Here is an 87,896-nt window from a genome sequence, read left to right on the forward strand (position 1 = left end):
GGTGTCGAGTCGATCGCGGCGTAATCCGCGCGGCATCAAGCGAAAGATGAGTAATTACAAACTCAGGCCACGGAAGCGGTCTGGCACGGAAAGGCTGAGGATCGAGGATCATATCCAAATCATTAAGTGAACAGTATTGAGGCTAAGAGCGATCTCGGCGGTGACATTGGGAGAATCGTGATTTCTTGACAGATGTATACGGTTTGCTAAAATCTTAGTCAGAAAGCCCGCGTCCATGCGTTCCCTGGCGCTGACTTGGGGCGAGGCAATTGTGGTAAACCGCAATGCGGCAGCAATGGCCGCAATAAGTGTTTTGGTGCTGCTTTACAGCGGTACTGCCATACAGGGACAACAAGCCCCGAAAAAATGGCAGGCGCCCACTTTCCGTGTGGGGGTCGAAACCGTCTTCGTCAAGGTGTCGGTGAGCGATCCGCTGAATCGATTCGTGACCGGCCTCGAGAAGGACAACTTCAAGATCTACGAGGACAAGGTTCAGCAGACGATCGACTACTTCACACAGGAGCCGGCGCCGGTCAGCGTAGGCATCGTATTCGACGTCAGCGGCAGCATGAAGGATAACAACAACATCCAAAAGGCCAAAAACGCCATCGTCCGCTTCCTCGAAACAGGCAATCCCGAAGACGAATACGCCCTGATCACTTTCAACGAGAGAACCTCCCTGGTTCAGAATTTCACTCATCAGAGCTCGACGGTGCGGAGTGAAATCGCGCTCAAACAGGCCGGCGGCCGAACCGCCGTCTATGACGCCGTTTATATGGGGCTCGATCAGATCAAAGCCGGGAAAAACGAAAAGAAAGCCCTGATTCTGATCACGGATGGCGAGGACAACAGCAGCCGCTACTCCATTTCCGAGGTGCGCGAGTTTGCCAAAGAATCCGACGTCCAGATATATGCCGTTGGGGAACAGGGTATGTTGGGCTACGGACGCTCTTTAATTCAAGGGATCGTTTCCTTGACGGGAGGGCGGGCTTTCTTCCCCAACAACTTCAACGAGCTCGATTACTACATCGACCTCATCCATGCCGAACTCCGCAACCAGTACGTTCTCGGTTACAGCCCCTCAAACAAGGTCCACGACGGCAAGTGGCGAAAGATTCAGGTCAAGCTCGATCCTCCTCCAGGCCTGCCCAAGCTGAGCGTTCATGCCAAAGAAGGGTATAATGCCCCCAAGAATTGACGCCCGCAGCTGCGTTCTGGCAGCCGCATCGATCGTGCTGCTGCTTGGGGCACTGGCGTTTTCCCCTGCCCACTCTCCCGAATTGCAGGCGCAGAAAAAGACCGAGCAGCAGGACGAGCGCAAGAAACCGGTCAAACCTGAGTTGGGGTCCAAATCCCCGCAGGAGAATCCACAGAAGGGGTACAAGATCGGCGTCAATGTCGAACTTGTTGTGGTACACACTACCATCACGGACAAAAAAGGCCAGTTCGTAAGCGGGCTCAAAAAGGAGAACTTCAAGGTTTTTGAAGACAATGTGAATCAGAACATCGTGTCGTTTTCTCAGGAAGACGTGCCTCTGAGCCTGGGAATCGTCATCGACACCAGCGGCAGCATGCGGAACAAATTCGACAACGTGATCAAGGCCGCGCTTGCGTTTATACGCGCCAGCAATCCCAACGACGAGGAGTTTCTGATCGGCTTTAACAACGAGGTCGAACTTCTCGAGGACTACACCAACGACATCGACCTGATCACCGACGATCTGAACAACACCGTCGTGACCGGCGGCACGGCTCTCTGGGACGCAATTTACCTTGCGGTCCAAAAAGCTCAGGGCGGATCCAAACCCAAAAAAGCGGTCATCGTCATTACCGACGGGGAGGATCAAGACAGTTACTACAAGCTTGATGAAATGATTGCCAAGGTTCAGGAATCCGATGTCCAGGTCTATGGCATCGGATTCTTGAACGAGACTCCGGATAAGGGCCTGTTTGGCCATTGGACGAAATCCGCGCCGGAAAAGGCGCATGATGCGCTGCAGAGGATCTCCGACGAAACCGGCGCCAAGGCCTTTTTCCCCAAGGATGTGAGCGAGATCCACGCCATCGTTTCGGAAATCGCGTTCGAGCTGCGGAACCAGTACAGCATCGGTTACACCTCCTCCAATGCCGCCCATGATGGGACCTGGCGGCGCATCAGGGTCACCCTCGACGCCCCTGCCTCGAGCGGGTTGCGCGTGCGCTATCGCCTGGGCTATTTCTCCCCCAAACCCGCAGCTCCCGGCAAATAGCCGTCGGCCGCATCCAACTCTGCAACCACGAAATACACGGCGCGGAGTATCCGCAACCTGGAGCCTCAACGTAGAGGACGCAGAGGATTCTCGCTTCTGCAGGACCTATCTCTGCGCTCTCTGCGTCCTCTGCGTTGATCTTTTGCTTTTCTTGCCTAGATGGCAAGGATCTGCAGGTAAGTAGTAGGAAGCGCACGAAAACCGCCTTCGTGTTTCAGGTATTTCGTTGTTCCCTCGAATCTCCTGGCAATCGCGCATGGGCCTTCCTATAATGAGCGACGCTTGTCGTCAATCGGGGATGGAGGGCGTCATGTTCTTGGATCTCGCAAACGTTGCTGAGCCCAGTTTTCCCATCTCTCTGGTTCCGGCACTGATATCCGCCATTGCCGGCCTTGCGGCCTCTTCGTCGTCGCAGCCCAGCCGGGCCACTCAGGACCAATGGGCGGTTTTTCGCACGATTTCCTCCATCGTGAACCGATCTGCAGATCTGGATAGCACCCTGGCATCCTCTTTGGATGAGATCCTGAGGACCGCGGGCATGGAGGCCGGTGGCTTTCGCTTGAGTGCCGCCCCCGATGCGGCGGCTTTCGCCGTATATCGAGGGCTTGGCAAAGAAGTCGTGGCGGAGCTTGGAAACGCCCAGGTCGAGTGCGTCGCGGAACGGCATCTGTTGCAGAACAAGCCTCTGAGGATGGAGGATCTTCCCCGTTGCGGCGCCCAAGCCCTGGCAAGCGCGCTGCAGGCCCAAGGCCTCGAATATCTGGCCATGTACCCGCTGAGTGCAGGAAACAGGATTTTCGGCACCCTCATACTTGCCGGAGCGAGGTCCGCAACACTGGATGAATCCCGGGCAGCATTCGTTGAGACGCTCGTCGACATGCTGGGAGTCGCAGTCGCAAGCGTCCGGCAACGGGAACAGGCGGACAAACTCTCCGAAGATCTGGTCGCGCTGCACGAAGTAAACAAGATCATTTCGCAGAGCCTCGACCTCGAAGGGATCATCCGGCGGATCGTCATAGAGGGACGCCGTCTCGTAAAGACCAGGCAGTGCCATCTGTTTCTTTTCGACGACCGTGAGCAGCGCCTGGTGGGGTCGGCATCCACGCAGGAAGGCCTGAGGATCCAGGACGTCGAGATCAGGCTGGCCGATGACTCCATCGCCGTCCGCGCCCTCCTGCAAAGACGCGTGATGGCAGTCGAGGACATTCCCCGTCTTGAGCCTTTCAACCCGAACGTGATGCAGGCGATGCGCTGGCGCGCCGCGATTTTCGCCCCCCTGATCGCCAAGGAACAGGCGATCGGCGTACTGATTTACAGCGATGAATCCGCGGAGCGGACCTTCACCCAGGAGGAGATCTCCCGAGCCGAAACCCTGGCACACCAGGCTGCCATAGCCCTGGAAAATGCCCGTCTGTTCCAGGTCGTTTCACGCAGCCAGAAAGAGTGGGAGACCACCTTCGACGCCATGCAGGATTGCGTGTCGCAACACGACACCAGCGGGAAGATCATACGTGCCAACGTGGCGCTGGCCAGGCGGTTGAAAACCTCGCCGCCCAAGATGATCGGCAAGTGCTGCTCGGAGATTTACAATCCCGCCCAGCTGAGTTTCAGCGCATGCCGGCACATGGACGCGCTGCGGTCGGAGAATCTCGTGGTCGAGGAACTCGAACTGCCGGCGATGGGCGGCACCTTCCAGATCTCGGTTAGCCCCTGGTATGACAAAAATAACCGATTGGTGGGGTCCATCCACGTGGCCAAGGATGTGAGCAACGAGAAGCTGCTGCGCCAGCAGCTCATTCAGTCCGAGAAGCTGTCGGCGATCGGCGAACTGATATCGGGCATCGCCCATGAGCTCAACAATCCGCTCACGGGAGTCATGGGCTACTCTCAACTCCTGCAGCTGCGCAAGGACCTCGACGAGCGGGCCCGCGATAGCCTTCTCAAGATCAACAACCTGGCCTTGCGTTGCCAGAAGATCGTGCAGAACCTGCTTTCGTTTGCCCGCAAGCAGAAGCCCGAGCGCAAATTGTCGAACGTAAACGACATGCTGGAACGAACGGTCGAGCTGCGGAATTACGAGCTTTCGGTAAACAACATCGAAATCTCTCGCGAGCTGGACCGCAACTTGCCCAAGACCATCGCTGACGCCCATCAATTGCAGCAGGTCTTTCTCAACGTTATTACCAACGCCGAACAATCCATGCTGCAGGCCCACGGCCGCGGCCGCCTCGTGATTCGATCGCGCGCCGACATGCAGAAAAACCGCATCGTGGTCGAAATCGTCGACGACGGCCCGGGAATTCCCCAGGCGCACCTCTCCAAGATCTTCGACCCCTTTTTCACAACCAAGGAGGTCGGCAAAGGCACCGGGCTAGGCTTGAGTTTGTCTTACGGCATCATCAAGGAACATGGCGGAAACATTTACGCCAAGAGCCGGCCAGGGGAAGGTGCGACCTTCGTCATCGAACTGCCCATCATCGTGAGTCTCACGGACGAGGCAAGCATTTTCCCACAGCTGATGCCTCAGGCACTGCAGTTTGACAACCTGGTCCGCAACAAGCGGATCCTGATCGTGGACGATGAGAAATACATCCTCGACTTCTTCATCGAAATCTTCAAGATGTTCCCGATGCAGGTCGATACTGCCGCCGATGGCCGGGCGGCAACGGCAAAGCTGGAAAGCAACGACTACGATCTTGTCATCACCGACTTCAAAATGCCGCAGATGAGCGGCCGCGAGCTGTTCCAGTGGATTAAGGAAAAGCGGCCACGCCTGGCCAAGCGCATCATTTTTGTAACTGGAGACACCGTCAGCACCGAAACGCGCCTGTTCTTCGAAAACACCTGCAACCTCTATCTGGCCAAGCCCTTCAAGATCGAAGAGGTTAAGGAAGTGATACAGCAAACTCTCGAGAACAGCGATAAGTAAGTGGATTTAACGCCCGCGTGGCCTCGACTGCTGCGGAGGGAATGCCCAATGCGAGGAATTCTGGTTACGGGAGGGGCCGGCTATATCGGCAGCCACACGCTGCGCGCCTTAAAGGAGCAGGGATACGCGCCGGTGTGTCTCGACAACCTCTCGACGGGCCACCGCGAGTTCATCGGCGGCCTTCCTTTTTATCAGGGTGACCTGGGGCGCCTGCTTGATCTGGATGAGGCTTTTTCCGGGCATCGGATCGCTGCGGTGATGCATTTTGCCTCTCATGCTTTGGTTGAAGAATCATACCGAAATCCGCATAAATACTATCACGACAACATTCTCAACACCCTGAACCTGCTTGAGGCCATGCGCAGGCACAATGTCACAAATTTAGTTTTTTCCTCGAGTTGTGCCACTTACGGCATCCCGATCCGCGTCCCGATTGACGAGTCTAATCCTCTGAATCCGATCAATCCTTACGGCGTCACCAAGATGGTGATTGAACGCATGTTGTGCGACTACCAGAACGCCTATGGGATGCGCTACGTGTCGCTGCGCTATTTCAATGCGGCCGGTGCCGGGCACGACGGCAGCATCGGGGAGTGGCATGTGCCGGAGACTCATCTTATTCCCCGGCTTTTGGAGATTGCGCAAGGCAATGGGTCTGAAGCCGACATTTACGGGAGCGACTATCCTACGCCGGATGGTACCTGTATTCGGGATTACATTCATGTCATTGATCTCGCCCTCGCCCATATAGCGGCTCTCGAGTACCTGTCTTCCGGCCGTCCTTCCGAAGTTTTCAACCTCGGTACAGGCCAGGGTTGTTCCGTGCTGCAGGTGGTCGATGCGGTCAGGAAAGCCACTGGGAAGGATGTTCCCATCGTCATCAAAGAGCGGAGACCCGGTGATCCGCCGCAACTGGTGGCAAATCCGGCGAAAGCCCAAGCAGCCCTGGGCTGGCGCGCGCTTCACTCTTCCCTGGAGGAAATCGCGGCGACGGCATGGAACTGGCGGCGCGGAGCCGTATGCAACGACCTGGCTGCAAAAACGGAACAGCGGGCGGATAAGGCTCAACACAAATAGCTCTCTGTCGGCATCGATCTTCAACTTGTATTGCGTCAGGTAATCCGGGTTACGAGAACCTCGTTGAGCGAGCCAGTGCGGTATCCTTCAAGGTCGAGGGTGACGAATTTGTAGCCGAGCCCTTTGAAGATCTCGGTGAGGCGGCCGGCAACCTCCGGATTCAGAGCCTTCAGCAGTTCTTCCTTACCGAATTCGAGACGGACCAGTTCCTCATGGTGGCGGACCCGGAAAACGCCGAAGCCCATGGCGCGCAATGCTTCTTCGCCGCGATCCACCATGCGCAGTTTCTCTTCAGTGATGCGCACCCCATAGGGGAAACGCGAGGCCAGACACGCCGAAGCAGGCTGATCGGCGGTAGCGAGTCCGGCCTGCCGGGAGAGTTGCCGGATCTCATCTTTGTTCAGACCGGCCTCCATGAGGGGACTGCGGATGCCGTGTTCCTCCGCGGCTCTGCGTCCGGGGCGATAATCCCCAAGATCGTCGGCGTTCAGTCCGTCAACCACGGTTGCGAAACCTCGCTTTTTCGCAAGTGTGATGAGCAATTCAAAGAGGGTGTCCTTGCAGAAGTAGCAGCGTTCCGGGGGATTCTCACGATATTCCTCACGCTCGATCTCCTGCGTGTTGACAAACTCGTGGCGGAAGCGGAATTCCCCAGCCAGCCGCAAGGCCATCTCCCGTTGGCGGCTTGGCACAGAGGGGCTTTCGGCGGTAACGGCAAGTGCGGCATCATCGAGAACGCGATGCGCCTTATAGGCAAGGTAGGAGCTATCGACGCCGCCGCTGAAAGCCACCATCACGGGAGCCATCTCGCGCAACAGGGCCTCCAGCCGTGCTTCTTTTTCCTGTAAATTCATGCCCAACAATTTAGCATGAACCGCCGCATGCGCCAAAAATATCGCCGCACAGCCTGCGATCAATGGAAGGAATCCGCACGGAATCTTCCCGGCCGACTCGCATCCGAAGGACGTCCCGCTGACAGTCCCGGGCCGGATCAATTCAACTTGCGGGCCGGCGTGAAACCGCGCCCTGTCTCATTCGAGATACTGAGCAGCCAGTGCGTCGGCCTTTTCGATGGCCGGAAAAACTTGGGGCAGGGTGAGTGCTTGCAGATCGGCTTCGCCCAGGCCCTCGTGCCGCTGCAGTCCCCAGCCGCAGCCAATGGTTAGAACGTCAAGATTGTGGGCAGCCCTGAAAAAGTCCGGCCGAGTGCCAAGCGCCAGGGTCTCGCTGGGATTCACCTCGGCCCGGCGCATGATCTCCTTGATCATTTCCTCGCTGCGGCCAATGCAGAACTCCTCGGTGCAAAAGGCCATCTCGAAGAAGCCGTCCAGGTCGTGACGGTCGCTGACGGCCAGCAGATAGTCGCGCCGGGCCTCGGCGCCGAGCGCAGCCGACGCGCCGCTGCGGCGCCAGAAGGAAGACAGCTCCGGCAGCCCCGGGCAGATCCTCCCTGCCCCCGCCGTTACGAGGCGTTCCTCGTGAATTCGATACGGACTTTGAAGCTCCTCCAGGTGTTCGTCGTCGAGCCCGATCTGGAGGAATTTTGTCCACCGGAAGCCGTAATCGCGGAATCCCTCTTCGGTGTCGACCGCATCGGGCAAGCGCACGTCATGCGGGATCGCATCGGCCAGGGAAATGAGACTTTCTCGGAGCGCCCTCACCTTAAGCTGGGCACAATCATAGATGAGGTAATCCAGGTCAAATACCAGCAGTCGGATCTGCCTCAACACGGTGGCATCTCCGGGACATTTTCGAGCACGGATTGCAGCACGACGATTCCAATGGCATCAGAGCCGGCAGGCATAGAAAGCGCGGCCTAATTGTATTCGTCGTCTTCTTCGTCATAGGACTCTTCGTCTTCGTCGTCCCAGTCTTCTTCGTCTTCCTCTTCGTCGTCGAAGTTGAAGTCCTCTTCATCCTCTTCCTCGTCTTCGGCAGGCGCGAGATCGAATTCGACTGGGTCGAGCGATATCACCTCCAGGTCGACGCCACATTCGGGGCAGGTGATGATTTCCCCGACGTCCTCGAATTCCTCATCGATTGGTGCATCGCATTCCGGACAATAACCCACGATTAACCTCCCACAAAGGTATTCCGGCAAGAGCAGAAGTGGAACAAATTATTAGCATCAGTAAATAGGTACGTCAATTCATTTGTCCCCCTGTGAAACGAACCCTGAAAAGGCCTCTTGTCCGAGCCCGGCCGGATCTCAGCTGACCCGACGATGGGAGAGAGGTCAGCACTCCATTTTCGAAGATTATTTTGACCACCGTGAGGCAGAAAAGTAAAGGCTGCCGGATCAAAATCTGCTACGAGCCGTTCCCAACCAACACTCGATCAACCGGCCTGGCCCGTTCAACCTTTGGTGACTGACTGGGTGCTGCTGTATGATGTAGAGAGGCTTGGCTGACCCATCGCCTCCACCAGGAGCATGCGCCATGAAGATTGCGAGTATCGTTCTGATCATCGGCCTCTGCCTTCCGGCCCTGATTTTTTCGGGTTCGCTGCAGAAAGCATCACCGCCCGCAGCCGTAGCCCTTCAGAACCCGCCGGCTCAAAAGGTGCCCGATCAGGATAAGCCCCAAGGTCAGAAGGCGATTTCGGTCTCGGTCGACCTGGTGAACTTGCAGGCGCTGGTGACGGACAAAAAGGGCAACATCATCACCGGGCTCAGACCCGAGAACTTCACTGTCTATGAAGACAACGTCAAGCAGGAAATCACCCACTTTGCGCCTGTGGAGGCCAGTATCACGGCAGTCCTGCTTGTGGATTTCAGCAAATGGGTCGAATATTTCATTACAGATGTCTGGAATTCCATTTACACCTTCGCCGATAGTCTCCGCAAAGGTGACTGGGTTGCCGTTATCGGTTACGACATCCGTCCGACCATCCTCACCGACTTCACTCAGAACCGGAATCAACTGATGGAAGCGCTCAGTCGCTTCAACACGCCGGCCTTCCGTGAGAGCAACCTCTCGGATGCGGTCATTTTCACACTCGACCGTGTCGAGGAAATCGAGGGCAAGGTGGCGGTAGTCATGGTCAGCACCGGGCTCGATACCTTCAGCCAGCACACGTGGGACGACGCTCTGAAAAAGTGCAAGGCCGCCAACGCTTCCATTTACGCCATCAGCGTGGGACAGAGTGTCCGGCTTCGATATAATCTGGATGATATCGGCTGGCTCATGGCGGACAACCGGCTGCGTTCCATCGCCGACCTGACCGGAGGAGACTCCTATTTCCCGCGCTTTGAAGGCGAATTGCCGTCCATCTTCAAGAACATCTCCAACAGTCTCAGGAACCAGTACAGCCTTGCATACACGACGAGCAATCCGAAGCGGGACGGGAAGTTTCGCAAGATTCGTGTCGAGGTCAAGGCGGACATCAATCATGACGGCAAACCCGTCGCCCTGAAGGTCCAGACCAGGCAGGGTTACCTGGCCCGGGAGAAATAGTAGAGCTTAGACAAACCACGAAGCCCTCAAAAACCTCCAGGCAATCCCCATATATCTGCCCGGATTCTTTTTTACCCTGGAAGTCTCCCCGATTTTCGGGTCATGGCAAGAACAGCACCATGCGATAGGCATCGCTGCGTGCCTTATAATAGCCGCGCAATAGTTCCCGGCGTTCATAACCCAGGCGCGCATAGAACCGTTGCGCCGCTTCATTGCCGGTATCGACCTCGAGGACGACTTGGGCCGCGCGGCGCCTGCGAAACTGTTCATGGAGCGCTTCCATGAGCCGGGTTCCCACCCTGTGCCGGCGCGCCTCCGGAACCACATCCAGCGTGATGACATGGGCGCGCGCGCCCGATTCGATGTGGCCTATGGCGAAACCCAGGACCTTGCCGTCGAGCTCGGCCGCTTTGCTGATGGCAGCGGGATGTCCGAGATAGAATAGAAGTTCCGCGCGCGAATAGGCCATGTAATCCGGAAAGCAGGCACTGTCGATCTCGTGCAGCCGTTGAATCTCTTCCGGCCGGCAGTCACGAATCAGCATCTGATCCGGATATATTTGCGGCATATGTTTGATTATACGATTCTTCGTAAAGCAGCGCCGCAGACATCGCTCAGCTCCAACCAGGACACCAAACAAAAAAGAGGCAAGACACGTGAATGAGCTTTTCGCGTGTTTCATGCATTTCTTGACTGCTGATTCGGCGGCACCTGCCGGACTGTGCTGCGCCATGAAGTGACATTTTGTGCTATCCAGCCGTCTGCAGAGGCTATGATATGATTAAGGTTCTCAGATTGGAGGAAGCTTTGGCTGAGAAGATTCTCGTGACGGCAGCACTGCCCTATGCCAATGGACCGCTCCACGTGGGGCATCTCGCAGGAGCGTACATGCCGGCCGACGTCTACGTCCGGTATCAGCGGCTCAAAGGAAGTGACGTCATTTTCATCTGCGGCTCCGACGAACACGGCGTACCCATCACGATTCGCGCCGACCACGAGCAGGTCGCGCCACAGGCAATTGTGGACCGCTATCACTTCATGATGAAGGAGAGCTTCCGCCGTCTCGGGATCCAGTTCGACAACTACTCTCGTACCTCCCTTCCCCTGCATTACAGGATTTCGCAGGGTATCTTCCTTAAGCTCAACGAGAAGGGCTACGTCAAGGAGCAGGAGGTTCGCCAGTACTACTGCGCGACCTGCCAACGCTTTCTGCCCGACCGCTACATCGAGGGTGAGTGTCCGCACTGCCATCACGTCAACGCACGCGGCGACCAGTGCGAGAACTGCGGCCGCTGGCTGGAGCCGGAGCAACTCATCGCACCCAAATGCAAGGTGTGCGGCTCGCCGCCAGAGATGCGCACAACCAAGCACTGGTATTTCAGGCTCTCCCTGTTCCAGGAGCGCCTCCAACAATGGCAGGCAGCCAAGCCTCACTGGAAGAGCAACGTGCGCGAGTTCTGCACCGGCTGGTTCAGCGAAGGGCTCACCGACCGCCCCATTACCCGCGACATCGACTGGGGCATTCCCGTGCCTCTGCCGGACGCCGAAGGTAAGGTGCTCTATGTCTGGTTTGACGCCCCCATCGGTTACATCTCATCGACGGTGGAGTGGTCGCAAAATCAGGGCAGGCCGGACCGCTGGCGGGACTACTGGTGCGATCCTCAGACGCGCCTGATCCATTTCATCGGCAAAGACAACATCGTGTTTCATGCGATTGTATGGCCGGCAGTGCTGATGGCCCACGGCGAGTTCATACTCCCGGACAACATCCCGGCCAATGAATTCCTCAATATTGAGGGGGAGAAGCTTTCCACCAGCCGGAACTGGGCCGTCTGGGTCGACGATTACCTGGAGCTTTTTCCGCCGGATCCGCTGCGCTACTACCTTGCCGCCAATGCTCCGGAGAACAAAGACTCGGATTTCGCCTGGAAGGACTTCCAGGCCCGCAATAACGGCGAGTTGGCCGACATCCTCGGCAACCTTGTGAATCGCAGCCTCACCTTCATCGAGAAACACTTCGAAGCCAAGGTTCCCCATGCCCCGGAGCTTGCGAGTGCCGATCAGGAAGTCCTGGCGGCAATTGGCGCGTCTGCCGTGAATATCGGCGCTCTGCTTGACGATTTTCAGGTGCGCCGCGCGGTCGGCGAATTGATGAACCTGGCACGCATCGGCAACAAATACTTCAATGATTCCGCTCCCTGGACCACTTTGAAGCAGGACCGCGCTCGCTGTGCCGCCACGCTCAACACAACGATCCAACTCGAACTCGCCCTTGCCGTGCTCATGGATCCGTTCATGCCGTTTTCGGCCGGAAAACTATGGCAGATGCTGAACGCGCCCGGATTGCACCACGACCAGCGCTGGCAAGACCTTCCGACGCTGCGGCTGCCTTCAGGCCACCCGCTCGGCGTCCGCGAAATCCTCTTCCGCAAGATCGAGGATGAGGTGATCGAAGCCCAGGTCGCCAAGCTCCACCAAAAACAGTGATGAGTAGCGAGTCATGAGTGATGAGTCGGTAGCATTCTACGTCTCATTCATGACGCATCACTCATCACCAGGATGGGCTTAGACCGATTTGAGGATGTGGCCCAGCTTGTTTTTCTTGGTGCGCAGGTAGTCTTCGGAGTGCTTTGTGGGAGCAACTTCCAGGGGGACCTGTTCCACGACTGCGATGCCGTAGCCTTGCAGCCCGACGATTTTTTTCGGATGGTTCGTCAATAACCGGATCTTGCCGACGCCCAGGGCACGAAGAATCTGGGCTCCAACGCCGTAGACGCGCGGGTCGGCTTTGAATCCCAGCGTTTCATCCGCCTCCACGGTGTCCGCCCCGTCGTCTTGCAGGGCGTAGGACTTGATCTCGTTGACAAGGCCGATGCCCCTCCCCTCCTGGCGCAGGTAAAGCAGCACTCCGCTTCCGGCCTGATCGATGATCCGCAGCGCCCTGCGTAGCTGCTCCCCGCTGTCGCTGCGGAGCGAATGAAATACATCTCCCATGGTCGACTGCGACTGCACCCGGACCAGCACCGGTTCTTCCTCGCAGATGGTTCCCTTGACGAGCGCGATGTGGTTTTCGTTGTCCAGAGTGTTCTCGAAGGCCACGACCCGGAATTCGCCGAATTCCGTCGGCAAGTAGGCTTCGGACAGCTTGCGCACGAACGTCTCGGTCCTGAGCCGGAAGGCGATGAGGTCGGCAACCGTGATCATCTTCAGGCGGTGGGTCCGCGCGACTACCGTCAACTCAGGCACACGGGCCATGGTGCCGTCATCCTTCATCACCTCGCAGATGACCCCCGCGGGATAAAGCCCCGCCAGACGCGCCAGATCCACGGCGGCTTCGGTCTGACCCGCACGTGCCAACACACCGCCCGGGCGAGCGCGCAATGGGAAGACATGTCCAGGCCGGATCAGGTCTGCCGGCATTGTCTTGGGGTTTACGGCGGTGAGAATGGTGGTCGCCCGATCGGCGGCTGAAATCCCAGTGGTTACGCCGTAGCGTGCCTCAATGGATACGGTAAAGGCAGTCCCGTATTTGGTGGTGTTGTGCCCGACCATCAGCGGAATCTGGAGCTCGTCCAGGCGCTCGCCGGTCATCGAGAGGCAGATCAAACCACGGCCATACTTGGCCATGAAGTTGATCGCCTCAGGAGTAACCTTTTCGGCGGCAATCGTGAAATCTCCCTCGTTTTCACGATCCTCGTCATCAAGGACGATTACGATGTTACCCTGCCGGATTTCTTCAATCGCTTCCGTAATGCTGTTGAATACCAAGATACACTCCCGATCGATCTGTCAAAAGACCAGCCGGAAACAAATCCATGTCGAATTCCCGGCCGTGAAGTAGAAGCTTATCCCAACATCAGCCGACCCTGCAACTATTTGGGGCAACTGACACCGCAAATTCCGGTACAATCTATCGCTTATGTTGCGGGCGACTCTGATTTACATCTTCGTGGGTCTATATGTGGCGATGGCAGCTCCCATCGGCCTCGCCTGGTCATTCCTTTCTGGCAGCACCGACCTGCTCTTCACCCTGGCGCATTTCTGCATCCGTGTGGCGGGCTGGTTGTGCAATGTCAGAGTAGTGGTGCGGGGTCGAGATCTGGTCCGGCCAAGGCAGGCCTACCTGTTTTTGTCCAATCATCAGGGCAACTTCGACGGGCCGCTCCTGTATTATGCCACGGGCAGGAATCTCCGCGCCGTCATCAAGAAAGAGATCATGAGGATACCGGTTTTGTCGCAGGTGCTTAGAAAAGTGAGTTTTGTTCCTATCGATCGCACCGACCCGCTCAACGCCCACGCCGGTATCGACCGCGCCGCCCAACTTCTCAAGGGAGGGCACTCGTTCTTCGCCTTCCCCGAAGGAACAAGGAGCCGTGACGGCCGCCTGGGCGTTTTCAAGAAGGGTGTTTTCGTGATGGCAATCAAAGCCGGGGTTCCGGTCATGCCTGTTTCAATTTGCAACAGCCGGGCAATTCAGCCCCCTGGGCACTATGCGATCAAGCCCGGCACTGTCGAGTTGGTCTTCCACCCACCCATTGCTACGGAGCACATGCGGCTGCAGGATCGCGATCACCTGCTACAGTTGACCCAGGCAGCGATCGCCCAGGGTCTCCCAAACGCCGTTGAACGCGAGTGATGACGGATTCTTGTCCGTATTGATCAGGGATTGGTTTTACTTTTTCTTGCCTTTGATCCAGCGCAGCGTGTTGGGACGATCCGTCGTGATGCTCGCCAGCTTCTGCTGGTAGTTCCGGACCAGCAGATTCACCAGTAGCGGATTATCCTCCAGGTCAAGAAACCAGCGCTCTGCGCCCCTCTCATCGCGGGTCTTGATGACTGGAACGGAACGTGGAGAACGGTTTACCTCGATTGCCATCTGATCGCTGCCAAGGACGGTCACCAGGGTGGGCAAGCCATCGATCATGAGTTTAGGCTTTTGGTTCTCCTTGAGCTTGCGGAACATGCGCCGGCTCAGCCAGAGAGTGGTCGCATCCTTTCCTCGCGTGTCGACGCCGGGCTGAAACAGCTGATAATTGACGAGTGCGCGCCCTTCGGCCACGACCTTGGCAGGAATGAAGATCGTTCCTTGTGCGGTGGCATCCTCCCATTCCATGTATCGGTCCGGTGCAAACTCGGCGATTCGCACCACGAAGACCTCGTTCTCGTTCGAACTTTTGTAGACGAGGACGGTGTCGCGCCCGAAGGGGGGCAGGGACGAATCTGAGGGCACAGGCCGTGCGTCCCGGGCAAGTGGCGTCAACAGCACGAGTGCACCCAATACCCTGAGGATAACCGCCAGCATGTCAGTACCCTTGCTCTCTGAGGAAGTCTACAGTCAGCTCCTGCTTCGGGACCTGATCTCGAGTCATGCCAAGTTGAAAGAAGCGCTCGAAGTACTTTGCCAGGATATCAACTTCGAGATTGACCATGTCGCCCGGCTTCAGGTGCCGTAGATTCGTTACCCGGAACGTATGTGGGATGACCGCGACGACAAATGCAGTCTTCTTGAGTGAGGCCACCGTCAAGCTGATGCCGTCGACCGCCACGGAGCCTTTGTTGACCAGGTATCGCTCGAGCTCCGGCGGGAACGAAAACTCCATTTCCATGCCCTCGCCGCTTGGAACGGAAGTTATGAACCTCCCCACTCCGTCGACATGCCCCTGGACGATATGGCCCCCAAGACGATCACCGACCGCCAGGGGCCGCTCCAGGTTGACGAGCTGGCCTTCCCGCGCTTGCTCGAGGCTGGAGCGGCGCAGGGTCTCTGCCGACAAATCACAGGAAAAACTTCCGCCTCGGGTTATGACGACAGTAAGACAGACACCGTTGACGGCCACGGAATCTCCGGATTTAAGCCCGGGGGCAATCCGTTGCGCCTCGATGAGCATCGTGGCGCCGGCGGATCCCGGGCGCAGAGAGCGAATGATGCCTGCTTCTTCGATGATTCCAGTGAACAATCATCCCTCCCAGCGGTTAGTCAGATCCAATTGTAACATCAGAAGTGAATGAAATCTTGACTGGCCCCGCGGTGTAGGCAAGCCGGCTCGCACATTTGTCTTTTCCTCCCCGCCATCACCTAATCGCATGGCGGCAGCAAGCTGCCACACTCCAAGGAGGTGCGATTCACTTGTCACCTTGTTTGCCCTTGCCTAAACGGAGCACACGAGCGACTTCCGTTGGCGTCAGATAACGGGATGAACCGACCGGGAGACCCTCCGCGGTAAAGAAGCCAATGCGGGTCCGACGGAGCTTCCCCACCGGATGATGGATGGCCTCAAACATCCTGCGGATCTCACGATTCTTACCCTGGGTCAGCGTTATTTCGAGCCAGGCATGCTTGTCTTCGCGCAGTACCCGGACTTTGCACGGAGCCAGCTGCGTGCCGTCCGGCAGGCGAAATCCGGTACGGAGCCGGCCCAAGGCCGACTCGTCGGGAATTCCACGAACTTTCACTTGATAAACTCTTGGGAAAGCAGGGCCTGCGGCAGCAACAATCCTGGCAAACTCCCCGTCGTTGGTCAGGAGGATCAGGCCCTCGGTGTTGAAGTCGAGGCGCCCCACAGGAAAGAGTTTTTCTTTTGCCTTTACGAGATCCGTTACCTTGGTGCGGCCACGGGGGTCGGCAACAGTCGACATGACCCCCCTCGGCTTGTTCAGGAGCACGTAGTTCTTCCGCGCCGGCGGGCGGATCAGCTTACCGTCGACCTTGATATGGTCGCGGTGAACATCCGCCCTGGCACCTGGCGTGGTAATCGTCTGCCCGTTCACGGAAACCCGTCCCGCCTCGATGAGCAGTTCCGCCTTCCGGCGCGAGGTGATTCCGGCCGCAGCAATGATCTTTTGCAGTCGTTCCTCTGATTGCATGGCGGGCTGTCAGAGTTCCCCAGCCATCTGGGTGAACTCCTCCAACGTGGGAAGCTCCGAGAGGTCCCGGAGGCCAAAATGAACGAGGAAGTCCTTGGAGGTGCCATACAAAATAGGGCGACCGACCACCGCCTTCCGCCCCATGATGACGACGAGCTTTTTTTCGAGCAGCGTATGGAGCGCGGTCGTCGATTTCTTCCCCCTGATGGCCAGGATCTCAGCAAGGGTTACAGGCTGCTTGTACGCGATGACGGCCAGGGTTTCCAGCGCCGCCATGGACAGTTTTGCTCCCGGCTTGGTCTTCAGATAAGCACGCACATGTTCGTGATGCTCTGGCCGGGTTGTCATGCGAAAGCCGCCCGCGATTTCGCGAATCCACATGCCGCCCCGGCGGGCATTAAACTCCTCCGCCAGTCTCTGGAGCGCCGTTTCGATCTTGTCGTAGCTCTCATCCGGGAATATCTCCTTCAACTGCTCAGGGCGTACCGGATCATCGGCAGCATAAATAATAGCTTCAAGTATGGGTTGGAGTTCTTCGATTTCCATAGGCCTTACGCTGTCTCTCCGGCAGATCTGCTCCTGGTAATATGGATCTCCTCGAACGCCTTTTCCTGATAAAGCCAGATCTCCCGCAGGCGCACAAGTTCAAGCAGCGCCAGGAAGGTTACAATCATGTGGCTCTTCGACACAGCCCGAGTGAAAAAAGACGAAAAGACCAGCGAGTCGTGGACCATCAGCAGCCGGCGCATCTCGGCCAGCTTCTGCTCGATCGTGACTTCCTCCTGGTCTAACTCCATGCCGGCTTGGGCTTCGAAGCGCTTGACCACGTCGGCAAAAGCCTTCAAAAGGTCAAACAGCGTGACGGCGACCACCTCTTTGCCGTCTTCGAGCACATCTCTGGGCGGGCTGTTCCAAACCGCGTTCTCCACCTCTTCACGCGTGTAAAGCATCTGTGCGGCATTCCTGAACTTCTGGTGTTCCAACAGCTGGTACACCAGCTCCTTCCTCGGATCGTCCTGCGCCTCCCCCTCTGCAGCCTCCTGGACTGGATCGGGAGGGAGGAGCATGCGTGACTTTATGTAGATCAAGGTCGCGGCCATGAGGAGCCACTCTCCCGCGACGTTGATGTTCAGGTCCTGCATGAGCTGGAGGTAGCCCAGGTACTGCTCGGTAATGTGCGCGATCGGGATGTTCCAGATATCGAGTTCCTCGCGCTTGATCAGGTGCAGGAGAAGGTCGAGAGGACCCTCAAAACCCTCCAGGCGGATCGTCAGACCGGGCTCTTCCCGAGAAGTGCCATTGGTTTCCGGATTCTCAGTTCCATCCATAGCCGTCTTTAACTTGCGATGTAACAGTTCTTGTTCCTGTCCCGAAAACAACTCCTCACCTACCGAAAGCAGCCTCCCTTTTCATGCGCCTGGATACGGCACAGGCGCATGAGATACGGCTGTGCGCCATAGTGTCCGATCCCGTTGTTTGCCCCCCGTCACAAACTCAGCAGCAAGCCGCACAGTTGACTGATAGGCCAGAAAATAAACCTGAACGCGCCAAGAAACATGAGCAAATAGAGTATCACAAAACCGTAGGAGCTCACGCGCGCCAGTGCTTTGCCTGCATTGTAGGGAAGCAACTCGTAAAGAATCCAGTGTCCATCAAGGGGGGGAATCGGGATCACATTGAAAAGCGCCAGCGCCAGGTTGATGACAAACGTGAAAAAAAGCACGCCCAGCAGCGGCACCAGCGCGGAGTGCTGCCGCGGAATGCGGTCGCTCACGATCATGTTGATGATGACACCGTTTGCCGCAGGCGAGGCGATCTTGAGGACTGCCAGCAGCGCGAAGGAGGCTCCGGCTGCTACCAGGTTGGCGCCGGGTCCGGCCAGCGACACCAAAATCTGATCGCGGTGCGGATTCCGGAGGTGTACAGAGTTAACGGGGACGGGTTTTGCCCAACCGATCAGAGGTACGCCCATGATCATCTGGAGCAGCGGAAACAGAAACGTCCCGAGCGGATCCATGTGCGCAATCGGGTTCAGCGTAACCCGGCCCAGGTACCGGGCCGTATAGTCACCGCATCGGTCGGCCATCCAGGCGTGGGAAGCCTCGTGGATGCTCAATGAAAAAAGCAGGACCGCAAACTGGATAATGACACTGGCAATATCGATGTTCTGAATTGAACCCAACTTTATGACTCCAAATGACGTACCGCCGAGAGGCAGAACTATACCACAATAGTGGGCAACGGGCAGTGGGCAGTCCACAGCCACAGCAATGAGTCCGCTGTTCCTGAATCCCGGGCGGATCCAGCTATCGACGGCCGCCGGGAACTGTTTGGGCTGGCACCCGATCGGTTCAAGTGATAGACTTTTAAGACCTTGGGGCATTTTTATGGGATGGACGCTACCCTTGACGATGGTCCTGTACACTCTGGGCCTGATGCATTCGATCTTCGGCTTTTACCGGAAAAGGCAGGTCTTCGTAACCGTAGCCCTCGTGATGGTGGGCTGTGGATTTGCGAGCCACACCGTCTATCTGCTTCTGCTCGGCTTCCAGGTTCGCCATCTGCCGATCACAAACCTCTCAGAATCGCTGTCCTTTTTTGCCTGGTGTATCACGCTGACTTTCATTGCGGCGCATCTGCGCTATCGGACCAACGTCCTCGGAGCATTCGTGCTCCCGCTGGTTTCGTTGCTCATGATTCTGTCCGAATTGATCTGGGAGGGAAACCACACCATTCCGCCGCTCTTGAAAAGCCGATGGATTTATTTTCATGCCGTCGTTGCTTTTCTCGCCTACGCCGCCTTTTTCCTGACCTTTGTCTCATCGATCCTCTATTTGATTCAGGAAAAGGAGCTGAAAGCCAAAAATTTCCGCTTCCTTTATTTCCGGCTCCCTTCACTGCAAATGTGCGACGAACTGCTGCGGCGCTCCCTGTATGCCGGCTTTTTCTTAATGAGCATCACGATAATGACAGGCGCTCTTTGGGCGCAGCAGGCATGGGGCCACTTCTGGAGTTGGGACCCAAAGGAGACAGCTTCCCTGGTAACCTGGGCCATCTACCTGGTGCTGGTCAATTACCGGCTGTCCGCCGGCTGGCGTGGCCGCTGGGCCTCCTATATCAGCATCGCCGGGTTCGTGTCGATGCTGTTCACGTTCGGAATCAACAAGGGGTTGCATACTTACTTGTAGTCTTTTTCTCAATTCCTGCAGAGCACTCGGGTGTGTGGCCGGCGTGCCTGGGCTCTGAAGCACCGCTATGGTCTCCCCGCCCTCACGGCGCTTCTGGCCATCTCCGATGCTGCGGTAACGCGGGTGTGGTGACGTAATGTTGAATCTGGTAATCGTCGGGCTGAATCATCGCACGGCGGAATTGGATGTACGCCAGCGGGCGGCATTTCCAGTCCCCCAGCTGCCGGACGTGTTGAAGCGCATGACGCAGCAAGCCGGAATTGAGGAAGGCATGATTATCTCCACCTGCAACCGGGTGGAGTTGTTGTCGCGCGTGGAGAAGCCAGAGAAAGGGATCGACGCGCTCGAGGCTTTCTTCTCGGAAACCTGCGACGTACCGACCGAAAAGCTCAAGGACCACCTTTATCGACACGTGGGATATCAGGCTGTCCGTCATGTGTTTCGGGTGACCAGCGCGCTCGATTCGATGATTCTGGGTGAGGCGCAGATCCTGGGGCAGGTGAAGTCCTTTTACGGCATTGCGGTGGGAGCATCCACGGTCGGATATTATCTGAACAGCTTGATGCAGGCGGCCTTCCACACGGCGAAGCGCGTGCGTACCGAGACCAGCATCGGCGAGTTCTCCGTCTCGGTCAGTTCGGCGGCAGTCGAGCTGGCTCGAAAGATCTTCGGCGAGCTCCGGGACAAGAGGATCTTGATCGTCGGCTCCGGTGAAATGGGGGAAGTGGCGGCGCGCCATATGGCCGCCAACGGAGCCAATCGGATTCGTGTCACCAACCGCAATCCCGAGACGGCTCAGGCGCTGGCCGCCAAATTCCAGGGCGAGTCAGTTCCATTCGACAGCCTGGCGCGATGGTTGGCCCGATCGGACATCGTGATTACCACGACAGGAAGCCCGGACATCCTGGTCGATCGCGCAATGGCACAGTTAGCGGCCTCGGAAAGAAGACATGCGCCGCTCGTCTTCATCGACATTTCCGTTCCCCGAAACGTGGATCCCGCCGTGGGCGCAATCGACAATGTCTTCTGTTACGATGTTGACGATCTCGGGGCAGTTGTTGAAGCCAACATCGCCGAGCGCCGCCAGGCTGCAGCGCTCGCCGAGAAAATTGTGGATGAAGAGGTGGACGCGTTCTGCACCCGGCTTAAGTCGCGCGACCTTGGTCCGGTCGTAGTCCAACTACAGGACAGGATCGAAGAGATTTGCAGGACGGAGCTGCAGCGGTTCATGAAGCGCGGCGGGCCGCACAACGAGCACGAGACTCAGGAACTCGAATGGATGGTGTCGCGCATCGCCGGCAAGATCGCCCATCCGCTCGTCATGCAGCTGCGCAGCACGCACCACAATCCAACACATCGCGAGGATTATCTGGACATCATCAAACGCATATTTAAACTTTGAGAACTCCAGGATCAGCCACGGAGATGTCATGTCTTTGCGGCGCGATTCATCAAGGCAGAAGGATTCCATGAGTGACTTGACCATCGGCACCAGGGGCAGCACCCTGGCCCGCGTGCAAACTGAATGGGTCGAGGGGATGATTCTTGCGCGCTTCCCGCAGATCCGCATCACGGTGAAGATCATAAGGACATCCGCCGACAGAGACACGAAAACCTCTATCCGTTCAGGCTCGGCGACGGGCGTGTTTGTGCGTGAGATCGAGGAGGCGCTGCTCGGCGGGAAAATCGATCTGGCCGTGCACAGCATGAAGGACCTGCCCACCAGGATTCCCGATGCCCTCGAGATCGGGGCCATCCCTGCGCGCGAGGACGCCCGGGACGCTTTGATTGCAGGCGACGGCTGCAAAAAGCTGGATGACCTCCCGCGCGGCGCAGTGATCGGCACCGGCAGCGTCAGGCGGCAGGCGCAGGTGCTGGCTCGGCGCCCTGATCTGGCTGCCCGCGACATCCGCGGCAATGTGGAAACGCGCCTGCAGAAGCTGGCGGCGGGAAGCTACGATGCCATCATTTTGGCCTGCGCCGGGCTTAACCGGCTCGGGCTTCAAGGCAGGATCAGCGCCCCGCTGGAATTCAGCGAGATGCTTCCTGCACCAGGCCAGGGAGCTCTGGCACTCGAGATGCGCAGGGGTGATGAGCGGGTCGCGGCCGTGATTGCCGGTCTCAACGAGCCTGCCACCGCAGCCGCCGTGCTCGCGGAACGCGCTTTCCTGCGCCGCATGGGAGGCGGGTGCAACAGTCCCATCGCCGTGCATGCGCGCCCCGACAACGCGGTCTGCACCATTGAAGGGCTGGTGGCGACTCCCGACGGCGGTACCATTATCCGGGATGCGGTCGAGAGCCCGATCGACAAGGCCGCGGAAGCAGCCGACGCGTTGGCGGAAGAGCTTCTGGCCATGGGAGGGGCGGAAATTCTCAAGCCGCTGCGCTGACCACATGTGCCAGGATCCACGTTCTCTCGCGCACAAGACCGCCGTGCTCGCATGCAGCGAGATGAAAGCCGGGGCTCTCGTTGCCGGGCTCGAAGCGCTCGGGGCTGAGGTCCTCGTCTTCCCGGTCATCCGGATCCGGGCGGTCACTGATCACAGCATAATGGATGCGGCCCTCGACGAGCTGGCCGAGTACTCGTGGATCATTTTCACCAGCGCATACGGAGTCCGGTTTTTCCTGAACCGGATGCAGGAACGGGGCATTGCTAAGGACCGGTGCCGCAGGCTGCGGATCTGCGCTGTGGGACCGGCGACGGCCGATGCTCTCGAGAGATCAGGAATCCGCGTTTCCCTGGTGCCTGGCGAGTTCGCGGCGGAAGGAATCCTTGCCGCTTTGGCTGAAAAGCACGGCGGCATGAACGGACTGGCAGGTTTGCGCATCCTCCTGCCCCGGGCCCGGGAAGCCCGCGACCTGCTGCCGCGCGCGCTGCAGGCTGCAGGTGCTCGCGTGGATGTTGTGCCCTGCTATGAAAATACGCTTCCCGAGCTTGACCGGGACTGCGTGCAGTCTGTGCTCCGTCATCCGCCGCACCTCCTGGTTTTCACAAGTTCATCGACAGTGAATAACTTCGTCACCCTGCTCGGTAATATCCACGGAGTAAAGATGCTGGCGGACGCCACTGTGGCCGTGCTCGGCCCGGTCACGGCCCGCACCGTGGCTGCATTCGGGAAACAGGCCGAGATCGTTCCCTGCGAGAATACGATCCCTTCCCTGCTGGAGTCGATTCGCCTCTATTACCAGGCCCCTGAGAGGAAGGAGTCAGGAGTCAGGAGCCGGGAGTCGGAATAAAGCAGGCGCAAGGTATGGGCAGCGCACAAAATCAGTCACCCTGCGATCAGGGTTTATCTGCCGATGCCGTGATCAGCCGGAGTCGGTTTTTCTCCCGACTCCTGACTATTTCTTGGGGGGGGAGAAGGTCACATCGAATTGGACTTTGGACTCGACCACTTCGCCGTTTCTGGTGGCGGGCAGGAAGACCCAGCTGGTCTTGACCGCTTCCATGGCGCGCTCATCCAGGCCATGCCCGAGACCCTTGACCACAGCCAGATCCTGAAGGGTTCCGTCCCTGGTGATCGTCGCTGAGAGCTTCACCTTGCCGTAGGTAGCGGTGCGGCGTGCATCCTCAGTCGGCGACACTTCGGGGGTTTCGAGATAGCGCGGCGGGTTCACGCCATCGGGCTGGAGCTGGCTCTGCCAATCCCGATCCCACTCCGAGGTCCCGTCCGTCGTTCGGACCCGGCCGAGTTCAGTCAAACCGGCGTTTCGCAAGGCCGCCTCGCCATTGGTGTTTCTCAGATCCAGATCTTCGATCTTGGATTGCGCCTGGTCGAACTGGGCTTTATCGAGCCCCTGGAGGTAGAAGCGTTTTGAGCCGATGCGAACGCTCAATTCCTCGATGTGGTCCTGCTCGTGGAAGGCACCTATCACATTGAGTCCCTTGAAGGATGCGTTATTCAGCAGAATGGATGCGCTATAGCGGTAGACATCTCCACGGGTTCCTTTGGTCTGCTGGTCGAATACCTGTCCGATATAAAACTGCCCCGAGCCGCCCTTGTAAATGAACTCGCTCGCCTGCACGACGATCACGTATTCAGACAGATTGACGAAGTTGAGTATGAATTGGTGCGTGCCGGAGACTTCTGCCGTAATAATGTACTGCGTCCCGACATAGGCAAAGCGCCTGGGAGATTCCTGCGCACGCCCTGCAGCGCCTGCTGCGATCAAGAGCATGGCCAGCGCTATCACCAGCGGCCGGCTGCTGCGCGTCGGCGAAAAGATGGAGTTGAACCGAGGACATGTCACTTCGATCTTCATTTCAGTAACTCCTTAGCCAGAATGCTGAGGAGAGATGCGCGTCGCGGCACATCAGAGATCAGGATATGCTCGTGGGCGGCATGTGCACCTCCGCCTTCGACTCCCAGACCGTCGAGTGTGGGAATTCCAAGCGCAGCAGTAAACGAACCGTCGCTCCCGCCCCCAGTTCCTCCCTCACCCAATTGCATGCCTATGGTTGCAGCGAGCGCTTTTGCCTCCTGATATAGCCCGGCTACCGCCGGAGTGCGTTCGAAAGGAGGCCGGTTGATCCCTCCTTCTATTTCGAAGCTGCATCTTGCGTCCCGGGGTCGCAGCCTGCGGATGCGCCTTTCCAGGCGCCGGCCGTCCGCGAGAGTCGAAAACCGGAAATCCACTTCCGCCTCCGCGCGGCTCGGCACGACATTCACTGCCGAGCCGCCTCGGATCGTTCCGACGCTCAATGTGATACCGCGCTCATAGTCAGTCATCCTCTGAATCTTGAGCACCTGACGACTAAGTTCGAGAATGGCGCTGGCGCCCGTCTGCGGGTCCAATCCGGCGTGCGCTGCGATACCGGCCACGCGCAAGCGAAAAGTTCCCACACCTTTGCGAAACGTCTTGGCTCTTCCTCCCGGGAGCGAGGGTTCCAGGACCAGGACCGCGCGGGAAGCCCTGGCAATCGGTTCGAAGAGCGGCAAGCCCGCGGCCGAGCCGATCTCCTCATCCGGCGTGAAGAAGAAAATCACGTCGCGTTCCGGGCGCAGCCGCTGTTCGTAGAATGCGCGGCATACGAGGAGGCACAGCAGCAGGCTGCACTTCATGTCATAAATGCCGGGGCCATAAGCCTTGCCGTCTTTCATGGCAAACGGCCGTTCAAAGACGGTGCCGGGGGGCCACACTGTGTCCAGATGACCCAGAAACAGCAACGGCCGGCCCGAGCCTTCACCCCGCCAGACGGCTTTGAGGGCGTTGCCGCTGGCAGCCTGAGGGATAACCTCCGCCTCTGCCCCGCGGTTCTCAAACTCCCGCGCAAGAAACTGCGCCAACCGATCGACGCCGCCTTTGTCCAGAGAATAGGACTCCATTTCGACCAGGCACTTGAGCAGACTGAGAGCCTCATCGAGATTCGCGTCGAAATAACTCACCAAGTTCATGGGCGCACTCATGGATGTTATGATTCCGGAAAATCCACGCTGCACAGGTATTCGGCCGGTCCGGTGAGGAAAAGGTCACCAGGTGGCTGCCAATGAACCTCCAAACTCCCCAATTCGACCTCGACGATAACCGGGCTTTCCGCCAAACAGTTGAGAATGGCGGCAACCACGGCTGCCGAGCTTCCGGTCCCTGAGGCCAGCGTCGGTCCGACACCGCGCTCCCAGAAGCGCACGCGAATGCGATGACGATCCAGTACCTGAACGAATTCGACGTTGGTGCGGTTCGGAAAGCAGCTGTGCCGCTCGAGCACAGGCCCCAGTATCTCCATCGGGGCCCGGCTCACGTCCGGCCAGAAGGTCGAACAGTGCGGGTTCCCCATGGAACTGATCGTAACCCTCACAACCTCGGATCCCACGGCAAGAGGAAAGTCGATCAGTGCCTCCGAGCCGGACCCGAGACAGACAGGAATTCGGGCGGGCTCGGTTACAGGCCGCCCCAGTGAGCTTTTGAAGGTGTAGATCCGGTCTTTCCGATTCTCGAGCGTGAAAGTCTTTACTCCCGCAACCGTGCGGATCCCCAGGGTCCGGGCATGAGTCTCTCCCGAGTGAATCAGATACGCGGCCAGGCAGCGTGTGCCATTGCCGGACATTTCGGCGCGACTGCCATCGGCGTTGTAGATCAACACCGAAACGTCCGCCTCTGCATCCCCCACAGTTGGCTGATAGAAGAGCACCCCGTCGGCGCCAACGCCGGTATGGCGCCGGCACACCCTGCGGGCGAACTCGCCGAAATATGGGCCGGCTGTTCCGACTTCGCCCCCGCGGGCAACCAGAAAATCGTTTCCAAGCCCGTGCAGCTTCGCCAACTTCATGATCGTGCTCTTGACCGGACAGCAGAGGCAAGCAGATAGAGGCCGTTCATCATCTGCGCGCCTCTCCGTTGGTCCGCGGTTGCCTGTCCCTGGCTCTTCGTTCCGCCGCACCGTGCCGTGCTGAGGCAAGCCCGCCCGGGCACCTTATGCACCCAGCTTCTGCTTGAGCGTTTCGATGACCGGCACCGGCGTGGGATCCACGGCGTTAAGGAAAGCCAGATAAAGGCTGACAAAATCTCCAAGGCAGATCGCAGAAAATATCCTGGCGAGGAGAGACTCACCCTCGCTCCATACTTCGTGCACAATGGCGGTTTTGCGCGCCAGGATCTCTCTGGTGAGATCAAACCGGCGCTGCACCTGGGGATGGTCGCCTCGATCCCTGAGGAGAACTACTGCAATCTGTTGCAGGAGTTGTGCGGGAAATTCCCATCCCACAAGTTCGTTGTGGTTCATCTCGGGCATGAGATGGTGGAACGCCAGATTCTTGGCGTTCTCCTCGATCTGGCCGCGCCAGCGCACGGCCACCGGATTCAGAACTGCACTGGAAGCGTAGACCGCAATGAGCCTGCCATGCAGTGAACGTGCCATCCTCTTGGCTTGATTCCTGGTCTCATCCGTTTCCGGACCGTATCGTGCCACCAACTGGTTCAACAGCTCCACGGTCTCACGTAAGGGTTCCGTCATGTCCGGTATCAGCCCCAGCATCGACAGAGCTCCAAGCAGCATGACTGCCGAATATCCGAGGGCGGCCCGCGGCGGCAAGCCTGCCGGCAGCTGGATTACCGGATGCCCGTGGCGGCGCGCCTCGGAGGCCAGCTTTCCACCTGAAGTCAGGCAAATGATGAATGCGCCCGCGGTTCGCGCCTGCTCGTAGGCACTGAGGGTCTCCTCTGTGTTCCCGGAATAGCTGCTTGCAAACACAAGCGTGGAAGCATCAATGAATCCGGGCAAACGGTAGTCGCGGCAAACGAACAGAGGAATGCTCAGGAAGGCGGAGGTCACCGCCCCGATCACGTCACCGCCGATGGCTGAGCCGCCCATGCCGCCGATCACCACGCACGTGATGCGCGGCGGCGGCGGCAGGGAAAGGGTCCGCGCCATCTGTGCGGCACCTTCCACCTGGGCGGGGAAAGACTGCAGCAGGTGCCTCATCGACTTTGGATCGATGGCAGCCATACGATCCATCTGATCAAGGACGGGCAAGATCCTACCTCGCTTTCGAAGAGCTCATCAGATCGAAACACTCGGATCGGAACTGCATCATGTCGAATGGCTTGACGAAGAAAAGGTCCGCACCTGCAGCCAGAACACGCTCGCGAACCGCGCGGTCGTGATCGCCGGTGACTGCCACTATTTTGAGGCTTCTGGTCGCCGCGCCGGCCTTCAACTTCTCGCAGACCTCGATGCCGTTCATTCCGGGCATCATGATATCCAGAACGAGAAGATCCGGCTTCCGTTCGCCAATGAGCAAGAGGGCTTCGACGCCACTCAGGGCGCCTGCGACTTCTATTTCCTCATCCCCGGCCTGCATCACGGATGTCAGAAGCTCGAGCATCTCCTTCTCATCATCCACGATCAGGATGAACGGGGGTGGCTCCTGCAGCGCCGCGGGAATCGGCATGCCGAATTCCTTCATGAATCGGATCAGATCTTCCCGGCGAATCCTCCGGTGACCGCCTGGCGTCAGGTAGGCTTTCAATTTCCTTTCCTTGACCCAGTTTTGGACCGTAGTGGGATTCACTTCGCAGATCTGGCTGATTTCGAATGTGGTTAAAAAAGATCTTCGAGGCATAATTCCGCTATCTCATTAAGAAATCCGGACTTCAGATTATCCCGCCTTCCTCACATCCGTCAAGCACCCGCGGAGAATACCGTCGTGGAGGCCGAGGAGTGAAAGACTAAAAAAAGGAACAGTCGACAGAAAGCCACCTCCGCCAGGCAGCCTCCGGGTATTGTTTTTCACCGGAAGCGAGCCACGATCAGCGTCATGTCGTCGTCGCGCTCTTCTTCAAAAGCCCAGCCAAGAACTTCATTGACGATGGCTTTCTGCAGTCTGCCGGCAGAAAGGTCGCTCTTCCCGCGCACCAGATCGATCAACCGCTGTTCCCCAAACTCCTCGCCGTATTCGTTGACGGACTCAATGATGCCGTCGGTATAAGCCAGGAGTATGTCCCCGCTCTGGAGTTGAATGGTCTCTTGTTCAAACTCCGCGTCGGGGAAGATGCCGACCACGGTACCGCCCGTAGTCAGGCGCCGGAAGCCATTCTCGCTGAAGTACAGCGGTGGATTATGCCCGGCATTGGTGTAGGTCAAGGTAGAGCGAAAATCGTCGTACACCGCATAGAAAAAGGATGCGAACTTGTTCGCCGACGTAAAACTGTAAATCTGCTGATTCAGGACCTTCACCACGCCCGCAACGTTGCCGTTGCCTCCGACTCTGTCAGACAGCGAAAAGGCGCCGCGCGCCAGGACGTTGCTGCGCAAGGTGGCCTGAAGATTGGCCATGAGGAGAGCCGCGGAAATGCCTTTGCCGCAGATGTCTCCCACCGCCAGCCCCATGTTCTGATCATCGAACTGGAGAAAATCGTAATAATCACCGCTGACGATGCGAGCCGGGAGGCACAGCCCTGTAAGCTCCATATTTTTCATTTTTGGAGCCTGCTTAGGGAATAATTGTTCCTGTACTTCCTTAGCAATCTCCAATTCGCGCTCCAGCCGCTCCTTTTGGACTCTTTCCTTTACCAGGGTTTGTACGTACTCAGTCATCTGATTGAAGGATTTGGCGAGCGCACCCAATTGATCGTCGGACTTGACCACGATGCGATGGCTGAAATCGCCTCGCCGGATGAATTCTGTACCGCGGTCAAGGTTATGCACCGCACTCGTGATCGACTTCGTCAGCAGGATCCCGCCAATCAGGGAGAGCAGCTCGACTGCCAGAAAGAATCCGACCACGACCTCAAGGGCCCCCAGGAACGTTCTGCTCACATTGCTCTCAGGGTTGAAAACGTTCTGGAATAGCTTTGAGGGCGACAGTTCCACGAACAACATGGTGTCCGCAGGGATCTTGCTTTCCTCGCCTGTGCTCCAGATAAATGGGTAGAGCGGCATTGACCACAGCCCTCCCACGGATTGCTGGGAGCTCGTGAAATCGAACGTGGCGTAGAGTATGTTCTTGCTGAGGATGCCGGTGTCCTGCAGCATCACGTTCAAGCTGGTATTGGGTACATTGTCTGCCAGGAGCAGATCCTGCCCCAGCGCGCTCCTGAGGCGATCCAGCATATCGCCGTCCAGCGGCACGGACACTTCAAGGCTGTAAGGGATTCCGCCGTTGAGATCTCCGAACACCAGACTTCTCAGAAACAGGTGCCCTTGTCGCGTCCCCACATTGCTGTTGGATCCCTCATAGATTGCCGGCTGAACGTCTTCGTAGACCAAGCCGCTGAATCCGTTTTCGGTAATCCATCGGGGCACCTGATAGTCGGGTAAATCGTGCCTTATGTGCCCCACAGCATAAACGACATTCTTGCCGCTCGCCGGATCCTTGACACGCACCACGATGGATGCCGTGCGGTACATCCCCAACAGATACTTGGCGTCGCGATCGACGACCGTCCTCAGCAGCATCGGATCCGCCTGGGAACCCGATATCACCTGCTGCAGGCCGGCGCTCAGGGACTGGTTGAAAGCCGAGATCTGGGCTGTGTGTATTCCGATCTGTTTTTCGATCAGGTAGTAGCTGAGCTGATAGTAAAAAAGAAGGCCGGAGACATAGAGAATCACAACCACAAGCGCCAGAGGGATGGCCGCAATCAGGATGTGCGCGACGATCAGACGCCGGCGTATCTTCCAGAGCAACTTACCACGGACAACCGCAAGGATCTTCCAGGCATAATATATTGCCGGAACAGCAAGGAGGACCGTAACCAGAGCCAGGCTTGACTGGATAGCCTGGGGCAGCGCCAGCTGGAGCGCCGAGGGCAGCAGCAGACGCAGCAGCCACAATGTCAGCAGGAGGAGGGTAAACCTCCCCATTCTCGTTCTAGGAAATCGCAGCCGCACGTCTTCCCCACTGGCAACGTCCACAGCGTTGCCGGCACGAATACCTCGCTCCACGCCACAGACTACGGTTCGGATTTTCCATGCATGCGCAGAGTCACCGACTTTTCAATCTTGAATACGCGCTGAGCAACTTCCTGCAAATCCGTCTGTTTTACATCTTGCAGGCGATTGATATAATCCTGGAATCCTTCGATCTCCTTCCCTGCCAAAACGCTCTTGATTACTTCCGCGATCTGGCGGTAACGGGTTTGCTGCCGGATCTGGAATGCTCCAATGACGGAATTCACGGCCGCGCGATAGTCCCGGTACAAAACCGGAGCCGTTGTAAGCCGAGCCAGTTCCTCGGTAAGCACCTTCAGCGCCTGTTCCTCGTCGGCGGGTGCCGCCAAAATGCATATCATGATGGTGCCGCCGCGCAACTCGGGCTCATATTCCAGGGAGACGCGGCGGGCGCCGGGCAGGCGATCCTGGATCGCCCCGGTCAGACGTCCGGCCGAGCCCGAAGCATAGCTCTGAAGAACCATCAAGGGAAAGGAATCCTCATCCTCTTCGGGCGGTGCCTGAAAACCCATCATGACCGAGCTGGCATTCCCGGCCCAGGAAGCCTCTATCACATCTTTCTTTTCGAGGGCCTTGGGGAATCCCTCCGGAAGCTTGACATCCTGATAGCGTGAACCGCTGAAGTTATGCACGAAGTACCCTGCCAGGCTGGTTCCCTCTGTGTCGCCGATGATGACCGCCATGGGCTTTTTGTCCATGACAAGCAATTTGTGCCACGCCTGAACGGCATCTGGAGTGATGTTTGCGATGCTTTCCTCAGAACCATCGGGATCAAGCGCATAAGAATAATCGCGGAAAAGCGCGCCCCTCAAGCGCAGGCGCGCGAGATCCATGTCGCTCCGGTGGCGGAGCGCGGCCGTCTGAAGGACTTTCTGGCGCGCAACCTCCTGTGGATCGAGCTTGGGCGACTTGATGATCTCGCTGATAATGTCGAGTCCCTGCTCGACGTTTGCGGACAGAATCGATAGACAAAAGCCGAAATAGTCGTCTTCCACCACCGGTATCAGCGCAGCTCCGTATACTTCGAGCTGTCTGTAGGTTTGATCTGCGCTCCTGGTCCTGCTGTCCCTGAGCATCGTGCGCAGCATGAGAGACGTGATGCCGGCGTTGGTCTTGGCCTCTGTCAGCTTGCCGCCGGCGAAAAAAATCCCGAGATGAATTAAGGGCATCGTGTGATCTTCCCTGATGAAAAGGTCGGGGCCGCGCAAGATTGAGGCCGTCTGGAAGGGGTAACGAACCTCGGAGGGAACAAATGAGCCGGCCTCCTCGGAAATATCGAGAGCGGGCACCGTTATCTTTTCCCGTTCCGCCATTTCCTGCTCGGTGGAGGCTGTCAGCAGTTGCTTTATGGTACTTTGAATGATTTCTCCGCTCGCGTTGCGGGCGTCTGCCTGCACGGGAAGAGACTCCAGCACGGCGCAGTTTTCGAGGTTCAGATAGCGCGCGGCAACGCGCTTCACATCAGCCCACTTGATCTGTCGCAAACGGGCCAGGTAGGTGTTGATGCCTTTCCAGGAGCCCAAAGACTCCAGGCGGGCAAGCCGTTCCGCGCGTCCGGACACGGTCTGCGAGGTCTCCCAGAACTCCCGTTTCAGCTGGGCCCGGGCCCGTTCGAGCTCGCCGGTGTCTGCATCCTGCCTCTTCAGTATCTCGAGTTCGGTAAACGCGGCAATCTCGCACCGGTCGATATCTTTGGGATCCAGTTCCATGCGCAAGCCGAGGTAGCCGGTATCGCCATAGGCAACCAGGTCTGCCGCCGCACCGTAGATGATCCCCTTCTGGTTTTTGAGCCGGCGGTTGAATATGCTCCCTTCGCCGGTCCCCAGCATGGCCCGCAACACTTCGAGCGCCGTATAGTCGGCTGAAGTGACAGCGACGGTGCGAAATCCCAGTTCGACGCGCGCAAGCCGGACGTCGGGGCGCACCTGGGCATAATGAAAACCGGGCGTCCAGTCTCCGGCCGCAGTGGGGCTCTCGGCGGCGGCGCCGCCCTTGGCATTACCATAGAGGTTCACGACCGCGTTGAGCACCTCTGCAGCAGTGACGTCACCGCAAACGACCAACACGATCCGGGCCGGGCTGTAAGCCGATCTGTAAAAAGCGACCAGCTTTTCGCGCGTGATGTTGTTCAGAACGTCCGCGGCTGCCCATCGGGCGCGGCGCAGGCGCCCGCCGGCAAATCCGGTTGCAAGAAGTTTCGCGTCAGCAAGTGCCTCTGGATCAGCGAGCGCGCGTCCAGACTCGTCTCTGATCACCTCGATCTGCCGTTTCAACTCCTGCGGGTCCAGCGAAGAATTCAAGAGCGCGTCGGTCTGAATCTCCAGAGCTCTTTTCCATTGAGGCGCAGGAGCTACGGTCCGCAGTATCGTGTGGTCGTATTCTGTGGAGCTGCTCACCTCACCTCCCAACGCCTTCAGGTCAGCGGCCATGACCGCAGCGGTCCTCGTTGCGGTTCCTCTCGAGAGCATGTGCTCCATTACGCGCGAGATCCCGGGCAGATCGGCAGGGTCGTCCCCGTAGCCGGTTTTTATCCAGGCCAGGGACTCGATCAGCGGGGTTGCATGTGCCTCCCCTACGAGCACGGTAAGGTCGTTTTTAAGCACCACTTTTGTGACGGAGCCATCTTGATCGAATGACTTCAGCTGTTGCATGAACGGAGGAGGAGTTGCCGGCTGGGAGGAAGGACGAGGCCGCACCTGGGAATAGCAGATACCGGGGAAAAACAGAAACATCAGGATTCCGAGGGATCTAAGCTTCATGGCATTTCCCATTCGTGATTATACTCTATCAGATCCCAGACCTCCGACCTCCGACCTCCGATTCGAACCAGAGGCGCAAGAAGAAGTGCTACTTGTTCCTGTCGAACGGCGCCGGTACCGGGTCGGATACAGGAGGTCGGATGCCGGAGGTCTGAAGAGTGAGGCGATATACGCCTTCACTTGCGGTGCCGAGATAGATGATGGCAGGGTGCGATGGATCCTGGGCCAGCGAACGAACTGGGGATCCGAATTCAGGATCCCCGATTTTCTCCCAGCGCATACCCCCGTTCTCGCTCAGGAAGACACCCCCGGAGGTATTGTCTGCCGCTAAGATGATTGTGCCGCCGGCGTCGAGAAAAATGACCGAAGAGATGTCCACGCCCAGGCGACCATCGGCAACTCGCTGCCAGGTGTTGCCGCCATTCCTCGACTCATAGAGACCCGCACTGGTACCGGCGAAGAGGTGTTCTGCATCCGCCGGCGAGAACACCAGGCACTGGACAATGGTGTGATCGGGTATGCCATTGGAGGCGAACTTCCAGGTGTCGCCGGAATCGCTCGAGCAAAGCACGCCCATGTGCGTCCCGGCAAAAATCCGGTCGGGGCCACTGTGCGGGATCATCAGGGAAAAAGCCCTCGGGATGATGCTGTAGTTGGGAGGCTTCTGAAAATTCAGATCATCCAACCGAGCCCGATAGATCCCGTCATTGGTCCCGGCGAAAACCCACGATTTGTCCCTGTAGACGGCCAGATCGTAGACGGCAAGCTTGCTGATCGGGCCGGGCAGGCCGCTCCATTCGCTTGACCCGGGACGCTGAAGGAACGCTCCTCGCGCCGTGCCGGCGATTCGCCCGCCATCCCCGGGAAGCATCAGCAACGCCAGCAGTCCCTCCCCCGGCATCTCCTTTTCGTCCAGACGCGCCCAGGCGTTGAGCGGATTGTCATAAATGAAATAGCCGCCGAGCTTGCCCTCGGAAACCTCGCCGACGAGAAACCGTCCCGGCGCGGTTGGATCCTGCACAATCCGCGTAATGGAACGAGTGACAAATCCCGTGTTGGATTCTTTCCAACTGCGACCGCCGTCTTCGCTGCGCAGCACTCCATGCGACTCGGTGCCAAGCAGGATCACGCTGCCGTTGCGGGGGTCGACCTGAACAGCGTGGATGGTAAGGTCAGAAGCGGTGACCCGGCTCCAGGTTCTTCCCGAGTCAGGACTCAGGAACAGCCCCTCCGTCGTCCCTCCGTAGACACACTCGGAGCGTGTGGGATCGATGTAAACAATCTGTGCGCGCACCAGGTAGCTTTTTGGAAAGACTTTCAGCCTTGTCCATGTTGCCCCGTGATCGACGGAGCGATAGAGCCCGGTGCAGGCGCTGGCAAAAACATTCTTCGGATTGCGGTCGTCGATCGAGATGGAAAACACATCGGAATCGAGGATCATTCCCCGGTCATTCTGCACCCACGTCTTGCCAAAATCGGTTGAACGATAGCCGAGGTGCCAGGTGCCGACAAAAACAATGCGGGGATCGACAGGATCGATGGCCACCGACTCGGCCTGCAGGAACGCGTCCATGCGTGCTCCTCTCTGCTGCCAGGTCTTGCCGCCATCGGCAGTTACGAACACACCGCCCCCCGTTCCGGCAATCATGTGTGATGGATTTCCTTTGCTTACGGCAAAGCCTCTCACCGCCACGTTGGCCTTCGGCAGCTTCACCTGATTCCACGACGTGCCGGCGTCACGGGTCTCGAATAGACCGCCTCCGTTGGAACGCAAGTCCCATCCCCCCGCGTACAGGTGATCCACATTGGCCGGATCCTCGACGATGGTGTCGATCACAAGCTGGCGCCGTCCTATGCCCGGGTAGAGCTGGTGCCAGGACACCCCGCCGTCGGCGGACTGGAAGAGTTGCCCGTCACTCGTGCCCATGTAAACGACCCTGCTGTCTTTCGTGCTGATCAGGAGCGATCGCACGGTTCCTCCGTAAGGACCCAGCCGCTCAAAGCGCGCCTCAGCCGCCCATGACGGTCCCGGACAGATCGACCTGATCAGTGCCATCCAGACGATCAGCATAGGCCCATGGCGATGGGGGATGGCGCGGCGATATGTAGTGGGTTCTTTCAGGATGGTCAATTTAGACAATCAGGCCGATGTTGCAGATTCTCAGGCGGCCTCGGGACCGCTCACCGGTGGTCCCGAGCCGATTAAAGTAAACCCAGGCACGTTACGGGAGCGCGCGGAGGTTACGCCGGCTCTTGCGCTCCCGTTGCTGTGCCCAGACGTTCAACGAACGCTCAGCTGGATTTCCGCGTGGCGGTTCTCCGCACGGCCCTCGGTGGTCTTGTTGTTACCGACCGTGCTGACGCCGCCGCTGAGCGCAGTGAAGCGCGAGGCGTCGATCCCCTTGCTGACCAGGTATTCAACCACAGCCTGAGCCCTCTTCAACCCCAGGTCCTTGACCCTCGTTTCGCGTCTTGAATCATCCGTATAGCCGACAACGTTGGCACGCAGGCGTGAATCGTTTTTCATCTGAACGGCAACGTTATCAAGGATCGCCTTCGCCACGTTGTTGACTCTCCACTTGGTCTCAGCGAATCCCGGAACGTTGATCTTCTGACTGACGTTCACGGTCATGGTGCAGGAAGCTCTGCCGCCGCGGCCATTGTCCACAGTGGCTGTGACGGTATAAGTCCCTGCGCTCAATCCCGCTCCGTCAAAAGTTGCGGTCTGACCTGCGCCGGACACCGTGCCGCCCGTGGCACTCCAGGTGACGGTGGGAGTCGCACGCTCTGCCGTCGCCTGCACCCTGAGTTGCGTCGTGCCACCCGAATCGATGTCCACTGTCGGTGTCAGGCACTGGATCGTGGGCGGCGGTATCGGTATTTCACGCACCGTCACGCTGCTCGAGCATGAAGCCGTGAATTTGCCGGTATTCACCGTCACTGCGATCGTGTAGTTGCCCGGCTGCCTGCCTGTGGAGCCGAAAGTGAAGCTCGACCCGCTCGCGGCCTGCGCCTGGCCGTTGACCGTCCATGAATAAGTCAGTGGCGACCCGTCGGGGCTGGTGGCGGTGGCTCGTACAGTCGCGCTCTCCCCTACCTGAATGGAATTCGGCGACACCGCGCACGTAACCGTCGGCGGCAAATACTTCTTGTTCACCGTGATCTCGGCCGTACAGGGAACACTGTGCCCGTAGTCATCCGCGACCGTGGCGGTGACCGTGTACTTCCCTGGAGCTACACCGGTGGCGTCAAAAGTCACGGTATCGCCCGAGCCGCTCAGTTTGCCGCCGCTCGAGGCCCAGGAGTAGGTGATCGTCGCGCCCTCCGGAATGACGACATTGGCGCGGACGGTTGCTTTTTCGTCCTGAATGATCTGCTGCGGGGAAACCGCGCAGGTTACCTTGGGCGGATCGTGCCTGCGCTTCTCAAATGTCACCTGCGCTACAAACCCGTTCACGCCCGACCTCAGTATGCCTCGCGACAGATCGGTATCGAGCCGGTTGAAGTGCCCCTGGTAGCCACCCCCAATCGAGATCCACTCCTTGGGATAGACCTTGAAGCCGAAAATCGCGTCCACGGGGCTGGCAGGATTCAAGCCAGAGGTGTTCCCACCGAAGTACCTGGCGATGTTGGTCTCGGCAATAAATTGAATCTTTCCAAAATTCGGAAAGGCCAGGCCGCCGCGTAAAATGAAAGAATTCTGCAGATCGGCCAGCGTCACTCCTCTGTTTTCCGCCGTGCCGGCGAAGTTGAAACCCAGGTTTAAATGAAGCGCGGCTATTCTGCCGGCCCGCTTCGAAAGCAGCATTGCGAACCCGCCTTCATTGGTACCGTTTGTCAGGCCGCGATTCATGCCGGTAATGCCCTTGTTGCTGGGAATCTTCATGAAACCCGCAAAACTCATTGCCAGAGGATTGCCACGGCGTTCGCTCAAGGCGTTGAGAATACCACCAAAACGAATGTCCCCCGGAGCGCTCGCATGCGGAACGTCCACGAACGGCGCATCATTGTTGAAAAACGGTGTGCCGGTGAGCGTGGTTGCCGGTTGCGGCAACTGTCCGGGTAACACTCCGTATGGAATGATGCCCGGGGCATTGATGCTCTTCTGCGCCTCCCAGGACCCAAACAGTTCGAGGCGATTCAACATTCCGACGCCGACGGCGATGGGGAATTTCCTGATGATCAGTCTTCCCGGATCGCGGTTGGTGTAATCAACGCCCAAACTGATGTTGAATTCTCCTTGCCGGAGAGTTTCCGCGTCCCAAGTCCGGAATAGCCCTGTGGCGCCGTCAAGACTGGCGGATGTAAACTTCTTTTTGTTAGCTTGAGCCTGCTGGGCGACGCCGGGGATGGAAAGCAGTAAGATTGCAATAGAAGCCGTAACAACTCGTGCATATCGGTCTCTCATGGTCCGTCATCTCCGAAATGTCAGCCATCCTGACTGCATCCAGGCTGGATTTAGGTAAAAACTGCTCTTCTCCCAGCCCACCTGGTTGGAAAGATCACGACTCGCTTCTTTAAGAGTACAAGGGGACACACTATCATCCCCAAGCATTTCGAGTATAACACCCGTGGATTTCCTGGTCAAACAACACATGCAAATGTTGAAAAACAATGCCAGGATCCGAAAGGGGACCCTGGCTTCGCCCTAAACCCTCGGCAATTACCGGCAATACCGACGGTGCTGCCGGGTCTTTTCAGTAGTGACCCTTGTTGGCGGCCCTGGCATCTGATGTTGTTTTGCGACAGCGTCATGAAACTTGATGAAACTATTTTTCATAATAACCAGTTTGTGCCTTGAAATCGGTGGGGGCTGCTTATAGACTCAGTGGACCGTTTTGGAACGCATGATCCAAAAGCTTGACCTTAAACTCGGTAGAGGCGATTTTTGATTCCCTATGCGACAGACATCGAAAGCAGTTGTAGCATTTCTTTTTCTTACCTTGGCAGTGCATCCGGAAGCAGGAGCAGCAAAAACCAATACCGCGCCACGACCGAACAACCTGTTCATCTGTGGAACGAGTGTCCAACGGCAGCGGGACGTCCTGGTTCGCAGCCGGTACCGCGACAGCCTGTTGCGCCGTCATCCCGAGCGCGGGCGCCTTTTGCTTCAGGCCCAGTCACCAACGCTGCAGCCGGACTCGGGAAACGTCGCTTTGATCGAGGATGACGGCACGCTGACGACACAGATCAACTTCTTCGACCTGGCAGGCAAGTCGATTCTTTTCGTGCCCGTGGCCGCCTCCCCGTCCAGCTATCAGGTAAGCGTGCAGAGCAAGGCCTTTGCTCCCGGCACGGGAACCCAGATCATCCTCGGTGACGACGATTCGACACCAGTCACTCTAAGTGCCGGTTTTAGCTTCTTTGGAAAGAGCTATTCTTCGGTAAACTTGAACTCGGACGGGAATCTGACTTTTGACCAGGCCGACGTGGCATCCACAGCCCGCGATCTTGGGAGATTCGCCTGGGGTCCTCCGCGGATCGGGCCGCTTTTTACCGACCTCGATCCCAGCGACAGGTCGGCACTGGTTTCATACCGCACCGAAACGGACGGAACCATTTTCGTCTGGCAAAACGTGCCCAATTGGAACACCCGCTCATACAACAACTTCAGTGTGAAGCTGTTCAACAATGGAAACATCGAATTCATCTTTGGCACCAGGGTGGATTCCGCTGAGGCCATCGTCGGCATCTCCCCCGGGGCCAGCTTGGAAGGAGTCACGGCGGTCGATTTCTCCACAACCACGCCAACCGAAAATCTCGTCGGAACCGTCGCTGAGGTCTTCACAACGTCCGTGCAGCTCATGGAAACTGCAATGGCGCGCAAGTTTTTCCTGAACCACCCGGACGAGTTCGATCAACTGGTCATGTTTCTGACATTTCCCTTCGACTTGCAGGGTGCCTTCTCTTACGAACTGAACGTCAACAACGATGTGCAAGGCATCGGACTGGATCCGGTAAACGACAGCTCCGATTACGGCAGTGGCGGTCGGCTGAAGAGTTTTGTCATGATGGGAGACTTGGGCGAATTCCCCGCGGATCCCAACCTCGAGTTCATGCGCACTTATAATAGTATGCAGGTCGTGGCACACGAGGTGGCCCACCGCTGGCTCTCCTTTCCTGCACTGTGGGAAGGGCCATCCGCTCCCTACACCACGTCACTGCTCCGTCCATACCCTGACTTGGCTCACTGGAGCTTTTTCTTCAACGCGGACTCTTCTCTGATGGAGGGAAATCGGATTATCGATCAAGGCGCAGCGCTGGGCTCGCAGCGTTTCATCACATCAGAGGTAACGAACAAGTTCAGTGATCTGGATCTATACCTTATGGGTTTTGAGGATTCACAAGATGTGTCCCCCATGTTTTACGTGAAGAATCCCATCCCCGCCACCAACTCTCTGCCGTCGCACAGCCCCACTGTTTTCGGGGGAACAAGGTTTGACTTCACGATCGACAACATCGTTGCCGCCAATGGAGTGCGCACGCCGTCGGTCTTTCAGGCTCAGAAGGTCCATCGCATCGCCTTCGTTCTGGTGTCGAATTCGACCCACCCGGCCACGCCGGAACAGATCGCCAAGGTGCAGAATATCCACGACGCCTTTGTTTCATATTTCAACCAGTTGACTCATGGCCAGGCTTGGGCCGTGACCAATCTGCAGAGTTCCCCGGGCACAACTCCGTCCGATATCTACTTTCCCTATTTTCAGGGGGATGGCACGCGCTACACCGGCTTTGCCCTGGCAAACTGGGGGCCGGCTCCGGCCGACATACTCTTTAACTCATTCGACAACACTGGCGCGAACACTTCGGCTCCCATCAACCCGAGAATGGTCACAATTCCGCCCGGCGGGCAGATTGCTATGCTCGGAGAGCAGATCCACGGCCTCTCTCTCTCCGGCACGCCGCGCAATGGCTGGATCCAGGCCGGGTCGAGCAGCAGCCAGATAACGGGATTCTTCCTTGAAGGCGATATCGCAGAAACCTTTCTCGACGGCGCGGTCGCCGGAAACACTACTTCCACGTCACTATTCTTCACCCGGGCTCACGGAACCACCGGTTCCCTCAGAAATCTGATCGATGTGGTCAATCCAAATGAAGCTCCGGCAAATTTCTCCCTTAAGCTCATCGATCAGAACGGGCAGCAGCAGGGCACGGCGGTTCAACGGGTGTTGAACAGTCACGGCCGTCTGGCGGATGATCTGTCGAGCCTTTTCCCCGGAACTGATCCAGCCTTCGCCGGATATGTCACAGTCTCCAGTGACGTGGGGGTCATCGGCTACGAGGCGTTTGAGGGGAGTTCCAGTGTTTTTTCCCTCCCTGCGCAGCCTGCTTCTTCCGCCACAACTCTCTACTCGGCGCAATTCGCCTCCGGACCGGCCGGCACGATCCGCTATTTCACGGACCTCAACGTGATCAACACGTCCAGCGCAGTCAGGCAGGTGCAGGTCTCTCTGATCGGCAACGACGGCAGGCTGGTGTCGAACATCACCAATCCGGTCCTCTACACGCTCCAGCCGGGCTCACAACGGCTGATGCGAGGCGAGGATGTCTTCCATCTTCAGGACGCTTCCGCGGCAGCGAGCATCACTGAAGGAACGCTGGTCGTGACCGCGGACGGAGCAGGGGTCATCGGCGATGTGACCTTCGGCGATCCTCTGGCGGGAAGGTTCATGGCAGCGCTTCCGCTTGACGGCACGCCCCGAGCGAATATGATCCTTTCGCAGGTCGCCCAGGGAAGCCAGGCCACAGGGACGGGCTATTTCACCGGCGTTGCGATGTACAACCCGAATCCGAAGGACGTCAGCGTGACCGTGGACATCTACTCCGAGCAAGGCCAGCCGACGGGTCAGGTGACCATCCCTATGAAACCGGGCGAGCGCCTGGCCAGGACTCTTCCTCAACTCGTTCCCGGCTTCACTCAGATGCGAGGCTACATCCGCATGGCTGCCTCCGGCGGACCTATTGTCGCCTTCGGGCTGTTTGGAGAAGCTTCATCGGTACAATTCCTGGCAGCGATTCCGCCCCAGGCAATCATCCAATGAGGCAATTGCATGGCGAGGTTGAACTCTGCGGCACAGGACATCAGGGAGTTGGAACTTAGTGCGGAAACCATGCGGGACCTGGTCGATCAGGCGATGGATCGAATCGTCAAACACATCGGCTCGCTGCCGAGTCAGCCGGTTTCGGACGTTTCCGGAGCGGAAGATCTGGCTCGATCTGTCGTAGAGGCCATGCCCGAGCGCGGCACCTCGTTTCCGGATATTCTCGATCTGCTGTTCGACCGCCTGGTCCAGAAGACCTTCAACACTGCATCGCCCGGTTATCTCGCCTATATCCCCGGCGGAGGACTGTTTCATGCTGCGGTTGCGGATTTGATCGCCGACTCCATCAATCGCTATATCGGTGTCTGGATGGCAGCCCCGGCGCTCGCACAGTTGGAGGCGAATGTTCTCCGGTGGTTTGCAGATATGATCGGGTATCCGCGCGAGGCGCGGGGAATCCTGACCACCGGCGGCTCGATGGCCAATTTCACTGCTCTGGCGACCGCCCGGCGCACCCTGCTTGCCGACCACTTCCAGTCGGCGACCTTGTATGCCTCCGATCAGGTGCACCACTCGGTAGTCAAGGCCGCATTGCTGGCCGGCTTTGCTGAGAACAGCGTGCGCGAAATCCCGGTCGACGCGGACTTCCGCATCCGCCCTGACGTGTTATGCGAGCGCATCGCCTCGGACCGCATTAACGGCCGCACACCTTTCCTTATCGTCGCGAGCGCGGGCACCACAAATACGGGCGCGGTGGATGATCTTGAGGTGCTGGCCGACGTGGCGCACGAGGAGAAGCTCTGGCTGCATGTCGATGCCGCCTACGGCGGGTTTTTTATGCTGACGGAGCGGGGCAGAAATGCCATGCGCGGCATTGATCGAGCCGATTCCGTCACCCTCGATCCCCATAAGGCGCTCTTTCTTCCCTATGGGACCGGATCATTGCTGGTCCGCGACGGCGAAGCTCTGCGGCGCGCGCACACCGTTCATGCCGACTACATGCCACCGATGCAGGAAGATCCCGATCTGGTGGATTTCTGCCTCTATTCACCGGAGCTGTCCCGGGACTTTCGCGGCTTGAGAGTCTGGCTGCCCTTCAAACTGCATGGTGCCGGGCCATTCCGGCGCAACCTTGACGAGAAGCTGGACCTGGCCGAATGGGCGACCCAAGAGCTGCGAAAGATCCCCGGAATGCAGATTGTCGCGGAGCCCCAGCTGTCACTGGTTGCATTCCGACTCGTGCGCGCCGGCCTGAGCCTCGAGCAACTGAACGACTTGAACCGCCGCTTGATCGCCGGAGTCAACGCCAGGCAGCGCGTATTTCTGACTGCAACCTCGTTGGGGGGAATGTTCATCCTCAGAATCTGCGTCCTCTCTTTCCGCACCCATCTCGACCGGATGCAGGCGGCCATTGAGGATATCCGCGCCGCCGTGCAGGAGCTCTAGAGGCCCTATGAATGCTGTTCGCAAAAAAATCAAACCCGAAGATCTCCCGGATCACAGAAGATCGGAAGGAACTTTTTTGAGGCCTGTGCGGCTTTTGCGGATTGCATTTCGACTCCAGTTTCCCGTTTTTTGCACTGCCTGCCTCATGGCGGGCTCCTTTACGTGGCCTGCTTCGGCCGAGGCACAGGTACTCGCACAATCTGCGGATGGGTCGGATCAGGCCGATACACGGACAGCCGGCAGCGCACAGCTATCCCCTCCGCCGACCGGGAGAGAGAAATTCCACCACTACCTGAGGGCCCTGTACAGTCCGCTGAATATTCTGGGCACCGCTTCCGGAGCTGCCATCGGACAGGCCCGCGATGACGTGCCTGAGTGGAGGCAAGGGATGTCCGGCTATGGGCGCCGGCTCGCTTCGAGCTATGGGAAGCACGTGGTGAAAGAGTCCCTCCGCTTCGGCATCGGCGGGTTGCTTGGATATGATCCGCGGTATTTTCCTTCGCCGCACACGCGAAAATGGCCCCGGACATTGGATGCGATTGCGCAGGCCGCAAGGACCCGGGACGATCAGGGCCGCTGGCGAGTCGCCTATCCCCACCTGGTGAGCGTCTTCGGTGCGGGGCTCATTTCCAGGGCATGGTATCCCAAGCCCCATCAAACAGCAGCCAATGGCTTGAAAAGCGGAGCCATCACCTTCGGCCTGGACGCAGCGGCCAACATCCTCAGGGAGTTCTTCAGTAGACACCGTTAGTGTAAGTAAGACTTCTCATGGCGGCGTCGCCGCCGACGTCGACACTGTTACCGGAGAGGTCTTGCCAGCCGTAGACAGGCTGTCCGTACCCGTCTGGGGCGTGAAGATCATTCCACTTCTTCTTCTTCGAGCGACTCGTCAAAATCCCCGATATCATCGGCGTCCAGACCGAAAACGCGGCCTCCGGCCCGCTCTCGCCGCGGCCCTTTCTTGCTGGGCCCTTCGACGCGCGCACCGCGAATCCCCGGCTTCGCATGACGCCGCGAGTCATCACGACCTCGTCGTTCCCTCCGGCCCGTTGATTCACCCAGACCGGGTGCAGAGTCATATGCATCGGGCAGGCGAGGAACCCGGGCCCTGACCGGCGCGCCAAAGGCCGGCCTTGCATCTCTGGCACGAGCTTCACTTAAGGCAAGCGGCCTACCCTTGAACTGCTGATCGTTGAAGCGGTGCAGGGCTTCAGCAGCTTTGGCCTCATCGCCGAATTCTATGAAGGCGAAGCCTCGTCTTTTACCGCTCTCCCGATCCACCGGGAGAAAAACGTATGACAGGGGCCCTACCGGCGAGAAGAGGTCCCTCAGTTCAGCTTCGGTTACATCAAAAGGAAGGTTTCCAACAAACAGACGAGCGGACATTTATTCCTCAGTATCTCCTCAATGTATTGACGTTATCCAATGACCGGCGGGCACGCTGCAGTCTGCCGCCCGGCCGGATTCCACCGCCAGCTCCCGCCCGGCAAGGGCAGGGCTTTGGCTCGATCCATCGTGAAGCAGGGGAGGTTGTAAGTCAAGCATAGGATTGATTCGCGTCCGGACGGCATCTCGATGTCTGCCTTGGAAGTGCAGACAATTTGATATAGGATCGATTGGGCAATCATGAAAAATACCAGGTACCTGCCTCTGAATTTCAAATTGGATCGGTTGCCCTGCCTGGTGATCGGCGGCGGCAAAGTGGCGGCACACAAGGTCGAAATGCTTCTTGCGGCCGGTTGTGCGCTGACTGTAGTTGCGCCTGAGATCGACGGACGCATTCGGAATGAGGTGGATCGGGGCCTGATCCGTTGGCTGGCGCGTGCATATGCACAGGGTGACTGCGAGGGATTCCACCTGGTCGTCGCCGCCACCCCCGACGAGGAGGTCAACCGTGCCGTATCGGCCGAGTCCAGGCAGAAGGGCATTCCCGTGAATGTGGTCGATGTTCCCGAACTGTGCACCGTCACTTTCGGGGCCGTCTGGCGCGAAGGCCCGCTGACCGTCTCTGTAAGCACCGGCGGCGCGGCCCCATTTATGGCCGCCGCCGTCCGCAACCGCATTTCGGCGCTCACCCGCGGCATGGGTGAATGGGTCGAGGCTGCCGGCAGGTTTCGGACTGCGGTCCGCAGCGAGGTCAAGGATCCAACCGAGAGGAACCGGCTCTACGGGCTTTTCGCCGACCGCGCACGCATCAGCCCTCCCGCCGGCCTTCCCCAGAGCATCAACCTCGGAGACTGGCTCGCCTGGCTGAACCACACTTTGGATGGATACAACTGAAACCCGGTGATCCGTTGCCGACCTTTCACATCCCAGATCGCAAATTCCCCGATGCCTCAGACGCGGGGCACTTCGCTCATCAGCGCAAGCATATTGTCATCGACATCGCGCAGGAATGCCATCCACAGCTCGTGATCGTCCCGGCGAGCCACCAGATGTGGTTTGGCTTCAAATGCAACGCCGCGGGCGGTGAGGATATCGAACGCGCTCAGGATGTCCCCGACCCGATAATAAATGATGGAACTCGGGTGGTCGAACTCAGGCTTCGAGGCTACTCCGATCATCAGCCGGATGCCGCCGCAATCGAAAAACGCCATATTCGATGCCTCGAACAGCAGCTTCATGCCAAGCTTGTCTCGATAAAAAGCAGTTGCCCTGGCCACGTCGTGCACGGTGACTGCAATCTGCCCGATACGGCTCAGGCCAAAATGCTGCGTGTCGTTCATCATTCCTGCCTCCTCCTCTCGTAAGGATTGCATGGCGGATAGGCTTCGGCAAGCCGGCTGAACGCGCCGCCAAGTTCCCGAAGCGGGCCCTCGGGATCTGTCCACCGCCTTTCCTGTTGACAGAGTCGGTCGCCCCATAATCCAATACGCGCATCATGTCAACCTCATCCGGCGGCGCACCGCAACTCCGGCGCACTCTGACCCTGTGGGACCTGATTCTGTACGGAATGATCGTCATTCAGCCGACAGCTCCCATGTCCGTGTTTGGCGTGCTCAGCGAACGGGGCCGCGGTCATGTCGTGACCACCATTCTCGTTGCCATGGCGGCCATGCTGCTGACGGCCGTCAGCTACGGGCGCATGGCACGAGCCTACCCGAGCGCCGGTTCCGCGTTCACCTATGTGAGCCAGGAGATCAATCCCGCACTCGGCTACGTCACCGGCTGGAGCATGGCAATGGATTACATGCTCAACCCGCTCATCTGCATCATCTGGTGCAGCAAGGCCGCCATGAATTTCGCGCCCGGCGTGCCCTATTGGGTCTGGGCCTTCTTTTTTTTCCTTGTCTTTACCGGACTCAACCTGCGAGGCATCAAGACCTCGGCCCGCATCAACGCCGGTCTGGCGGCCGGCATGGGCGTCGTGATTACGATCTTCTTTGTCGCTGCCGCGCGCTACATCATCGGACACCCCCACGATGCCGCCGGCTTTTTTACGCACCCTTTCTATGATCCCGAAACCTTCCAGGTCCGCGCCGTTCTCGGGGGCACCTCGATTGCCGTGTTGACTTACATCGGCTTCGACGGCATCTCGACCTTGTCGGAGGAAGCGGAGAACCCGCGACGCAACATCCTGCTGGCCACCGTGTTCACCTGCCTCGCAATCGGCATACTATCGGCAATGGAGGTATATGCTGCCCAACTGGTCTGGCCGGCCACGCAGCCGTTTCCGGACATCGATACCGCCTATGTCCATGTCGCCGGCAGGGCCGCAGGACAGTGGTTCTTCCTGGTTGTCAATCTCACGCTCATGGTGGCAAACTTCGGATCCGGCATGGGTGCCCAACTGGGAGCTGCCAGGCTGCTCTACGGCATGGGACGCAGCAATGCGCTGCCCAAATCATTCTTCGGCGCAGTCGATCCCAAGCGGCGCATCCCGCGAAATAATGTGATTTTTGTGGGGGTGGTCGCACTGCTCGGCGCGTTTGTGCTGACCTACGGGCTCGGTGCTGAAATGCTGAACTTCGGGGCATTGATCGCCTTCATGGGCGTTAATGCCTCCGCATTCACCCACTATTTCCTGCGGGTGAACGAAAAGAGACTCACCAACCTCATTCCGCCCCTGGCCGGATTCCTTATCTGTCTGCTCCTGTGGCTGAACCTGAGCCGGCCTGCCAAGATCGCCGGTGCAGTCTGGCTCGCGGTCGGTATCGGCTTCGGCGCCTGGAAAACCCATGGCTTCAGCCGAGATCTGGTGAACTTTGAACCTCCGCCCGAAGAAGCTTGAACGGTGCGATCGTGCAGAACTGCCGGGCATTTCCGGAGCCGTCGCGGCGCGGTTTTTCTACTGCATGACGTTCCAGCCGCTTACTTCCACTGCCGCCGAGGCTGTTCCCAGGTCCTGAGCGCGAAAGGTGGCGGTAACTTCCCGCTTTTCGCCCGGCAGCAGCGAAAAATAGTTATCCTGCCAGAGCACAGGCAGAATCTCGTAACCGTCAGCCCCTCTGTTGACTTTTAGACGGATGAAAAACGCCAGGTTTGTGCCCGTGTTCTCGAGCGTCACGTGCGTTAGCACATCCTGCCCTTTCTGCTCTGTCCGGCTGGCAACCCTGAGCGTGACTTTGGGCAATTGCTGGAGCGCCGTGAAGTCGGCATAAGATGCGGTGGGAGTTACGTACCACGTGGACTTATCCCATGCCAGCGTCTCGGGCTTCGTGGAGAGCCAATAGAAATTGGAGCCCACAATCACGCCCGCTGAATCTTCGAGCCGCAGTGCCAGAAAGTATGCCGGGCTCAGATCCGGGATTTCGGGCAAATCGAGGACCTTCTGGGTGCTGTCTGCCACGGCATCGACTGAGGCCTGCCGCGAAAATTTCTCCCTCATGTCGAGGTTAAAAATCCTGGCTGTGAGCTTGAGGCCCCTGGCATCCTGATACTGGCTGCTCACAACCCACACCGTGCGATCATCGTAGGAATATAAGGGGTGCAAAGCTTCCAGTGCCTTTTTGGCGCCGAAGTATCCGCCGGCCGGGCGCAGATAGTAATCATAGAGATGCCAGATCAGGGACGGCCAGGCGTTGTTCAGCATCCACTGGATCACACCCGTCGAGGTGTACTTGTTGCGGCTGTAAGCCTCGAACATGGCGCGGATGCCCTCGTAGGTCATGAGTTGGGACTTGAGCGCGAAATCCTGCAGTCCGGTGGCTGTGCCGTAGCGTGCGTTCAGGGCCTCCGTGAAAACTCGGATATCCTTGAACGAGCCGCCTCCGGCGTGGAAATTCCACCACTCGTCGACCGGCCAGAGGTGTTCCTTGGGCAACATCGCACGCAAGCTTTCGACCGGCGGCACGGCGGGCCCTGGGCTGGTCTCGGTGTTGAAGCCATACGCGCCGCCGCTCCTAGTGTCCTGGAGCCAATATCCGGGGGCGACATACTCGTACGGGCCCGTCATTTTCACCCCGCTCTCACCGGTTACACTACTCCGCCTGGCGGTAGCTGATGACACGATCGGGTTGGGCCAGCGGCACTGTTGTTCCACAGACAGATACATCTTCTCCACTTCTGCGGGCGGAGGGTTGTCGCTGCCGTTCAGCCACATCACCAGACTGGGGTGACTGCGCAGGCGGTACATCTGGCTGCGGAGCGATTCCTCCGCGATCTTGTGGTCTTGGGGCGTCCACTTTTGCCACCGTTCCCAGTGATCGCAGCAACACCAACCCGCCATGATCAGGATTCCATAGCGGTCGGCAAGGTCAAAAAATCTATCGGTCTCCAACTTCCCTTCCAGGCGGATCGTGTTCAGGCCCATGTCCCGGACGTAAAGAAGTTCATCTTCCAGCCGCCGGGCATTCTCCCGCAACATCATGTCCGGTGCCCAACCTCCGCCCCGGATCAGGATTTTTTTGCCGTTGATTGAAAACACCCGCTTCCTGTCTGCATTCAACTCCGAGGTGACCTCGCGGATGCCAAAGCTGGTCTCGGCCCGGTCGGAAACCGCGCCGTTTACGTCAAACTCGATGCTCAGATGGTACGTGCCGGGCGTCCCCATCTGCGCAGGCCACCACAGGCGCGGCTTGGAAACAACGAGTTGACGAAACTGGTCGGGCTCGAAAGCGACGTCCTTGGACTCTCCTGCGGCCAGTTCCACCTCCTGTGCAAACTCGATCTTCTCGATCCGGCCTTTCAGCGTGCCTCTTACAGGAAGCCGGCTAGCGTTCTCGAGCAGGGCCGCCACGGTAAGGCGGGCGCTGTCGTTCGCCGGGGGATTGAGTTTGGAAATCACAGTCGGATAGCGCAGGGACACCGGTCCACTGGTCGTTATCTCCACGCTGCGCCACAGCCCCATATTCTTATCGGGTGGCTGCGGGTTCCAATCGACAAAGGTGATGGCCAGGTCGTTTTCCGTCGGTGGATATACCCGCACCGCCAGCACGTTGGTCCTGCCGGGCAGCGCCATGTCCGTGATGTTGAACCTGTAGGCACGCCAGGCACCCGCGACTTTCTCTGATCCTGCGATTTGCTTTCCGTTTACCCAGATATCGGCGCGGTAATTGATCCCGCCGAAGTTCAACCAGATACTTCTCCCCTTGTAGGTCGCCGGCAGGACGAACTCCTTGCGGTACCACCACGGAACTGCAAACGGGCTGTCCGCCGGCATCGCTACATTGGAAAAGTTCACGCCGATGCGATAGCTGGTCCCGGGGATCGAGCGCAGGTTCATCCCAAAAGTCGGATCGGGGTACACCTGGTTTTTCACCAACGCCGCGACGACTGTGGTAGGAACGGCTGCGGGGTACCAGTTCCGGGGCTGGAACTGCATCGTAGAGAGGACCTCACCCTTTTGTTCCACCACGGCCGAGGACTGCAGCATCCAACCGTCTTCTATGGCGATTGTCTGAGGTGCAACACCGGGGCTGTTGCGCGCTATCTGCGCAATCAGGCTGCATGGCGACAGCACAAACGACAGGAACAGCAAGCGGCCCATTGTCATCGCGGTTTCCCTCCGGCAAAAGAGCGGCAATGCAGGGTTTCAAAGCTCCTTATTATGACGCATCCGGCCCCGCGCACAACAAGTCAAAAAAAACCAAATGCACCAATCCCACGTATCATCGCAATTTCAGTCAGCGCCCAAGCGCCTCTCGGAAAGTTCGCGGCACGGGCATGCAATCACGCGTGCTTCCCAATGCCAAACTTCGCATAAGTCGCGACGGTGAACTTCTTGTAATCGGAATCTCGGCGGGTAGAGCTGGTTCTCAGACCATTTGGCAACAGCGGGCGGGCACTGCTGATGGAGGAGGCTGTTAAATGCAGCAACAAACGAAACCAATTTCACGAATGGCGGCATTCGTGAAATTGGTTTCATTCGGTGCTGCCCTCAGTTCTTGGGGAACCGTTTTCAGAGCAACTCCCCGGTCCCTTGATGGCCAGTTTAACCGCAGGTGAAGTCTCCGGTATGCGCTGGCCACGGTCTTGACTGACCACCCACAAGACCGCGAGACCGATCATTTGTTAGGCGCAATCAACCGGGTGAAACCGGTGATGTTGACATCGCGGAACATCGGGGTGCGCGGTGGCAACAAGCTTGGATCCAGGAACTCCACGTCGAAGTTGTAGCCACGGCTGGGGGGATTGTAGACGTTGGTGCAACACTTGTATGTGCCTACTGCCTGCTGGCTGAAATACAGGCTGATGAGAGATCCGCGGTAATTCAACCAACGTCCCGACCAATTCTCCAAGAGGCGAACAAAGTTGTGAACGCCGCCGTCTGTCCCGTAATCCTGAGGTGTTCCTGCCGGCTGCGGGAATGGTTTGGCTTTCCCGGAGATGAGAGCCGTCCGATACCAACTGGTGCTTGCGTTCCGCGCGCCGGGGGAATAGGGAAAGGCGAATGAATTTATATCGTTCCAGGAGTTTGAGAGGAGGGTTACGGTATCGGCAATCATGGAGCAGGCTACGTGTGCGCCGGCGAAGGTTCCGGGCGCGTTGTAGTTTCCCTGAACATAGATGGGATTTTCAGAGGCGACTGCCAGACCGAGGGGTATACCGTTGCTGGTGCCAAGGTCAATGGTCTGGCCATTGACCAGCTTCAAGGCACGCCGGAAAAAGATCGGGTGGTTCACCCTCGCAACATTGCCCGCGACAGGAGTCCAGGGACGGGCGGTGGCATCCAGGGGAGCCGTCCCCGGAAGAATGGGATTTTGACCATAAGTATCCAGAACGCCGTTGTTGTTGACATCCTCGGCAGCATCCAGGAGTCCGTTGGGAGTGCCGCTAACGCTCCCCGGGTTCACGAAGTCTTCGAAGCCATACTCGCCCGTCTCCAGGTTCGCCGCATTGCGATTCGTGCGCCGGTCCGAGAAATAGACCACGTATCCAGTCACGTTTATGGCATTGTTGCCGCTTGCCCCAATCACGCCGCGGAACCAACGGCTGAGGTTGTTGACATCGAGCTCGAGGTAGTGCATGACGCCGCCGAGATATACGGTAGTCTGAGCCGTCGGGATATTGTCGCGCAGAGCTCCTTCGCGCGTGTCAAACAACACGTTGGGCCAGTATTGAGTAGAGGCACCCCCGACGCAAGCCGCGGGTGTGTCCTTCAAACGCTGAACGCGAATGATCGAATTAGGGGGATCGACACAAGTTAGCGTCAGGTCCCGGCCCGCAACGCCAAGTTGCAGGATCTCCTGGGTGACGTCTTGCCAGTTCCCGGCCGCGGTCTGCATTTCGATCTTGATGAAGCCGTCGATCAGGTTTGTGCCGATTGGGCTTCGATAACCTTGAGTGTATGCCACAGACGGATTCACATTCCCTGCGGAAGTGGCAATAGGCGTGCCGTCAGGCGCAATCCCGGCCAGCGCGAGTGGAGCTGTCGCGGTTACGGTCGGCAACGAGGTAAGGTCCGCGGCATTATCGGAAAGCAGGATCCGCAGGCTCGCCATGGTAAAGTAGCGTTGGGCAAACACATCCGGATTAGCGACATCCTCGTTGGCCGGAGGCCGTCGGATCAGGTCCACGGGGGTGGCCCCCATCCCTACGAGAGGAAGATCCATGCGGCGCGCCCCGGTGCGCCCATTTCGGATATTGCCGTTGTACGTGCCGATGGAAAGATTCGTCCATGTCGGTTCGTTTTGTGCTGATGGGAATGTCCCTACAAGACTCCCTTCACCGGCAGCAAGGGCTCTAAAGGCCCCTGGAGCCGTGGCCACGTCCACACGGCCCTGGTAGTTCGTGGCACTAGGCCAGCCATTGATCAGGTTTGTGCGAATCACCTCTCCGACAGCGGTAACCCGGTTCGACATCGTCAGAACGCTCCCCGTGCCTTCCGCCAGATAGAGGTTGCCGTTCGTGTGTACCCGGCCGCCGAAATTGAAATCCGGGCCCGCGTGGTAGCTCAGATCAGTCTCGGAGAAGATCCCAAACTGGAAAACGGGCACCGCCACCGTCTGCAAGGTCCGGCGCATCCTCACCTCTGCGTCGGTGGGCGTGTGAGCTGTAGATGTCATAGTATACGAAGTAATCAGGCCCACAAGGCCTTCGTATGGGCCCGAAGGGATGGTGCGCGTAACGGCCTGCGGTTTCCCCGCGGCATCCAACGCGAACTGAATTTCATAACCGGATCCGCCGCCTGGAGCTATATAAGAGATGTAGGGGATGTTCGGCACGTTCGCCGTGAGAGCGTTGATTTGGGCAACGCTTGGCGCGTAATTGGTGTTGAAGAGCGTGCCGAGATCGGCTGTGAGCTGTTCCAAGCCCGCAAGCGATCCGTAGAAAGCCCGGTTCTGGTCCCTGTCGACGCCGATCAGTCTTTGATCCGAAGTTACTGAAATTACAAAGCCCACAAGCAGGCCGGAAAGCAGCACCAGGATCAACAGGGCGCCGATCAATGCGACGCCTGATTCACTTCTTGTTTTCATACTCCTTGTCCCATCATATATAACGATCAATAAAAGACAGGCTGCGAAGGCTGACCTGAGTCGTCAGGCTCCTCCGCAGATAGTCCTGGCTATTACGAATCACCATACTCGAACGCCCGGAAAGGGAGATGTTGACCTTGCGGATCTGATTGGGTGAATTGGGCGCTATGGGAATCTTTACGTTCGTGGGATTGCCTACGCCGTCCACCAGATCATAGCTTAATTGCAGGTCTTCCAGGACAAGAGCAACGACTTCTCCGGCCCTGTCGTTGATCCGGCGGATAAGTCGAGGTGTAGCAGGGTCAGTTGTGGTGTCCAGGTAATAGGTGACCAGCCAGACCCGCGTTGCCGTCGTCGGCGGGAAAACGCCGGCGTTCTGGAGCTGCATGATCGATCCCTGCGGCGCTCCAGGTTGATTGAGATTAAAAGGATCGCCTGCGTCAAAATAGACTACCTGGCCCGCAACCCGACTGACATACTGTAATGTGTTCCCCAGGGCATTGCTGAAGGCAATCAGATCGCCAGGTCGGATCTCGTTGATGACACCGGTGATTGGCGTGCCGGCGTTCACAGTCATGCTGGCGCCATTGGCGCCGATCGCATCGAGCGGCATTTGGTTCAGCGGTAATAGGTTGTCGGCATAGAGGATGTTGACCATGTCCGTTGCCCGGCCGTTGCCCACTGGACCCAGGGCGGGCCCGGGATTGACTGCAGCCATCGTAATGGCAGGGGCAAAGGTGTAGTTGGTTCCCGGAGGTCCTGGCCGCTGCACCGCAAGCGCGCCGGCTCCGGATGGGATTGGAATGCCTCCAATCGGGATTCCCCAGCCGGCATTGACGAAGTCGCGAACCAGAAGGTTGATTCCGGCTCGCAAGTTTTGCTCCAGGTCCGCCATGAGGGTGGCTTTGTCGTTCATACCCAAGGCACTATCGAGGGAGCTCATCGCCGCGGCCAGCAAAACAAGGGACAGGGCCGTCGCTATCAGCACTTCTGTCAGGCTGAACCCTTGTTCTTTTTTCATGCAGGGCCTCCTATCACGACACATTCATCGTTGTTGCATCTGCTCTCTACGATCCGCGACGTCATGCGAATGAAGAAATGTAGGCGATCAGTTGGTACTGGCGACTCAAATGGCCTATCTGGTAACGGACGATGACGCGAATCTGGCGCAAATTCGGGGCAAGATCCGTGATCACCATCTCACGCGTAAAGCTGTTCAACAAAAATACGATATCGTCCCCGGTCCCTAATACACCGTCGGGGCCCGGCAGAATCTCGGTCTGCGCGGGGCCGTCATCGGTCGTGTTGGCTAAGCCGTCCGGGCCGGGCGTAAGCAACGGTTGCGGCCCATCCAAGAATATCCCCCCATTGTTGACATTCCGAATGCGGGCCCAGATGATCGTCCTGGTATCTCGAGAAGTAAAGACGCTCTCGATAGCCTCGGAGGCTTTTTCTTTGGCAATCTGGTGGTAATGGGATGTTGACATCGAGACCATGCCCTGTGCGAACGCAGTCGCGAGAGCCAATAATCCGCCGCCCAAGATAATGGTGGCAATCATCGTCTCGACAAGGCTGAAGCCAGCCTGATGGTTGTGCGCTTCTCTTACGACTGTCATACCTGTCCTCGTCATTGAATCCATGAGGTTCCAGTCCACCGGTAGCCCCGGACACGCCCGGTGCCACCCAGAATAGTAACCGCGCGTGCGGTCTCGGGATGGCCAGGCAGGCCAAGAAAAACCGTACCCGCCAAGGGACTGCCCTGAGCATCGACTAAAGTGCCGTCGCTTAGGAATGTCAATGTAGCCGAACCTCCGAAGTCCACCGCGGCACCGTTTCCAAACGAATCTGGAGTGTCTGGTACACCCCCGAACAGTTGAAACTCGACGCCGTTGTCCAGGGTGACCGTATCTAAGACCGTGGTCCCGGCCGGCACATTTATGCGGGTGAGCTCGATCTGGTTGTTTCCCAAGAAGCTGATCATAATGTTGCGGCGCTGTGCCATCGCCAATTCCCTGCCCCTGCGCAGCTGCGCCACCGTCTCGCGCAGAGCCGTATTTGCCCTCACCCCTGGCAGGATTCCGGCTATGTTCAACAGGGCGAATCCCGCAACGAGGGATATAACTAACATGACTGCGGTGGCCTCAACCAGGCTGAAGCCAGCGTGTTGATGCGGTTGATCTACGGGAGTGTTCCTTTTCAAGGCTTTCTCCTAACTCTAACTGGGGGGACAGATTGCAGTATCAACCCATGGCCTCTCTCCACAGCTGGAGGCCGGCATCGGCAGACTGAAATCAACAAGAATTTGCCTTTTCTCATGTAACCTATCGGCATCTCCCGTGAAAGCTTCAGTTCTTTTTTTGGTATTGGCACCCCAAACCCCCAACCCCTGCGGCCGGAAGCGTTCGGGGAAGTTCATCGGAGGCCGGAGCACTCGCCGCCCGGCATCCAGCAAATCCGGCTGCGGGCTCTGGTGAGAAAAACCGATCCCGCGGCATCATATTCAGGGAGCCACACGCTGGATTCCAACAGCGCTGCCCGCAATGATCCCCGTTTTTTGTGCTTGCTCTGCCGGCGACAGGTTCCTTATGCTTTCAATTATCGTGATGTCGAGGCGCCGGGCCGGCCGGCATCAGATTATTCAAGGAGCGACAACTATGAGCCTCTGGGACAAGGTTCGCGGCGAATTTATCGACATTGTTCAATGGATAGACAGCACGAACGACACCATGGTGTATCGGTTTGAGCGTTACAATAACCAGATCAAATATGGCGCGCAGCTCACGGTGCGCGAGGGCCAGGCCGCCGTGTTCGTGAGCGAAGGAAAGCTCGCGGATGTGTTCCAGCCCGGCATGTACGTGTTGGAAACCAAAAATCTTCCGATCCTCTCCACATTGCAGGGCTGGAAGTATGGCTTCAACAGCCCATTCATGGCCGAGGTGTATTTTTGTTCCACGCGCCAGTTTACCGACCTCAAGTGGGGGACCTTGAATCCCATAATGATGCGCGACCCCGAGTTCGGACCCATCCGGCTGCGCTCCTTCGGCACTTATGTCGTGCGCGTCAAGGACCCTGCGGTGTTGATCCGCCAGATCGTCGGCACCGATGGACTCTTCAAGGTTGAGGAGATCGTCAATCAATTGCGCGATTTGATCGTGTCGCGCTTCGCCGACATCCTCGGCCACAGTAAAATCCCCGTGCTGGACCTCGCCGCCAACTACACCGAGCTCGGCGATTTCCTAACCCAGCGCATCGGGCCCGAGTTCCAGAGCTACGGGATCGAACTGACGAAGCTGCTCGTCGAAAACATCTCGCTCCCGCCCGCGGTGGAAGAGGCGCTGGACAAGCGCACCAGCATGGGGATCGTGGGCAATCTGGCAGCCTATACGCAGTTCAATATCGCCAACTCGATCCCGGATGCGGCAAAAAATCCCGGGGGCTTGGCCGCCGCAGGCGCGGGGCTTGGCATGGGGGTCGCCATGGCCGGGCCGATTGCCCAGGCGATGTCGGGGCAGCAGGCCCAGACACCCCTGGCACCGCCACCCGTTCCGGGCGCGGCCGTCTATTTCGTGGCTGTCGGCGGGCAGCGCACTGGCCCCTTCGATATTCAGGCGCTTGCATCGCAGGCGCTGTCGGGATCGCTGACACCGCAGACCCTGGTATGGACGCAGGGGATGCCGCAGTGGACGCCGGCGGGGCAGGTTCCGGCCCTGGCGCAGATTCTCGCCAGTACGCCTCCGCCGCTGCCGCCGAGTCCCTGAATGTCCTCCGGACCGCAGCGGCCCATGGGATGCAGCGCAGCCCATGACGCTACCAAGGGAAATTGAATCCGGCGCGTCGCCGGGTCGCCGCTGTCTGTTTTGGACCGTGATTTCAGGAGCCTGTCCTTCACAACCTCTGCGCCAGTGCGCTCAGATCCTATGGCAGATGACGCTTTACCCGCTCCCGTAACCGGTAACAAGCAATTCCCCTGCAAGCAGTGCGGCGCGAAGCTCGACTATGCCCCGGGCACCGTTGTCTTGAAGTGCCCATACTGCGGCTCGGAAACCCAGATCCCGCACTCCGAGGAGCAGATCGAGGAACTCGATTTCCGGGAGTATCTCAAGAAACTCGCAGATGAGCACGAAACGCAGGAAGCGCATCGGGTAAAGTGCGGAAAGTGCGGCGCCGAAACAACGATGCCGCCGGAGGTGGCCGCAGGCACGTGTCCATTCTGCGGTACCGATCTCATTATCACGACGCACACCTCACGCGTTCTCAAACCCAAGGCCTTGCTCCCATTCAAGATCTCGCAGACGCAGGGATTCGAAGATTTCCGCCGCTGGATCAAGGGGCTCTGGTTTGCACCCAATGATCTGAAACAGTATGCACAGACCGAGAACAAGCTGGCCGGGATCTATGTGCCGTATTGGACCTACGATTCCGACACGACCAGCTTTTACCGCGGCGCGCGTGGTGATGATTACTGGGAGACAGAGACCTACACGGCCTATGAAAACGGCAGGGCCGTGACCAGAACGCGACAGGTCAGAAGAACGCGATGGTGCCCGGCGAGCGGCACGGTTTGGAACCGCTTCGACGATATCCTCGTGGTGGCGAGCAATTCCCTGCCCCGCAAGTATGCCGATCGCCTGCAGCCCTGGGACTTGTCCAATCTGGTCCCTTATGCCGACGAATACCTGAGCGGCTTCAGGGCGGAGAGCTATCAGGTGGATCTGCCAGCCGGCTTTGACATCGCGCGGGAGATCATGGATGGAGGGATTCGCGAGAGCATCCGCCACGACATCGGGGGAGATCACCAGCGGATTGATTCGGTTAAGACCAGCTACGACAAGATTACCTTCAAGCACATCCTGCTGCCCGTCTGGCTCAGTGCATATCGCTACCGGGACAGGGTGTATCGCATTCTGATCAACGCGCGGACCGGTGAGTTGCAGGGGGAGCGCCCTTACAGCTCCTGGAAGATTGCAGCCGCCGTGGCCGGCGTAATAATTATCATCGCCGTCATCGCGATCCTCGCCTCACTCAATCGGTGACGGCAACGAAGACCCGGTCGCGAAGAACGCAAAGCGCCCGGGCCGCAGCCGAATCAGCACCCACGAAATGCCAGAAGCAAAGGAAAGAGGTTTTCGCGTGTTCCATGCTGCTGACTATCAGATTCCCCGCCCGGCGGTTGAGAATCTCAAATGTTCTGCGGTTCCTGCGATTTCAGCAAACTCTGCGTTGAGATTTTTTGCGTGCGCCTGAGCCGCACCCTGTCCATGGCGGCTGTCTATTTTTTCAGATACTTGTTGAACCAATCCAGGTATCGCTGCAGCCGGTCGCGCATGTAGCTCGGCACCGTGATGCCGTGAAACTGGCCGGGGTAGATGATGAGCTGGGTGTCCACGCCGAGGCTCTTGAGTGCCTGGTACATCTGCTCGACACCAATGGTAGGCACATTGAAGTCACGGTCGCCGGACAGGAACAGGGTTGGCGTCTTGATCCGGTCCACCTGGAAAAATGGGTAGGAAAGCTTCAACCACAGGTCCTTCGTTTTCCACGGCACCCCCAGCTCGTTCTCGTATTGCAGGATGTACTGATCGGAGCCGTACATCGACAGTTGCAGTGCACTGCTGGCACCGCTCACCGCCGCCTTAAAGCGCGGGTCCGTAACAATGGTGTAGTCGGTCAGGATACCGCCGTAGCTCCAACCGCCGATGCCCAGCCGCTCGGGATCCGCAATCCCACTCGCCACGGCATAATCCACGGCGCCGAGGAGGTCGACAACCTCCTTGTTGCCCCAGTCGGCGTAGATTGCCCTCTGATAGGCGGTTCCGCGGCCCGAGCTGCCGCGGTAATTCACCGAGATCACCGCATAACCGTTGGCAGCAAAAAACTGCCGGTCGAAACTGAACGAGTGCTCGTCCTGCCCGTTCGGACCACCGTGAATCAGAAGCAGCGCGGGATACTTTCGATCCGGCGTGTAGGAATAGGGCTTCACTATCAGGCCGTGAACTTCGGTGCCGTCTTTGCTCCTGGACGTGAAATCCTCGGTCGTGCCCAGCTGAAGTTCACTGAACAGAGCGTCGTTCTGATGCGAAAGGCGACGCAGGGTGCCATTCTCAAGGGCGTGCACCTCGGAAACTTCGCTCGCGGTGGCGGTCAGAAGCGCAAGGGTCCCATCATCCCGCCTTGAGATACCGGATACAACGCGGCGCCCCGCAGTGATTTTGTCGACCGCACCACCCGCGACCGGCATACGCGCCAGGTAGCTGGCACGGTCATCCGCGACCACAAACAGGAGCTCCTTGCCATCTGAAGTCCAGATGAACGGGCCCGAAACTCCACGGTCCAGCGCAATCGTGAGCACACGGGATTGCCCGCCTGCGACCGGCACAACGGCCAGTTTATTCAGGTTGTACGCCGTGTAGCGCACCTCGTCGCCTTGAACGTAGGCGATGAACCGGCCATCGGGGCTCCACGACGGGCGGCCGCCGTCAGGTCCGGCATAGGTTGTCAACTGCCGAGGCTCCGAACCGGGTTTTGCCTCAATCACGAAAACGTTCGTATCCTCGTTGCGGTCCGGATCCGAAGTGCGGTTGCTGACGAACGCAACATACCGTCCATCGGGCGACCACGCCGGGAACTGCTCATCGAACCGCCCCGAGGTCAGGACCTCCGCCTTGCGCGTCTCCACCTCGAACAGCGACAAGTGGGTGTGGAGCAGTCCGAGATATCCTTCACGGTCCTCCTTGAAGTGATACCGGTCTATAACGATCGGCGGCCTCGTCTTGCGCTTCCAGCCTTCCAGCTTCTCCGGTTCCGCAGCGGGATCCGGATCGTGGACGACCAGGATCAGTCGCTTGCTGTCGGGTGCCCAGGCATATTCTGAGACGCCGCCTTTGATGTCGGTGAGCTTCTGGGCCTCGCCGCCGGCGCGGTTGAGCAGCCAAACCTGCGCACCCTTCTTTTTTTCCTCTTCGTCCCCGCGGGAGGTAAGGAATGCGAGGTAGCGGTTGTCGGGGCTCCAGCGCGGAGCGCTCTCGCTTGTGTCGCTGGTAGCGGTCAGGCGGATTTGCTGGCTGCCGTCCCAGCTGACCATCCATAGGTCGGTGTCGCGGCGGTCTTTCTCCACGTCGACTGCGCCAACCGTATAGGCTACCCACTTGCCGTCAGGCGAAACCTGGGGATCGCCGACACTGCGTATCCTGGCCAGATCGTCGAGGGTGAGCGGGCGCTTCGATGACTGGGCCGAGGCCGGACCCACGGCTGCCGACAAGCCGAGGATAAACACCACAACCGGCACAAAGCGCGCGAACCTACGCATAAATGAGCCTCCTTCACAAATTGACGCCTGCCTTTCAGGCGTGGTGGTATAGCGGACGGCAAACCGCGGGACTGTTCCCATTAACAGTGCAACTGCCTGATAATCGGCTGATTGTACCAAAAGAACTCTGACCACTCTATGAATCAGACGGATCACAAGAGCCTTGATATGCGCACCTTCTTCCCGGATGATGAGAGCCACAGGTATCGATGCTGGAGTTTCTCATGACATGCGTTACACCACCACGCTGGCTCGAGTGGGCACGCGAGATCCAGGCTCTGGCCCAAAGTGGAAACAGCTACGCGCTGAATGAATATCAGGTTGAGCGTTACCGGCGGCTGATGGAAATCGCCGCTGAAATCATCACCGAGCACGCTGGGGTCGGATACGTCCCGCTGGTGAATGCCTTCCGCGCGCAAATAGGCTATGCCACTCCCCGCATCGATGTAAGAGGCGCCGTCTTTCGGAATGGCAGGCTTTTGCTGGTCAAAGAGCGCGCAGACGGCGGTTGGACCATGCCCGGCGGGTGGGCTGATGTGGGGGATGCGCCCTCCGGGAGCGCAGAACGGGAAGTCTTGGAGGAAGCCGGATTCCGAGTCAGGGCGCGCAGGGTGATAGGCGTCTATGACGCGAATCGGACCGGCCCCCTTGAGCTGTTTCACGCTTTTAAGATCGTCTTCCTTTGCGATTTGATCGATGGCGAAGCGCGAGCGAGTGTCGAAACATCGGAAGTAGCATTCTTCGCTCCCGCCGAAATCCCCGCGCAGCTTTCCGGAGAGCGCACCTTGCCACGTCATATCAAGGACGCCTTTGCGGCACTTGCCGATCCCGACCGCCCAACACAGTTTGATTGAGGTGGAGATCCCGCAACTTATAGGGGTCATTTTGCAGCTGAAGGTACTCCGCAGGCTGCCGTCTGTCAGATCCTCGCCCAGCCGGCAAGAATCTCAAGCGGTCCCTGCGTTCTCAGCGCACTCCGCGTTGAGATCTCCCGGATGCTGCTATGCCGCGCCATGTTGTCCGCGGCCGGCTCTTGGTCACAGTCTGATTCGCAGACCCTAACGAAAAACCGTTAGGCGGTCACGTGCCGGTCGTAATATAAATGATAAATAGGTGCCCAAAGTGCCTTTGCAGCTGAACGTGCCGTGCATCGCCATCCGGCATATTCGATTTAGGAGTCTGTGTCCCTTATGACCAATAAGAATCCCGGCCAACCGGCCGAACCGGCCGCATCGGCATGGCCCCGGTTCCTCCCCCTGTTGCTCTTGTTGTTTGTCGGCAGCGGCTGCTCTGCATTGATTTACGAAATCGTCTGGTTCCAGTTGCTGCAGCTCGTGATCGGCTCGTCCGCAGTATCACTCGGCGTGCTCCTCGGAACCTTCATGGGAGGCATGTGTCTGGGCAGTTTTGCCCTGCCGCGCATCGTTTCGGCGCGTGAACATCCCCTGCGTGTTTACGCCCTGATGGAACTGGGAATCGGGCTCATCGGGATCTTGGTGCTGTTCGGGATGCCCTTGGTCGGCGGCCTTTACGCCGCAGGAGTCGGTTATGGGTTCCCGGGGATCCTGCTCCGCGGCGTGGTCTGCGCATTGTGTTTGCTCCCCCCCACGCTGCTGATGGGCGCCACGCTGCCTGCCATCGCGCGCTGGGTTGAGACCACGCCGAAGGGGGTCTCCTGGCTGGGTTTCTTCTACGGCGGAAACATCGCCGGGGCCGTATTTGGTTGTCTGCTGGCGGGATTCTACCTCTTGCGCGTCTATAACATGGCAACGGCAACCTGCGTGGCCGCATCCCTTAACGCGGCAGTGGCAATCATCGCATTTGCGGCGGCGCGACGGACGCCGTACCAGGCACAGACCGGCGACCGGAAACAGCGTCCCGCGCCGCCGGCGCCGGATAGCCGGCCGGTGTACGTTGCGATTGCGCTGTCGGGGTTGGGCGCGCTGGGTGCCGAGGTTGTCTGGACGCGCCTGTTGTCGCTGATGCTGGGCGCAACGGTCTATACCTTCTCGATCATTCTTGCCGTTTTTCTGGCCGGCCTGGGGATCGGCAGCAGTATCGGATCATTCCTGTCTCGCAAAGTCGCGCAGTCGCGAATTGCGCTGGGCCAGTGCCAGATGATACTGGCCGCCGCCATCGCATGGGCCGCCTTCATGCTCACCCGTTCCCTTCCCTATTGGCCGGTCAACCCCTCGCTCACCATCAGCCCCGCAGTCACGTTTCAGATTGATCTCGCGCGGTGCTTGTGGGCGATCCTGCCGGCAGCATGCCTGTGGGGAGCGAGTTTTCCGCTGGCGCTGGCAGCGGCCGCATCCCGCGGTCAGGATCCTGGACGGCTGGTTGGAGGAATCTATGCCGCCAACACAGTCGGTGCCATCATAGGCGCGCTGGGATTCAGCATGGTGGTAATCCCGAACATGGGCACCCAGCAAGCCCAGCGACTCCTGATTGCGCTGGCCGCCACAGCGGCGCTCCTGATGCTGGCCTGGCCCTCGGGGCAACTGGATTCATCACGCGGCGAGCCGCCGCGCCCGGCGCCCGGGAGTGCCAGCACAGTAACAGTTGCTGTGTTTACCGCCATTGCCGCGCTGCTGATCTGGAGTGTCGCAACCATGCCTCCAGGTGTGATCGCCTATGGACGTTTTTTCCCGACTTACACAAGCATGCCGAGCTTTCTCTATGTGGGCGAGGGGATGAATGCTTCGATTGCCGTTTCAGAGCTGTCCAACGGAGTGCGCAACTTCCACGTCAGCGGCAAGGTGGAAGCTTCGACGGAAGCACAGGACATGCGGCTGCAGGTAATGCTCGGCAACATACCGGCGATGCTCCACCGCAAGCCCAGCTCCGTGCTCGTCGTCGGCTTTGGAGCAGGCGTCACCGCCGGCTCGTTCGTCCCATACCCCGAAGTCAAGAGAATCGTCATTTGCGAGATCGAACCGTTAATACCCCGGGTCGTGTCCCGCTACTTCCTCGAGCAGAATCACGATGTGCTGAGCGATCCCCGCGTCGAGGTGATCTACGACGATGCCCGGCACTATATTCTCACAACGCACGAGAAATTCGACATCATCACATCCGATCCGGTGCACCCTTGGGTCAAGGGTGCCGCCACGCTCTATACCAAGGAGTACTTCGATCTGGTCAATCAGCACTTGAATCCAGGCGGCCTGGTAACCCAATGGGTGCCCCTGTACGAAAGCGATGCGGCCGTAGTGAAGAGCGAGATCGCCACATTCTTCGACGCCTTCCCCGATGCAACAATCTGGGGTAATACCAATAACGGCCAGGGCTACGACACCGTACTGCTGGGACAGGCTGGTAGCGCCCGGATCGACTTGAACTATGTACAACAGCGCTTGAGCCGCCCGGAGTATGCCGGCGTGGAGATGGCTCTCAATCAAGCAGGCTTCAAGTCACCGCTGGATTTGCTGGCAACCTATGCCGGACGAGAACGCGATCTGAAGGCCTGGCTGCAGGGCGCCGAGATCAATCACGACCGGGACCTGCGCCTGCAGTATCTTGCCGGCCTGGAGCTGAACCTCTATGAGGGCGATCGCATCTACAGGGACCTGCTGCAATATCGAAGGTTTCCCGAAGAGCTGTTCGCCGCCTCGCCCGAGTCGAAACGAACGCTCCGCGAAGCCATGGGACTGCCCCGCTAAGACAACGCCGGGAAAGGGCGTCGGGTCTGGAAAAAGGCGTGGTCGAAGAGGACGATCGCAGCCGCTCTCCAGAACGAGATGATGGAAAGCATGAACATAGTCGCGACGACCGCCTTTGTAATCGTCTCACGATCAGTCGCCGATACTGCTGGCTTCCCTCTCATGCGGATTTCAGAGCCTCTTCAAGGTCGCCGATCAGGTCGGCGACCTCTTCGATGCCGACGGAAATCCGGATGAGGCCGTCGGCCAGGCCTTGCTGCAGACGCAGTTCGCGAGGAATGGATGAATGCGTCATAAGCGCCGGGGCCTCGATCAGCGACTCGACCCCGCCCAGCGATTCAGCGAGCGCGAAAATGCGGGTGGAACTGACAACCCGGCGGGCCGCCTCCAGCCCTCCCTGTACTTCGAAACTCACCATACCCCCAAAGCCTTTCATTTGCCGGGCCGCCAGGGCGTGCTGCGGATGATCCCGACGACCCGGATAATTGACCCGGGTCACGCTTGGGTGCGAGGCCAGGAAGTCTGCCACTGCGGCGGCATTCGCGCAGTGCCTCTCCATGCGCAAAATGAGGGTCTTGATTCCGCGCAGCACCAGCCACGAGTCGGTCGGGCCGGGCACTGCCCCAACCGCGTTCTGCAGGAAAGCCAGTCGCGCACCGAGTTCCGGATCGTTCACCACGATGGCGCCCCCCACGATGTCGGAGTGGCCGTTTAAATATTTGGTCGTCGAGTGAACCACCGCGGTAGCCCCCATTTCCAGCGGCCGCTGCAACACCGGCGTGGCAAAGGTATTGTCGACCCAGACCGGGATGCCGGCGGACCTGGCTATTTGGATGCAGGCGCTCAGGTCTATGATCCTGAGCAGCGGATTGGTCGGCGTTTCGATCCAGACCATGCGCGTGTTGGGCCGTAGCGCGGCCGCCAGATTCCGAGGGTCCTCGAGAGCGGCAAAAGTGGTCTCGATGCCCGCAGAAGGCCGGAAGACGTTCTCGAATAGCCGGTAGGTGCCACCGTAGACATCATTGCCGCATACAACGTGATCGCCGCGTGCGAGCAGGTGCATCGCGGTTGCATGCGCGGCACTGCCGCTCGCGAAGGCGAAGCCGAAGGCGGCTCCTTCGAGCGCTGCCAGGCACGCCTCCAGCGCCGCGCGCGTGGGATTACCGGTGCGCGAATATTCATAGCCCTTATGGCGGCCCGGCGCTTCCTGAACGAAGGTTGCCGTGTTGAAGATGGGTGTCATGATTGCGCCCGTTGATGGATCGGGCGCCTGCCCCGCATGCACCGCCAGGGTTGCCAGTCCGGCTTTCTTCACTCCCCTGTGCTGCCCGCCTCGGCCGCCGCGATTCTCATCCATAGTCAATTCCTCTGCTCGGGGATGCGCTTCGCCAGATAGTCAATCAAATCGATCTTCGTGATTACGCCGACAATCCGCTCGCCGTCCAGAACAACAATGATGTCTCCCTGTCCAAATAGGTCGCTCACCAAGGCGACACGGGTCGCGCGGGTGACCGTGGCGAACTTGGCTTCCACGACGTGCTCCACGGGATCATCCGGATTATGACCGGGCTCGGCCATATGGCGGAGAATGTCGATCTCAGCAACGACTCCGGCCAGTTTGCCGTCGCGCGTCACCGGGAGACAGGAAATGCCGTGTGCCTTCATTTTGACGATCACGTCGCGGATCTTCTCGGAGACCGGCGCAGTGATCACCTCGTCGGCGCCCTTGGCCACCAGCAGGTCGGCCACGGTTCCTATGGGCTCCGGCTCCAGAAACCCGTTTTGCCTCATCCAGTTATCATCAAAAATCTTGGACAGATACTTCTGCGCCGAATCCGGGAGAAGTACGACGATGTTCATCTTCCTGCCGGACGTCTCAGCGTACTTGATGGCGGCCGCAACCGCGGCCCCGCCGGAGCCGCCGCAGAATATGCCTTCCCGTCGGGCCAACTCCCGGGTCATCAGGAAGCATTCTTTGTCGTTGACGCGGACGATTTCATCGATGATGCCCAGGTTCATGGTGCCCGGAAGAAAATCCTCCCCGATTCCTTCGACCTTGTAAGGCCGGGGTTTCACCATGGTTCCCGCCTTGACATAGTCGTAGTAAAGCGAACCGACCGGATCCACGCCGATTATTACTATGCCGGGTTTCTTCTCCTTAAAGAACCGGCCGCAGCCGGAAATCGTTCCCCCGGTACCCATGCCCGCGACGAACACGTCCAGTTCGCCACCGGTCTGCGCCCAGAGCTCCGGACCTGTCGAGAGATAGTGGGCCTCAGGATTGGCGGGATTGTAATACTGATTGGCTAGGACAGCCCCCGGCGTTTCTTCCGCCAGCCGCCTTGAGACACTGTAGTAGCTGCGCGGGTCTTCCGGATCCACGTGCGTGGGACAGACCACCACCCGGGAGCCGAACGCCTGGAGCGCCTTGATTTTTTCCTCGGACATTTTGTCGGGCATTACAAAGATAGTCTTGTAGCCCCGAATAGCCGCAACCAGAGCGAGTCCCATACCCGTGTTGCCGCTGGTGGCCTCCACAATGGTTCCGCCGGGCCTGAGCAGGCCCCGGCGTTCGTAGTCGCGCACGATATGGATCGCAACCCGGTCCTTCATTGATCCCCCCGGGTTGAGATATTCAAGCTTCACATAGATCTCCGCAGCCACGTGCGCACAGACATTGTTGAGTTTCACGACAGGCGTGCTGCCGACAGCTTCCAGAACATTGTGAACCGCGCCCTTCATCATAGGAAATCCCTGCACTCAAATGATACTTTCCCGATGTCGGACTATTCAAGGCGCCGGAATCCTCGGATCGTTGGTCGCGTCTTCTCTGGTTACTACGGCGCCGACGCAGCTGGCAGCATCCGTTGCGGAATTGGGGACCAGATGGGCCAGCGGAGTGTTGTTTTGTTGTTGCAGGTTTCGTACAGTAATCAACACGGAGCCAAGTGCATTGAGAAGCTCAGGGACACTATGGACACTAAACTTAAAGGTAAGGTTGTTCTGATAACCGGCGTCAACAATCCATACGGTATCGGAGCAGCCACAGCTAAGGCTTTCGCTGCAGAGGGTGCAAAAATCTTTGGCACATATCTCCCCCTGGCGACCAAAACGCCTATTGCCGACAGCTTTGGCATACCGTTCTATGAGGCACAAATCTCCAAACCTCCCGACGAAGTCGTCGGTGCGATTCGCAACTGCGGTGGCCAGATCAAAGTGGTCGCAGCCGATCTATCGGATCCCGCGGTTGTGCCAGAACTGTTCGATGGCGCTGAGATGGGGGTGGGCCCTGTGGACATACTCGTCAACAATGCGGCCTACGACGGTCCCGATACTTTCGTGCCGCAGGTCAAATCCGCGATGGCAAACGCAACCGTTTGGGGTTCTCCGATTACCCCAATCACCGCCGATTCGCACGACCGACATTTTGCGGTGAACAGCCGCGCAGTTGCACTCATGATGGCTGAATACTGCCGCCGTATTGCCGACCGCGGCACAACCTGGGGGCGCATCGTAAACGTGAGTACCGATGGAGCATCCGGGTTCGGCACGGAGGTTTCATACGGCGCAAGCAAACACGCGTTGGAATCATATAGTCGTGCTGCCGCCAGAGAACTGGGCAAATATGGCATTACCGTCAATGTCGTATCTCTGGGCCCGATTCAAACTGGCTGGATTGCAGCGGAGTTGGAGAAAAAGGTTTCTGCCGAGACCCCGCTCGGGCGTGTTGGTCAACCGGAGGATGTGGCCAACGTGATTGTCTTCCTCGCTTCAGAACAAGCACGCTGGCTGACTGGACAAATGCTCTATGTCGGTGGCGGCCACCAGATGCCACTTTAGCCACTTCTGAGAGGCACACATTCTCGGCGGACGGAGGATTCCGTGGAGTCACCTTTTTTACAGAATCTCCAGCAACATCCGGCCGGGAGGGCCCATCGGCGTCGTAGCGATGTGCCAGCGCGTCTGGGTCAGCCGTCGTAGGAATTGCTCATCGTGGCTGACCAGCAGCAAACCGCACGGGCAGTCCTCGAGTGCCTCCTCCAGGCATTCAATCGAAGGCAGGTCCAGGTGGTTGGTCGGTTCATCCATAATGATCAGATGGGGCTGCGAGGCAATGCCGAGGCCCAGCAGCAGTTTTCGTAACTCCCCGGGGCTTGGCTCGACACTCTCCAACAGTCTCGCTGGCCGCGAACCGAGTCTGCTGACCACGGTCATTATCTTTCCGAGCATTTCGGAAGGCTGGCGTCGCACTTCCGCGAGGATCTCGCAGGATGACCGGAGGTCGATCTCCTGGGGCAAGTAGGTCAGCCGCTCAACGGGCAGATCGATCGTGCTCAGGATGTGGCGAACAAGGGTGCTCTTGCCGGATCCATTGGCGCCGGTGAGCGCTATTCGATCACGCGGCAACATGGTCAGGCCGGGATAGTGGAGCTCGCGCGCGCTTCCGAGCGGGATCGTACCTGCACGCAACCGGAACAATGTGTCGCGCCGGCAACGTTCACCCTCAAGCCAGATCCCAAGCTCGTATTGTTTCCGGATCTTGATGCCCTCCCCAGCCTCGCGAGCTTGCTCAAGCCGAGCTTGCATCTGCCTCGCCGACTTTCCGGCCCGCCCGTCTGCGCCGGTCAACCGGGCGAGGTCGATTCGGGCCCGGCGGTCATGATCTCTCGGATCCAGGCCTTTTTTTGACCGCTTGCGATCAGCATCCCGCGCTTGCGAAATGCGCCTTTGAGCCTCGGTTTTCAGCCGTGCGACATGTCGCTTCGCCAGCTCCTTCCGAGTCCGTGCATATTCTTCCTCCCTGAGCGCTTCACGACGGCCGGAAGAGTAGTTGCCCGGCCGCATAACCACATCGGGCGGATTGATAAAGAGACAGCGGTGACACAGCATGTCGAGCAGATCCCGATCGTGACTGACCAGCAGGCCGATACCGCGATAGTCACGCAGGGCCGGGATGAGCATCGCGCGAGCATCCGCATCGATATGGTTGGTGGGCTCATCGAGGGCGAGCACGGCCGGCTGCTGCCAAAGCATGACGGCGATCTGTGCCCGCTTTCGTTCGCCATGGCTGAGCGACTTCCAGCGCCTCGCCCAGTCGTTCTCGATTCCCAACCGCCCTTTCACTTCCGAGGCAAGGTGATCCCTTGCCTCGATCAGCGATTCAAACAGCCCAGGAACGTCATCGGTGCGCTGGGCGCAATAAAGCGCGCTTCCTGGCAGCTGAACGTGGCCTGCCCTCGGCTCCAGCAGACCGCAGGCCAGTTTCAACACCGTGGTTTTCCCCGCGCCGTTTGCACCCACAACACCGGTCCAACCCTCGGAAAAGTTGATGCTCAGGTTATGCAGCAGCAGCCCGGGCATGGACTCATAGCGGTGCGACACCTTTTCAAAAAGGACGAACTTCGTTGCCATGCGATCCTCCGTGGGTCCCGGCCGGAAAAGCACGCGCATGGAACGTCTGATTGCGGCGTTGGAGAGTATAGGAATGGGAAAGGACGAGGAACACTTCTATGCAAACGACGCAAGCAGACAACGCACGTCCGCCCCGCGGGACCCGGATGGGTCGGTAAATCAATCACGTTGCCCCAAATGCTGTCGTCAGTTCCGCACCAGCATTCCTCCCTGCAGATTGATTAAATTATCATAATTCCGGTTGCGATTTCCATGATCTTCTACCATTCCAAGCACTTATGGTGATCGCCAGCTTGTGGGCAGGGAGCGGCCAGATGGCGGCCATCCAAAAGCAAAATCAACAAAAGCCACGCGCTCAGTATGAGAATTCGCGCAGAGAATGCGGATAGAGTGCGCAGACAATGCGGTGATAATGCGGGGAAGTGTCGTCCACCTGTTCTGCGGCCCAGGGAGCAGAAAGGGAGCAATATCAAGCAGCTGGCCGGCAGGCCGGCCTGTTATGCCTTGGTAAGATTTTCGGGGTTTTGCACCATTGCGCGCCTTTTTCCTCTGCCACCACAGTTGATTTATTCGAACTGTGGGCTTTCACGAAACCCGCGTAAGTAGTGGCGGGGCCGACGAGACTCGAACTCGCGACCTCCGGCGTGACAGGCCGGCGTTCTAACCAACTGAACTACGACCCCGCTGGGTCAAAGGCGGTGCATAATAGCGCATTGCTTGCGACGACACAAGCGCTATCGAGGCACTTATTCTACAGGAATGCACAGACCAACGCCAGCGCGCTATTTGCCTTCGATTCTCCGCCCGGCCTTCCGCAGCTCGAGCGCCATCCATTCATCTCGCTCCCTGCGGCTGCGCTCGACCCAGCCCGTTGTCGCCAGCGCCGCGCGAATTCCAGGATGGTCGTCGGATAGCAATCCCGAAACCAGAAGGCTTCCCCCGGGTCGCACCCAGGTGTGAAACATAGGGAAATAGCGCAGCAGCATCTTGCGATCCAGGTTGGCCACCACGAGATCGAACTGCTCCGGGTGCAGATCTTCCAGTGCGGCGACGCGCAGTTCCAGTTCCGGGCCGAAGCCGTTGGCGGCCGCATATTCACCGGCGCATTCGATCGCTTCGGGATCGTTGTCGATCCCGAGTGCCGCGCCGGCACCCAGCCGCAAGGCCACCATGGCAAGGATGCCGCTTCCAGTTCCGACATCCAGCAGGCGCTCTCCGCCCTGGATTACCTCTTCAAGCCATTCCGCGATCAGCTGCGTCGTGGCGTGATAGCCGGTGCCGAAGGCGCGCTTGGGGTCGATCACAAGCTCGAATCCGCCGGCAGGGATGGCGGCGGAATTCCAGCTCTGCCGCACCAGGATGCGCGCTCCGAGACGGATGGGCTCGAGTGACGCCGCCCAGCGTTCGTTCCAGTCCTGATCCGGAAGCTCGGAGATCGTGATCGTGTCTTCCGCCTGCCGATCGCCGAGTTGCCGCAGCGCTCCTTTCAGCGCGCCCAGCACCTCCGGGTGCCAGCGATCTTTGGGCCAATAGAGATGAAGGCCCCCCTCCTGCTCGCTGGCCCCGAGGCAAGCCGTCTCTTCAAGCAGCCCGACGAGCTCGCCGGCTTCCGCGGAAGTCACGAGATGGATCTCAACATAATCCTTCGTCATGTTCGACAACACCGTTTCAAGAAATACTTTGTGAATCTGCTTGACAACCTCGAGCGATTTTCTTACTGTTGCAGTCGGCCGCTGTAATTCGCGGAACCTTGAACACCGGCAGGTGAGCAACGGACGGGCTTAACAGGTTTGTTCGTCGCACTAGGAGGCCGGAGCTGGCGTGTAGAAAAAATAATGGCGCGCCAGAGCCGCCGGGATAAAACCCCGGAGGACGGGTAGCTCCTTCCGGCCGACACTCAATTCCGGGCAACGGGATAGAGGATGCCGAACGGGTCGGGTCAAGGCGACGGATTAGCAGCGGCCAACTTATTTCTCCCCACGCGATCGCTCTATCGTTCCCTCTACTTTCCCGCTTCATGACGCTTTTTCCATGCCTCCAGAAATCGGCTCGCCCTCGGCACTTCCGGATTCCAGCGCGGTTCTTCATCGCTTTGAGCCAGAATCAACAGCGCCGTCGCGATTAATTTGTCGGTGAGCGCCATGTTGTCATAATTGACTTTCTGCCAGGTATCGCCGGCACCGTGGTAATCTGCGAACATGAATGCCACGCACAGGGTGTGCGCCGGAATTCCCAACAGCGCCAGTTCTGCGTTGTCGCTGGCGCCAAAGTAGCGGTCCGAGTTCTGCTCATGCTTATAGACAGTCACGCCCGTAAGCGCCCCCGCGCGGAGGAAAACCTCGCCCAGATCTGAATAATCAAAGCCGGTCAGGCTCGCCCTCCTGCTCTGGTCCCCTTCCGTGCTGTCGGTTCTGCCCACCTGCTCGAGATTAACGTCGGCAATCGTCTTCTCGATCGGGAAAATCGGGTGTTGCGCATAGAATCTCGATCCCAGGCCGCCCGTCTCCTCGCCGTAGAAGGTCATGAAGACCAGCGAACGGCGAGGCCGTTCTTTCAAAGAGGCCAGGGCGGATGCGATTTCCACTACTGTCACCGTGCCGCTGCCGTCGTCATTCGCCGCGTTCCAGCCTCCTTCGCTCCCCGGTCGCGGCCCCACGCCGTCGTAATGCGCCGTCAGCAGGACATAGCTGTCGGCAAGCTTGGGATCAGAGCCGGGCAACAAGCCAATCACATTGCGCAACGGCGTCTTCCGGTCGCCGGACGCGGTCTGAAAATAGCCGTCGTCGCCGGCCTCCTTGAGGCCTGCGCGCCTGAACTGGGAGGCGATGTACTCTGCAGCCAGAACTTCTCCGGGCGACCCATTCTTCCGGCCCTTCAAAAGATCCGAGGCGATAAACGAAAGATGGCCGCGCAGCGAATCGGCGGAAATCACTGACACCGCCTGCTGCTCGACAGTCGAAGGCGTGTAGTCCCACTTTCCACCAGCACTGCCGGGCCTGCCAACGACCGCCAGGCAAAAGAGGAGTATTGCTGCCACGCAGAATCGCACCGCGTGCATACGTCTCATCGGAATCCTCATTGAGTGGGTGAAAATTTCGGATTCTGCTAAAGTAATCTTGGTGTCGGTCATACATGGGCCTCTCGAAACGCACTCCGCCCGGAAGCGGGCCAGGCTGACGGGAGGTTCTTTTCCGGGTACCCCGCAGAGGACTCTGCGTGTGAATCGCCACAATACCACGGATCCTCGAGCGGACTCGCAATTTGCAGGCACTCAGTGTAGCACCGATCCCGGGAGGCGAAACAGAACAAATTCGATGGTCCAAGGGCAGGACGAAAATGCCATACTGGCTCGATGGGAACAACCTGATCGGTCAATCTGCGGCGGCGGCGCGGCAGGACCCGAAGACGCGCAAATCTTTCCTGGCTCTCTTGAGCAGCTTCGCTGCCACCCGCGGCGGCCGCTTCACGGTTTTCTTCGACGGAGATGATCCCGACCGCGCTGCGCCGCCGCGCGGCGTGCGGGTGCGCTACAGCGCTCCGTTGTCCACAGACAATGCCATTCTCCGCCAAGCGGAAGGCGCGCAAGCGCCGGTAGAGGTCATTGTCGTCACCAACGATCGCGGGCTGGCGGCACGCTGCCGCTCCGCCGGAGTCAAAACCATGGACTGGCGCCAGTTCACAGACAGAATGACAGCAGGCCCCCGTGCATCCGGAAAAGCCGCGCCCAAGGAAGAGAAAGTCGACCTGGAGGAATGGGCGCGCTACTTCGGCCTGGATCCTGACACCCTCAAATAGGACCTCCGACCCGCTCTGTTGTCACCGTTTGTATTTCTGGAACCAGGCGAGCAGGTAGGCCTGCTGCAGCATGCGGTGCGAAGGGCGGCGCCAACCGTGAAACTCCTCCGGCATGCGCACGAGCAGGGTCTCCTTCTTGAGCAGCTTGAGGGCCCGATAAAACTCCTCGCTTTGACCGATGGGAGTACGCAGGTCCGCCTCTCCCGTCATCACCATGGTCGGGGTCTTCACGTTTGCCACGTAGTTCAGGGGCGAGCGCACGGCGTACTCCACCGGATCTTCCCACGGGTATTTTTTGAACTGATCGTACCAGCTGGCACCGTCCGTGATGCCGACAAACGAATGCCAATCGATCACCGGGCGCATCGACACCGCAGCCGCAAAGCGGTCGGTGTGGCCCACGATCCACGCCGTCAGTAATCCTCCGCCGCTGCCGCCGCAGACGAACATGTTCCTGGCGTCGATCCAGCCTTTGCTCAGTGCGGCATCCACGCCGGTCATCAAGTCGTCGTAATCTTTCCCGGGGTAGCTGTACTGGATGCCGTTGACGAAATCCTGCCCGTATCCGGTACTTCCCCTCGGGTTGGCCCAGAGCACGCCGTAGCCTTCGGCGGCGAAGTTCTGAAAGGACCAGTTGAATGCGATGTTGTACATGGACCACGGGCCGCCGTGAATCCAGAGCACGAGGGGATACTTTTTGCCAGGCTGAAAATCCACGGGCTTCATGAGCCAGCCCTGGATTTTCAGGTTGTCGGTCGAGTTCCACCCAAGCTCCTCGACCTCTCCCATTTTCATTCCCGCAAGGACATCGGAATTGACATCCACGAGCGTCTTCAGCTCGGACGGATTCGCAGCGTTGAAGGTGACCAGGACCTCCGGCTTCTGGGGCGTAGACAGGGTGGCCGCAAATTGCCCGTTGCGCGCCAGGGAAAAGCCGCTCAGCATGTGAGCGCCATCGGTGATCTTCCTGGGATTCCCGTTCAGTGGAACGAAATAAATGTTGCTCGCTCCTCTTTCTTCCATCGTGTAGTAGACTCCTGAACCGTCCGCAGCCCAAGTCGGGTCCGCCGGCGAGCTGGGAAATCCTCCGGCCCAGAGCCTCTTGCTCCCTCCATTGTTGGCCATGAGATACAGGCTGGAGAGGGTGCTGGTATAGTTCTTATCATCATAGCCGGTGTAGGCGATCCATTTGCCGTCTGGCGACAAGCGGCCCCCCCGATCCGGGCCTTTGCGGTCTGTGAGAGCCTTGATATCAAGCGTGGCAAGATCAATTGCATAAATCTCGCTGTCTCCGCGCAGATATTCGGCGTCAGGTTTGCGGATGCCGGAGACATATATCGTCTTGCCGTCTGCAGACCACTCGGGGTCGGCGTAGTTATAATTGCCGGCGGTAATCTGCCGCGGCGTGCCGCCCAGGACGGCATCAAGCACGAACACGTGAGTATATGCCTTCGGCACCGGACCGACGCCGTCCCGCCGCCAGTTGAGCCGGTCGATGATGACGGCGGGCCTGGCCCACTTGGCGTTCTCCGGACGCGGCGGCAGCTTTACGGGGAGGATCGGATCTTTGTCTTCGATGCTCGAGGTGAAGGCAATCTGTTTTCCGTCCTGCGACCACTTCAGGTTTCCGGCCCCCTGGGTCAAATGCGTGAGCTGCGCCACTTCGCCGGTGTCCACCCACATGACATGAATCTGTGATGTCCCATCCCGATCCGACAGAAAGGCGATGCGTTTTCCGTCCGGCGCCCATGCAGGCGCACTGTCTCTCCAATTGCCGTGGGTCACTTCGCGAATTTTCGCGGCGGCGAGGTCCGTGATCCACAGGTTGGACTGGCTTTGATCGTTCACTGGATCGATGAATCCCCGGGAGAAGATGATCTGCTTGCCGTCCGGCGAAACTTCGGGAGAACCGACGCTCTCCATGTCAAGAAAGGTTTCCATGGTAAGCCTGGCCTCTTTCCCTCTGCCAAGCGAAATCAGGCCAAGGATCGTTAACGATGCCATCAAGATCGATGCAGGCTTCAATGTCTTCATAATCTCCTCCGATTGCAGAGCGATATTAACCGCCGGGACGCCAGGAGAACTGGTGGAGAACGCCGGCGTTCCGGCGTCAGGTCACCGCGCCATTTGAAATCAGAAAGAGCCCCGTCCGCGCCAAGAGATTGGGGAATATCTTTACCTTGCGAGTCTCGGCAATCCAGGCCGTCTTGTCAATCCGTATCCTCTTTGCGCGGCAATACACGATGAAATCCGAGATGCTCAAGAAATGCAGGTTGGGAGTGTCGTGCCACTCGTAGGGGAGTGAAGGCGTAACCGGAGTCTTGCCCAGAAAGAAAATCTGACAGCGGGCGCGGTAATGGGCGAAGTTCGGAAAACCGACAATCACCTGACTCCCGACCCGCAGCGCCTCCCGCATGACGGTGTCGAGTTTTCTAACCTGCTGCAGGCTTTGGTTGAGGATGACATAATCGAACGTCCTGGCGCCATAGCCCGTCAAGCCGTTGTCGATATCCTCGTGAAATACGCTGAGCCCCCGGGCAACACACCGATAGATGGCCTGTTCATTGATCTCGATCCCCTGCGCCCTGGCTCGCCTGGTGCGCACGAGCAGATCCAGCAGCTCTCCATCACCGCACCCCAGGTCCAGAACGGATGAATCCGGATGGATCCACTCGAGGATGATCCTATAATCCATACGAAGTGCATCGGACATCAATCGGCCTGACCTCACTTCCTCTCACGGTCGCGAGTCACCTTCTGGAGAAAGTGCCGGATCAGATGCGATTCCTCCTCGACTTCCAGCAGAAAAGCATCGTGACCGTAACTGGAGTCGATCTCGCAATAGGTCGTGTCCACGCCAGCGAGCTTGCAGGCGCGCGCGATCTCACGCGACTGCGCGGCCGGATACAGCCAGTCCGATTTGAAGGCCACCAGCAGGACTTTGGTACTCAGGCCGGCAAACACACGATACAGCTCCCTGCCCCTGCAGAGATCATAAGAATCCATGGCATTGGTGATGTAGAGGTAGGAGTTGGCGTCAAAACGCCGCACAAAGTGATTGCCCTTGTAGTGAAGGTACTCTTCCACCTCGAAGCCGGTGCTGAATTTGTGCGCCCGCTGATTGTCCCCGATGCGCCGGCCGAACTTTTCGGCCATCGAGACCTCGCTCATGTAGGTGATGTGGCCGATCATACGAGCCACGGCGAGCCCCTTCGCGGGGGGATGCCCGTCATAGCGGCCCTCTTTCCACAACGGATCCGCCATGATCGCCTGCCGGCCCACTTCGTTGAAAGCGATCTGTTGCGGGGAATGCTTCGCCGCCGTCGCAATGACAATCGCACCGCTCAGCCGGTCGGGATGGGCCGTCATCCACTCCAGGGCCTGCATGCCGCCCATCGAGCCCCCTGCGACTGCGTGCAGACGGTCGATTCCTAGAGATTCGACCAGCCGGAGCTGCACGTTGACCATGTCCGAGATGGTAATAAGCGGAAAGTCGAGGTCATATCGCTTGCCGGTCGCAGGGTTGATGCAGGCTGGCCCGGTCGTTCCCTTGCAGCCGCCGAGCACGTTAGAGCAGACGACGAAATACCGGTCCGTGTCGAATGCCTTTCCCGGACCGATCATCTCATCCCACCAGCCGGGCCGGGCATCGCTCTCGTGATGCCCCGCCGCATGAGCGTCCCCTGTGAGAGCGTGAAGAATCAGAATGGCGTTCGACCTCTGATCGTTCAAAGCGCCGTAGGTCTCATAGGCGACCGTGATCGGTCCCAGCTCTTGCCCGCTCGTGAGGGTAAACCGATCCGGGGGATGCGCGAATTCGTAGAATTGCGTTTTTACATAGCCGCTTGGCATGGCCTCACCTCTAAAGAATCTCGACGCAGAAACCGCGGAAAAAGAGCCTGATGTGGACTTCGGCATTTCCGGCGTCCTGCGTATGGAGATCTGTTATCCTGCTGCCTTCCTGAGCGCCTGGTCGATGTCTTCCTTGATGTCCTCGATATCTTCCAGGCCGACGGAGAGCCGGATGAAGTCTTCCGTCACACCGGTCTCCTCCTGCTCGGCGCGGCTCAATTGCTGATGCGTCGTCGAGGCGGGGTGAATAACGAGGCTCTTGGCATCTCCGATATTCGCCAGGTGGGACAGGAGTTTTACCGAGTTGATGAACTTCTTTCCGGCCTCCATTCCCCCTTTAATTCCGAATCCTGCCAGGCCGCCAAAACGTCCTTTCAGATATTTCATGGCCAGCGCATGGCTTGGATGCTCCTCCAGGCCTGGATAGTTCACCCAGCTCACCAGCGGGTGGGCCTTGAGAAAGCAGGAAGGCATTGAAGGGACTGAGGGCGGCGCCGAGATCGCGGAGCAGCTGCAGCCTTACCTTGGAGATGAACGCGACATTGCCTGTACCTGACACATTGCCGAAAGCATCCCAGAACCTCAGGCCATGGTAGCTCGGGTCGGGCTCGGTGAAATCCGGAAACTTGCCGTTGCTCCAATCGAACCTCCCGGAATCGACGATCACACCTCCGATCGAGGTGCCGTGTCCGCCGATATATTTGGTGGCCGAGAGGACCGTAATGTCTGCGCCGTAGTCTATGGGTTTGACCAGTCCGATGCCTACCGTGTTGTCCACCACGAACGGAACGCCGGCTTTGTGAGCAATCCTGCCGATGGCCTCAAAGTCGGGCACATCGAGCTTCGGATTGCCGATGGTTTCGGCATAGATCACCCGGGTGCGGCTGCTAATGGCCTTCTCAAACTCGGCGGGCCTGGTGGAATCGACGAACTTCGCTCCCCTCCCCAACTTGGCAAAAGTGTAATGTAATAGTTGATATGTTCCACCGTAAAGGTTGTTGGCTGCTACTATTTCTTCTCCAAGACCCGTGATCCCAAGGAGGGCGCAGGCCACGGCAGCCTGTCCGGAGGCCATTGCCAGCGCTCCCGTGCCACCCTCGAGAGCCGCGACCCTCTTTTCGAAGACGTCGTTGGTGGGATTCATGATGCGGGTGTAGATATTTCCGGCTGCTTCCAGCGCGAAGAGGCTGGCAGCATGTTCGGTATCTCGGAAAACGTATGAGGAGGTCTGATAGATCGGTACTGCTCTTGCGCCGGTCGTCGGATCGGCGGTTTCCTGGCCGGCGTGCAGCGCCAGGGTGTCGAGTCGTCTTTTTGACATTTTCTTGTCCTGTTTCGAGAGTCCTTGGCGGACATGTTGCACAAAATAAAAAACCCACGTACCAGCGGCCCTCTCTGGCAGTGGGTTGCGGTTGCTCGGAGCCTTCGTCAAACGGTTACATGAGCATGCCTCCCAAAGCAGAGGGGCCACGCATGGGCATGGCCATGCAGCACATGTAGACGAGAGTTCCGGTTCCGTTGCATTTCATCTTCAAGCCCGAGATCGCAATTTCATACTTTATGCATGAACAGTTGTCAAGAACAATAGGAGTCAGGAGTGAGGATACAGGAGAAAAGCGGGCTTTCGAGGCAGGCTCCGCTGATGGGCATCCAATCCACGTGACTTCGTAGCAACAGACGTTCTGGCTCATCTGCGGAGTGCTCCGAACTCTTCTCATTTATTCTGACCTCTGACTCCTTCTTTTGCCTGTGGTCGCTACTTGCCGTCTGAGGTACAATCCCCCGGGTGTTGACAGCGGCATCATTTCCAGCAGGCGAGACCGACAATCAATGACCACCAAGTCCAGGGCGGAGGAATTTCGCCGGCAGCTCGAATCCCGCACCCTTGTGGCCGACGGCGCCATGGGCACAATGCTCTATTCCAAGGGTATTTTCATCAACCGCTGTTACGACGAGCTGAACCTGTCCTCGCCGGACCTCGTGAAAGGGGTGCACCTGGAATACGTGAAGGCGGGCGCGGAGATCCTGGAAACGAACACGTTCGGCGCCAACAGGATGCGTTTGGAAGGATTTGGCATCGCCGACAAGCTGTGCGCCATCAACCAGGCGGGCGTGCGCATTGCCCGGGAGGCGGCCGGGGGCGATGCCTTCGTGGCGGGAGCGCTCGGACCCCTCGGGGCGCACATCGAGCCCTTGGGGCCCACTTCTTTTGCGGAAGCGCGCGCCATTTTCGCAGAGCAGATCGAATGCCTCCTGGAAGCCGGCGCCGACCTGCTGATCCTGGAAACCTTCACCAACCTCGACGAGCTGCGCGAAGCCGTGCTGGCTGCCCGCAAGGTAGCGGGGGATGATCTGGTTGTCGTCGCCCAGGTCACCATTGATGATTACGGCAGCCTGCGCGACGGCACGGATACTCGAACCTTCACGCTCGAGATGGATCAGTGGCCTGCCGACGTCATCGGCTGCAACTGCTCGGCAGGGCCCAAGGTGACGTTCGAGACCGTCGAAAAAATGATGCAGTATTCCAAAAAGCCGGTCAGCGCCATGCCCAACGCCGGACATCCGGCACTCGTGGACGGACGCAAGCTCTATCTGTGCTCGCCGGAGTACATGGCACAGTATGCCAGGCGCATGATGTGGGCGGGGGTGAAGATCGTGGGCGGTTGCTGCGGCATCACGCCCGAGCACATCAAGCTGGTGCGCGCCGAGGCCCGCTCACTGCAACCGGGCCGCCGCGATCACACCGTGACCCTGGAGGAGCCGGCGGTCAAGGCGCAGGCGCTCCCCCCGGTGCCGGTGGCGCAGAAGTCGAGACTCGGCACCAAGCTCGCCGAAGGACGCTTCGCCGCATTCGTCGAGATCCTCCCTCCTCGCGGCGTCGCATACGCGAACGAGATCGCGGCCGCCAGGATGTGCGCGGAGCGAGGCATTGACTGTATCAATGTGCCTGACGGGCCACGCGCCAGCGCGCGCATGAGCGCACAGGTCACATGCCAGTTGATGCAGCAGCTGGCCGGCATCGAAGCGGTGTTGCACTTCTGCTGCCGGGATCGGAATATCCTCGGCATCCAGTCGGAGCTTCTCGGCGCACATGCCGTGGGCATCCGCAACCTGATCTGCATCACGGGCGATCCGCCGCGGATGGGCAGTTACCCGGGCGCCACGGCGGTTTTCGACGTCGACTCGATCGGATTGGTGAACATCGTCAACAACTTGAACCGCGGGCTCGACATCGGGGGCAACTCGATGGGATCGCAGACTTCGTTTCTGATCGGCGTGGGCGCAAACCCCGGAGCGCTGAATCTCGAGGAGGAGCTGCAGCGTTTCGACTGGAAAGTCCAGGCAGGAGCGGAGTACGTGGTCACACAGCCCGTCTTCGACCCGGAGCTGCTTGAACGTTTCCTCGCGCGCATTGAAGATGCGCGCATTCCCGTCATCGCAGGCATATGGCCCCTGACGAGCTATCGCAACGCGGAATTCATGATGAACGAGCTTCGGGCGCCCGTCCCCGAAAACATCATGGAACGGATGCGGCGGGCGCCCAATGCCGAAGCCGCGGCCAAAGAAGGCCTGGCAATCGCGCGTGAAATGGTCGAACGCGTGCGTCACATGGTTCAGGGCGTTCAGCTGAGCGCGCCCTTTGGCCGTTATCAGGCCGCGCTGGAAGTAGCGGAAGCAATCGGTCCGCATTAGAAAATCTCAAGGCAGAGGGCGCAGAACATTCAGGTACCATTTTTCTCTGTGCCGTGTGCGTTGAGATTTTGCCTAGGCTGTAATCGTGTCGACATATACCACAGCTTGCCCCTGTAATTGTTACAGCACCTGCTCCATGCAGGTGGAAGTGGAGGATGGCCGCATCCGGCGCCTGGAGCCGCACCCGGACAATGCCGCCACGCCCGGTGGGCTTTGTCTGAAAGGCCTGAGCTACATAGAGAGGGTCCATTCTCCCGACCGGCTCCTCTTCCCCGTGGCACGCACGCCGGGGATCTCGAGCTTCCAACGGATCTCCTGGAATGAAGCTCTGGAGCGAATTGCTGAAAAACTGAATCACTTCAAGGCGGGCTGGGGGCCCCAGAGCGTACTCTACTATGCGGGGAGCGGCACGAAGGGTCTGCTCAATTCCGTGGGCATCAGTTTCTGGCGGCTCTTCGGGGGCTGCACCACCACTTATGGGGACCTGTGCTGGCCGGCGGGCCTCGAAGCGACGCGCCTGACCTTAGGAGAAAATAAACACAACGCGCCCTGGGACCTTGCCAACGCGAAGCTCATCATCCTCTGGGGGAAGAATCCGGCCGAAACCAACATCCACCAGATGCCTTTCGTCGACCAGGCGCTGGCACACGGCGCCAGGCTCATCGTCATTGATCCCCGGCGCACCGAGTCGGCGGAGCGTGCCGAACTTCTCATTCAGCCGCGGCCGGGTTCAGACGGGGCCCTCGCGCTCGGCGTCGCGCATCTGCTTTTAAAGCGCAATCACGTCGACACCCCTTTCATCGAGCGCCACGTGTTCGGATTCCATGAATTCTGCGCCTTGGCCGAGGATTTCACGCCCGAGCGGGCTGCCGAGTTGAGTGATGTCCCCGTCACTCACATCGAAAGGCTCGCCGACTGTTTCGGCAGTATCAGGCCTGCGACCATCTGCGCTGGATTCGGGATGCAGCGCTACACCAACAGCGGCCAAACGATGCGGGCCATGATCGCCCTGATCGCAATCACCGGCAACATCGGCTATCCGGGTGCAGGGTGGCAGTTCGCCAATCTTCAGAGCGCTGTGTTCGACAGCATTCGCGATCCCCTGGCATCTTATCCGCCCGAGAAGCCGGACGGCATCGTGCGTGTCGCTATTTCACCGGCCCGCCTGGGGCAGGATATGCTCGCGGCCCGCGACCCGGAGCTGAAGATGGTTTGGGTGGAACGCGGCAACCCGGTCACACAGAATCCCGAGACCCACACCGTCCTGAAGGCTTTCCGTGCGCTGGAATTCCGCGTAGTCGTTGACCAGTTTCTGACCGACACCGCGCGCGAGGCGGACATCGTGCTGCCGGCCAAGACCCTTTTCGAGCAATCGGACGTGATCGGAGCCTACTGGCATGCTTACCTGCAACTGAGGCAGAAAGTGCTCGATCCCCCCGGCGAAGTGAAGCCGGAAAGCGAAATCTACCGCCTGCTGGCGCAGCGCCTGGGTATGCCTGCAGCTGTGGTGGCGGAACAGATTCCCGGACCGACGGATGCGGAAGTCGAGGCCTGGCTCGAACGCAAGCTGGCGCCGTTTCCAGAAGTGACGCTGGAGCGCCTGCGCTCCGGACCCGTGCCGGCACCCGGATGTCAGGAAATCGCGTTTTCCGATTTTGTCTTTCCGACTCCGTCGGGCAAGATCGAACTGCTTTCGCAGGAAGCCGCACAACGGTGGGGTGTCGACCCGTTGCCGGTCTGTGGTGACCCGGAGGAAACCCGTCCGCGCTCGCCGTCGTCGCCGACTCCATATCCGCTTTTTTTCCTGACGCCGAATACCAAGAATCAGATCCATTCTCAGTTCGGCAACCTGAAGATGATTCGTGCCGTAGGCGAGCCTTCATCCGTGCTGATCCATCCCGTCGATGCCCGCAAGCGGGGCATCCTCGACGGCAGTCTCGTACGTATTTTCAACGCGCGCGGGGGCATCGAAGCCGCGGCCCGCATCGATTTCAGTCTCAAGCCCGGATGCGTGTCCATGACCAACGGGACGTGGATCAGCGAAGGCGGAACCGTGAACTTCTGCTCCTTCGGCCGCGAAACGGACATGGGGCACGGTGCAGCCTTTCACGACAATCTGGTGGAAATCAAGAAGGTGGTCCGATGAGAGGCTTCGTGCTCGATTTGAACCGCTGCACCGGTTGTCACGCCTGCCTGCTTGCCTGCAGCGTCGAGAACGAGCTCGGGGAGCAGAAAAGCTGGAGACAGGTGTTCACCTTCAATATGCGGCGGCGCACCGGCATATCCAGGCACCACCTGTCGCTGGGCTGCCTGCACTGCGCCGACCCGGCCTGCATGAGGGTCTGCCCGGCCTCGGCATATGCCCGTGATCCTGCTACCGGCGCCGTGTTGATCGACACCAGGCTCTGCATCGGCTGCAAGTACTGCAGCTGGGCGTGCCCCTTTGATGCGCCCCGTTACAGCCGCGATACCGGGACGATGGCCAAATGCACATGCTGCAATGATCGCCTGCTCCAGGGCAGGAATCCGGCCTGCGCTTCGCTCTGCCCGACCGGCGCGCTGCAGTTTGCAGAATTGGAGGCGGAAGCCGGCGTAGGGAGCGTCCCGGGCTTTCCTGCCACGGCTCTCGGCCCGGCGATGCGGTTCATGCCGCTGCGATCTGCGGATACCGGTCCGGAGCTGCGTGCGGCGCCGGACGAGCCGGCCGTGGCCACAGACTATCAGGACTTGGACTCCGCCCCGGCGCCGAAGGTCACCATAGAATCGGAATGGTCACTGGTCTTTTTCTCCCTTGCCGCAGCTCTGCTCGTAGCCATCGCCAGCGCGGCGGTTGCCGGATCCATGAGAATCGACGCGTTCGATTTCCTGATCGCGGCGCTGGGTGCAATCGGAGTTAGCGCTCTGCACCTGGGCAAGTTGCGGCGGTCCTGGCGCGCGATTCTCAACCTGCGCCACTCCTGGCTGAGCCGCGAGATCACCTTTTACTCTGCGTTCACCGTGCTGGCCGCGATCATGTTCTTTCTCCCTGCCGTCGCCCCGGTCCTCTCCTGGCCGGCGGTCCTGTCGGGATTTATGGGGCTGTTTTGCATCGACCGGGTTTACGAATCCGTGAGCGGGGACAAGTGGTCTCGCCTGCACAGCGCGCGCGTTCTGCTCACGGGCTTGCTTCTGTTCGGTATCCTGACGGTCAACCCGATGATTGCAGGTCTTACGGGCCTGTTGAAGCTTGTGCTTTATGCGTACCGGCAGTCGTGGTTCAAGAGCAACCCGCGCGCGCTGGCGTCGGTGCTGAGATTGGGGGCGGGATTTGTGGTCCCGCTCGCAATATGGAGAGTCTACCCTGACTGGGTGTTGCCCTCAGTACTGGTGGGAGAGGTCGTTGACCGGTGCGAATACTACCTTGATCTGGACATCGTGACCCCGCGCCGGCAGATCGCCTCGGACCTGGACAAAAGCCGTGACCTTCACCCGTTCTGATCGGGGCAGCTGTCTCAAGCCGTCGAATTGCGTTGCTTCCCTTCGTCATCCTTCCAGGCCTGCACTCCCGGCAGAGCCCCCTGCCAGCGGGCCACCAGGGCTGAAGCCAGGCAATTGCCTGCGGTATTGACGGCGGTGCGCGGCATGTCCAGCAAAGGATCGATGCCGAGCAGCAACGCGACGCCGGCTCCCACCACTTCGGGCGACAATCCCATTGCGGGCAATGCGGCAGCAATCACAACCAGTGCAGAACGAGGCACCCCCCCGATGCCCTTGCTTGCCACAAAGAGTGTGCCGAAAAGAACCAGCTGGTCGCCGAGAGTGAGCGGGATTCGGAACGCCTGAAAGATGAACAGCGAGGCCACGCCGATGAACACCGTACTCCCCGAAGGGTTGAAATTCAGACCCGTTCCCATGGTGAAGGACACAATCGATCGCGGCACCCCCATGGCCTCCATGCTCTCCATCGCTTTAGGCAGGGCGCCCGAGGCCGAGGAGGTGGCAAAGGCCACGGCAATGGGCTCCTGCGCAGCCTGATACAACTTGCGGAGCGGAATCCGGGACAGAAGAGCCAGGAGCGGATAAAACACGAGCAGGAGCAAGCCAAGTCCGAGATATACCGCCGCGATCAAGCGCACGAAACTCGTTCCTACCTGAAGTCCCTGCCGGCTCACCAGTGCGGCCGCCGCCCCGAACACTCCCACGGGCGCAGCCATCATCACCATATCCGTAAACCGGTACATGACCTGGGCCAGGGAGCGGCACAAATCGAGGATCGGCCGGCCTGCCGGACCTGCCAAAGAGACGGCGACCGCGAAGATGATGGAAAAAACAACAACCTGCAAAACGTCGCCGCGTGCCATGGCGTCGGCAAAGCTGCGAGGGACAAGGCGGATCCAGAAAGATTCGGTGGGTGGCGCGCTGATATCCGCAGCCATCCTGGCCGCAGTGGTGGCGACGCCGCGCCCGGGCTGCAGCAGGTTTGCCAGGGCGAAAGCAATTGTGAGCGCCAGAGTCGTAACCACTATGAAAAAGCCGAAGGTCCGGAACGCGAGGCTCCCAAGCTTGCGCAGGTCCCCCTGGCCGGCAATGCCGACCACGAGGGTGGAGAAAATCAAAGGCGCGATGATCACCAGAACAAGGCGAATGAAGATGGTCGCGAGAATCTCGAGGGAGAGTCCGAAGGCCGGCCAGCGCCAGCCGACCAGTGCGCCCGCGGCCAGCGCCGCCATGATCTGCCAGGTCAGGCTCATGCGCATCCGCCGAATCTCCCTCCACTCATGGGCGGGATTCTACTACATTATAGATCCTTTGAAGCCAATCCTATGCTCAGCGGCCTCTGCGTTGAGATTTTTTACCCTCGGCTATCCAGTGCTATGAGCGCTTGTCCACCGCCGCTTCCGCGGGTGGACGGTAGCCGAAGACGCCCCGTTCCTTGATCAACTTGATCGCCGGCTGAGGTACCATGCTTTCCCACGCAGGGTCGCCGGTCTGAATCATGGCCAGGACTTCCTTGGGGAGAATGTGCAGATCTTTCTCGCTGATGTCCCGGATCGATTCGATCAGCTTGTTATCGATCAGGTGCGCATACAGATGGCGCAGGTTCGGAGCGACAGCAAGCGTTTCTGCTGTAACCAGCGTGCCGGTCTGACAATTCCTCGTAGGATAAACGTAAAGCTTGACGCCGGACATGAACAGGCGGCCAAAGGACTCGAGAATTCCCCCGGGCAGCTCGGTGTAATATTTCTCATCGAACAAGCGCTGAAGATTGGGGATGCCCAGGGCAAACACGATGCGCTTCGAGGTGTAGAATCGGAGATACGCACTCAGGCGGTAATAGTAGGGGAAATTGGAGATGATTACCGTCTTGCCCAGCGCGCCGAGGATATCGACGCGCGCGAGAAAATCGCCGTGGTCGATGCGATCGCCCGAGAGCAGATTGCGCAAGGACATTTCCATGACGACCACGGGCCGCTCACTGAGTTCAGCTGCGAACCTGGCGGCGGCCCGCTCGAGCAAGTCCAGACCTGGTCGGGTAACAGGCCGAAAGCTGCCACGCTCAACCAGAATTGGTTTTTCGAACAGGACCTCGTGAGGCTGAACGACCTCACCCTGAGCATCGAACATGGCAGCATCCGTGAACCCTTGCTCGACCAACTGCAGGCTCATGAGCCTGTTGTCGACACCCGCGAAGCAGGGTCCCGAGAAGCGGATCATGTCCACTTCAAAACGTTCCCGCGCCAGATCGTCCCTCAGCGAACTGATGAGATTCGCCGGTCCCTGATAGTGATAGAGTCCGCCGTAGATCAGATTGACGCCCAGAATGCCCAATGCCTCCTGCTTGTAGACATTGTCGGTCTCGAACATGCGCACATGAAGGATGATTTCCGACGGCTGGACCTTGGGCTGATGCTGGAAACGCATGCCTATCCAGGCGTGGCCCGGCTGATTGTGGGTCGAACTGCCCATCGCGGCAGTCTCAGCAAAGACGAAAAACGTGGTCGTGGCGCCCCGCTTGGCGTCCAGGCGCTCCAGGAGCAGGCTGTACTCGTGCTCCAGCATCGCTTGCAGCCGATTCCGGCTGACATAGCGGTCGCAGGGCCCGTATATGGCATCGCTGACGGTCATGTCATAGGCAGAGATGGTCTTGGCGACCGTTGCAGCCGCCCCGCCCACGCGGAAGAACCAGCGAGCGACCTCCTGTCCCGCGCCGATTTCGGCAAACGTGCCGTGCCGTGCGGCATCGAGGTTGATCTGACGCGCTTTCTGGTAGGCGCCGGCCTTTTCTTCGCTAACCATGGCTAGTATTTTTCGCCAAACGCCGCTGCTAATCAATATCCGTGACTCCGGAAACGACACTAAAACTTCAGTTTTGAATCCACTGCCAGAGCATTCCTGGAGTCTTTGAGCCTTGGAGCCGTTGAGGCTTACATCCTGTGGTCCAGGCGCCACAGACCATAGCGGGAACACAGCTTGACGGCCGCCATGTATTCCGCCGCGGTCAGAGGCGAGGACAGCGGCGGATTCTCGCCAGATCGATAGCAGGGGTGATACTGGTCCATCAGATTGATGTAGGTGTTGGTGGAGATTGCGCGCGCGATGAAAGACAGAACCTCCTCGGTACCCGACAGCCCACCGGGGAGAACCAGGTGGCGGATGAGCAATCCGCGCACGGCGATCCCCCCCTCATCAAGCACGAGGTCTCCCACCTGGCGATGCATCTCGCGAACGGCAGCCCGGTTCACCTCCACGTAGTCTTTAATTCTGGAATATTCGAATGCGACTTCCGGATCACCATACTTCATGTCGGGCATGTAGATGTCGACGACACCGTCGAGCAGCGCCAGAGCCTCCATGCTGTCGAATCCGCCCGTGTTGTAGACCAGAGGCACGCGCAACCCGCACTCTGCCGCGATGAGTAAAGCGGCGAGGATCGGCGACACCACATGGCTTGGCGTGACCAGATTGATGTTATGGCACCCCTTCGACTGCAACTCCAGCATCATGGAGGCGATCTCCTCGGGTGTCGCCTCTTTCCCTGTCCCTTTTTGGCTGATTTCCCAGTTCTGGCAGTAGGTGCAACGAAGGGAGCACCATGAAAAAAAGATCGTGCCCGAACCGCGCCGGCCGCGCAAGGGGTCCTCTTCGCCGTGGTGAGGTCCATAACTGTGGACGATGGCACGCTCCCCTGTGTGGCAGGCAGCCCCTGCGATCGAGAGGCGGCGGTTGACATGGCAACAACGGGCACACAGGTCACAGTCCTCCAATCGCACCCGCGCGGCGTGCGCACGCTTCTCGAGTTCGCCTGTGCCAAACAGGCCCATATAAGCGGGTTCGTACTTCAACGGTTCCTCCACCAAAAAGATCAACCGCGAAACACTTGCGGCACATAGCCCTGAACGACAAATCTCAACTGCGAGAGCGCGGCTCAGCCTGGCTGCCTCAACCAAAACAGGAACCACGAAACACACGCTGCGGCATATCCGCAACCTGGCCCGGATGATTCGTGAGTGTGCGACCCAAATAGAGTTTCGGACGCGGAAAAACGCTGACCGGCGCCGACCGTTATTCCGCGTCCAACTTTGTTGCTTTTCACGGGCGTGCTGTTCTCCTTCATGAATAACTCAGGCTAAAGCCTCAACGCAGGGGGCGCAGAGGCCGCTGAGGATCTTCGCATCTGCGTCACGTTTCTCCGCGACCTCGGCGACCTCCGCGTTGATCTCTTGCTTTTCTTGCCTAAATGGCAAGGATCTGCAGGTAAGTGTGCGAGACAGACGAATCCGCCTTCGTGAGTCTCGTGGTTCTCTAGCCTCGATTTCCACGGTACTGGAAATGACTAACGCGTCCAGCCGCATTGCCCTGAAATCGGGCAGCCGGGCCGTTTTGAGCCTCGAATCGTTAGCGATATCGAATACTTATCTGTAACGATAGTGCATACCATAG

At 58.8% G+C, this 87,896-nt stretch carries 64 protein-coding genes, 1 tRNA gene and 1 pseudogene; 25 read left to right on the forward strand and 41 right to left on the reverse strand.

Annotated elements, in window-relative coordinates; genetic code table 11:
* The first annotated feature begins 235 nt into the window (after positions 1–235).
* The 4 genes from LAP85_17830 (at position 236) to galE (ending at position 6,255) form a co-directional block, all read left to right on the forward strand.
* The gene (locus tag LAP85_17830) at positions 236–1,198 is read left to right on the forward strand and encodes a VWA domain-containing protein (GenBank protein MBZ5498264.1); all 963 of its coding nucleotides are present in this window, start codon (positions 236–238) and stop codon (positions 1,196–1,198) included.
* A complete protein-coding gene (locus tag LAP85_17835; GenBank protein ID MBZ5498265.1) occupies positions 1,182–2,249 on the forward strand; it encodes a VWA domain-containing protein in 1,068 nt (355 codons plus the stop codon). The genes LAP85_17830 and LAP85_17835 overlap by 17 nt, the downstream gene beginning before the upstream one ends.
* A gap of 310 nt (positions 2,250–2,559) precedes the next feature.
* Positions 2,560–5,178 carry a GAF domain-containing protein gene (locus tag LAP85_17840; protein ID MBZ5498266.1) on the forward strand — a complete coding sequence of 873 codons (2,619 nt, stop codon included), beginning with the start codon at positions 2,560–2,562 and terminating at the stop codon, positions 5,176–5,178.
* A 48-nt stretch (positions 5,179–5,226) separates the two neighbouring features.
* Positions 5,227–6,255, forward strand: coding sequence for a UDP-glucose 4-epimerase GalE (galE, locus tag LAP85_17845; protein ID MBZ5498267.1), 1,029 nt, complete (start codon positions 5,227–5,229; stop codon positions 6,253–6,255).
* 35 nt (positions 6,256–6,290) lie between these two features.
* Here galE and larE read toward each other — a convergent pair whose 3' ends face one another.
* The 3 genes from larE to LAP85_17860 form a co-directional block, all read right to left on the reverse strand.
* On the reverse strand, positions 6,291–7,109 hold the full coding sequence (gene larE, locus LAP85_17850; protein MBZ5498268.1) for an ATP-dependent sacrificial sulfur transferase LarE: 819 nt from the start codon (positions 7,107–7,109) through the stop codon (positions 6,291–6,293).
* A 177-nt stretch (positions 7,110–7,286) separates the two neighbouring features.
* On the reverse strand, positions 7,287–7,985 hold the full coding sequence (locus LAP85_17855) for a hypothetical protein (GenBank protein ID MBZ5498269.1): 699 nt from the start codon (positions 7,983–7,985) through the stop codon (positions 7,287–7,289).
* An 86-nt stretch (positions 7,986–8,071) separates the two neighbouring features.
* A complete protein-coding gene (locus tag LAP85_17860) occupies positions 8,072–8,326 on the reverse strand; it encodes a hypothetical protein (GenBank protein MBZ5498270.1) in 255 nt (84 codons plus the stop codon).
* A gap of 367 nt (positions 8,327–8,693) precedes the next feature.
* Here LAP85_17860 and LAP85_17865 point away from each other — a divergent pair, with 367 nt between their 5' ends.
* Entirely contained in the window at positions 8,694–9,710 is a 1,017-nt protein-coding gene (locus LAP85_17865) for a VWA domain-containing protein (protein ID MBZ5498271.1), read from the forward strand.
* A gap of 100 nt (positions 9,711–9,810) precedes the next feature.
* Here LAP85_17865 and LAP85_17870 read toward each other — a convergent pair whose 3' ends face one another.
* A complete protein-coding gene (locus LAP85_17870) occupies positions 9,811–10,254 on the reverse strand; it encodes a GNAT family N-acetyltransferase (protein MBZ5498272.1) in 444 nt (147 codons plus the stop codon).
* A 263-nt stretch (positions 10,255–10,517) separates the two neighbouring features.
* Here LAP85_17870 and metG point away from each other — a divergent pair, with 263 nt between their 5' ends.
* Positions 10,518–12,197, forward strand: a complete 1,680-nt coding sequence (metG, locus tag LAP85_17875; protein ID MBZ5498273.1) for a methionine--tRNA ligase — start codon at positions 10,518–10,520, stop codon at positions 12,195–12,197.
* Positions 12,198–12,275: 78 nt separating this feature from the next.
* On the opposite strand, the gene LAP85_17880 is transcribed toward metG, so the two are convergent.
* Entirely contained in the window at positions 12,276–13,478 is a 1,203-nt protein-coding gene (locus LAP85_17880) for a bifunctional 3,4-dihydroxy-2-butanone-4-phosphate synthase/GTP cyclohydrolase II (GenBank protein ID MBZ5498274.1), read from the reverse strand.
* 151 nt (positions 13,479–13,629) lie between these two features.
* Here LAP85_17880 and LAP85_17885 point away from each other — a divergent pair, with 151 nt between their 5' ends.
* Positions 13,630–14,346: a 1-acyl-sn-glycerol-3-phosphate acyltransferase gene (locus LAP85_17885; GenBank protein MBZ5498275.1), complete on the forward strand. Its 717-nt coding sequence runs from the start codon at positions 13,630–13,632 to the stop codon at positions 14,344–14,346.
* Between the two features lie 36 nt (positions 14,347–14,382).
* Here LAP85_17885 and LAP85_17890 read toward each other — a convergent pair whose 3' ends face one another.
* From LAP85_17890 to LAP85_17915, 6 genes are all read right to left on the reverse strand, one after another.
* Complete coding sequence (locus LAP85_17890; protein MBZ5498276.1) at positions 14,383–15,012, reverse strand: hypothetical protein; 630 nt, start codon at positions 15,010–15,012, stop codon at positions 14,383–14,385.
* A 1-nt stretch (position 15,013) separates the two neighbouring features.
* Complete coding sequence (locus LAP85_17895) at positions 15,014–15,667, reverse strand: riboflavin synthase (protein MBZ5498277.1); 654 nt, start codon at positions 15,665–15,667, stop codon at positions 15,014–15,016.
* Between the two features lie 166 nt (positions 15,668–15,833).
* Positions 15,834–16,574 carry an rRNA pseudouridine synthase gene (locus LAP85_17900; GenBank protein MBZ5498278.1) on the reverse strand — a complete coding sequence of 247 codons (741 nt, stop codon included), beginning with the start codon at positions 16,572–16,574 and terminating at the stop codon, positions 15,834–15,836.
* Between the two features lie 9 nt (positions 16,575–16,583).
* The gene (scpB, locus tag LAP85_17905; GenBank protein MBZ5498279.1) at positions 16,584–17,120 is read right to left on the reverse strand and encodes an SMC-Scp complex subunit ScpB; all 537 of its coding nucleotides are present in this window, start codon (positions 17,118–17,120) and stop codon (positions 16,584–16,586) included.
* Positions 17,121–17,125: 5 nt separating this feature from the next.
* Positions 17,126–17,902: a segregation/condensation protein A gene (locus tag LAP85_17910; protein ID MBZ5498280.1), complete on the reverse strand. Its 777-nt coding sequence runs from the start codon at positions 17,900–17,902 to the stop codon at positions 17,126–17,128.
* 158 nt (positions 17,903–18,060) lie between these two features.
* Positions 18,061–18,756 (reverse strand): site-2 protease family protein, encoded by a 696-nt coding sequence (locus tag LAP85_17915; protein MBZ5498281.1) that lies wholly within the window; start codon positions 18,754–18,756, stop codon positions 18,061–18,063.
* 205 nt (positions 18,757–18,961) lie between these two features.
* Between LAP85_17915 and ccsA the strand changes: the two genes are divergently transcribed.
* The 4 genes from ccsA (at position 18,962) to LAP85_17935 (ending at position 22,999) form a co-directional block, all read left to right on the forward strand.
* Complete coding sequence (ccsA, locus tag LAP85_17920; GenBank protein MBZ5498282.1) at positions 18,962–19,762, forward strand: cytochrome c biogenesis protein CcsA; 801 nt, start codon at positions 18,962–18,964, stop codon at positions 19,760–19,762.
* 136 nt (positions 19,763–19,898) lie between these two features.
* A complete protein-coding gene (gene hemA / locus LAP85_17925; GenBank protein MBZ5498283.1) occupies positions 19,899–21,164 on the forward strand; it encodes a glutamyl-tRNA reductase in 1,266 nt (421 codons plus the stop codon).
* 67 nt (positions 21,165–21,231) lie between these two features.
* Complete coding sequence (gene hemC / locus LAP85_17930; GenBank protein ID MBZ5498284.1) at positions 21,232–22,152, forward strand: hydroxymethylbilane synthase; 921 nt, start codon at positions 21,232–21,234, stop codon at positions 22,150–22,152.
* 43 nt (positions 22,153–22,195) lie between these two features.
* On the forward strand, positions 22,196–22,999 hold the full coding sequence (locus tag LAP85_17935; GenBank protein MBZ5498285.1) for a uroporphyrinogen-III synthase: 804 nt from the start codon (positions 22,196–22,198) through the stop codon (positions 22,997–22,999).
* Between the two features lie 105 nt (positions 23,000–23,104).
* On the opposite strand, the gene LAP85_17940 is transcribed toward LAP85_17935, so the two are convergent.
* From LAP85_17940 to LAP85_17980, 9 genes are all read right to left on the reverse strand, one after another.
* The gene (locus LAP85_17940) at positions 23,105–24,025 is read right to left on the reverse strand and encodes an energy transducer TonB (protein ID MBZ5498286.1); all 921 of its coding nucleotides are present in this window, start codon (positions 24,023–24,025) and stop codon (positions 23,105–23,107) included.
* Positions 24,022–25,158 carry a M20 family metallopeptidase gene (locus LAP85_17945; GenBank protein ID MBZ5498287.1) on the reverse strand — a complete coding sequence of 379 codons (1,137 nt, stop codon included), beginning with the start codon at positions 25,156–25,158 and terminating at the stop codon, positions 24,022–24,024. Before LAP85_17945 ends, LAP85_17940 begins: the two co-directional genes overlap by 4 nt.
* A gap of 17 nt (positions 25,159–25,175) precedes the next feature.
* On the reverse strand, positions 25,176–26,030 hold the full coding sequence (gene dapF, locus LAP85_17950) for a diaminopimelate epimerase (GenBank protein ID MBZ5498288.1): 855 nt from the start codon (positions 26,028–26,030) through the stop codon (positions 25,176–25,178).
* Positions 26,031–26,174: 144 nt separating this feature from the next.
* The gene (locus LAP85_17955) at positions 26,175–27,233 is read right to left on the reverse strand and encodes a bifunctional phosphoglucose/phosphomannose isomerase (protein ID MBZ5498289.1); all 1,059 of its coding nucleotides are present in this window, start codon (positions 27,231–27,233) and stop codon (positions 26,175–26,177) included.
* A 4-nt stretch (positions 27,234–27,237) separates the two neighbouring features.
* Positions 27,238–27,822: a response regulator gene (locus LAP85_17960; GenBank protein MBZ5498290.1), complete on the reverse strand. Its 585-nt coding sequence runs from the start codon at positions 27,820–27,822 to the stop codon at positions 27,238–27,240.
* 167 nt (positions 27,823–27,989) lie between these two features.
* Positions 27,990–30,065, reverse strand: a complete 2,076-nt coding sequence (locus tag LAP85_17965; protein ID MBZ5498291.1) for a SpoIIE family protein phosphatase — start codon at positions 30,063–30,065, stop codon at positions 27,990–27,992.
* A gap of 89 nt (positions 30,066–30,154) precedes the next feature.
* The gene (locus tag LAP85_17970) at positions 30,155–32,911 is read right to left on the reverse strand and encodes an insulinase family protein (protein MBZ5498292.1); all 2,757 of its coding nucleotides are present in this window, start codon (positions 32,909–32,911) and stop codon (positions 30,155–30,157) included.
* An 88-nt stretch (positions 32,912–32,999) separates the two neighbouring features.
* Positions 33,000–34,967: a hypothetical protein gene (locus LAP85_17975; GenBank protein MBZ5498293.1), complete on the reverse strand. Its 1,968-nt coding sequence runs from the start codon at positions 34,965–34,967 to the stop codon at positions 33,000–33,002.
* Between the two features lie 225 nt (positions 34,968–35,192).
* Positions 35,193–37,319 (reverse strand): PKD domain-containing protein, encoded by a 2,127-nt coding sequence (locus LAP85_17980; protein MBZ5498294.1) that lies wholly within the window; start codon positions 37,317–37,319, stop codon positions 35,193–35,195.
* A 490-nt stretch (positions 37,320–37,809) separates the two neighbouring features.
* On the opposite strand from LAP85_17980, the gene LAP85_17985 reads away from it, so the two are divergent.
* The 3 genes from LAP85_17985 to LAP85_17995 all read left to right on the forward strand — a co-directional run bounded on the left by LAP85_17985 (position 37,810) and on the right by LAP85_17995 (position 43,150).
* A complete protein-coding gene (locus LAP85_17985) occupies positions 37,810–40,953 on the forward strand; it encodes a hypothetical protein (protein MBZ5498295.1) in 3,144 nt (1,047 codons plus the stop codon).
* A 69-nt stretch (positions 40,954–41,022) separates the two neighbouring features.
* Positions 41,023–42,399, forward strand: coding sequence for an aminotransferase class V-fold PLP-dependent enzyme (locus LAP85_17990; protein ID MBZ5498296.1), 1,377 nt, complete (start codon positions 41,023–41,025; stop codon positions 42,397–42,399).
* 388 nt (positions 42,400–42,787) lie between these two features.
* The gene (locus tag LAP85_17995; protein ID MBZ5498297.1) at positions 42,788–43,150 is read left to right on the forward strand and encodes a hypothetical protein; all 363 of its coding nucleotides are present in this window, start codon (positions 42,788–42,790) and stop codon (positions 43,148–43,150) included.
* Between the two features lie 107 nt (positions 43,151–43,257).
* Here LAP85_17995 and LAP85_18000 read toward each other — a convergent pair whose 3' ends face one another.
* Positions 43,258–43,785 carry an RNA-binding protein gene (locus LAP85_18000; GenBank protein ID MBZ5498298.1) on the reverse strand — a complete coding sequence of 176 codons (528 nt, stop codon included), beginning with the start codon at positions 43,783–43,785 and terminating at the stop codon, positions 43,258–43,260.
* Positions 43,786–44,025: 240 nt separating this feature from the next.
* On the opposite strand from LAP85_18000, the gene LAP85_18005 reads away from it, so the two are divergent.
* Positions 44,026–44,679 carry a bifunctional precorrin-2 dehydrogenase/sirohydrochlorin ferrochelatase gene (locus tag LAP85_18005; protein ID MBZ5498299.1) on the forward strand — a complete coding sequence of 218 codons (654 nt, stop codon included), beginning with the start codon at positions 44,026–44,028 and terminating at the stop codon, positions 44,677–44,679.
* Between the two features lie 56 nt (positions 44,680–44,735).
* Here the strand turns inward: LAP85_18005 and LAP85_18010 are convergent, their stop codons facing one another.
* The gene (locus LAP85_18010; GenBank protein ID MBZ5498300.1) at positions 44,736–45,125 is read right to left on the reverse strand and encodes a VOC family protein; all 390 of its coding nucleotides are present in this window, start codon (positions 45,123–45,125) and stop codon (positions 44,736–44,738) included.
* A 155-nt stretch (positions 45,126–45,280) separates the two neighbouring features.
* Between LAP85_18010 and LAP85_18015 the strand changes: the two genes are divergently transcribed.
* A complete protein-coding gene (locus tag LAP85_18015) occupies positions 45,281–46,630 on the forward strand; it encodes an APC family permease (GenBank protein MBZ5498301.1) in 1,350 nt (449 codons plus the stop codon).
* A gap of 57 nt (positions 46,631–46,687) precedes the next feature.
* Here the strand turns inward: LAP85_18015 and LAP85_18020 are convergent, their stop codons facing one another.
* The 5 genes from LAP85_18020 to LAP85_18040 all read right to left on the reverse strand — a co-directional run bounded on the left by LAP85_18020 (position 46,688) and on the right by LAP85_18040 (position 54,456).
* Complete coding sequence (locus tag LAP85_18020) at positions 46,688–49,333, reverse strand: glycosyl hydrolase family 2 (GenBank protein ID MBZ5498302.1); 2,646 nt, start codon at positions 49,331–49,333, stop codon at positions 46,688–46,690.
* A 511-nt stretch (positions 49,334–49,844) separates the two neighbouring features.
* A complete protein-coding gene (locus tag LAP85_18025) occupies positions 49,845–52,256 on the reverse strand; it encodes a hypothetical protein (GenBank protein ID MBZ5498303.1) in 2,412 nt (803 codons plus the stop codon).
* A 13-nt stretch (positions 52,257–52,269) separates the two neighbouring features.
* Positions 52,270–53,277, reverse strand: a complete 1,008-nt coding sequence (locus LAP85_18030) for a prepilin-type N-terminal cleavage/methylation domain-containing protein (protein ID MBZ5498304.1) — start codon at positions 53,275–53,277, stop codon at positions 52,270–52,272.
* Positions 53,278–53,338: 61 nt separating this feature from the next.
* On the reverse strand, positions 53,339–53,872 hold the full coding sequence (locus LAP85_18035; protein ID MBZ5498305.1) for a prepilin-type N-terminal cleavage/methylation domain-containing protein: 534 nt from the start codon (positions 53,870–53,872) through the stop codon (positions 53,339–53,341).
* Positions 53,873–53,883: 11 nt separating this feature from the next.
* Positions 53,884–54,456, reverse strand: coding sequence for a hypothetical protein (locus tag LAP85_18040; GenBank protein ID MBZ5498306.1), 573 nt, complete (start codon positions 54,454–54,456; stop codon positions 53,884–53,886).
* 454 nt (positions 54,457–54,910) lie between these two features.
* Here LAP85_18040 and LAP85_18045 point away from each other — a divergent pair, with 454 nt between their 5' ends.
* On the forward strand, positions 54,911–56,014 hold the full coding sequence (locus tag LAP85_18045; GenBank protein ID MBZ5498307.1) for an SPFH domain-containing protein: 1,104 nt from the start codon (positions 54,911–54,913) through the stop codon (positions 56,012–56,014).
* Between the two features lie 159 nt (positions 56,015–56,173).
* Entirely contained in the window at positions 56,174–57,289 is a 1,116-nt protein-coding gene (locus LAP85_18050) for a hypothetical protein (GenBank protein ID MBZ5498308.1), read from the forward strand.
* A 236-nt stretch (positions 57,290–57,525) separates the two neighbouring features.
* Here the strand turns inward: LAP85_18050 and LAP85_18055 are convergent, their stop codons facing one another.
* A complete protein-coding gene (locus LAP85_18055; protein MBZ5498309.1) occupies positions 57,526–59,562 on the reverse strand; it encodes a S9 family peptidase in 2,037 nt (678 codons plus the stop codon).
* Between the two features lie 224 nt (positions 59,563–59,786).
* On the opposite strand from LAP85_18055, the gene LAP85_18060 reads away from it, so the two are divergent.
* Both LAP85_18060 and LAP85_18065 read left to right on the forward strand, forming a co-directional pair.
* A complete protein-coding gene (locus LAP85_18060) occupies positions 59,787–60,416 on the forward strand; it encodes an NUDIX hydrolase N-terminal domain-containing protein (protein ID MBZ5498310.1) in 630 nt (209 codons plus the stop codon).
* 336 nt (positions 60,417–60,752) lie between these two features.
* A complete protein-coding gene (locus LAP85_18065; GenBank protein MBZ5498311.1) occupies positions 60,753–63,224 on the forward strand; it encodes a fused MFS/spermidine synthase in 2,472 nt (823 codons plus the stop codon).
* A 160-nt stretch (positions 63,225–63,384) separates the two neighbouring features.
* Here LAP85_18065 and LAP85_18070 read toward each other — a convergent pair whose 3' ends face one another.
* Both LAP85_18070 and LAP85_18075 read right to left on the reverse strand, forming a co-directional pair.
* Positions 63,385–64,581, reverse strand: a complete 1,197-nt coding sequence (locus LAP85_18070; protein MBZ5498312.1) for a cystathionine gamma-synthase — start codon at positions 64,579–64,581, stop codon at positions 63,385–63,387.
* 2 nt (positions 64,582–64,583) lie between these two features.
* Entirely contained in the window at positions 64,584–65,969 is a 1,386-nt protein-coding gene (locus tag LAP85_18075) for a cystathionine beta-synthase (GenBank protein ID MBZ5498313.1), read from the reverse strand.
* A 228-nt stretch (positions 65,970–66,197) separates the two neighbouring features.
* Between LAP85_18075 and LAP85_18080 the strand changes: the two genes are divergently transcribed.
* On the forward strand, positions 66,198–67,064 hold the full coding sequence (locus LAP85_18080; GenBank protein ID MBZ5498314.1) for an SDR family oxidoreductase: 867 nt from the start codon (positions 66,198–66,200) through the stop codon (positions 67,062–67,064).
* A gap of 57 nt (positions 67,065–67,121) precedes the next feature.
* Here the strand turns inward: LAP85_18080 and LAP85_18085 are convergent, their stop codons facing one another.
* The 4 genes from LAP85_18085 to LAP85_18100 form a co-directional block, all read right to left on the reverse strand.
* A complete protein-coding gene (locus tag LAP85_18085) occupies positions 67,122–68,636 on the reverse strand; it encodes an ATP-binding cassette domain-containing protein (protein MBZ5498315.1) in 1,515 nt (504 codons plus the stop codon).
* A gap of 606 nt (positions 68,637–69,242) precedes the next feature.
* Positions 69,243–69,319, reverse strand: a tRNA-Asp gene (locus LAP85_18090).
* Between the two features lie 99 nt (positions 69,320–69,418).
* Positions 69,419–70,288 (reverse strand): 50S ribosomal protein L11 methyltransferase, encoded by an 870-nt coding sequence (prmA, locus tag LAP85_18095; GenBank protein ID MBZ5498316.1) that lies wholly within the window; start codon positions 70,286–70,288, stop codon positions 69,419–69,421.
* A gap of 350 nt (positions 70,289–70,638) precedes the next feature.
* Entirely contained in the window at positions 70,639–71,703 is a 1,065-nt protein-coding gene (locus LAP85_18100) for a M28 family peptidase (GenBank protein MBZ5498317.1), read from the reverse strand.
* A 269-nt stretch (positions 71,704–71,972) separates the two neighbouring features.
* Between LAP85_18100 and LAP85_18105 the strand changes: the two genes are divergently transcribed.
* On the forward strand, positions 71,973–72,431 hold the full coding sequence (locus tag LAP85_18105) for an NYN domain-containing protein (GenBank protein ID MBZ5498318.1): 459 nt from the start codon (positions 71,973–71,975) through the stop codon (positions 72,429–72,431).
* Positions 72,432–72,452: 21 nt separating this feature from the next.
* Here LAP85_18105 and LAP85_18110 read toward each other — a convergent pair whose 3' ends face one another.
* The 4 genes and pseudogenes from LAP85_18110 to LAP85_18125 all read right to left on the reverse strand — a co-directional run bounded on the left by LAP85_18110 (position 72,453) and on the right by LAP85_18125 (position 77,604).
* Positions 72,453–74,465 carry a S9 family peptidase gene (locus tag LAP85_18110; GenBank protein ID MBZ5498319.1) on the reverse strand — a complete coding sequence of 671 codons (2,013 nt, stop codon included), beginning with the start codon at positions 74,463–74,465 and terminating at the stop codon, positions 72,453–72,455.
* A gap of 76 nt (positions 74,466–74,541) precedes the next feature.
* Positions 74,542–75,144 (reverse strand): methionine biosynthesis protein MetW, encoded by a 603-nt coding sequence (gene metW / locus LAP85_18115; protein MBZ5498320.1) that lies wholly within the window; start codon positions 75,142–75,144, stop codon positions 74,542–74,544.
* 14 nt (positions 75,145–75,158) lie between these two features.
* Positions 75,159–76,283: a homoserine O-acetyltransferase gene (locus tag LAP85_18120; protein ID MBZ5498321.1), complete on the reverse strand. Its 1,125-nt coding sequence runs from the start codon at positions 76,281–76,283 to the stop codon at positions 75,159–75,161.
* A gap of 93 nt (positions 76,284–76,376) precedes the next feature.
* Positions 76,377–77,604: pseudogene (locus tag LAP85_18125) on the reverse strand (O-acetylhomoserine aminocarboxypropyltransferase/cysteine synthase).
* Positions 77,605–78,113: 509 nt separating this feature from the next.
* Between LAP85_18125 and LAP85_18130 the strand changes: the two are divergent.
* The 3 genes from LAP85_18130 to LAP85_18140 all read left to right on the forward strand — a co-directional run bounded on the left by LAP85_18130 (position 78,114) and on the right by LAP85_18140 (position 83,453).
* Entirely contained in the window at positions 78,114–79,976 is a 1,863-nt protein-coding gene (locus tag LAP85_18130; GenBank protein ID MBZ5498322.1) for a bifunctional homocysteine S-methyltransferase/methylenetetrahydrofolate reductase, read from the forward strand.
* An 85-nt stretch (positions 79,977–80,061) separates the two neighbouring features.
* A complete protein-coding gene (locus LAP85_18135; protein MBZ5498323.1) occupies positions 80,062–82,122 on the forward strand; it encodes a molybdopterin-dependent oxidoreductase in 2,061 nt (686 codons plus the stop codon).
* Entirely contained in the window at positions 82,119–83,453 is a 1,335-nt protein-coding gene (locus tag LAP85_18140) for a 4Fe-4S binding protein (GenBank protein ID MBZ5498324.1), read from the forward strand. Before LAP85_18135 ends, LAP85_18140 begins: the two co-directional genes overlap by 4 nt.
* A 14-nt stretch (positions 83,454–83,467) precedes the next feature.
* On the opposite strand, the gene LAP85_18145 is transcribed toward LAP85_18140, so the two are convergent.
* From LAP85_18145 to LAP85_18155, 3 genes are all read right to left on the reverse strand, one after another.
* The gene (locus tag LAP85_18145) at positions 83,468–84,712 is read right to left on the reverse strand and encodes a dicarboxylate/amino acid:cation symporter (GenBank protein MBZ5498325.1); all 1,245 of its coding nucleotides are present in this window, start codon (positions 84,710–84,712) and stop codon (positions 83,468–83,470) included.
* 115 nt (positions 84,713–84,827) lie between these two features.
* Complete coding sequence (locus LAP85_18150) at positions 84,828–86,252, reverse strand: TonB-dependent receptor (protein ID MBZ5498326.1); 1,425 nt, start codon at positions 86,250–86,252, stop codon at positions 84,828–84,830.
* Positions 86,253–86,380: 128 nt separating this feature from the next.
* Complete coding sequence (locus LAP85_18155) at positions 86,381–87,277, reverse strand: radical SAM protein (GenBank protein MBZ5498327.1); 897 nt, start codon at positions 87,275–87,277, stop codon at positions 86,381–86,383.
* Positions 87,278–87,896 lie beyond the last annotated feature (619 nt).

This window comes from Terriglobia bacterium (assembly GCA_020072565.1).
In the GTDB taxonomy this organism is placed as follows: Bacteria; Acidobacteriota; UBA6911; order UBA6911; family UBA6911; genus JAFNAG01.

Coding starts and splice junctions, on each gene's coding strand:
- LAP85_18105 (MBZ5498318.1), top strand. CDS start 71,973: ATGCCATACTGGCTCGATGGGAACAACCTGATCGGTCAATCTGCGGCG.
- LAP85_18015 (MBZ5498301.1), top strand. CDS start 45,281: ATGTCAACCTCATCCGGCGGCGCACCGCAACTCCGGCGCACTCTGACC.
- LAP85_17910 (MBZ5498280.1), bottom strand. CDS start 17,902: ATGGATGGAACTGAGAATCCGGAAACCAATGGCACTTCTCGGGAAGAG.
- LAP85_18020 (MBZ5498302.1), bottom strand. CDS start 49,333: ATGACAATGGGCCGCTTGCTGTTCCTGTCGTTTGTGCTGTCGCCATGC.
- LAP85_18035 (MBZ5498305.1), bottom strand. CDS start 53,872: ATGACAGTCGTAAGAGAAGCGCACAACCATCAGGCTGGCTTCAGCCTT.
- scpB (MBZ5498279.1), bottom strand. CDS start 17,120: ATGGAAATCGAAGAACTCCAACCCATACTTGAAGCTATTATTTATGCT.
- LAP85_17840 (MBZ5498266.1), top strand. CDS start 2,560: ATGTTCTTGGATCTCGCAAACGTTGCTGAGCCCAGTTTTCCCATCTCT.
- LAP85_18130 (MBZ5498322.1), top strand. CDS start 78,114: ATGACCACCAAGTCCAGGGCGGAGGAATTTCGCCGGCAGCTCGAATCC.
- LAP85_18005 (MBZ5498299.1), top strand. CDS start 44,026: ATGAAAAATACCAGGTACCTGCCTCTGAATTTCAAATTGGATCGGTTG.
- LAP85_18055 (MBZ5498309.1), bottom strand. CDS start 59,562: ATGCGTAGGTTCGCGCGCTTTGTGCCGGTTGTGGTGTTTATCCTCGGC.
- galE (MBZ5498267.1), top strand. CDS start 5,227: ATGCGAGGAATTCTGGTTACGGGAGGGGCCGGCTATATCGGCAGCCAC.
- LAP85_18030 (MBZ5498304.1), bottom strand. CDS start 53,277: ATGAAAAAAGAACAAGGGTTCAGCCTGACAGAAGTGCTGATAGCGACG.
- LAP85_18065 (MBZ5498311.1), top strand. CDS start 60,753: ATGACCAATAAGAATCCCGGCCAACCGGCCGAACCGGCCGCATCGGCA.
- LAP85_17830 (MBZ5498264.1), top strand. CDS start 236: ATGCGTTCCCTGGCGCTGACTTGGGGCGAGGCAATTGTGGTAAACCGC.
- LAP85_18085 (MBZ5498315.1), bottom strand. CDS start 68,636: ATGGCAACGAAGTTCGTCCTTTTTGAAAAGGTGTCGCACCGCTATGAG.
- LAP85_17965 (MBZ5498291.1), bottom strand. CDS start 30,065: ATGGGGAGGTTTACCCTCCTCCTGCTGACATTGTGGCTGCTGCGTCTG.
- LAP85_17945 (MBZ5498287.1), bottom strand. CDS start 25,158: ATGAACTTGGTGAGTTATTTCGACGCGAATCTCGATGAGGCTCTCAGT.
- LAP85_18050 (MBZ5498308.1), top strand. CDS start 56,174: ATGGCAGATGACGCTTTACCCGCTCCCGTAACCGGTAACAAGCAATTC.
- LAP85_17835 (MBZ5498265.1), top strand. CDS start 1,182: ATGCCCCCAAGAATTGACGCCCGCAGCTGCGTTCTGGCAGCCGCATCG.
- LAP85_18045 (MBZ5498307.1), top strand. CDS start 54,911: ATGAGCCTCTGGGACAAGGTTCGCGGCGAATTTATCGACATTGTTCAA.
- LAP85_18025 (MBZ5498303.1), bottom strand. CDS start 52,256: ATGAAAACAAGAAGTGAATCAGGCGTCGCATTGATCGGCGCCCTGTTG.
- LAP85_18110 (MBZ5498319.1), bottom strand. CDS start 74,465: ATGAAGACATTGAAGCCTGCATCGATCTTGATGGCATCGTTAACGATC.
- hemA (MBZ5498283.1), top strand. CDS start 19,899: ATGTTGAATCTGGTAATCGTCGGGCTGAATCATCGCACGGCGGAATTG.
- LAP85_17985 (MBZ5498295.1), top strand. CDS start 37,810: ATGCGACAGACATCGAAAGCAGTTGTAGCATTTCTTTTTCTTACCTTG.
- LAP85_17990 (MBZ5498296.1), top strand. CDS start 41,023: ATGCGGGACCTGGTCGATCAGGCGATGGATCGAATCGTCAAACACATC.
- LAP85_18145 (MBZ5498325.1), bottom strand. CDS start 84,712: ATGCGCATGAGCCTGACCTGGCAGATCATGGCGGCGCTGGCCGCGGGC.
- LAP85_18120 (MBZ5498321.1), bottom strand. CDS start 76,283: ATGCCAAGCGGCTATGTAAAAACGCAATTCTACGAATTCGCGCATCCC.
- LAP85_18060 (MBZ5498310.1), top strand. CDS start 59,787: ATGACATGCGTTACACCACCACGCTGGCTCGAGTGGGCACGCGAGATC.
- LAP85_17900 (MBZ5498278.1), bottom strand. CDS start 16,574: ATGCAATCAGAGGAACGACTGCAAAAGATCATTGCTGCGGCCGGAATC.
- LAP85_18155 (MBZ5498327.1), bottom strand. CDS start 87,277: ATGGGCCTGTTTGGCACAGGCGAACTCGAGAAGCGTGCGCACGCCGCG.
- LAP85_17975 (MBZ5498293.1), bottom strand. CDS start 34,967: ATGGCACTGATCAGGTCGATCTGTCCGGGACCGTCATGGGCGGCTGAG.
- LAP85_17970 (MBZ5498292.1), bottom strand. CDS start 32,911: ATGAAGCTTAGATCCCTCGGAATCCTGATGTTTCTGTTTTTCCCCGGT.
- LAP85_17870 (MBZ5498272.1), bottom strand. CDS start 10,254: ATGCTGATTCGTGACTGCCGGCCGGAAGAGATTCAACGGCTGCACGAG.
- LAP85_18010 (MBZ5498300.1), bottom strand. CDS start 45,125: ATGAACGACACGCAGCATTTTGGCCTGAGCCGTATCGGGCAGATTGCA.
- LAP85_18000 (MBZ5498298.1), bottom strand. CDS start 43,785: ATGTCCGCTCGTCTGTTTGTTGGAAACCTTCCTTTTGATGTAACCGAA.
- LAP85_18075 (MBZ5498313.1), bottom strand. CDS start 65,969: ATGATGAAGGGCGCGGTTCACAATGTTCTGGAAGCTGTCGGCAGCACG.
- LAP85_18150 (MBZ5498326.1), bottom strand. CDS start 86,252: ATGGTTAGCGAAGAAAAGGCCGGCGCCTACCAGAAAGCGCGTCAGATC.
- LAP85_17885 (MBZ5498275.1), top strand. CDS start 13,630: ATGTTGCGGGCGACTCTGATTTACATCTTCGTGGGTCTATATGTGGCG.
- prmA (MBZ5498316.1), bottom strand. CDS start 70,288: ATGACGAAGGATTATGTTGAGATCCATCTCGTGACTTCCGCGGAAGCC.
- LAP85_17940 (MBZ5498286.1), bottom strand. CDS start 24,025: ATGAAGATCGAAGTGACATGTCCTCGGTTCAACTCCATCTTTTCGCCG.
- larE (MBZ5498268.1), bottom strand. CDS start 7,109: ATGAATTTACAGGAAAAAGAAGCACGGCTGGAGGCCCTGTTGCGCGAG.
- LAP85_18080 (MBZ5498314.1), top strand. CDS start 66,198: ATGGACACTAAACTTAAAGGTAAGGTTGTTCTGATAACCGGCGTCAAC.
- LAP85_17865 (MBZ5498271.1), top strand. CDS start 8,694: ATGAAGATTGCGAGTATCGTTCTGATCATCGGCCTCTGCCTTCCGGCC.
- LAP85_18140 (MBZ5498324.1), top strand. CDS start 82,119: ATGAGAGGCTTCGTGCTCGATTTGAACCGCTGCACCGGTTGTCACGCC.
- LAP85_17980 (MBZ5498294.1), bottom strand. CDS start 37,319: ATGAGAGACCGATATGCACGAGTTGTTACGGCTTCTATTGCAATCTTA.
- LAP85_17890 (MBZ5498276.1), bottom strand. CDS start 15,012: ATGCTGGCGGTTATCCTCAGGGTATTGGGTGCACTCGTGCTGTTGACG.
- LAP85_18070 (MBZ5498312.1), bottom strand. CDS start 64,581: ATGGATGAGAATCGCGGCGGCCGAGGCGGGCAGCACAGGGGAGTGAAG.
- metW (MBZ5498320.1), bottom strand. CDS start 75,144: ATGTCCGATGCACTTCGTATGGATTATAGGATCATCCTCGAGTGGATC.
- LAP85_17995 (MBZ5498297.1), top strand. CDS start 42,788: ATGTCCGGCTATGGGCGCCGGCTCGCTTCGAGCTATGGGAAGCACGTG.
- hemC (MBZ5498284.1), top strand. CDS start 21,232: ATGAGTGACTTGACCATCGGCACCAGGGGCAGCACCCTGGCCCGCGTG.
- dapF (MBZ5498288.1), bottom strand. CDS start 26,030: ATGAAGTTGGCGAAGCTGCACGGGCTTGGAAACGATTTTCTGGTTGCC.
- LAP85_17960 (MBZ5498290.1), bottom strand. CDS start 27,822: ATGCCTCGAAGATCTTTTTTAACCACATTCGAAATCAGCCAGATCTGC.
- LAP85_18100 (MBZ5498317.1), bottom strand. CDS start 71,703: ATGAGACGTATGCACGCGGTGCGATTCTGCGTGGCAGCAATACTCCTC.
- ccsA (MBZ5498282.1), top strand. CDS start 18,962: ATGGGATGGACGCTACCCTTGACGATGGTCCTGTACACTCTGGGCCTG.